This window comes from Chthoniobacter flavus Ellin428 (genome assembly GCF_000173075.1).
Taxonomy (GTDB): Bacteria; Verrucomicrobiota; Verrucomicrobiia; order Chthoniobacterales; family Chthoniobacteraceae; genus Chthoniobacter; species Chthoniobacter flavus.
Map to the genome: position 1 here is coordinate 343,061 of NZ_ABVL01000002.1, position 115,343 is coordinate 458,403.

The window sequence follows — 115,343 nt, forward strand, 5'->3', positions numbered from 1 at the left end:
GCCACCAGTACGGTAGGCCCATCGGATGCGGTGTCAAAAAGGGGCGTCGCGTTCGGTGATTTCTCTGTGGACGGCCTGCCCAGTGGCATGCCGCGTGCATCTCCTTCATGGGCGATGAATCCGTTCCGCTACTTCCAGTTGGCCGCTGTGGCCTGTGCCCTGGCGCCCGCGCTGGCTTCGGCCGTGCCGCAAACCAACATCCCAGATGCTTTGGGCGAGGTCGACAATCTCCAGGAAGCGAAACAGCTCTGGTTGGTTCAGGACGTCCAGAAGGAGACGAAACCCGAGTTCTTCACCCGATTGGAAAAGGACGCCGCGGCCGGCAACGTGAAGGCCCAAGCGACTCTCGGCCTCTGCTATTATCAGGGCTACGGCGTGAAGAAGGACCTGGCCAAGGCGGTCGAATTGTATCAGCAAGCCGCGAAAGCAGGCCACGCGGGGGCGCAAAACAATCTCGGCCTGATGTATGAATACGGCACGGGATTACCGGTGGATCACGCCAAAGCCCACGAGCTTTACGTAGCGGCGGCAAAACAAAAACTGCGCGACGCCGAGTACAATCTGGGCGTGGAATACGACCAGGGAATCAGTGTTCCGCAGAGCTGGACAGAAGCCCGGAGCTGGTATGAAAAGGCGGCGGCTCAAGGCCACACCGCCGCTCTGACCAATCTCGGCAATCTTTACCTCAACGGCCATGGCGTGCCGGTGAATCTCGAAACCGCGAAGAAGTATCTGCAAACACCCGCCGATGTCGGCAACCCCACCGCGCAGTACAACCTCGCGACGTGCTACTTCCTGCAACACAACGCCACGGAAGGCACCACCTATCTTCGCCGAGCCGCCGAGGGCGGATCTTCCAACGCCCAACTCGAATGGGGCCGCTATCTCTACAACAGCGCACCTCCCCGACGGGATGTGACGAAGGCGATCTACTGGACGCGCCTCGCCTTGCAAACGCTTACGGCGAACAATTCCAAGCTGCTCCCGAAAGCGCAGGCGCAACTGGCCTTTATGCTCATGGCACAGCACGGCGAAACCGATGCGGCCGAGGCTTTCCGCGCCGCGGTGGCATCCGCGCAAACCGGCTATCCAGACGGCGAATTCGCCCTGGGGCTTTGTTACGTGAACGGCACGGGGGTGGCCAGCGATCGCGCCGCCGGCTTCAAGTGGTTTCAAGCGGCTGCCGCGCAGAAGCAAGTGCGGGCCGCGGCGATGCTTGCCTACTTCTATGAGGATGGCGGGACGGTGCCGCGGGATTACAAGGAAGCGGTCAAATGGCTGCGCATCGCGGCCGAGGGTGGCGAACACCAGGCGCAATTCCATCTCGGCCGTTGTTACCGCGATGGCACCGGCGTGGATATCGACCAAAAGGAAGCGCTGAAGTGGTTTCGCCTCTCTGTCCAAGGGCCGAACCCCTCGGAAGATGGCAAGAAAGCCCTGGCGCAACTCAGCGGACAACTGAACCACACCGATGCCGAGGCGGCCTTCCAGAAGGGCGTGGCGCTCGGCCAGGCGGCGCGGCGCGATCATAGTTCGATGGTCGAGGCCATCCTCGCACTCACGGAAGCCTCGGATCTCGGCCATCCGCTTGCCACGACTGCTCTCGCTCGCATGTATCGCATGGGAGATGGTGTGCCGAAGGATGACGAAAAGGCCGAGGAACTGATCGCCCGCATCGCCGAAACGACCAACCCCAGCGTGCTCTGCCAGATCGGCTTCACCTATCTGCCGACAGGGAACCAGCCGCCCAATGAAAAATACGTCGACGAAGCACTCGGCTACCTAGAGCGCGCCGCACAGCACGGTTATGGCCCCGCACAGGGGCCGTTGGGCTTCTGCTACATGACGGCTTCGCCAGCGCATCAAGATTTCGTGGCCGCCTTCGTCTGGCTGTCTCTCGCCGCTTCGCAGGGCGATGAAAGTTCGCGCGCCTATCTCGAGCGTCTCCGCACCAGGCTCAGCAACGCGCAGACTGCCGAGGCCACACGCCGGTTGAGTGAGTTGCAGGCCCGCATCCCGACGCGATCACCTGGGCAGCAGCCTGCTCAATAGAATGGTTCAATTCCTAAAGCGCTTCTGCTCGCTGGAGAGCGCTGCTTCTTGTCCCAACAGTGGCTCGCGCCACCCCATTCACTTCGATTTCTTCTGCCCCGCCGCTTCGGTCTCGATTTCCAGCCGAAGTTGATGCGCCTCTTTCACCTTGGGCGCGTTGGCTCCCATGAATTGCGCCAACTGCGTCTCGGAGGTGCGCGTCAGATCAAGCGCCTCCTTGTATTTCTTCTCCACGCGCAAGGTCGCGGCGAGGTTGAGCGCGGCGAGCGCGACTTCCGGGTGCTGCGGCCCGACGATCTGCTGCAGCGAAGTGAGGATGGTGCGCTGTTCCTTCTCCGCTTCCGCAAAACGTCCTAGCGCAATGAGCGTTTTGACGAGGTTTGTGCGATTGAGCAGCACGGCCGGGTCGCGCGGCGAAAGCTTCTTGTCGAGGATGGGCTGAGCGGCCCGCAGGAGTTGCTCGGCTTCGCGATATTCGCCGATGTCGTTGAGCGTGCTGCCGAGATTGCTGCGGGCCCGCGCCGTGGTGGCGTCGTCGAGACCGAAGACCCGCTCGCGCAGGGCGAGGATTTTACGAAATTCACGCACCGCCTCGGTATTGCGCCCTTCCCGCGCGAGGGTGCTGGCGAAAAGCTCGCGGAACTCGATGACGTCCTTGTTTTCCGGCCCGAGGACCCCGCTCTCGAGATCGATGCCCTCCTGGAGCACGTTTTCCGCGCCGATGTAATCGCCTTCCACTCCCATGATGATGGCCAGATTCTTCCGGTCTTGCAGCGTGTCGGGATGGTCGAGACCGTGGGCCTTTTCATCCTCGGCCAGCAGCGCCCGAAACGCCGCTTCCGCTTCCTTGAACTTGTTTTCCTGAAAGAACTGCATCGCCTGCTGGACCTTGATGGCATGGCCATCATCCGCCTTCGCGGGCTTTTCCGCCTTCTCGGCGGCAACGACGTGTGCGGAACCAATGGTGCACACGCAACCGAAGGACAGGACGAAGAAGCGTTTTTTCCAGAAACGTAACATGGCGCCTCCCCTGTAGCGTCATCGCGCGGCGCTGGCTACTGCGGATTTGGCGGAACCGGTTGGGGGCGCCTAGTCGCGGAAAACGATGGCCCGCTGGCCGTGCAGCAGCACGCGGTCATCAAGATGCCAGCGGACGCTGCGGGCGAGGGCCAGCCGTTCGCAATCGCGGCCGAGGCGCATCAGATCCTCGGGCGTATGGAAGTGCTCCACGCGAATGACTTCCTGGTCGACGATGGGACCGGCATCGAGCTCGGAGGTAACGTAGTGGCAGGTAGCGCCGATCAATTTCACCCCGCGCTGCCAGGCCCGCTGGTAGGGATTCGCCCCCACGAAACTCGGCAGGAAGGAATGATGGATATTGAGGACTCTTCCGGAGAATTCCGCGCAGACCTCGGCGGGAAGAATCTGCATGTAACGGGCGAGGACGATGAGGTCCGGTTGCACGAAGCGAAAGATCTCGGCGATTTTGGCAAAGGCGGCCGGCTTGTCGTGCGGATCGACCGGGACGTGGCAGAACTCCAGGCCCTCGCGCTCGACCATGGGGCGGAAGTCTTCGTGATTGGAAATGACGGCGGCGATTTCGATATCGAGTTCGCCCGAGTGCCAGCGCCACAACAGGTCGGCGAGGCAGTGGCCAAATTTGCTGACCATGACGATGACCTTCCTCTTCGCCTCGGCAGTGCGAATCGTCCATTCCGCGCCGAGCTCCGTCGCCACCGGCGTGAACTCCTCCCGCAATTTGGGCAGGTCGACCTTGAGGGTGCGCGTGTCGATCTCCATGCGCGTGAAGAACCAGCCCGCCGCCGCGTCGGTATATTGGTGGACTTCGATGAGATTGCCGCCGTGTTGCGCGATGAAATTCGAGATGAGCGCGAGCAATCCCACGCGATCGGGACAGGACAGACGGAGGAGAGTGCTCATCAGGGGGAATTTCAGAGTTGGGATTTCGGATTGCGGAAGTCACTCTACTGCCAAGCTCAACGCCCCAGCGGAAGCCCAAATCCTTAATCACTCCTCTTCCAACTCCGATTTTCTTTATGGCCGTCTCCTCCACCATGCTCGAACTCGGCACCCCGGCACCGGACTTTTCCTTGCCCGATGTGGCCACTGGCCAGACCGTGCAACTCGCCGACTTCGCCGACCAAAAGGCGCTGCTCGTGATGTTCGTCTGCGCCCACTGCCCCTATGTGGTGCACGTGCAACCGGAACTAACGCGCGTCGCCCGCGACTACGCCGGCCGGAGCGTCGGCTTCGTGGCCATCACGGCCAATGACGTCGCGCAATACCCGCAGGATGCGCCCGATGCCAGCGCCGCCATGGCCCGCGCCGCCGGCTGGACCTTTCCCTTCCTCTACGACGAATCGCAAGCCGTGGCGAAAGCCTACACCGCCGCGTGCACGCCCGACTTCTTCCTCTTCGACGCCGCCCGAAAGCTCGTCTATCGCGGCCAACTCGACAGCTCCCGCCCGGGTCGCGGTCCGGATCGCCCCGGCCACGGCGTGCTCAACGGCGCCGACCTCCGCGCCGCGCTCGACGCCGTGCTCTCGGATCAACCGGTAAACCCACGGCAAATGCCGAGCATCGGCTGCAACATCAAGTGGAAGCCGGGGTAGAGGGAAGTTGAGGGTTGAGGGTTGAGAGTTGAGAGTCAACCGCCTCTCCGCCGAAGTGACCGCTCCGCGTCTATGGGTTCAAACCCATCCTGGCGAGGAGCGCCGCCAAAAAGTGGCAACGGGGCGGACTCTCAACTCTCAACTCTCAACTCTCAACTTTTCCCATTTAAGCACTGGCGCGGTCTCGAAATATATGTTCTCTTGAACACATATGTTTCAGCCAAAGACCGTCGCACCGGGCGGGCGTGGCTCGGCCACAAATCCGCACAACCGTTTCGAAAAACTCGCCATCGAGTTCGAGCCCGAAGCTCTGGTCGATGAAGACGGCGAACGCATCCTGCCGCGCACCCAATTCCTGCGCGACGATTCGCAGTCGATCATCAGTCTCAACGATTCGCCGGACATCCCCTTCACCGCCGGCGTGAATCCCTACCGCGGCTGCGAGCACGGCTGCGCTTATTGCTTCGCGCGGCCTTACCACGAGTATCTCGGGTTCTCCGCCGGACTCGATTTTGAGTCGAAGATCATCGTGAAGGAAAATGCGCCCGAACTACTGCGCGCCGAACTTTCGCGCAAGAAATGGGTGCCGCAACCCGTCACGATGAGCGCGATCAGCGATGCCTATCAGCCCGTGGAGCGCCGGTTGCAATTGACCCGCCGTTGTCTCGGTGTGCTGGCGGAGTTTCGTAATCCGGTGGGCATCATCACGAAAAATCATCTCGTCACGCGCGACATCGATTATCTCTCCGAACTCGCACGCTTTCACGCGGCCACCGTCTCGATCTCCCTGACCTCGCTCGACCCGGAACTCGCCAAGACCCTGGAGCCGCGCGCTTCCCCACCCAACCGGCGTCTCGCGGCGATCGAGGAACTCAGCGCCGCCGGCATTCCCGTGAATGTCATGACCGCCCCGATCATTCCCGGACTGAACGATCACGAATTGCCCGAACTACTCGCCTCGGCGGCCAAGGCGGGCGCCCGTTCCGCCGGCTTCACCGTGCTGCGCCTGCCCTTCGCGGTCGCACCACTCTTCGTCGAATGGCTGGAGCGCCACGCACCCGGCCATAAGGACAAGGTCTTAAGCCGCATTCGCTCCATGCGCGGCGGCAAGCTCTACGATTCAAAGTGGGGCACGCGCATGAAGGGCGAAGGCTTCTTCGCCGAGCAAATCAAAGCGCTCTTCCAGCTCGGCTATCGCAAAGCCGGCTTCCGCGGCGACACCCCGCCGTACGACGTCTCGCACTTCCGCGTGCCGTCGGATCAGCTGTCGCTGTTTGGGGAAGAAAGTTGATAGTTGAGGGTTGATAGTTGATAGTCCGCCGCGTTTCCACAAGAAAGGCCCGCTCCGCGGCGACGGTTGATTTTACCCTGACGCGGAGCGTCACATAAAAGCGGTCAAGTGGTAGTATATCAACTATCAACCCTCAACTATCAACTTTCCTCCCCAGCGCATCCAGTAATGAACAAAGCGTCGCGTGGGCCATCGGCAAATCCGACGGCGTCTCCGTCAGTTGCGCGGCGCTTTGCACGAAGCGTCCGGGTGTCAGGTCTTCCGCGGCGACGGTGGCGAGATCGGCCACGTTGACTGCGCCCATCTCGAGGTGAAATTGCAACCCGACCACGCGATCGCCCCAGACAAAAGCCTGGTGCGCGCAGCCAGTGCTATCGGCGATGAGGCGCGCATTTGGCGGCAGGCTGAAGGTGTCCCCATGCCAGTGCATCACATTCATCGTCTCGGGAAATTGCGCGAAGAGACCGGTGCGCTCGCGAAAGCTCACCGGAAACCAGCCGATCTCCTTCTCCGCGTTTTGATACACCTTGCCGCCGAGCACGTCGGCGAGTAACTGCGCCCCGAGACAAATGCCGAGGATTGGTTTCCCGGCATCGATCGCGCGCCGCAGAAATTCCTTTTCCGTCACCAGCCACGGATGGTCGCGGTGCTGATAGATATTCATTCCGCCGCCCATGATGACGAGCAGGTCGAAGGCCTCGAGCGACGGCGGCGCCTCAGCGGCGTAGAGCGCGGTGCGGTTCAAGGTGTGCCCGCGAGCGGCGGCCCAGTCGGCGATCTTCGCGGGACCTTCCTCGGGCTGATGTTCGAGCGAGTGAATGCGCATGGAAATGTGGTGTTTAAGCGCCTTTTCGGGCGCATGCAAAAAGAACCGAAGCCGAACACCGCGGTAACAATTCCATAACACCGGGCAGCGATGATTTGCGCATCGGCCGAGGCATCCCGCAGCGGCCACCCAATCCAAACCAGAAAGACCCCCATCATGAACAAATCGACTCTTCGGAAGGCATTCACCTTGATCGAGTTGCTGACCGTTATCTCCATCATCGCCATCCTGGCAGGTGTCGCCGTCCCAGCCCTGCAACACGCGGTAAAGGTCGGAAAAATGACCAGCGCGATGAACAGCGCCCGGCAGATCGGCATGTCGCTGAAAATGTATTCCGGGGACAACGACGGCAATTACCCGATCAAACAAAACAGCTACGGCGAAGACATCGTCACCTCCAACGACGCCTTCCGCAGTCTCATCCCGTCCTATCTCGACACCGAGAAGATCTTCACTGTCCCGGGTTCGAAGGCGGGTCCTTCCGCCGATGAACAGATCGACGATGCCGCACACATTTTGCAACCGGGCGAGAATCATTGGGCATTCGTCTCCGGGTTGAATTCGACGTCCAAATCGAACTGGCCGCTCATCGCGGATCACACGGATGGCTCGGGCAATTACACCACGCAGGAAGGCGCTTACGGCGGGACGTGGGGCGGCACGAACGCGGTGGTCGTCTACGCCGACATCAGCGCGCACATCCTGCCGCTCTCGGGCACCGGCAATCAACGCTACCTCCCGCGCCCGGACGACAAGACGAAGAACGCCCTCTCGGTGAACGAATACATGGGTGACAGCGTGCAACTCCTTGAACCGGCGCACTAAAAAAGCAGTGGAAGGTGAAAGTGAAAGTGAACGCCGATGTGGACCGCTTACTCACTTTCCACTTTCACCTTCCACTTTGGCCCCCATCTTCGGGCTTCGCGCGGCACCGATTCTGCGGCAAAAAGAGGCAGCCCCCCAAATGACGATTCACGAGATCAGCCCCAAGCAACTGCGCGCGCTTCTCCTGCTGCTGGTCCTCGTGCCGTTCATCCCGCTGGTCCTCATGCTGCGTTTCATGACCGATGCACTTCAGGGCGAACGCGATGCCGCCCGCGAGCGGCTTTCCAGCGACACCCAGCGCACGCTCAGCAGTGCCACGATCTCCGTCGACAGACACCTCACCACGTTTGTTGGACCGGTCTCCCCGGAGGAAATGCGCCGGCTGTGCCTCGAAGCCTTCGATCCCACCATCGATATCTCCATTTCCGATGCCGGCGGCGGCCTCGTGGCCGGACCGGCGAAACCGCCCGGCCGTCTGGTCGCGCAGAGCTCGATCAAGTATCTCGACAAGCCCTGGACGACCCGCGCCTGGCTCGTCGATGAAAGGCCGCTGCAGGAGGAAGTGCGCGATCAATTCAAAGTCTACGCGTGGACCGGCCTGATCGCCGCCGTGGCCATCTGCACCATCGCCGCCGCCGCCGGTCTCACCGTGAACCAACAACTCCGCTTGCACGAACTCAAGAACACCTCGGTCGCCACGGTCGCGCACGAATTGCGGACACCCCTCGCCACAATGCGAGTCCTCGTCGACACGCTGCGCGAGGGTCGTTATCGCAACGAGGAACAGCTCCGCGAATATCTCGACCTGCTGCATTCGGAGAATCTCCGCCTGAGCCGGTTGACCGAGCATTTCCTCACCCATTCGCGACTCGCCCGCGGGCAGTATCAGTTCACCTTCGCGCCCGTCCGTGCGGACTCGATCGCCAACCACGCACTGAATTCCTTACAGCCGAAACTCTCCGCACCCGGCTGCTCGTTCACTCTCGACGTCGAGAAATCACTACCGCCCGTCATGGCCGATCGCGACAGCCTTGTAACCGTGCTCATCAACCTCCTCGAAAATGCGCTGAAATATACCGGGGACGAAAAGCGCATCACCCTCCGCGCCCGCCGCGACGACGACACGCTCGTTTTCATCGTCGAGGACAACGGTGTCGGCCTCACCGCCACCCAGCGCAAACAGATCTTCGAGCCGTTCTATCAGGCGGATCAAAAGCTCTCACGCTCGCGCTCCGGCGTGGGACTGGGCCTAAGCATTGTGCGCGCGATCGTTAGCGCGCATCGCGGCCGCATCGAGATCGCCAGCGAACCCAATCGCGGGGCGGCGTTCTCCGTTCACATTCCCCTCGCCCAAGCCTGATGATTCACGCGGAAACCATCCTGATCATCGAAGACGACCCGGTAATGCTGCGCGGGCTCAAGGATAACTTCGAGTTCGAAGGCTACCATGTGCAGACGGCAAATGATGGCGACGCCGGGCTCAAGCTTGCCCTCGCCATCCAACCCGCACTCATCGTCCTCGATCTCATGTTACCAAAGGTGAACGGCTATGAGATCTGCCGCTTCCTGCGCGAGGAGAAGCTCGAGATGCCGATCATCATGCTCACCGCCAAGGGCCAGGAATCGGACATCGTGCTCGGCCTCAAGCTCGGCGCCGACGATTACGTCACGAAGCCTTTCAGCATCAAGGAACTCCTCGCCCGCGTGGAGGCTTTCCTCCGCCGGCAGCGGAAGCAGACCGGCACGGTCTACACCTTCGGCGATTGTCGCTTCGATACCACCGCCCGCACGCTGGTCCGTAATGGCCAGGACGTACCGCTCTCGCCCAAGGAATTCGATCTGCTCACCTTTCTCGTCACCAACGCCGGCCGCGCCCTCAGCCGCGATCGCATCATGAGCACCGTCTGGGGGTACGACTCCCGTGTCACTCCCCGTAGCATCGACCGCTTCGTCAACGCGCTCCGCAACAAGATCGAGCCCGACCCGGCGGAACCGCGCATCCTGAAAACCGTGCGCGAGTTCGGGTACAAATTCGAGCTACCGATGTAGCCGGCAAACTCACTTCACCTGCTCCAACCAGGCCAGATTGAAGACATAATAATTCCGGCTGGAGATGAGATGAATGCGACCGTCAGGCCCCTGGCAACTGGCCAGATAGCCATTGAGTTCGGCGTGAGTCGCATCGAGGGAGATCGAGCCGCCATCGGTGCTTTGCGCGGGCAACGCTTTCTCCCCGGGCGCGACAGGCGTGACCAGGCGCCGCACCGGCCACGTGGCACCGTCATCGTAGGAAAGCGCGGCCAATAAACCGTAGCCGGTTTTCATCGTCCCGTCTGGCTGCCGAAAAGCCATTCCTTTCAATTCATCCGGCTTCTTCGCACCGGTCACTTTTCCCGAGGCATCGCGATGCGCCAGGTCGTCGGTAAAGGTGCACAGCAAAAGCGGACCTTCCTTCAACCGTTTGAGCGTGAGTCGCTGCCCCGAGGTAATGCCCGGAAACTCACTCACACCATAAGTCCACGTCTTACCCCCATCGGCGGAAACACTCGTCGGCAATTTGTGATCGAACAACGCCGCGACATTCTGCCGGTCGATGCGCCCGAGCGCCCAGAGCGTGCCGTCTTTACGCTCGATTAAACCCACATGAATGCCGGCGATACACGAGCCAGTTTTGCCCGGTACATAGACGGAACGCGTAGTTTCGTCGGAAAGCTTGGTCCATGTCTGGCCGTTATCGGCACTCATCGTCACCGTTCCCGCATTGTCGAACCGGCTGTCGCAGGTCTCCAGAATGCGGCCGTCCTGCGTTTGGATATTCGCTTCGCTCGGCTGAATGTCGTCGTTGAGTGGGCGCCCGTGACTCCAGGTCTGTCCGTTGTCGGTCGAAGTGCGAACGATGGAACCCGGCATTGCCCGATTGCCATTGAAATGGAAAATCGTGCCCTGCCGATCGACGAAAAGCGCGGGCGCGTGATTGTTGGCATCGGCGCATTGGTAAAAGAGGACCGGCGGAGTAAAGGCCGATGCACCCGCCGGCAACCGCGTCGCAGCAACGGCCAATTCGTGACCGAACTCCGTGTCGCAGGTGTAATGCAAAATGAAGACGTCGCCGTTGGGGAAAACGGTGATCGCCGGGTCGTGATTATGCGTCGAAAACAGCGGACCTTCCGAACCTGGGGGGATGTTCACATAGCGAGCCGGCCCCGCGAAGAACGGCTTCGCCATATCGACCTTGTCGTTTAGCGGCGCCGGCGCCGGCGGATTCGCGGAAGGTGGAACCGGCACGGCATTCGCCGTAGGCGCCGGTGGCGCATCGGCTTGGACGACGCGAAAACCAATGATGAGATTGCGCGCCCACGGTTCCATGGAAAGACGGTTCGCCGAGCGCAGCAGGCGGGCGAGTTGCCAGTTCGCTCCGCCTCGCACGACGCGAAATTCTCCATCGACCGGTCCGACCGGATCCACCATTTGCGAAGGGTCGTAGGGCGCATACCAATCCAGGCACCATTCTTCAGCGTTGCCGTGCATGCCGTAGAGGCCCCAGGCGTTTGCCGGCCCACGGCCGACCTTCAGCGGCGCCTTTTTCATCAACTGATAGTAGGCTGGCAGCGCCGACGACGCTGGCGACGGAGGCGTCGCCGAGTTGGCCACATCGATCTTGTTCGTCGCGATGGAGTTGGCCGACGGGAAAAATTGCGCAAAGCCCTCCACCTGTCCCGCCGGCTGGTAGCCATCCGGCAATGTATCGCCGGTATTGAAAAGCGTCGTCGTCCCGGCGCGGCAGGCATACTCCCATTCCGCCTCAGTCGGCAGGCGGTATGGCTTGCCCTCTTTTTGCGAAAGCCATTGGCAAAAAGCATCGGCGTCCTCCCAGTTGACATTGACCACGGCGTCATCGTCCGCGGATTCCTTCCCGCGCGCCCGCAATTTGCGATGTTGCGGATCGAACTGCTCGTACTGCGCGTTGGTCACCTCCGTGGCTTCCATGAAAAAGGGATGGGTGATTTTCACCTGCCGGACGGGCGATTCATCCCAATCCGCTCCGGTATCCTTCTCCATGCTCCACGGACTTTTATAAGATTTCTCCCGCTCCGCCTGTCCCATCTTGAATGAACCGGCGGGAATCGGGCTCATCGTCATACCGACGGAATTCTGATAACTTCCGTTCGTGAAGGCAGTGGTCTGCGCTGCGGCGGGCAAGGTCGCGACGAGCAACAAGACGATCAAATAAGGAGGCAGCGGATTACTCATATGGCGGTCAGAAATGGCTGTTGCGCGTGATCGCGGGAAAATCATCTGTGCGGAACGGCGCGGCGGGCAGTCCGGCGCCGTTGTATAAATTGCCGGTCGGGTTATCCGCCCACGCATAGCGCACCGCGACGGGCCGCGGCACTTTGTCCGACCAGACGAGCACGGTGTCACCGTCGATCTTCGCTTCGGCCCAGACCCACTTGTGATCGTCCCCGCAGATGGCAAATCCTTCCAATTCACTCTGCGGACTATTGCGAACCAGCGGTGCGGTCTCGCCCGTCAAAGTTTTCACATTGTAGGTGGCGGGCAATGGCCGCGCGACGAGCCGTCCATCCGTGCTACGAAATCGGATGCGCCCCCGTCCCTCGTCGATCGCCATGGAATCATAGACCGGGCCGGAACAGGAGACCTCCTCGCCGTAGTGCTTCGCCGCGGCAATGAGAAAGAGCCGGTGACCGACCGTCTTCTTGTCGCGCGAATGCAAATCCCCCGCTTCGCCCACATCGATCGTTACGGCCTCGCCGGTATTCGGCAAAGCGAGAGCCAGCGATTGCGATTCGCGCAATTCCGCCCACGCGGATTCACCGGGCGATGTCACCTTCGCGTAGTTATTCGTGAGCTGGCAGAAATAGAATGGCAGGTCAGACTGCTGCCACTTTTCTCTCCAGCCTTTGATCAGCGTGGAAAAGGCGATGCGATATTCGCAGGCCCGTTTGGCGTTGCTCTCGCCCTGATACCAGAGCACACCCGCGAGCTTGTAGGGCACGAGTGGGTGGATCATCGCATTGTAGAGCGTGCCGGGCAGCGACTCGGGCAGTTGAAAGTTCATCCGCGGTGCCGAGGCTAATTGCTCAGGCGGGAGTTCGGGGAAGGCCCGCTCGACTTTGGCCAGCCACTTTCCATTGAGATCGATCGGCCCAGCCCACAGCGACGGCGCTGGAATCTCCAGCGGCGCCGCGGGCGAATAGATCCGAATGGCGAGCGTGTTGCGACCGGCACGAATCTGCTCCGGCGTCACCGCGAAATAACAGGGAAAATTGCTCCCCGGCAGCCGCGCGTAAGTCATCTCGTCGATCTTCCGGTCATTCCAGTAGACCTGCCAGTCGCCATGGAGTGGGCCGATCATGATCTTGAAACCCTGTTGCGCCACGAGCGGCGAAACATCGATGTCGCGCCGGATCCAGAATACTCCGCTGGATGGAAAACCTGGCGCCGTAACCTTGCCCGGCAAGTTCACGGACGCCCAACCGCTGGTGGAAACATTCTCACCGGCATACGAATCTGGATTGGCCCGAGGTTCATCTTCTCGCGCGTGCTGCTTGAGCCACGCTGAAAAGTCGGCGGTGAATTTCGCTCTCTCCTTCGGATACTCCTCGGCTTTCTGACGCGCCGCCGCCGCGGATACTCGGAAGGCTTCCACTTGATCGAAGGCATCCGCCGGCGTCCATGGTTCAATATAGGTCCCACCGTGCGAAGAATGGATAATGCCGACAGGGCGCTTGCGGTCCTGTTGTAGTTCCTTTCCGAAGTAGTAGCCGACCGCGGTGAACTCTCCCGATGTCTCCGGTCCGGCGACCGTCCAGTGTCCTTCGCAATCCGATGCCGGCGCCTTGGCTGCCGCCTTTTTGACCAGAAACTGGCGGAGGAATGGGTTCGCCGATCGGGCGATCTCGGCATTCGCACCGGTGGTCACTCGCAGCGGAAGTTCCATGTTCGATTGACCGGAAGCGAGCCACACCTCGCCAACCACCACGTCCTGAATTTGAATGCGGTTCTTCCCTTCGACGGCCATTTCAAAAGGTCCCGGCGCGAATTCCTTGAGATTCAGCGACACCTTCCAATGTCCCGCAGTATCGGCATCGGTTTCCGCCGTCTTCCCTTCGATCGCCACGCGAATGTGCTCGCCTGGGTCCGCCTGGCCCCACACCGGAACCGCCTCCGCCTTTTCCAGCACCATGTGATCCGAGAAGATCGAGGGCAATCGAACTTCCGCGTGCAGCACATGCGGCAAAAGCAGGAGGAAGCCCGCGAAAAGGGATGCGAGGGTGGTTGAATTCGGAGGGGAGAACGCTCTCACTTCCAATTTGCATACGCTTGGATGCTATTGCATGCAAAGAGGAATTTTAGAAAGCGTCGCTGCAGCCCGGAGGAGGGCAACGCTCCGTTCAGTTTGGGCGCTGACGGCGCCTGATCTTTACCCACATCTTGTCGGACGCATCCGTGTCGTTGTGGTGAAGAGGCAGGCTGTCCCGGAGGGACAAAGGAATTTAGCCGGGGGTAGAGCGAGCTTGCGAGCGACACCCCCGGAACACACCCCTCAGATGGATGCGCCCCGGAGGCGGCGCGGGAATCGTTCGCCAGCGGGAGATTCCTCCGCCCCTTCAGGGCGGGCCCGTGGAGGGCTGGATATCCGGTGGCTGCGCCTGTTCGCCTGAAGCTCACAGGCTTGCCACCGGCTAAATTCCGTTGTCCCTCCGGGACAGTCTGCCGCTTCGCCAACTCAACTCGATCGACGCCAACTGAGATGGGGGTAAAGATCAGGACGGCGCAGCGTCCTACACGATCCAGTTCCGCAGCGCGAAATCCCGGCCGAGCAACTGGAACTGAATCGGGGCGGATTCCGGATAGCATTCGAGTTCGATGCCGTCCTGGACTATCTTGACTTGAAAGGCCAGTGTCGCTTCGCCCGTGAGGCCAAGTTCGGCCAGGGGCACACCGATGTGAACGAAGGATTTCTTCACGCCGGCCAGCGAGATTTTCACCTGCTGCTCCGCGGGTTGATGAAACTGCACGATCAATTCCGCTGCTGCCCGCTTGCGCAGGTCTACCCGGATGAAGAACATCTTCTCGTTGTTCCCGAACTGGATGCGGCTGATCAATCGTTCGGCGCGATACATGGCCCCTTGCTCGCTGCCCGGCGTGTAACCGCCAGCGCCAAGCCAGTCGAAGAACGATTCGCCGCCATCGAGGGAAGGCGAAATGAGCCGCTCCGGCACGGTGTAAAGCGGTTCGGTGCTGCGGGTGGAAATGGGCACATCCAGGGCCGCGGGCGCTACCGCGCCGCACAGCGTGTAGACGTTGCGCAGATGCTGCCGGAAGAGCGAATCGAAGAGCGCGTCGTTTTCGGTCGAAAAATCGGGACCATACCACCAGAACCAGTCGCTCCCTTCCGCGGCATAGATCTCACGCATCGCCGTCGCATGCTGCGTGGGTGTGAGCGTGCCCGTGTTGATTTTTTCCTGCAGAAAGGTGCGCGTCCTGCCCAGTAAATTCCAGGCACGGTTCTCCTCTTCCTCGCCGATCCAGATATCGAAATTGCTTCCGATCCACGAACCGGTGTGCAGGGTCGTGAGCTGCTTTTGCGGCGGGTGATGGCGTAGGTAATCCTCGATTGTGCAGCTATGCAATCGGCCGCTGTCGCTCTCGATGCCACCATACACGGCGCGCAGAAATCCTGCGCCGCCGTCGGCAAAAGTTTCCCAGGCGTTTTCTCCGTCGAGGATGAGCGGAATCACGCCAGTTTCCTTCGGCACGAGTTCGGCGATATGGCGAAGGTGAAAGAGCAGATGCGTGGCGGCCGCCTGCGGGCTGTTCCTGGCGGCCATGAAGCCGATGAAGTCGGACAACGGCTTTTCGCGAAAGAGCGCATTCACCGACGCGCCGTCGTGAGCCACGCGCCAGCCTTGGAAAAGCTCGAGATGATCGACCGCGCGGCTCTGATAAGCCGGGTCGCGCTTCAGCGAGTTAAATAGATTCTCCTCGTCGCTGCAGAAATACTCGATCCCGCTGCGCTGCATGAGCGGGATGAGCTCCGGCGCAATCGAACCTTCGCTTGGCCACAGTCCGCGGGGTGCTTTGCCGAAGAGTCCGGCGTGTTGCTCCACCGCAAGCGTCAGTTGCGCCGCAGCGTCTTCCGGCCAACTGAAGCGCTCGGGAAATTTTCTGCCCGGCAGGCTGCGGGCCGCGAAGGAGGAGTCGTAGACCAGCGGCAGGATCGGGTGGAAAAACGGCGTGGTCGTGAGCTCCACCTGCCCGCGCTCTTCGGCCGCCCGGTATTTGCTGATCAGTGAGCCGAGAATCTCCATGTGGATATCGAGGACCCGCTGCTTTTCCTCCTCGGTGAAATTTCGGCCCTTGCGCTTCAACTCCGTGAGTTCCGGGTAAAGCCGCTCGGCGGTATAACCGCACCACGCCAGGTTGAACCACGTTTGCAGATCGAGAAATTCCTGCGTGGAGAAGTAGCGCAGACCGCGACGCACGTCGTCGCGATAGAAAGTGAGGCCGCGCTTATTGAGCAATTCCCAATACCGCGGAAAGGGTTTTACGAGATTGTCCCAATGGATTTTAAAGAAATTTTCCAGCAGGGCGAATTTCGTTTCCTCATCGAGCGCGACGGCGGGCATGCGTGACCAGTCGAGCCACAGGTCGCGGATTTTGCCTTCGTTCAATTCCTTGATCTGCAGGAGCAGGACGGGCGTGAGGTTGAAATTGGCACGGACCCGCGGGAATTCCTCGATCACCGAGATCATGTCCAGATAGCCCTTCACCGCATGCAGACGCACCCACGGCATCGTCGCCACCCGCGCCGCGGGATCGACGTAGTACGGCTGGTGCATATGCCAGAGGAAAACAACGTTGGCCATGAAGCGAAGTTGCCTTTGGCGAAAGCGAGTCGCCAGCTATTTCAAAACACTGCGCCGGCTTCGCGTGCGAAAGCCCGCAGTAGCCAGGGCGATTGCTAGTGGTGGTAGGTCGGCGGCCGCTGATCGAGGGCGCTGCCCTTCAGCCCAGGAAGCTGAACGGAAGGCGCCACCGTCCCTCCCACCCAACCAACCGGCCGCGCATTGAGCGAGCTGGTCGACATCTCGGTGGGCCGCGGGGTGGGCGTGACCGCCCCCACGCCCAAGTCGAGCGCGGTGTGCTCGGCCAACTGCATCGGCCAATCCGCTTGGGTGAGCAGATAGGGATCCGTATTCTTCGCCGCATTGTAGAGCTGGACGAAGTGCATGTTGAACTGGGAATTCGGAACCGCCAACTGCGGATATCGTTGCCGAGCCAACGCAATAGAGTCCGTGGCCGGATGGGGCGTCGCCGCCGCGCCTTCGGGAGTCGAAGGCGCGATAATCGATCCGGCCTTGTGTCCTAAATAGGCAGAAATTTTGTCACGGTTAATCACGCCAGCCACAGCCAGCCCGATCAAGATTAAGATCAAAGTCCATTTGTTCATAGCGAGGAGGAACCCGTAATTCCGTTAAACCGCAGTACCACGCACCTGTCAACAGCGGACTCGGGCACAAGTCCGCGTCTTCCCATTTCTCGATCTCTCATTAAGGTGAATCCTCTTCATGCCCGTTTTCCTGCACACCTCCGCCCTCGCCTCCATGGCGCACGAGACGGTTTTCATTCCCTGGCTCGAAAAGGCAGCCGCGCAGGCTCCCACGTCCGGGCGGGTAACGGCGATTCTCGTTCCTCACCGGGCGGATGCTTATTACCTGAAATCGCTCGCTCTGGCCCGGCGCATCGGTCTCTGGAATCTCCGTTTTCTCACGCCGAGCGATTTGCGCGATCACCTTGCGGAACATCTGCCACCGGCAGCGAAATCTCCGTTGCGCGAGCATTCGCGCCTCCTTCTGGCCACAGCTGCCGAACGATTGGCAAATTCCCTCACCACAGAATCCGCCGCCTCCGTCGCCGCGGCGCCGGATCAATTGCTCAAAGCGATCGACATGATCGGCCAGGCGGGCTGGGATTTTTCCTCCGCGGGTCCGCGCCACTTGCAACCCATCGTCGCGGAATTTCGAAGGCTGCTGGCCGCCGCTGGATTCCAAATGAGCCACGACACGGACCGCGCGACACTCGTGGCCGCGCGCCACGCCGAGCCTCTCTTTCGCGAATTATTCGTCATCGGCTTTCACGCGCTGCACTGGCCCCTCTGGCCATTGCTCGAGGCCGCCGTGCGCCTTGCGGAAACTTCCGTGGTCTGCCTCACCGAACCACGGATGGAGGCGGGCGATCTCGATGCCGCCTGGGTCGGCACATGGGAGGACACCTTCGAACCTGCGCAGCCGATTCCCGCCGACCCGCCATCGTCGCCTCTATCCGAGGCGCTGCAGTTGCCAGATTCTCCCGTCACTCGTTTTCAGCGGGAAGCCGCTCCGACAAATGAGGTGGCGTTTCTCGTGGGCCTCGACACCGCCGAACATGCGCGGGCCATCGCCACCCGTGCCTTGCAATATCTCGCGGATCGGAAATGTGACCGGCTCGGAATCCTCTTTCCCTCCGCCGGCGCGCTGTCGCGCCGGGTTGCGGCGCTGCTCGCCGAGGCTGGGGTCGCGCACGACGATGGCCTGGCTTATCAATCACCCGGCCCCCTCGAGAAGGATACTGCCTGGGAGGCGTGGCTGACTCTGCAGGAAAATCCGCGCGCACCGGTGTTGCTTCGCTACGTGCGGAGTCGTGGTGAGACGCCCCTCGCCGGCCTAAAGGCGGACGACGCTTGCTACGAATTGGAACGCGCTTTCCAGGAATTGCTCATCGATGATCTCGGGGTTCTCGCGGAATTTTTGGCCCGGCATCCGCGGGAACAATCGCGTGCCCTGGCCGCCGCGCTGCACACCCTGCCGCTACTGCCCGAGCGCGCCACACTCGGCGAGTTCATCCAGCGAACCCACGAGATCTTTGAGGCCAGTGCGTGGACCGAGCGCGCGGCCGCCTTGCAACACTTTGCCCGGGATTGGAACCAGAGCCGCGATCTCCTCATTTCGCGGCGCACCTGGCTGCGCTGGCTGCAAGAGACGCTTGTCTCCTGGCAGGCTCGCCGCGCGGAAAAGGGCAGCCATCCCTATAGCCGCGTGCACTTGCTGCCCTACGCCCAGGCCGATTCCCAGGCGTGGACGCATCTCATCGTCGCCGGACTCAACGAAGGCCAATGGCCACCCCCGTTCGACGAGGCGGGCTTTCTCGGCGAAGACGAGATCGCCGCGCTCAATCGACAGGTGCGCACGCTGAATACACGCGCCTCGGTGCAAGGCAGCCAGGGCGAAGGTCATGTGACGGTCCAGGCCGGTCGCGCCCTCTGCCTCGGCCCGGTGGAAAAGCGCACAATCGTCGAGCGGCAGTTTTTCAACACGCTGGAATCCACCACACTCGCGATCACGGCGACGATGCAACTGCACGACGAAGCCGCCCCCGAGCGCCCGCTCAATCCCAGCGAATTCTTCACGCGACTGCATTTCTGCGCGCGCGGCCGGGCGGTGTCGCAGCAAACGCTGACAAATCTGCATGGTGAGACCGTGCGCTGGCACGGCACCGCTGCTGTTTTGCTGGTTCCAATCTCGGAGCCTGCGGCGGCGCAGCAGACTCGAATCGCCTTCGATGCGCGGCGTGTCGCGAGCTATCCTTTCGGCGAATACGAGTTCGCCCTGCGCGGTGCGCCGCCGCGCCCTTTGCGTCTTGCTGCGACCAGTTGGGAGACCGCGCTGGCCGCTCCGACACAGATCTTCCTTTCCGCTGTTCTCGGCGTCAGCGCCACCAATACGGAGGAAGAGACGCCGTGGACGCTGGCGCACGGAAGTTGGGTACACCGCTGGCTCAGCGTGATCACCGGCAGTATCGCTCCGGGCACTTTTGCTCCCCTGCCCCCTCCCGCTGAATTGCAGGACCGTGTGCGCAAGGCCGCCGAATCCTTCCACGATCGGGTGGCCGCGGCGCTCACCGCCCGACGCCGGCCGATGCCCGACTGGTGGCAATCCGCCTGGCAACAAGCATGGAGCACGGCCATGCAACTGGCGGTAAATATCTCGACGGTCCAAGGCCGCACACATGCGGCGACGGAATGGAAAATCGGCGACACGGCGCTCCCCGTGGAGGACGACTCGCTCTATGTGCGCGGCCGCATCGACTTGCTGCTCAGCACCTCGGAGGCATTGCAGGATGTGTGGCTCGTCGATTACAAAACCGGCCACCGCGATCCGCTGACGGCGGACGATATCGCGAAGGGCGACGGCCTGCAGCTGGGCCTCTACGCACTCGCTTTGCGCGCCACCGGTGCGCAGGAAGTGGGCGTCAGTCTTCTGACTTCCGATATCGCGCTGGATACGCCACAGGTGCAGCTCGCCCAACTCGAGCAACTCACTGACCTCTGGCGCGGGTTGCTGCAGATGCAAAAAAGCGGCGTGTTTGGCATGCGCGGCGCGCTGCGCCGGGAGTTCGGCATCAGTCAGGATTATCCCCTGGCCACGCTGCCCGTCGATGAAACGATCCTGGCTCAGAAGTGGATGATGTCGCATCCCCATCTCGCCCCCGAGGAGGAGGAAGCGTGAACACACCGCACGATCAATCGCAGCGCGATCGGTTTATCCACGAGCTGGAGCGCAATTTTTCCGTCGTAGCCTCGGCAGGCAGTGGAAAGACCCGCGCCATCACCGATCGCATCGTGGCGCTCGCGCAACACCCACGCGCGGCCGAATGGCTGCCCTCGCTCGTCGTCGTCACCTACACGAATCGGGCGGCCGCGGAGATGCAGCAACGCGCCCGGCAGAGCATTCTGGAAGCCGGCGTAAAGCTGGAAGTCATCAACGCTTTCAACCGCGCCTTCTTCGGCACCATCCACAGCCTGTGTCTCAAGCTCCTCCGACAGCACGGCCATTACCTCGGCCTGCCGGCGCAGCTCGAGCATCTCAACGAAGATGACGACGCCGCGCTGTGGACCGAGTTTGTGCAAAGCTCCACGGCCATCGGCGCCGGGCTCGATCCGGAGCAGCGACGCGCCTTGCTGCGGCTGACGCCTGCCCGGCGGCTGCTCGATCTGGGCCGGCGTGGGCACATCACCGAAGCGGTCCCAGCGCCCGGACCGTTTCCCAAATTCGATTTCGAACCGATTTACGCCTTCGTGCCGAAAAAGGTTTCGCAAGTCACGGCCGCGCGAGTGCAGGAGGCGATGCGCCGCTGGGAAACAGCGTGGGAGGGCGATGACTTCGTCGGCGCACTGCCCGGGTGCAAATGCGCCCCGCTCAAGCCGATCTGGGAAGCGGCCATCGTCCCGATCGTGGAATGGCGACGCTGTGCTGCCCTCCACGTGGCTGCGGAGATTTCACAGGCTTATCGTGAATTTCGTCTCGGTCGCGGGGTCATGACGTTCAGTGACCAGATTGCCCTCGCCGCCGAACTGCTGCGCCACCCGGAGGCCGCCCAGCGCATTCGCGCCAAACAGTATCGCGTGATCCTCGATGAAGCGCAGGACACCGATCCCACGCAATTCGACGTGCTCCTCGAAGTTGCCCGCCCCGTGGAAGCGACCGGGCCCTGGCCGAGCGAGGAAACGCACCCTCCACTTCCGGGTCACTTCTGCATGGTCGGTGACTTCCAGCAATCGATCTACGGCGCTCGTGCCGATCTCGCGCACTATCGGCGCGTACATCAGGCTTTTTTACGCACCGGTGCGGGAGAAGAGGTCATCTTCTCCGTCACCTTCCGGTTGGATCGTGCGGGCATCGAGTTTGCCAACGCCGTTTTCCCCATTGTCCTGCACGGTCTCGAGCGACAGGTGCCGTACGTTGCGTTGTATCCGCGCCCCACTGCATTTCCGGGGCAGATCGTGCGCTTTGACCCGAAGGCCGGGCCGGAAATCATCGCCGAGCGAGCTCTCAAAAACAAAGAGTATTGGGAGGCGAACAACCTGGCCCACTGGCTGCGCGAGGTCGGGTTGGAAAAGCTGCGTGCGTCTTCGTGGCGTGAGGTTGCTCTATTGTGTCCTCGTACCCGCTGGCTGCCGCCTCTGCGCGCCGCGCTCCGATCCGTGGGTCTCAAAGCGCAGGTCCAATCCGAGCGTTCCATCAACGGCGACAGCCCGGCCTACGCCTGGTTTACCGCGCTGGCCACCGTCCTGGCCGAGCCGCGCAATGGTTTTGAAATCGTCGGTGTGCTTCGCGAGATATTCGGTCTCTCCGATCACGACCTCGCGGCGTTCTCCGAGGGATACGGCGTTCGCTTTCATCTCACCGCTCCGACTGGCCGCGGTGGACCGGTCGCGGAGAAAATCAATCTGCTCGTCGCGTTGCGCGAACAAGCCCGCTCGCTTCCGCTTTTCTCCGCCATGGAGGAAATGGTGCGCGTTACCCAACTGCGCGACCGGCTGCTGTCACTTCCGGCCGATGAATACGAGGGCCTGGGTTTCGAACTCGAGGAACTACTCACCAAAGCCGCCACGGCGGAAGCGGCCAAGGGCACGCTCGAAAACTTCGCCGCGGAATTGCAGTCCGAATTTCACGCGGCCCGCAATGTGCGCGGAGCTTTGCCCGACGCGATCCAGATCATCTCGGGACATAAGTCGAAGGGTTCCGAATGGGAAGCCGTCATCATTCCCTTTTTCGCCCGTGGCGCCAAGACGCAGAGCCCCGTCTATCCTCGTCTCTTGCGCGACCCGCGGAGCGCCGCGACGATCGCTGCCATGGAAAGCAGTGATGTCGACGGCGATCTCAAGACGGCCGTGGCTCTGCAGGAACAACAGGAATTGGAGCGCCTGCTGTATGTGGCCCTAACGCGGGCCAAGCACACGCTCGTCCTGGTGGATGATCGCGCTCTCTTTACCGGAAAGAAGGGCTTGCCGGAGCGTTCGCAGGCGAGCCGTCTGCGCTGTGGCCAGGGAGAGGAAAACGCGGCCGCCTTTGAGCGTCTGCCAACGAAGCTGAGCGCCTGCACCGAAACTGCGGAGCATCACGCGCAAAAGGCCATCGTTCGTTCGCAGGAGATGATTTTGCCACTGCCGACGCTGCCAGCCAAAGCGCTGAAGGCTTCCCGCGAGCGCGCCGCCGTTTTCCTCAAGCGCAATCCCAGCGCGCTCGCGGAAGCCGCCCTCGCGGAGGCCGATCCAGCGGCGTATGTGGCTGCGGCACGACAGGCGTCGAGTGCGCCCAATGCCGGCCAGCGCTATGGCACTTGGTGGCACAACTTCGTCGAAGTGCTCGATTGGTCGGCGCCGGTGGCGAGTTGGGACCGGACATTCGAAACGCATCTCGCTGGCTCTCCCGATCCCGACCGCTCCCATCACGACTGGGCGCTGCTCCGCACGCAATTGACGAGCGACTCCGATCTCACCCGGCTCCTTGCCGGCCCCGGCACGCTGGCCCACGCCGAAATGCCCTTCCTCTGGGCGATGAGCGAAAGGGAGTGTCTCGACGGCATCATCGACCTCGCCGTTTACGATCGACAGGCTCATCGCTGGACCATCCTCGACTGGAAGACCAATCGCGTCCCTCCGTCGCGATCTCATTACCTGCCGCAGCTTAGCGCGTATTGGAAAGCCGCTTCCGAAATGCTGCACACACCGGTCGCGGCCGGTCTTTATATTACCGCTACGGGCCAATGGCTGCCTTACGAGGAATCCGAGCTCGCCGGGGCTTGGGACGCTCTGTCCAGGAACTCCGCCGCCCTCACCGAGGCACTTGAAGACGACCGCGGCGACTGATACCGCAACGCCATCTACGGAGAGACATTGCCAAACGCCCCGTCCTCGCGTTCCATTCGCGCCATGACAGATGAAATGATCCTGGTCGTGCGCCGTGCGCTCTTCGATGAACTCGGGGCCTTCCAAGGGCTGAATTTTGAAATCGACCGTTACCTCCCGGCGTTGCTCGCCCGGGAGAACAACTTTTTCACCCCGCGCCCCCCGGCGGAGACCGATCCGTCGCTGAAGCAGATCATTCCCTACGTGCTGCTCGTCCACGAAGGCCGTGTCCTGCATTATGTCCGCGGAAAAAAAGCCGGCGAACAGCGACTCGTGGCCAAGGGCAGCATCGGCATCGGCGGTCACATGAACGACCACGACGAAGGACTCTTCGCGCTCGATCGCGCCGCTTATGATGCCGCCGTCCAGCGCGAAGTCGGCGAGGAACTGAAGCTTGGCGCCCGCTACCAGAATCGCGCCGTCGCCCTGCTCAACGACGATTCGAACGACGTCGGTCGCGTGCATCTCGGCGTGGTCCACATCTTCCAGCTCGAAACACCGGACGTGCAAAAGGGCGAGGCCATGATCACCGAACTGCAATTCCTCGACCGCGCCCAACTCGCCGCGCGGCGCGACTCCATGGAGACGTGGTCGCAGATTTGCTTCGATCACCTCGACGAACTGCTCGCCGCCGCCGCACGCTGATCCGCGTTTTCGTTCCCCTCTATGGAAATCTTCTCCCGCATCCTGCAAGGCGCTGTGCAAGCCGGCGCGTCCGATGTCCATCTCAAGGTCGAGAGCCCGGTCATCTTCCGCATTACCGGTGATCTCGTGCCGGTGGAGGCCCCACTGCCCACCGCCGAATGGTTCACCGGCGTGCTGGCGAAGATCGTTCCCGACTATCTGCGCGTGAGACTCGAGCAGGATCACGAGGTGGATTTTGCTTACAGTCTGCCGGGAGTCGGCCGCTTTCGTATCAACGTCTACCAGCAGCGCAGCGGCTACGTCATGGCGCTACGCGTGGTGAAGGCAAAGGTGCGTCTCTTCGAGGAACTGCACCTCCCGCCGGTCATTCCGAAGATCGCCGAGGCGACCCACGGCATCGTCTTGATCACCGGCGCCACCGGTTCTGGCAAGTCGACCACGCTGGCCGCGATGATCGAGCACATCAATATCACCGCGAAGAAGCACATCATCACACTCGAGGATCCGATCGAGTTCATCTTCGAGGACAAGCAGTCGGTCATCGAACAGCGCGAAGTCGGTATCGATACAGGGACCTTCACCACGGGGCTGAAAAACGTGCTCCGGCAGGATCCCGACGTCATCGTCATTGGCGAAATGCGCGACAGCTCCAGCGTGACCGCGGCGATCAGCGCGGCCAACATCGGTCACCTCGTTGTCGCCACGCTGCACACCGTGGATGCGGCGAAATCGATCCAGCGCATTCTCGAATTCTTCCCCGGTCCGGATCGGGAGCCGACCCGCCAGCAACTTGCGACCACACTTCACTCCGTGGTTTGCCAACGTCTGGTGCGGACGCCGCAGAACGTGATCGTCCCAGCGGTGGAAGTACTGCTCAACACCGCCGCCGTCGCGAAGCTCATCCACGGCGGCAACCTCGACAAGATCATCGGCGCCATCGAACTGGGCACCGGCGACGGGATGCAGACCTTCGACCAGGCGCTCTACAACATGGCCAAGGCCGGCATCATCACTCCGGATGAAGCCATGGCCAATTCGCCCACCCCCGAGGCCCTCAAGATGCGCTTCCAAGGCGTGATTCTCAGCGAGAGCCGGCGGATTCTCAGCGCCCGCGGTTAGCAGTCTCTTAAGCCACCGCCCGGTCGCTTCCGGGCATCGACTTCCAGTCCGCCGAAAAGTCCACGTCCATTCCGTGGGCACGCAACGCGGCGAGGCAGATCGCCACCGGGGCGGACTTGGAACTTGATTCAGGCAGAGATCCAAAGCAAGCGTACCAGATCCCGCTCACGCACCGAATGTGCAACGGCTCCGAGTGTGGGCTGATCCGTTCCACCACTTCCCAAGCGAGCGCAAGGTCCGAAGAATAAGCACGAAACTCCTGCACCTCTTTCAACGCCGTGTTGGCCCGCGCATCCTCGGGAATGAACAACTGGAAATAGGGATCACGCATGGCCTCGAGCGCTTCTTCGATCGACTCGAAGCGCAGGCACGCGTGTTCCTCCTCCCAGAAAACCTGGGGGGCTTCCTTGGTCAAATACTTCCCGACCAAGGCATCCAATTCCTTCAAGCTCGCTACGCGTAGCTTGACATGGGCTTCATCGTTCCTCATGGGCAGAGTTCCGTTTGGCTTTTCCATCGCTATCCTGCCCAAGTCAATTTTTCAAAAGAAAAATTTAGGTGAACGTATTTTTTCTTAGCGCCGGCTCATTCGATAGAAGAGCCAGCCGCCGAAAACGACGCACAAAATGTTAGGCACCCACACGAGCTCTGCCGGGTGCCACTGCGGTTTTTCACGTACCGTATTCGCGATGATGATGAAGAAGTAATAGACCAGCGCCACGCAAAGACTGATGAGGAAGCCGATGGAGGTTTCCTTGCGGTGCGCGGTGATGGCCAGCGGCACGCCGACGAGCGCAAAGCAAATCGCGGCGAGGGAAAACGAATAGCGTTTATTGATTTCCGTGATCGTCGCCGAGTGCTGCTCGATGCGCTCCTTTTCAGTCATGGTCGACTCCGTCTTTTCGCTCAAATGATCGAGCAGGGCGCCGGTCGTCATGCTGGGCAGACCGCCCTTATGATATTTCTTATGCAGCTCCTCGAGGGAAATAGGGAGCGTGGCTTCCCGCATCGTGATCCCCTGCTTGATCTTGAGCAGATTCTCCACGTCGTCGTCATCGCGCGCCTCGTAGGTCGCATCGTAAATGTGCAACAACAACTGCTTCTTCTCCCCATCCGTCTCGATCAAGCCGCGGCGTGCGAAGATGACCTTCAGCAGCAGATTGTCGTCGTTCGATTCGTAGACCAGCAGGTTATGAAGCTCAGGCCCGTTGCTGCTCTCGAGGTAGATCTTTTTGTTAGGAAACGAATCGATCACCAGGTCCGCGCCGAACATGGCGAGCGGGTTGGTCACGGCGACGTTATAAAGCGCTTCCTTCATCTTCCCTTGGGCGCGGGGAGCGACGTCGATATTGATCCAGAAGCAGGTCGCCACGCAAGCCGCCGCGAGCAAAAACACGGTGTAACACAGCCGCGGAATGCTGACGCCGCTGGCCCGGAAGGCCACGAGTTCATGCTCGGCGGACAGGCGGCCAAAGACCAGCAGCACCGCAGTCAGGAATGCCCACGGGATGGTGAACGACAGCGAGAACGGCAGGATATACGAAAGGAAGCTCACGACCACTTCCAACGGCGTGTCGTTCTTCACCAGCAGATCGAGCAACTGCTTGAAGATATTGCCCAGCACGAGCACCACGCTCAGCACCGATACAGCCAGCGAGAATGTAACCAGCAGTTGCCCGCCGACGTAACGATCAATTAATTTCACAGACGGCCCATTCTTTGCCGCGCTTCATTACGATAGCAAGCAGTTTGCCCCACGAACGTGGCACCCTTGCTAGGATTCAGTCCTCGCCGGGGGCCCCGGGTGTCGTGCGCTTCAGCCGGCCTCAGCGAAACCGGTTCGGAGTCAATGCCCCCGGCGGCAATCGCGCGCCCGGCCCTCGACAGATCTCGCATCAAACCAATCCCGGCACACTCGTCGCCGTGCTGCTGCCAAATTGATCCGCTTCGACGTGCATCTTCTGCAGCATCTGCACGAAGAGATTGGAGAGCGGGGTGTTCTCCTTGGCGTCATAAGCGATGTGCTGGCCGTGCTTGAACCCACCCCCAGCGAGGAGGATCGGCAGGTTGTGCCAATCGTGGCTATTGGCGTTGCCGAGGTTGCTGCCGAAAAGTACCATGGTGTTGTCCATCAGCGGAGTGCCCGCCTCGGTCTTCTGCTTCAGGGCGTTGAAGAGCTTGTTCAGCGCGCCCATCTCGGCGGTCTCGATCAATTCCAGCTGCCGGATCTTTTCCGGGTCCTGGCCGTGATGGGAAAGATTGTGGTGATCCATCGAGACACCCTCGATCGGCGGAACGTCGCCGCGCCCTTGCACAAGAATGGTGATGAGCCGGGTGCTATCCGTCTGCACGGCCAGCGGCACGAGCTCGAAGATCAATTGCATGCGGCCGATGAGGTCCGCCTCGTTCTTGATATCCTCCGGTGGCTTCGCATCCACCTTCGGCTTGGGCTTCTTCGCCCAATCCTCAGTCTTCACGAGGCGCTGCTCCATCTCACGCACCGAGGTAAAATATTCGTCCAGCTTGTCGCGGTCTGCCGCGCCGACCCGCGCGCTGAAGCGCTTCGCCTCGTCGCTCACCGCGTCCATGATGCTCTGCCCTTCCCGCAGCTTGTGCATCTGCTGCTCCACCTCCCACGCGGAGCCTTCGATGAAGAGCTTCGCGAAAATCTTCGACGGAGACGAGTCGGCCGGAATCATCACGCCGCTGCGCGTGTAGCTCTGGCTGACGCCGCTCGTGCCCATGGTCAGCGACGGAAAACGCGTCTCGACGCCGATCTTTTCCGCCACAAACTGGTCAAGCGACATCGTATTGCGGAAGCCTCCGAGCCCGGGATGCCGCGCCGAGGTCAGCCACGTCATTTCCGAGGAGTGCCCATCCGCCCCCGCCTGGTCGGGATGGCAGAGCCCGGAGAAGACCGTGAACTCGTTCCGATGCTCCTTGAGGATATCGAGGTACTGCGTGGACGCGTAATCGCGCCCCGTTTCCTTTGGGAACAGCGCCGGGCCGTAAATGCCCAGGCTGGTGCATACCGCCACCAGACGCTTCGGAATCGCCGTCTCCGTCGCCCCCGCCCGCTGCGGCCACATGGCATCGAGAAACGGCAGTGCAAGCGCCACCCCGGTCCCACGGAGAAATGCCCGGCGGGAAATCGGCGCGGCAGGAACAGAAGAGAGGATCGGTTTCATTTGTTCAGGAAAAGAGGGCTTTCGGTAATTTGATGGATCAAGGTGCGCAGACCGCCACCCTCTTTCTGGGTGTTGGCCGCGATCTCCTCGACCGTGAAGCGGTCGGCAAATCCGATGCCCGCACCGGTCGAGTAAGTAACAAGATTACCGGCGAGCGCCTCGACAATTTGGTTCGGATTTTCCAGCAGCAGTTTTTTGAAGTCCTGGATATTGGCGAAAGGACGCCCATCCGCGAGTTCGCCATCGCACTGCACGGGCAGACCCACGTGCGCATAGAGACGGGGATCCGGACTGTCTTTCAAGGTGATCAGTTGCCCCTTGTCCTGCTGACGATACTTCTCGCGAAAGCCGCCGATGACATCGAAGGACTCCAGGGCGAAGCCGGGCGGATCGATGTGGCTGTGGCAGGCGGCGCACGTTTCGGAATTGCGATGCTTGGCCAACTGCTCGCGCACGGTCGTAGCGCCACGCGTGTCCGGTTCGATCGCGCCGATCCCTGGAGGTGGTGGCGGCGGCGGATCGCCGAGCAGCTTTTTCATGACCCATGCGCCGCGGCGGACGGGTGAAGTCGTCGTCCCATTGGCCGTGACCTTCAGCACGCTGGCCTGGGTCAGCAGACCGCCGCGCACGCTATCGGGCGGCAATGTCACCTTGCGAATCTCTTCTCCCTGGACGCCCGGTATGTCGTAGTGGGCGGCGAGGCGGCTGTTGAGCATGGCAAAGTTCGACTGCACGAAATTCGTGATCGGCAGATTCTCCTTCAGGATGTCGGCGAAAAAGCTCTCCGTCTCATCGACCATGGAATGGATGAGCAACTCATCCGCCTCGGGATAAAGCCGCTTGTCCGGAGTGGTGGCGTCGATGTTGCGCAGGTCGAGCCACTGGCCGGTGAAATCGTGGACGAAAGCCTGCGAACGCGGGTCGTTGAGCAGGCGCTCGACTTGCGCGTGGATCACGGAAGGTTGCGACAGCGTGTGATTGGCCGCGTGATTCAGCAGTTCCTCATCCGGCAAGGTGCTCCACAGGAAATAAGAAAGTCGCGAAGCCAGCGCGTAATCGTCCAACTTGCCCGCGCGTTCCTCGAAGAACAGGAACTGCGGCGCGGTGAGAATCGCCCGCAAGCCCACGCGCAAGGCGGGCACAAATTTGGCGCCACCGTCGAGTTCCGCATCGGTGAGCTGCTCGAAGCGGTCGATTTCGCCCGGATCGATCGGCCGGCGGAAGGCCCGCGCGGCAAAGGTCTCCAGCGCCTTGTGCGCTTCAGCCTTCGGATCCTCCGGCGCGATTTCATAGGCCACGTTCTTATTCTTGTTCTTGTGCTCGTCGAGCTTGGTCACTGGCGTATCGCCGACAACTTTGCCCACACTGCGTGGCGGCCATTCCGGTTCCAGCGGCCCTTCCATCTCCGCCCACTGCAGGGCCAGTCCCGGGGCCTTCAGCTCCTTCGGGCCGATGTTATACACGCCCTGCCCTTTTTCATCGACGCCGGTATAGGTTGGCTCGATCCGGATGTGCTGGTTCGCCGGAAGCTGCGCGACGATCTCGATCACACGCGGCTTGTCCGCCGAGATTTCATACCAGCCGATCAATTGCTTCTCCCGGTAGTTGTCCCGGTAGACTCGCATGGCAATCGTGTGCCCCACGCTCTGGTAGCCGTAGGCGCTGATGCGAATCTTGAACAACCCCGCCGGGTGCGAGCCCGTGCCCGCGACCGTAGCCGAAGGGTAACCGCGATCGAAATAGACCACCGCATCGGGCAGTTCGAGAAAGAGCACATGGTGGCCGCTCTTTGGATCCTTGGGATTCGAAAGCGTCCCCGGCGGCGTATCCAGGTTCTTGCGCACCTCCTTGTCCTCCTTGGGATTCCAGTGGACCTCCTTCGCAGCGGGCGCCGGGCCGAGCACGATGGCGGCGTCGAGCGCCACATCGGCGGCCTCGAGATACTTTTCCATCTGCAGCATCGAGAGGCGCAGGCCATCGGCCACGGTATCGAAGCCGTGCGCCGGCGTATCCGCCGGCAAAATATCGGCCAGCGGCGTATGGATGCCCAAAAGATCCTGCACCGTGCGCTCGTATTCCACGCGGTTCAGCCGGCGCAAGACCGTGCGGCCGCGCGACGCCTCACGCGCGAAATCGAAGCCGCGCAGATCGCCCCCGAGGCTGGCGAGAAAGGCCTTCGCCTCCTCCGGCTTCGGCTGCTCCTTCTTCTTTGGCGGCATCTCGCCGCGCGTCACGCGACGGTAGACCTTGGCCCATTCGTCAAAATTACCGGGCTGATCGAGGTGCCACGCCAACGCATCGAAATTCAAGCCGCCCTTCTTGCTCTCTGCGTCATGACAATCGGCGCAGTAATTCTCGAGAAACTCACTGCGCGCGGTGGCGGCATGAACGGAGCCGGCAGCGAGCAGAAGCAGGGCAAGGAGGGAAAGGCGCTTCATTCTGGAAAGCGGTCATACTAAACGCTTTCGGCCTTGGCCTCAACCGGTCTTGTGGACCCGGTATTGGGGACCGGCTCGTTCATTTTCGTCGTCCGGTTGCCGCCAAACCAGCTCCGCCAGCCTTCCGTCAATTCCAGCAGGAGCCATTGCGCCACGGTAGCAGCAATCCGCGGGAGATCCCTCGGACTGATCGAAAAGCTCTGAAACAGAAACTGCTGCCGCGAATTGCCTCGTCCCCACACGCGGCGTTCCCGGCGTTTCCGCGCCATAGCGGCAAAGCGCGCATTGTAGAAGCGCATGAAGTGATACACCGGCGTGGAGACCGGCACCGAAAAGGGTGGCAGTGAGAGGATGCTTGCGCCGTATTTGAACGGTTGCGAGACGATGCCGAGGTAATACAGCCCCAGATCCATCCGGAAGGCCAGGTGCATGAGGTCGTATTCGCCGAGGTATTCGTACTTGTCCTTGTAGATCGCTTCGAACCAGCGCCGATAACTCTGCGTAAACCTGGCATTGTGCTGCTCGAGCAGCGGCGCCAGCGCCTCCCCTCGCTGCTGCGCGGCGATCAGTGCCGCCGTGGCGGTGGAGGTGAAGGAAATGACATCCATCCCCGGGCTGTAGAGTGGGTCGAGGAACGCCGCGGCATCGCCGACCAGCGCGAAGCCATCGCCGGCAAAAGTGCGGCTATGGTAGGCGAGATTTTTCCGCCAATGCACATCGCCCTCGATCCATTCCGCCTCGCTGAGCATCTCCCGGGCGACCGGGTGCTGCGCAAGGAATTCATGGATGCGATCGCCCAGCTTTTTGGCCTCGCTCTGGGGGAATTTCACCAGGCGCTGATCGAAAACCACGCCGACGCTCACGTCCCCGCCCTTCAGCGGAATCCACCAACTCCACCAGCCATCGCCCACGATATGATTCGTCGCCGTATTGCGCGAGCCGAGGCAACGCTGGGCCCACATGGGAAAACGCTCCGAAAGATCGCGCCCATCCCAATCCTTCACGCCCCGCCAGCGCGCCCAGGCGGCCGCGGTTGGGTGCTCGGTATTCGGCACCAGCCAGCCTTCCTGCCGGGCCAGCATGGCGGCCGCGCCGGAAGCATCCACCACCCAGCGGCAGCGGATCGTCTCGATCCCGTCGGCCGTTTTCACATCGACTTCCTGTTCGCCACCGGGCGAAAGACGCACCGCGGTCACTTGGGCCGGACGCCGCAGTTCCACCCCGCCGGCCACCGCGCGCTGCAAAAGCTCTTCATCCACCACCGAACGGTCGAGCTGCCAGGAAGGCAGGCGCACATGGTATTTCGGGCCGATCTCGCTGGAATCCTCCAGGGATTGGGTCTGCCCATTGGCAAACCAGAAGCGCATGCCCTGCTTGATGAGGTGCTCGTTGTTCAGATGGCTGGCCAAGCCCATGACCCGCCCCAGAAAGTAACCACTGATCTCGACCGTCGCCTCCCCTACCCGGCGGGTAAAATGCGCCGCCCGCTCAATGATGAGGATGCGCAGGTTCGGGGATTCGCGGCGCAAAAGGGTCGCGGTGGCGGCCCCAGAGAGCGAGCCGCCGATGATGACGACGTCATAAGACATGATGATGGGCGAATTTGCGCCGCCTGGCGTATTCCGCCAATGCAAATTATCGGGGTTCACAGAGATACGAGGGGAGTGCTCCGGCGGTGAGGTGGGCGGAGCACGGAGCCGAAGAAGCCGGCCGCGGCTGAAAATAATTATTCGATTGCACCGGCAGGGCTTCCCGTCCGAACCTCCGCGCTCCCATTTTCATGCGTTCGTTGCTCCCCTTCCTTTGCCTGTTTTGCGCCTGGCCTGCCCTGGCCGCCGAACCGCTCGATATGACCCCGGTCAAGAAGTGGCTCGCCAAGCAGGAGGACCTTCACTCCGTCCAGGCCGATTTCACCCAGACCCGCGCCCTGCGCGCCCTGCGCAGCCCCATCGCCACGCCGGGCCACATGTGGTTCGGGATGCCCGATTCCCTCCGCTGGGAGCTCGGCGAGCCCGCCAAGACCATCGTCATCCGCAAGGGCGACACCTATTACCTCATCCAACCCGCCAGGAAGAGGGCCGAGCGCTACAAAGCCGACTCCATCGCCAAAAAAGGGGGCGCGATGGGCTTCGCGATGATCAATTTCCCGATCGCCAAGGATTTCGCCGATTTCAACCGCCAATTCGAAACGCTCTCGGTGACCGTGACGGACGACCATTGCCATCTCGAGATCCTCCCGCGCGATGCCCAGGCGAAAAAAATGCTCCAGGCGATCAAGTTCGATTTCGATACCACCACCGGGCATCTCCTCTCCTTCGAGATGGCCACGCGTGACGGCTCCTCCATGCGCAGCGATTTCACCAACGTGCGCATGAACCAAAAGATCGACCGGCACGTGTTCGATTACGATTTCACGGGTTACGAGGTGGTCGATGGAAAAAACTAAGCCTCGCTGGATCGCCATCATCATCGCGCTGCTCGTCTTCACCGGCGCCGGGCTTTCGCGCATCAGTTTCAACGTCGACATCCTCAAGCTGCTGCCCACGCATCTGCCGCAGGTCAAAGGGCTCTCGCTTTTTCTCAAACATTTCTCCCAGCCAAAGGAACTGATCGTCACTGTCGAGGCGCCCACTTCGGAACTCGCCGAGTCGACGGCGGACGCGCTCGCCGACGCCTTCTCGAAACATCCCGATCTCGTCCAGCGCGCGGTCGCCCGGGCGCCTTGGGAGAAACGCCCCGCCGATCTCTCCGAACTCCTCGCCTTCCTCGTCCTCAACCAGCCGCCGGAGAAAATCCGCGCGCTGGTCAACAGCCTGTCGCCCGAACAAGCCGACGCCACGCTCAAGTCCAGCGTGGAGAAACTCGGCGAATCCATCTCCCCGCAGGAAGTGGCGCTGCTCAGTTACGATCCCTACAATGTCGCCGGCGCGCTTGGCGACCTCGGTTCCTTCGCCGGCACCGCGCAGCAATCGGAATTCTCTTCCGCTGACGGCACCTTCCGCGTGCTTTACGTCGTCTCGGCGCACAATTTCCCGAACTACAAGGCGGCCATCGCGTGGGTGAACCAGATCAAGCAAATCGCCCACGCCACGGTCACCGATTCCGCGATCCACCTCGGCTTCACTGGCGAACCCGCGTTCGTGGCCGATATCTCCGGCAGCATGGAATGGGACATGACCTCCTCCGGCTTCGTCACCCTGCTCGTCATCGCGCTCATCTTCTATCTCTGCTACCGGCGCGCGCGGCCGCTCATGGAGCTGCAGGCGATGCTCGTGCTCATCTTCACGCTCTCGCTCGCCGCCGCGGGACTCTTCCTCAGCCAGCTCACCGTCATCGGCGTGGGTTGCGCGGCGATCATGATCGGGCTGAGCGTGGACTACGGTTACTTCGTTTATCAACGCTCGCTCCATCACCGCGGCACCGTCGGCGAATTGCAGCGGCAATGCGTGCAAAACATCGCGTGGACCTCGGGCACGACCGCGGCGGTTTTCTTCGCGCTCAATTTCAGCAGCCTCCCCGGGCTGTCGCAGCTCGGCAATCTCGTGGGTATCGGTGTCGTCTTCGGCGCGATCGTCATGCTCACGATCTATGCGCGACTTACCATGCGCTTTCATCGCAGTCAGGAAGGTCGCCCGCCCTCGATCATCGAGCGTCTCTTCGTCACGCCGGGTTTTTGGCGCAAGGGCGCGATTCTCACCGCGGTGATCGTTTTCTTCCTGCTCGGCGTGCTGGCCGTGAAAGGTCTGCCGCAGCCCGATTTCTCCGCGCGCACGTTGCGCCCGCGCAAAAGCGAAGCCTATGTCGCGCTCGATCGCCTCTACGCGCGGCTCACCGACGATCGCGACATGCTCAGTCTCGTGGTCGCCGGCAAGGACGAAGCCGAAGTGCTCAAACGCCTGCGCCTGGCCGAGAACAGCCTCTCCGCCGCCGAGGCACGCGGCGAGGTGAAGAGCTTCCGCACCGCGCTCCCGCTTTGGCCAGCCGTTGGAAATCAGCGCGCCAATCTTCCGCTGCTCGCGCCGCTGGCCAAAGAAATTCCGCGCCTGCGCGAACGCGCCGTGGCGGCGGGTTTCAAGGACGAGGCGTTCGTCCTCGATGAAGCGATCTTCCAGCAATGGGCCGCGTGGGCGAATGTGCCGACGCCGCTCTGGCCGACGAATGACACCAGCCGCTGGATCTTCCGCCGTGTGGCCAGCCACGAAGGCGATCAACTGCTCGCGCTCGGCATGGTCACACCCATGCCCGGCCACGAGGACGCATTAACCGCGGCGGTACAGAGTGAGGGCACGTGGCTCGTGAGTTGGAATCAGCTCGGGCGCGAATTGCGGCACGTCATCCCGTGCGAGTTTGGACACGTGATCATGGCGCTCAGCGCGATCGTCATCTTGCTGCTCATCATCGCCTTTCGCAGCATTCGCGCGGTCGCGCTCTTTGTCCTCACCACAGCGCTCGTCCTGGCCTGCCTGGCCGGCGCGATGTCGCTCCTCGGCATGGGCTGGAATTTCTTCAACCTCGCCGCGCTGCTCCTGCTCCTCGGCACCGGCACCGATTACAGCATCCTTCTGCTCCTCGCCATGAAGCGCAACGGCGGCGACGCCCCCGCCGCACAACGCGAACTCGGCCTGGTCATTTGTCTCTGCGCCTTCTCCGCCTCCGCGGGCTTCGGCACGATCAGTTGGGCCAATCACATCGGCCTCGCCAGCCTCGGCCAGACCTGCGCGCTGGGCCTCGTGCTCGATGCGCTCATTTCGCTTTTCCTGCTGCCGCGGGTGTGGGCCTGGATTCACCCGCATGCGCGCGCGGTGGAAGAGATGCCGCGGTAGTTCCCGAAAACGCAGAGCCGATATTCGCGCTGCGCACACGGCACGATGCGCGAAGCGCCCCCAAAAAAGGCCGTCATCCTGAGCGGAGCGGGGAAGCACGGGCGGAGTCGAAGGACCTCCAATTTCTGCGGGTTTTCGAGCGGACTGCTTGCGAGATTCGGGACACCCATGCTTCGCAAATTATGGCGCGACGAGCGATGACGGGCGCGTAAATGCCCGCCAAGCCGTATGGCTCCGCACGAAAACCCTCGGAAGTCAGAGGTCCTTCGACTCCGCCCATGCTTCCCCGCTTCGCTCAGGATGACCGCTTTTTTTGGGGCGCTGCGCGCAGCCACGCCGAGCGCTCCGGGATGACATCGCGTGATTACCCCGGCGCGCGGAAGACGAAGAAATGGCTATTAAATGGCGTGCGGCCCCAGAGCGGATAGGTCTCGCAGGTAAACCCGCGTTCCCGGAATGGCGCGGCGATCTCCTCACCTGTCGCGTAATGCCGCACGCTCGATTTCATCCACGAACTCGCGCGCAGCAAAAACTCCTGCACCTGCGTAACGCGAAACCGCCAATTCGTATCCCGTGGCGTGGCGCGGATGAGGCAGAGCGCACCCGGCGCGACGTGGCCGATCAGACGCTTCAGCAACTCCGTCTGCCGTTCGGCCGGCAGATAATGCAGCACATCGAAAAGCACGACGTGCCCGCGAAAATCTCCGGTCGAAAGCACGTCGCCTACTTTGAATTGAATATCCGCATACGCCCGCCCAGCGATGTGCTGCGCCTTGGCGATTTTCCCCGCATCGAAATCGACACCCAAGAGCGGCGGCCGAAAGCCACGCTCGCGCGCGTAGAATTCAAACAACCCAATCCCGCAACCGACATCCAACACCGGCAGCGGCGAATCCTTCAGCAGATCAAACGCCGCCGCGAAGACCGGATCGCGGCGCAACTTGCCCCGCGCGTAGCCTTGCAGCCACCGCCCTTCGAAGTGTTCGGCGATGCGTTCGGCGATCACACCTCAACGAATGGCCAATTCCACCGGATTCGATTTCCGGATGCCGTGGCGCGCCATGAATTTGATGAAGCCACGCGAAAAAACCGACGTGGTCGTCGCCCCCGCGGCCATGGAAGCGATGAGGCGGTTGACGTGATACTTGATCGTGTCGCTTATTTTGCCCGGATACGTCCGTTCGAAATACGCGCCGGTGTGATACATCGCGAACATCCGCCCGTCGTAGAAGTATTGGACGAGATCCATCCACGCCTTGATGAGCTTGCGCATCTCGCGCGTGTAAGCAGGCAGATTGTCGAGATTCTCGGTGAGCACTTCGGCGGAACGCAGCGCCAGCCACATTCCCGGCGAAAGCATCGGGTCGACGAAGCCAAACGCGTCTCCCGTCATCACCCAACCGGGCCCATGGCCGCGCTCGGAGACAAGCTGGTAGTTCGTATAAACGGCCACTTCGCTGATGCGCCGGCGATTTTTGCCCGCGTCGGAAAGCTGCGAATCGCGATCGATCGCCGCCTCGAGCCGTTCCTCCGGCGTGGCGCCAAGTTGCGCGGCGTCATCCTTGTTCAGGACGATGCCCACCGACATGCAATCGCGCAGCGGAATGCGCCAGCTCCAGCCCGCGTGATCCATGCGGCCGATGACCACCTGCCCCTCGATAGGGTGCGCGGCGACACCCTCGTAGTGCGCAAAATAAGCAACGTCCCTGCGCGGGCCGACCTCGGCGGGAATCTCCAGCGTGCGCGCGAAGAGCCGCGCGCGCCCCGTGGAATCGACGAGCAGATCGGGCTGCCGGCCATTCAGCCACGGCGCCGCTGCGAGCGTTTCGTCGGCGAGCTTGAGGCCATCCTGGCCCACACGCTCGACCTTGGCGCGCACCCTGGCGCGCTTCGCGCCGAGCTCATCCGCGCGCTCGTCGAAAAGCCGGTCGAGCGCGGGCCGCGGTGAATTGTAGGAATACGTCGGGAGAACGCCCTCCACGGAATCGAAACAAAAATCGATCGCCTGGTCGCGGCCGAAGGTAAAGGTGACGCCGGGCTTGTGCTGGCAGATCGCCGCCACGCGTTCCTCCAAGCCCAACTTGCGCATCACCGGAATGATGGAAGGGATGAGCGATTCGCCGACGATGAGATCGGGCCGGCGGCCGTCGTCGAAAATGGTCACGTCCACGCCCTTCAGCGCAAGGAGCGACGCGAGGGTCGCACCCGAGGGGCCACTGCCGACGATACCGACGGTTTTGATTTGCTGCTTCATCTTTGGATTTTGCCGCTGGGCGTGAGCGGCACGCTCTCGACCAGCTTGAATTCGACGGGCACTTTATACCGCGCCAGGGCACCCCGGCAATAGGACGCCAGGGCGGAAATCTTCGGCGGATTCGCCGGGTCGCGCGGGACGATTTCCGCCACCGGCACGGCGCCGAAACGTGGGTTCGGTTTGCCGGTGACGCGGGCGCGTTTCACTTCGGGGACTTCGCACAAGATCGCCTCGATTTCCTCGGGAAAACATTTTAGTCCCGCGACATTGATCACCGAATGGCTGCGTCCGAGGAGATGGATGTCGCCGTCTTCATCGATGCGCGCGAGATCACCGGTGCGGAACCAGCCCTGTTCGAGCACCTCCACGCGTGGACGCCACGGATGCAGATAGGCGTCGAACATGCCCGGACCGCGCAGAAAAAGTTCCCCCTCCCCGCGCACTTCCGCGCGATAGTCGGGCAACGGGCAACCGACCGAAGTCGGCTTTTCGCGCGGGCGCTGGAGATTCAACAGAGGCAGACCAACCTCGATGATCCCCAGTCCCTGGCAGAGCGGCAGCCCGAAGCGCTGGGCAAACACTTCCGCAGTGCCCGGGGGCAGCGCCGCGGCGGTAGAGACGGCGAGGCGCAGCGTCGGCCACGCGCGACCGGAGCCTTCCGAGGCGAGCAGCGCGTGATGAAACGGCGCGCCGTAAAGCACCGTGCCGCCATGCCGCGTAGCCGCGGTCAGCACGTCCTCCGCGAGGTGCGAATTTTCGATGATCGTCGTCGCGCCGTGCAGCAGATAAAGCATGATCGACACGGCAAAGTGATGGGCCATCGGCAGAATCCACACGATGCGATCCGCCGGGCCGATCCCCAGTCCGCGGTTCGCCGCCGTCACCCGCGCGAGGAGGCTTTCGTGCGAGAGCACCACGCCTTTGCTCGTGCCCGTAGTGCCGGAACTGAAGCGAATGAAAGCGGGATTCAGCGCCGCAAGCGCTGCTTGATCGAAGCCGAGATCCGGCGCGACCGGCACCTCGCGAATCTCTCCATTCCCATCGACAATCGCCCCGACACCGGTCTCACGAACCACCCGCTCACGCTCCCGGGCCGACAGCTCGCCAGCAATCGGCACCAGGCATTTCCCTGTGCGGACGATCGCGAGGGCGAGCACCACGTGAGCGATGCCATTCGGGCAATCGAGCCCCACGCGCATGGCACGCGAGGTGGCGATGCGTTGCGCCGCGGCATCGGTCATTTCGATGAGGCGGCCGTAGGTCACTTCCTGCCCTTCGCCGATCAGCGCGATGGCCTTTCGATCGGCGTCCCGAAAAATCCGTTCAACTATGTTCATGAGCAATCTTCTCGCGGGCTGCGTTCACCGCCGCCGCGTCACATGCACCGTGGAGAACTTTCAACGCAGCGGCAAGTCCCGCAGCTTCGCCCGTGGCCAGACACGTGCCGATGACCCGCACGGAAGCCTGCGCTTCGTGGCTGCAGGAAATGCAACGGCCCGCCATGAGGAGCGCATCGTCATCGCGCGCTTGCAGCGCCCGCAATGGAATGCCGCACGGTTCTTCGCCGGTCGGAAAGCGCAGGCGCGGGCCGGTCGCGGTCTCGCGCAATTCCATCGGCCAGGCGGCGAAAGCCACGGCGTCCTCGAATTGCGCACCGGTCTCGATGTCCACCGCTTCGAGCCGGTAACGTCCGACAATACGCCGGCTTTCCCGCACTCCGGGCGCGAGCGGGCCAGGTCGCGATGTAGCTTTTCTCCAATCCATCGACCGCCTTTAGAAATGCCGCCAATTGCCGGGCCACCGCGCGACCTTCGCTTTCCAGGCGCGAGAGACAGCCCGCTTCCAGCGGATTGAAATCCGGCCCACCTTCGAGATCGATCGTCACGAATACTTCTCCCACCTGTGGACTCTCGCGCAAATGCGCGCCCAGCGCGGCATTCGGAAGCGCCCCCGCCTTCACGGCTTGGGAAATCTGCCGCGCGATCCGCAACCGCGCATCGTCGCCGAGCTGGCCAGCTTCAACTCCACCGAGCGCGAAAATATAGGCGGGCCGTTGCAATCGCGCGGTCTCCATCTCGCACGGCGCACCGCGCAAAGCCGCGAGCACGGCATCGCCCGTGGCATCGACAAAAAGCTTCGCCCCGATCCTTTCCGCACAACCGCGCCAGGCCAGCGTGATCGAATCTCCATCCGCCGCCACGATCTCCGATTGCAGACGCACTTCCAAATTCGGCGTCTCGCGCGCAATGGCATCGCACAGGGCGGCAAACACCACTGGTCGCTGCAGCAGCACCTCTACGCGCCCCATGCGCACCGGATCACTGGCGCCGCCCTCCGCTACCAAACGCCGCGCAAATTCCGCGGCAAAGCCGGCATTCGCCAGCACCGGTGCGCTGTCACCTTTCGGCAATCGGTAAAGCCCGCAAATCGAGTGCACTAGTGCCGCCGATGCCATCCCCCCCAACAGCCCATTCCGCTCCACGAGCAAGGTCTTCACGCCCAACCGCGCCGCTGCCACCGCGGCTGCCAGTCCCGCACTTCCACCGCCGGCCACGACGACGTCGAAGTTCATGGGATGAGGTCCGGTCGCGGTTCGCCGAAGAGATCCTCCATCGTCTGCTCCAGCATCAACCGGCGTTCTTCATCCGACAAACAGCCTTCGCGCCACGTCAGTGTGATATTCACCTGTCCTTCTCGCTCGCAGAAAAACAGCCCTGTGCCGGGCGGCGTCGCCAGGCACGGCAGGTGATAGGCATTGGTGATCTTCGCCCCCGCGAACTCGATCATCTCCGGCGCAAACGCGCCGGTGTGAGAATGGAAAAACGAGCACATCTCGCCCTTAAACTGCCACCGGACGACCTTCATGAACATCCAGGAAGGCAGCCGCATCATCATTTCCAGCACCACAAGAAACGACTCGTCCAACCGGCCACGGGTCATCTCGGCGAATTGCTGCTTCATCGCCGCGGTCGCCGCCTCGATCGTCCCCAGCGCCTCGCGCACCGCGCTGAAAAAGAAGATCGAGACCTGATTGTGAAACAGCGGCCCGCGCGCCCCGCGCTTCCGTGTCTGCACCGGCACGCTGACCACATAGCCCTTGTGCTGCTTCCCGCGATGCTGGAACACGCGATCGTGCGCCCGCGCGGCGCAGGCGACGTAAAAAGTCATGGGAAACAGTGCCCCGGCCATCCCTTCGACGCGCGCATTCAGCTTCGCCGAATCCTCTGCGCTGAGGGTGATCACCTGGTAGTGTCCCCGCCCCCGGCGCGGTCGCGGTCCCGCCAGCGAAGGCGCGCCGATCTTGGCCAAATCTTCCAGCCGATAGACCGCTGCCTTGGTCTTCTTGATCTTCTCCTGGAAGGTCATCTCCGGCCTCACCGGCTCCTTCACATCACACGGTTCGTCCACACCGTCGCAAAGCCGGCCGATTTCCGCGAGGAGCAACTCCGCGCCCTTGCCATCGATGAGCAAATGCGACCACGACAGCGCCGCACAACAACCCCCATCCCGGCCTTCCACGATGTCGAGCCGGGCCTTGAAGTGAATCCCCTCCACCTCCAGCGGTTGGGTCATGATGTCCTGCAGCAGTTCCATCGTCTTCGCCACTTCCGTAGCCTCGGTCAGAACGCCCGCCGAACCACGTTCGCGCCAAAGCCCGAGTGGCAGGCCACGATCCGGAGCCGTGGGCACTTCCCAATACGGCAGCCACGTCTTCCAATCGCGCCGCAGCCGCCCGACAAGTAGCGGGTGCTTCTTCACTAGCCGAGCCAGAGCCGGGCGCAACCGCGCCACATCGGGCAAGCGGTCGAGCTCAATGATCGACTGGGTGATGTGCCGTCCCTGACGGGTCCGGCGCATAAAATCGTCGTGCGCGAGAAGAAAGCAATCCGCCACGCGGACGGGCACCCGCGTCACGCCACTGTCGGCGGTAGCCATTCGCCCTAGGCTGAGGGCGATATCCGGGCCCGGACGAGACCGGCCACGCTCCGCACAGTGCTGAAATTCTGCCGGGTCAATTCGCCTTCGGGCAACGCCACCCCGTATTCTTCCTCGATCAGGATGAGAAATTGCATGATGGCCATGGAATCCAGCCCCGAGTCGTAGAGATTGCTGTCCGCATTGAAGCCCGGTTGGGTCTCAAGGAGGCGTTCGCTGACGAGTTGGACGAGTTGTTGTTCCAGGGTTCCCTGTTGTGGAATGGGTTGCGTGGCCATCAGTTGCGCGCGGTGCTTAATGGATGACTCCGGGGCCGTCAAGACGCCAGTTGACTTAAGGCCGCCCGATTTTGTTCCACAGTGGCCGCACCCACCTCTACGCAACCGGCCCCAACCTTGGCCGGGTTCCACAAGGTTGGGCGTGGGGAAAATGTACGTAATATCACTATCTTTTTCCCAGCACGACGCGCCAGATCGCTTTTCAGGCGAAAAAGTTCATCACAAATGATCTGGTGCGACAGATTGACGGCGTGGGACATGCGCCGGGGCCGGCCGCCCTGACGTACCGCGAGTTCCTCCGGATTGGCCACGATGTGCACGAGAATGGTGTCGATTTCCGGATCGTCGACCCAGTGGTCGAACGGCAGGGCATTGGCCACCCCGCCGTCCCAGAACCAGTGATCCTCCACCGGACGGGTGGCGAAGACCCCGGGAAAGGCGCCGCTGGCGAGGATGAGTTCGGCCAGGGGGCCGGAGGTCACGGCCTCGCTGCGACCGGCGGAGAGATTGGTGACCGAGAGGGCCAGCTTGGGCGCCTGGCACTCCTCGATGCGCCGGGTGCCCAACTTCTCACGCAACAGGGCAGCGGCCCGTTCGCCGCGCAGGGCGCCGGTGTGACCGGGCAGATTCAAGATGGTGGCAAAGCCGCGCAAAGGCGCGCCAGGTTCGCGGAAGACCTTGCGTAGTTCCGGCGAGGCGAAGATCTGGAGCATCTCGTCGGGAGAAATGCCCGCGGCGAACAGTCCAGCGACAAGCGCCCCAGCTGAAGCCCCGCTCACCGCCACCGGGCGGACTCCCAAATTCAGCAACGCCCGCAAAAATCCCGCATGGGCAAAGTAACCCAGAAAGGAGGAATTCAGGCACAACGCCACGCGGTGCCCGCCGATCGATTTCGCTTCCCCGCTCATCGCGCCGCCCCCTCCCCGATGTCATCCTGAGCGGAGTGCCCCGGCGGCAAGGTGGCGGGGCACGCAGTCGAAGGACCCGGCCGCTTTACTGGCGAGCAGCGCCGGGTATTTCTTCGCTTTGTCGGTGACGATCGCAGGCCACTCCACCCCATTTCCAGCGCGAATCGCTGGTAAAGCGGCCGGATCCTTCGACTACGCGCTCCCTCCGCTGGCCCACGAGCGCTTCGCTCAGGATGACAGCCGTTTGTATGTTTCATCTGTGCCCTATGCATATCCTATCACCTCCAAGCGCAATGCCCGCAACGCCTGCGTAATCTCCTCGGCCATTGCCACCCGCGCGGCGGCGCGATCTGGGTCCATGCGCGGCGGAATTAGCTCTCCAAAGGCGACCGTCCAGGGTGTGTGCGCGCCAGGCAGCCAATTCGTCCATCGCCGGAATTGCTCCCCGCCCAGCACCACACACGGCAACACCGCCACCCCGGCCAATTGCGCCAGCTTACATACTCCGGAATCGATCCCGCCCGATGCGAGCACCGAGTCTTCATCGAAGCGCATGCCCCCTTCGGGAAAAATGCCCACGACCTCTCCGGCTTTGAGCAGCCGCGCCAGCTTGCGCACCGTCGTCGTGTCGACCTTGCTGCGATCCAGTGGCAGCGCGCCAAATGCGGTCAGAAACCAGCGCGCCAGCGGGTGGCGGAATATTTCCACGATGCTCAGCCAATGAATCATGCGAGGGGTCGCCGCGATGAGCAGCGGTGCATCGTAAGCGCAGGTGTGATTCGCCGCCAGCAGGCAAGCCCCGGTCGCCGGCACGCGCTCCGCGTGCAAAATGCGCGGCGTCGAAGCCAGGCGAAAGATGGCGGTCCCGAAGGCGCGCACCGCGCGGTAAAAAAGCTCACTACTCATTATGGCAGAATCGAGTCCTCGAGTCCGTAATCGCGCCGCAGGCGCGCGTAAAGCTCCACCATCGCTTTCTCGATGCGAGCCGCCATTTCCGCCCGGGCGGCGTGTTTGTCCGGGCCTTGCACCGGTTCGATGAAATCGCCGCACGCCAGCCACAGCCGCCCGCGCTTCGCCGGCAGCCAGGGGCCGACCGCGTTCAGCTTGTCGGTCCCGAGGATCACGCACGGCAGCACCGGACAATTCGCCCGCGTCGAGAGGAGGCAAACGCCGCGTTTGATCTTCGCGCCGCGCAACACCGATTCCTCGCCTGCCTTGATTTCCCCCTCGGGGAAGACGCCCACAACTTCTCCCTGCTTCAATCGCTCCAGCGCGGTTTTGATCGCCTTTACCGGCACGCCCTGCCGATTCACCGGAAAAGCGTGCATCACGTCGAGCAGGGCACGCGTCCAGCCACGCCGATAGAATTCGATCCGCGCCATCCAGCTCACCCGGCGGGGCAATTGCGAACCGACGCAGAACGGATCCAGGTGGCTCACATGACTGCAGGCCAGCAGCCAGCCACCGGGGCGTCGCGCCGCTTCGAGCCCGAAGGCCCGAATACGCATGGTGCAGAAAGCAATGCAGCGCAGTTTGAACCGCGCGATCCAATAGAACACGGCTTCAGACCAGTTGCTCGTCCGCGGGAATCACGAACGAATATCCCCGCTCCCGCAATTCATCGATCACCCGGAGAATGGCTTCATTACTGCGTTCGCGGCCCTCGTGCAGGAGCACGATCGCCCCGGGCGACACATTCGAGCGCACACGGCGGGCGACATCATCGGGATTGCAGGTCACCCCATCCTTCCCACGCACGCTCCAGCCCACGTAACGCATGCCGCGCCGCAACAGGGTCGGTTCAAGGAAGATATTCTTCAGCCCCACCGGCGAGCGGAACCAGCGGATGACCGATACGCCCGCGCTGCGGAGCGCTTCGTTGCAGGCGTCGATCTCATGGCGCAGCGGCCCCGGGCGTAACCACCAAAACAGATGCGCCGGGTGCGTCTGGGTGTGATTGGCCAGCGAATGCCCGGCCGCTACCAGCGCAGCGCCCACTTCCGGCTGCCGTTGCAGATTCCGGCCCTTCACGAAAAACGTCGCCTGCACTCCGCGGCGCGACATCTCCTCGCTCAGTCGCAGGCTGGCCTCGCCGTCGGGCCCGTCATCGATCGTCAACCACACCTCGCTGCCCTTGGGCCGGAAGCGCGTGGCCACCGCTACGAGCCATCCGCACGAGGGCGCGACGATCGCGTAGAAAAAGCAGGCATGCACGATCACGGCCGTCGCGACCAGCCACGGATACCGAAAGTGCGTGCCGAAGAGCACCAACGGCGCGGCAAAATTCGCTGTAAGCAGACACGGGCGAATCCAGGATGTGGGTGTGACAGGGGCGGGCACGGAGCGCGGAGCATAGACAACGTTTGAGCAACGCGAAAACTCTTAATCGTAATCTTACTCTTAATCTTAATCCCTCCGCGGACTTCGGAATCAGATTAAGATTACGATTAAGAGTAAGATTAAGAACAGAAGTAACGACTTCCGCCACCGCACGTTCCCATTGAGCAATGTCGCTCACCGTGTACTCTGCATCTCTCTCATGAACGAAATCTACGATGTCGCGATCATCGGTGGCGGCCCAGCGGGCAGCACAGCCGCCTGCCTGCTCGCCAGGGCCGGACGCCGCGTCGTGGTGCTCGAGCGCGAGAAATTCCCCCGCTTTCACATCGGCGAATCCCTTCTCCCCTACAGCATGCCGGTCTTCGATCGCCTCGGCATCCGCGAAGAGCTTGATCGCACCGCCCAGCCCAAGCACGGTGCCGAGCTCATCACCGCCTGCGGCACAAGCCACGTCATCTTCCACTTTCGCGACGGTTTCCGCCTCGCGCACCACCGCTCCTATCAGGTCGAGCGCGCTGGGTTTGACAAGCTGCTCCTCGACAATGCCGCGAAAAGCGGCGCCGAAATCCGCGAGGAAGTCGCCGTGCAGGGAGTCGATTTCGACGATGACGGCGCGACCGTCCGCCTCGCCGGGCCGGACGCCCCCACCCTGCGCACCCGTTATGTCATCGATGCCAGCGGCCGGCACACCGTCATCGGTGCGCAACAGGGGCTCAAGAAGAGCTACGCCCATCTCAATAAATTCGCCGTCTTCGCCCATTACGAAAACGTCCGCCGCCCACCCGGCGAGGATGGCTGCACATTGACGCGCATGGTCCGCGCCCGGGACCGGTGGTTCTGGGTCATCCCGCTCAGCGATACAAAGACCAGCATCGGAATGGTCACCGACACCACGAATTTCAAGCAGTGGAAGATGTCACCCGAGGACGCGCTGGAACTCGGCTTCCGCGAGCAACCGCATTTCACCGATATCCTCGCCTCTGCGAAGCGTGTGACCCCGGTCTATACCACCGGCGACTACAGCTACCGCAGCACGCGCCTCGTCGGCCCGCGCTGGATGCTGGCCGGCGATGCCGCCGGCTTCATCGATCCTGTCTTCAGCACCGGCGTCTTCCTGGCCATCGCCTCGGGTGAACAGGCGGCGGATGCCATCCACATTTCGCTCGATCGTCCGGGAAAAAGGGCGGGCCTTTTCGCGGTCTACGAGAAGCGCTTGAACCGCGTGATGGATCTCTATCTACGGTTCGTGAATTCCTGGTATCAGCACGAGTTCATCGAAGTCATCAGCTCGCCGACCCGGCACTTTCAGCTTCCAGAAGCCGTCAACGCCGTGCTCGCCGGCAATATCAATGGCGGCTTCGCCGTATGGTGGCGCATGCAGCTTTTCTATCTCGTCGTTTTCCTGCAGCGTTTCGCCACGCTCGTGCCCCGCCTCAGCCTCATTCCCACACCCACGACTTCGACCTCCACCGCCCCAACCGCCTCGACATGCGTTCCCTGATTTTCACCGGCCTCCTTGCGCTGGCTGTGCTGCTCACCGGCTGCCAGACGCCGCATTCCTTTTCGAAGCCCGATGCCTCGTGGAAGGCGCATATCGGCCAGTTGAAATTCTCCAATCGCAAGCGCACGCTCATCGGCGACGTGGTGGTGCAACAACGCGGCAAGGATGAGTTCCAGCTCGATTTTATCAAGGGCGGCGGGCTGCCGCTGATGTCCGTGCGCCAGGATGCCGCGACTTCGCGCGCCGAGGGCATCCTCGTCCACGGCTCCTGGCAGGGCGCGCCCGGCTCGGCTCCACTCCCCCTGCGCCCGTGGCTCAAACTGCGCGATTCCTTCGCCCAGCCGAATGCGCCGCACACCCAGGCGAAATACAGCGGCGGCCAGCTCGGCATGTTGTTCGTGGATTTTCCGAACGACAATCAGCGCTTCGTCTTTCAGTTCAGCCGCTAGGGCGCACTCGGTTTGCGCATGAGTTTGGATCGCACGTTCGCCCGCATCGTCACGCACCATCGCCTCGCCCTCGGCCTTGCCGTGGTCGCGATGCTCATTGCCGCGCTGCTCACCATTCGTTTCCGCGTCCATTTCGCCTCGGACGTGCTCGATCTGCTGCCGCAGCAATTCGAGGCGGTGAAAGCGTTCAAAGTCTTTGACCGCGAATTCAGCCAGGCGCGTGAGCTCACCATCGGCCTGCTCGACGAGACCGGCCAGGTGGATCTCGACGCGTTCTCCGAGCATTTTTCCGAGAAGCTTCGTGAGGAACCATGGATCGCCCGCGTGATGGATCGCTCGCCGCTGGAATCGCCCGGCGGACTCGAAGCCGCGCGTGCGCTCGCCCTGCCGCTGCTGCTCAATCTCGACACGCCGGATTTCGACCAGGCTCTGCACGCCGTGGCCCCGGACGAAATCGCCGCGCGCTTGAAAAAGTTGCACGGGGAATTGGAGGCCGGCTCGCCCAAGGCGGAGTTTCAGTTGGATTTCGATCCGCTCGGTCTCGTCGCCCCTGCGCTCAAGCCGCTCGGCAGTTCCTTTTCCATCGAGCAAACGCGCCCGCTCGCCTCGCCCGATGGCACGCTGCGCATCGTGCTCGCGAAAACGAAGCAGACCGATCTCGGCGCGAAGACCTGCCAGGAGATCATGGACAAGGTCGAGGATTTCAAAAAGCGCGTGCTGGCCGATTGGAGCGGGCCCGCGCCGAAGATTCTCGTCACCGGCCGCACACCTTACGTCGGTGAACTCTCCCGCACCATGGGCAGTGATGTCATCTCGACGGTGGTTGGTTCCGTGGTGCTGGTCACCGCGGTGTTCCTCCTCGGTTTTCGCCGCATTCGCCCGCTCTTTTCCATCATGGTTGTGCTCGCGCTTTGCTGCGTCATCGCCGTGGCACTCGGCGCGCTCGTCTTCCGCGAGCTGAACATGATCACCATCGGCCTATGCTCGATCCTCATCGGTCTCGGGGTCGACTTCGGCATGATGCTCTACGCCGTCTACGAGCGCGAACGCGAGACCGGTGGGGACCATGAGGCAGCCATCGCCGCCGCCATTCGCAGCCAGGGCAAGGGCGTCTTCTTCGGTTCGCTCACCACTGCGGCCGCCTTCCTCTGCTTCCTGCGCAGCCAGTCCACCGGCTTCGAGCAACTCGGCGTCCTCATCGCTTTTGGCATCCTCTGCGCCGGGCTTTTCATGGCCACGGTTTTCTTCGGCTTCATCGGCGGGAAATTTCGCGTAAAAGGGGCTGACTGGCTCTGGACCGGTGGCGCCCATTTCGTCCGCTTCGTGCATCGTTCGCCGCGGGCCTTTTTCCTCTGCTTCGCCGCGCTGCTCTGCGGGTGCGCGGTCTTCGCCTTCCTGCCGATCGGCCGGGTGCAATTCGATGCGAATCCCAGGTCGCTGGAGCCGAAGGACAGCCGCGCGGGCATCGCCTTGCGAACGATTCAATCGAAGATGCCCATCGCCGCCGAACCCGTCATCGTCCTGCTCCGCAGCGCCAATGCGGAGCAGTTCCATGACGGCTGGGCAAAACTGCAGGCCTCGTGGACGAATCTGGTCGCGGAGAAAAAGATCCGCTCGGCCGCCTCGCCCGCCGCGCTCGCCATCTCCCCGGCGCGTCTGTCGGCAAATGCCGCGCGGCTTCAGTCGATCGACTTTGCCGCCTCGCGCACGGCCCTGACCAACACCATCACCGCCGAGGGACTGAGCGCCGATGCCTTCAAGCCGGCCTTCGCCACGCTCGACTCCCTCAAGGCCATCGCCCACGGTGACCGGCAGCGCGCTCGATTGGGCGCCAGGCGCTGCCCGAGGGATTCCACCTGGTGGTTTCGTGCTCGATCGCTTCTTTTCGCGCGATCCAAATCTCGGCGCCCGCTTACATCACACCAAATCACACGCTCTCCTCCTTCGCGGAAAAGGAGCAGCTTCGGAAAGAGATCGAGTCCGCGCCAGGTGCCGGTGCTGATTTCCGGGCTGGAGCTACACCCTGCAGGACCTCGTGCCGTTGTTCGAAGGGCAAGCTCACCGAGCTCTCCATCATCATGGTGGTCTTCAATGTCCTTCTCCTGCTTTTCCTTTATCGTCGCGCTTTCCCGCTTTTCATTCTCATGCTTAGCCTCGCGCTTTCCATCGCTGCGCTCGTGACGACGCTTGAAGCTTTTTGCCATCCCTCTCAATATGTTCAATGTTCTCGCCTTCCCCCTCGTGCTCGGCGTGGGCGTGGACTACGGCATCTACATCGTCATCGCCATGCGGCAGGAGGGGCAGCAGGAGAGCAATCTCGCCACCGTGGTGAAGCCCGTGCTGCTCAGCGGACTCTGCACCACTTGCGGTTTCGGTTCCCTCGCCTTCGCCGCCAATCCCGCCCTGCGCAGCCTCGGCTCCGTGTGTGCCATCGGCGTCGCGTGGTGTCTCTTTGCAACGCTGTGCTTCGTCCTGCCGGCCTATGCCTGGCGGGGGGCCAAATAGCCCGGCATGCGCGACTCGCTTTACACCATCGGCGGTTTCAAGCTGGCCTTCATCCTGGCGCGCCTGCTTCCGCGCTCGGTCAACCGGCGCCTCGCCGGGCGCATCGGCCTCGCGGCTTACGCGCGGAGCCCGGAGGCCCAATCGGCGCTGCATTCCAATCTTCATCTCGTCACCGGTCAGAATGGCGAAACGCTCGACGCGCTCTGCGCAAAGAACGTCGTCAACTTCAGCCGCATGCTCGCGGATTACTTCATCTGCGCCGGCTCGGATGCCGCGAAGGAAGCGGCCGCGCTGTTGCGTCACGATAACGGTGAGCAACATCTCACCGCGGCGCGCGCCCCGGGCAAAGGCGTGATCGTGGTCACCGGTCATCTCGGCCATTGGGAGCTCGGCGGACTCATGCTGGCGCTGCTCGGCTTACCGCTGACCGTCGTCACGCTCGAGGAGCCGAGCTCCGAACTGACCCGCTGGCGCGAAGCCTGCCGCCGCCAACTCGGCATCAAGACCATCACCGTCGGTCCCACCTATCCCTTCGCCTTCGTGGAAATGATGCAGACCCTGCGGCGCAATGAGCTCATCGCCATGCTGGTCGACCGTCCGTACGAAGGCAGCGGCGCCTGCGTGGAACTCTTTGGCCACAAGACGGAATTCTCCACCGCCCCCGCCCTGCTCGCCCACCACACCGGCGCCAGCATCCTTCCCGCCTTTGTCGTCCTCGATGAAGACGGCGGCTACAGCACCATGGCCGAGCCGCCGATCCCGATGGAGACCGAGGGCGATCCGCACCAGACGCTCCTCAGCAACACCCAACGCATTGCGACTGTCTTCGAAGGCATCATCCGCCGCTACCCGGACCAGTGGTTTAACTATGTCCCGATCTGGAAGGGACAACAAGCTTCCGAAACCACACCGGCCGTGCCAGATGAGTCGCGCATAGCACCCTCGCCTCCTTAACGCCGCGTAGAATTTTTGGCCCGCGAATCACGCAAATAACACGAATGAGGGCAGATCATTCGCGTCATTCGGGTGATTCGCGGGTCACTTTCCCTTCCCTGTCTTTTCGCATGTTCGTGGCTCCCCTTTTGGTGGCGGCTCCGCCGCGCTGGGCCCTCGGTGTTTAAATGAGCCCTGATCCCGGATTTCGGCCTCGTCCATACAAACGTCAATCAGGCCGCACACGAATCTTCGGCACTGATTTTCACCTTTTCCACCTTGCTCTCGCGCGTTCTCTCCCGCCCAATGCACGCTCTTCCGCCTCCGCCCACCTTCATGCGCACCGCCCTCGCCCTTTGTTTTCTGCTGCTCACGCTTTCCCTCCGGGCCGCTGACCTCACCGCTCCCGAAACGCAGGCGTTGCTGAAAAATCTGCAGGAGCATCGCGCCAAATACCCATCGCTCTCCGCGGATTTCGTCGAGGAACGCACCTCCCATCTGCTCAACAAGCCGATCAGCAGCGAGGGTAACATCGCCTTCCAGGTTCCGAATAAATTCCGCCGCGAAGTGATCGGCAAAAGCCCGAGCATCACGGTGAGCAACGGCCAGAAACTCTGGATCTATTATCCGAATTTCAAGGAAGCCGAGCTCTACACTCTCGGGCAGAAGGCCTTCTTCGACGATTCCATCGCCGCCCTTACCGCCGGTCTCAATTTCCAGCGTGTGGATCAATACTACAGCGTGAAAGCCGCGCACGAAGACCACGGTTACCGTCTTTTCCTCACCCCGCGTGGAAGTGGTCTGCGGCGCATGGTCAAGGAACTCACCGTCTGGGTCGACGATGAATACAAGATCGATCGCAGTGAGACCATTCTCCCGAAGGGCGACCGCATCGTAACGATCTACAAAAACCAGCGTCCGACCCCGCTCTCCCCAGGCACCTTCGATTTTACCCCTCCTGCTGACGCGCACATCTCGCAGCCGCTCGGAAAGTAAGCGGAGGCTCGGAGGCGATATTCGGAGGGAGGCGCTCCTGCGCGATCCCACTCTGTCTTCCACCTCTGGACCACGAAAATGGGGACGCGCAGGAGCGCATCCCTCCGACGATTTCGCCCTCCTGCTTCGTCCTCACCGATTTGCGCCGTAGGCATCGCGCAAGACCTGCATCGTGTGCCGGATGCGGATCGGAGAACCCAGCTTCGCGAGATGCACCCGCAGTTGGGTGAGACAACCGATGTTGCCCGAGACGACGACATCGGCGCGGGTCGCGATCACAGCTTGGGCTTTCTTCTTACCGAGCGAAGCCGCGATCTCTGGTTGGTCGATATTGTAGGTACCCGCGCTGCCGCAGCAGATCTGCGCATCGTGCAATTCGCAAAGCTCCACGCCGGGGATGGCGCGCAACAACTGGCGCGGCTCGCGGCGGACGCCTTGGGCATTGGCGAGATGACAGGCGTCGTGATAGGCGATCTTCAAAGAGTCAGCATGGTTCGCGGGAAATTCGCGTAATCCCAAGCGCTGCAGAAACACGCTCACATCGAGCACGCGTTTACGGAACTCCTCAGCCCGCGCTTCCTCCGGGGTGCCGCGCAGGATGAGATGATATTCGTGCATCGCTGAACCACACCCGGCCGCGTTGGTCAGGATCGCATCCACATTGGATGGAAACGCCGCCAGATTGCGCCGCGCAAAAGCCTGCGCCGAACGCAGATCGCCCGTGTGCCACGCCAGCCCACCGCAGCATCCCTGCCCCGCGGGCACGACGACTTCCACTCCATTGCGCGCCAGCACTTCGATCGTCGCGGTGTTGATATCGGGCTCGAGCACCTGCTGCGCGCAACCGGCCAGCAACGCCACCCGCGCCCGCCGTTCGCCCTGCGCCGGCGTGACCACCGGCCAATGCTGCGCCGGCGGCAGTTCCTCTGGAACCAAATCCAGCATTGATCGGAACGGCGCGGGCAGCACTCCGACTATTCCTCCCATCTTTCCTATCCTTCCCATCCACGCCGCGAAACGGAACCGCTCCGGAAACGGAATCGTCTGACCGACGATAAATCGCCGCAGCTTTTCGCCCCACGAGCGCCGCATTCCTGCCTGCATCTGCGCGCGAAACGGCGAGATGAGATCGCGGTAGGGCACGCCACTCGGGCAAGCGGGTTCGCAAGCGAGGCATCCCAGGCAGCGATCCACATGCGGCTGCGCGGCTTCGAGCGGCAGCGTGCCTTCGAGCACTTCCTTCATCAGCACGATACGCCCTCGCGGCGTGTCCATTTCCTGTCCCAGTTCGCGATAGGTCGGGCACGCGGCGAGGCAGAAGCCGCAATGCACGCACGTCTCCACCGCGTGGGTCATCGGGGCGCCGAGCGGGCCGAGCTTTTCGGTTGGAATCTGGTGCAGCATCAGTCGTCGAGGGGGGGAAAACGATTCACGGGATCGAGCGCTTGCTTGACCGCTTGCGCGATAGCTGGCCGCGAACGCACACCGAGCCAGAGGGGCGCCTCGCCGCGGAGCGTGACCCCGGAGAGACCGGCCTTGCACAATCGTTCGTCCAACTCGCCGGCCTCCCCCGAAACGAAGGCGAAATTTCCGCCGGCGCTCAGATGACAACGCAGGCCCTCCAGTGTCGCGATCTTTGCCGGTGACACAGCGACTTTAATCAGCGATGCACCGGGATTCACCCAACGAAATTCACGCAGCGCCGTCCACGGATCCTCCGACACGATCTCGCCTGGCCAGCGGGCGAAGATTTCCCGGCTGAGCGTTTTCAACGCTGCCTCGGGGCCACACAAACGCGCCAACATGTCCGTTTCTCCCGGAGCAATGTCGAGCGCATCGAATTCGAAACGTGAATTCGCCGTCTCGCTCAGGATCTGTGAACCGCCGCGCAGTCTGAGCGTGAGCGCGGTTGGCGGACGCGGAAACACCTTGAACGTCATTTCTGCGAGCACGCCAAAACGCCCCAGGCTGCCGACGAAGAATTTCGGCAAATCGAATCCGGCGGCATTTTTCACCACCTTTCCACCCATGCGCAGGAGACGTCCGGTACCATCGACAAAGCGGACACCCAAAACGAAATCGCGCAGGCCGCCGTAGCGAAAGCGTCCCGGTCCGCTCACCCCGGCAGCCACCGTCCCGCCCAGAGTCGCGCCAGCATCGACCAGCATCGGATCGAAGGGCAAATATTGCCCACGCTCGGCCAATGCGTCCGCGATTTCTCCAAGCGGAGTGCCCGCCGCCGCGGTGAAGGTGAATTCGCTCGGATCGTATTCCTTGATTCCTCGCAAACCCGCCATGGAGATTCGCACCGCCTCCACCTGCGATAGCCGGGGCTTCGTGCCCGCGCCGACGGCAATCACGCGCGGGGTGGATCGAACAGCTTCAACGAGTTCCTCAGCGGAAGTGGGCGTGAGGACCGTATTCATTCGCGCGAAATGACGCCGGCCTTTTCCAGCGGATGCAGTCCGTGATGTTGCAACGACGGCGCTTCGGCGCTGGGAAACATCTTGCCCGGATTGGCGATGCCGAGTGGATCGAAGGCGGCTCGCAGCCGGCGCATGCAGTCGATCTCGTCCGGGGAAAACATCGCCGGCAGATAGTCGCGTTTTTCCATGCCCACACCGTGCTCGCCAGTAATCGAGCCGCCCATCTCCACACACATCTTCAGGATTTCGCCCGCCAACGCTTCGGCCTGTTGTAACTCGCCGGGCACGCGCCCGTTGAAAAGAATCAGCGGATGCAGATTGCCGTCGCCCGCGTGAAAAACATTCGCCACGCGCAATCCCGACTTGCGGGCCAGATCGCCAATGCGCCGCAAAGCTTCTCCCAAGCGGCGTCGCGGGACGACCCCATCCTGCACGATGAAATCCGGTGACAAGCGCCCCACCGCGCTGAAGGCGCTCTTGCGTCCCTTCCAAATCGCCATGCGCTCCTCCGCGTCACGCGCCGGCCGCGCCTCCACTGGTTGGCTGGCGGCGATGATTTGGTCGAGCCGCTCACGATCGGCCGCGACTACCTCGCGCGGACCTTCGAGTTCCACAATGAGCACCGCCTCGCATCCCGGCGGATACTCCGCGTGCACGGCGGCCACCGCCGCTTCCAGCGCGAGCGCGTCCATGATTTCAATCGCGCCCGGCAACAACCCGCTGGCGATCACCGCTGACACTGCATCGCCCGCCTGCTCCAGGGTGCGATATCCCGCGAGCACCGTGTGATAGCATTCCGCACGCGGTAGCAATTGCAGCGTGATCTCCAGCGCGATACCGAAGAGCCCTTCGTTGCCGGTGAAAAGTCCGCACCAATCCGGCCCCACCGTTTCGCGGCTCGGCCCACCCCACTCCACGACTTCGCCCGTAGCCAGTACTGCCTTGATGCCCAGCACATGATTGGCCGTCATTCCGTACTTCAGGCAATGCGCGCCGCCGGAGTTGAACGCCACATTACCTCCGACGGTGCAGATCGACTGGCTGGACGGATCAGGCGCGTAATGCAATCCGTGGACCATCGCCGTGGCGGTGACATCCAGGTTCACCACCCCGGGTTCCACCACCGCGAGGCGCTGCGCGGGATCGAGCCTCAAAATGCGATTCAGCCGATTCAGCGCGACCACGATCCCACCCTCCACCGGCAGCGAACCACCCGACAGACTCGTCCCGCTGCCTCGCGCGACGAACGGCAACTTTTCGGCATGGCAAAAGCGCACGAGCGCGATCACTTCCTCCGCCGTCTCGGGAATGACGACGGCGGAAGGACGAACGCGAAAAGCGGTGAGCCCATCGCTCTCATAGGCGGCAAGCTGCTCCGGCCGCTCGAGGAATCGCCCCGGCGGCATCATCGCCGCAAGGCGCTGAAGCACGGCCGCAGTCATGCAGCAAAGCTAGCGCAGGATTTCTTTCAACGCAGCCAGCAAGAGATCCACGTTGCGCAGCGTGGCGCCGTGGCCCATCAGGCCGATGCGCCAGGCCTTGCCGGCCATGACGCCCAAGCCCGAGCCGATCTCAATACCATACTCCTCGAGCAACCGTTTGCGCGCCGCCGCGTCGTCCTTACCGTCGGGAATGTAGACGCAATTCAACGTGTGCAGCGAACGCTTCGGCACGTAGGAAATGCCCATCGCCTCGAGTCCGGCCCGCAGCCGTTTATGCATCTGCTCATGCCGGGCAATGCGGTTCTCCAGGCCTTCCTCCAGCACGATCCCCAGCGCTTCGTGCAGCGCGTAGGTCATATTCACCGGCGCGGTGTGATGATACACGCGACCACCACCACCACCGCCGCCGCCCAGATAGTATTTCCGCAGCATCGAGACATCGAGATACCAGGATTGCACCTTCGTCTTGCGCGCATCCATGCGCGCCAGCGCGCGTTCGCCGAAGCTCACCGGCGCCAGGCCCGGCGGGCAACTCAGGCACTTTTGCGTGCCGCTGAAAATCGCATCGATCCCCCAGTCATCCACGCGCACATCGTGTCCGCCGAGGCTCGTCACCGCATCGACCACGAGCAGCGCGCCCTGCGCATGCACCGCATCGGCAAAACCCTCCAGCGACTGATGCACACCGGTGCTCGTCTCCGCATGCACGATGGTTACGACCTTCGCCTTCGGGTGCTCGGCCAGCGCCGCCTTCACCTGCTCGAGCGAGATCACTTCGCCCCACGGCGCCTCCACCACATGCACCGTCGCACCGCAGCGCTCGATCACATCCTTCATGCGCGCGCCGAAGACGCCGTTGATGCAGACGATCGCTTCATCTCCCGGCTCGATGAGATTCGTCGCGATGCACTCCATGCCCGCCATCCCCGTCCCGCTCACCGGAAAGGTCAGCGCATTCTTCGTCCGAAAGACCTCGCGCAACCGCGCGCAAGTCTCATCCATGATCGCGAGATATTGCGGATCGAGATGCCCGAGCGTCGGCGCCCCGAGCGCCCGCAATACGCGTTGCGGCACCGGACTGGGGCCAGGCCCGAGGAGAAGACGTTCAGCAGGAAAAGCAGTGGAGGGAGAGGAAGTCATAGAGGGAATCGCCCCGGCGTTTCGCGAGGCGAACCAATCCAATGCCGGAACTTCCCAGCGCAAACAAGCCCGGGATGAAGAACCTTGGCGTGAACGACCTCCTCCGCCCTCGCCTAGGCGATGCGCGAGGTCAGGCCGCCGTCGATCGTGATGGTGTCGCCGGTGATGTAGTCGTTCTTCACCAGCATCAGGATCGCGTCGCCCACTTGCTCGGAAGTGCCTTCGCGATGCAGCGGGATCCGATGTTCGAGGTTCAGCTTCTTCTGCTCGGCACTCATGTGTTCGTGGAATTTCGTGCGGATGACACCGGGAGCGATGCAGTTTACGCGGATGTTGTCATTCGCCAGTTCGCGGGCCAGCGCACGCGTCATCTGCGGCAGCGCGCCCTTCACTGTCTGGTAGGCGAGGCTGCCCATCACGCCGAGTTTCCCGGCGGTGGAAGAGATGAGAATGATCGCACCTTCCCTGCCCTTGCGCATGTGGGGCACGGCGACGCGAGACAGATGATAGACGGCGTGCACGTGCACGTCGAAGGCGGCATTCCAGGCTTCCGGCGTCACTTCCGACAGGCCGCCCGGCACCGCTCCACCAGCGGCGTGGACGAGCACGTCCAGTCCACCCAGCGCGTTGGCCGCCTGGGTGACCATGCGTTCGCAATCCGCAGCCTGGCCGCAATCTCCCACGATCACTTCGCAACGCACGCCGAGCTTTTCGATCTCGCGCTTGGTGCACTCGGCATCTTCATCGGCATGACGTGAAGAGATGGCGACGTTCGCCCCTTCACGGGCGAGAGCAATGGCCGTGGCGGCGCCGATGCCGCGACTACCGCCAGTGACGAGAGCTGTTTTGTTTTTAAGTTGCATGGGGATGAATGGGGTAAGAAACGGCCGCAGCGGATCTCACTCCGCGCGCCAGTCGTCGAAACAACCCGGAAGCAGGAATCCTGACAAGCGGAATACCGCCGCGTGCCCGGCACTCACCCTCCAACTCACGAACGAAGCGCTTGGGCAGCCTCCGCGACCCGCAGTAGCTCCGCTTGCAGACGTGGAAGAACGTCGAGCGCCTCCGGAACACGATTCTCTTGCGCCAGCTTTTCCACCTGCACGCAGAACTCGATCAACCGGTGCGCACCGAAATTACCGGCTGCCCCACGCAGCCGATGCGCGCTCTGCAAAAGCTGGCTCGCGCTCTTTTCGCTCGCCGCGGTCTTCAGTTCATTCTCCGCTCGCTCCAGGTCCTCATGGAAATACTCGACGTATTGCGGGAAGAAATCCTTTCCACCGTGTCGCGCTTCGACCCGAAGCCGGGCCACGACATCGCCATCGATCGGCTCCGGTTCTGTCGATTTGTTGGGAGAAGCATCCATGGAAATGTCACGACGCGCCCACGCGCTCGGCGATCTCTCGAATGCTCCGGGTCACCGGCACGCGCTGGCCATTCGATAACACAGCGCAATCGCCGCCACCCGGCGATGTTTCGAGCGCTTTGATGCGAGTCAGATTGACGATTGCCGACCGACTCATGCGCATGAATCGCTCCGGCGGAAGCTGGGCTTCGAGCGCGCTCATGGTTTCGCGAATCATGTGATTCTTCCCGCCAACGTGAAAGATCGCGTAGTTGCCCGCCGCCTCCACCCAGTCAATTTGCCCGGCATCGACGAAGGCCACCCGGCCGCCGCTGCGCACGACGAAACGCGGGCTTTCCGACAGCGCGGCGCTCTCCGTTGCCCGATGCGGCGATTCCGACTCCAGTTCGCGAGCGTTCATTCGTTCGCGCACGCGCAGGAGCGCTTTCGCCAGTCGTTCAGGCGAGAACGGCTTCAGCAAATAATCGAGCGCGCAGGCCTCGAAGGCCCGCACGGCATGGTCATCGTAAGCCGTCACGAAAACGACCAGCGGTTCGGGTTTCTGCTCGAGGCGATCCAGTAACTCAAACCCATCCATCCCCGGCATATTGATATCAAGAAAAAGGACATCCGCCGGCTGGGCCTGCAAAAATGCCAGAGCCTCGAGTCCGTCGGCACATTCGCCGATGACTTTCATATCCGGCTCTCGTTCCAATAGCTGCCGAAGACGATGACGACCGATGCGTTCATCGTCGACGAGGAGGACACGGATTTGTTTCATTCGCAGGAAAGCTTCGCATTACCTCCAGACGAAAGGCGAGTAGGTGCGAAGTAAATTGCTAAGAATTTCATGTCTGCACGATAAAAGTGAAGAGGCGCAGAGAAAATTAGTATCACTCTCGGTGTTTTTCCCCAAGTTTTTGCAGCGAAAATCGCCAGTGATCTGTCGCGAAATTATCCAGAGATTCGGGACGAATCCACTCATTTCCGGGACGAGGTAAAGGTCGATAAAAACTCGTCCCAAATTGGCGGTAACTCGTCCCAATTCGGATGCGTGAAACTGAGTGCATGGCGTTACTCCCATGACCCTCATTCTGGTTTTTCACGATGCCGCGCACAGCACTCCCTCCCAAACTTTCGTCCCGCACCACCAAAGCCAAAAAATTGTGCTCTCGATTGCCCCTCTACGGTTGCGTGGTGGCGGGAATTTTGGCCGCTGGTAATTGGGCGGCGCACGCTGCCGTGACCCTCGTCTGGGACGCATCGACCTCCAATCCCACTGATGGTCCGCAGGACGGCAACGGCACTTGGGACAGCACCACCGCGAATTGGTGGAATAGCGCCATCCCTGGCGATCAGGCCTGGACGGATTCCACCATCGCTAATCCGGTCTTCGCCCAATTCGGCGCGGGAACGGCGGCCGCGACTCGCCAGGTCACGGTCTCCGGCACGTTCCACGTCGCAGGGCTGAATTTCGCCGCTATCCCGGGGACGATCAGCACTTCGAACGCAGCCTACAATCTCGTGGGCACCGGGACCATCGATCTCGGCGCCAACGGGACGATCAACATCGCGGACGGCACCTCTTCGTCCTCATCTCTCCTTACCATCGGCACCACGCTGACCGGGTCGGATGTGACTATTCAAAAGAGCGGCGGGACCGCGGAGCAGTTCCTTTCCCTCACCGGAACTAACCAGTGGACTGGAACCCTGACGATCGCCAACAACGGCCACGGCTCGCTTTTCGTCCGCTCGACGGGAACGGGAGACCTGAACACTCTGGATACTGTCGTCGTGCAGTCGGGCGACACATTGAACCTGCAGGTGCAGGGCGCCAACACCACCTATACCTCCAACTATGTGGTCGCCGGCCCGGGCAGTCCGACCACCAATTCGCGCGGCGCGATTCGGTTTGAATCGAACATGACGCTCTCCGGCAACGTGACCCTGGCCGGCAACACCGTGCTGAATTTCCAAAGCGCCACGCCCACTGCGGCGAATGTCACGTTCCAGAAAGGCATTGGCGAACAGGGCGGCTCGTGGTCCTTCACCAAGACGGGCTTGGGCCAGCTTATCCTGCAGGGCGCCAGCACTTATTCCGGCTCGACGATCATCGCCCCGGCCGGCAGCGGTATCGACCCCGGCAGCATCCTGCTCGATTTCCTGAACGTCAAGGACTCCACTACCGACAACCTACTCTACAACGGCGTCACGCCCGGCGCTTTGGTTCTGACCGGCAATCCTACGCGCGCCAACACTTCGTCCACGGCGACGCTCGCGATCCAGGGCTCGACGGATTTCGACAACTCGCAAAGCTTCAGCAGCCTCACGGTCAGCGGTCCGACCGCCCTGACTTTCACCTCCAGTGGCAATGCGATTAATGTTTCCCTCGGAAGCATCACCCGCACCGGCGTGGGGACGACGCTCGCCATCACGGCCGCTTCTTCAGGCGCTGTTACCACCACCACCAATGTCGGCACCCTGCTCGGCACCTGGGCCACCTACACCGATCCCACGAATCAGATGGCCTGGGCGGGCAGCGACGATACTGGGACGCTCACCTTTTTCGGCGGCGATCTGTTGTACACCACCGGCACCAATATCGGCGCTCTGCCCGGTTACAGCGCAAACTCCAATCTCGCGATCACCAACCTCTCCAGCGGCCCAGTGACCCCAAGGCTCGGGTACGACCACGCTCAACACGATCACCATGGAAGCCGTCAATAACGACCGCGTGGTCACCGTCGGCGCCGGCAATACGCTCGCGCTCGGTCAGACAGGCGGCATCCAGCTCATCACCGGCTCTCGCAGCCTGACCATCGGCGCGCCGGGAAATGCCGGCACGCTCACCGCGGGTACCGCGGCAAATGCCGAGCTGTTTCTGTCGAATTTCGATTCGCTGAACACCATCACCATCAACTCGGTCATCGCCAACAATTCCGTCGGCGCGGTGAACGTCGTGGTAAACGGCCTTGGCACCACCATTCTCACTGTCGCCAATACCTATACCGGCACCACCACCATTTCCTCCGGCTTGCTCGAGATCGAAAACGCCTCGGGACTGGGGACCGGCAGCACTGCGATCAGCGTCGGCCCTGGGGGGGCGCTTGCCTTGGGCAACGGCATCACCCTCTCGAGAAACATCTCCCTTACGGGTACCGGCGTGGGCAACTTGGGCGCTTTGCGCAGCATGAGCGGCGACAATACTTACAATGGCGTCATCACGGTCACCGGAGCAACCAGCATCACTGCCGACGCCGGGAGCACACTCACCCTCTTCCACACCTCCCCGACGACCAGCGTCATTTCCGAAAACCTGACTCCGGCCCAAAATGTCACCTTCGGCGGCGCGGGCACCATTTTCGTCAACAGCCAGATCGGGATCTCAGGTGCCGGGATCGTGAAAACGGATAGTGGCACCCTCGTTCTCTCCGTCTCCAATCCGTATACTGGCAGCACGACAATCACTGGCGGCATTCTCCGCATCACCAATGCGGGCGCCTTGGGCGGCACGGGGTCGGGCACGACGGTCAACTCCGGCGGCACGCTCGAGCTCACCAATAACCTTATTGTCGGCGCGGAGGCACTCGGCCTCAATGGAACGGGAGCCAATAACATCGGCGCCTTACACAGCGTAGGAAACAATAGCTACGCCGGCAAAATTACCTTGGGAAGTGCCGCGCGGATCAATTCCGACTCCGGCACCCTCACCTTGAACAGCACGACGGGAATCTCCGGTGCTTTCGGACTCACCTTCGGCGGCACAGGCGATATCGTGGTCACGCAGCCGATCGCCACAGGCACCGGCTCCCTGACCAAAGACGACACGGGCACGCTCACCCTCGCGACCGGCAACACTTACACGGGAGGCACGACCATGTCCGGCGGCACCATCGCCATGACCGGCAGCGATACCTTTGCCGACTCCGGCGCTCTCACGCTCGATGGCGGCGTGCTCGCCATGGGTGCGTTCAACGACACCGTCGGCGCCGTCACCTTGCGCAGCGGGGCGATTACCGGCACCGGCACGCTCACCAGTTCGAGCACCTCCACCTCGGCTTTCTCCGTGCAGGATGGCAGCATCAGCGTAAATCTCACAGATGCGACGGCTACCGCCGGCCTGGTCAAGTCGAGCAGCAATACCGTGGTCCTGAGCGGAACCAATACCTATACCGGCACGACTACGATCAACTCGGGACGCCTCGTGCTCGACTACAGTGGAGGCGCGACGGTCCTGCCCACGACCGACGCAGTCAACCTCAGCGGCGGCGGCCTCGAAGTACTCGGCGGCAGCAGCCCCAAGGCAATCACCTTGGGAGTATTGCAAACCACGGCTAACTCGGGTCTGGACACGCTCACCGTCGATGCCAATACCGCACTGACCATGGCCTCGTTCACTCGTGGATCCGGCACGGCCTTGCTCATCGACCTGTCCGCGCCGGGCAGCTCGCTGGCCTTCACCACCGCCGCGGGTGGCGTCAATGGTGTGATCACCGGCGCCGCCGGCGGTGGCAACGCCGCGGTGACCGTAAAAGACAGCAGCGGGCGCTATGACTTCGCCGCACCGGGAGCGGGTAATACGATAACGAGCCTGAAGGCAACCACCTCTCTCCCTGCTTCGGGCTCCAGTAGTGCGGCCAACTACATTCTGCCAGCCAACGGCAATACGCTTGCGTTGAGCGCAAGCGAAACGGTCGGTACATTGCGCATCGATACCACCGCAGCCGGCGGCACACTGGACCTGAACGGCAAGACGCTCTCCTTCAATCTGCTCGGCTTCCTGATGGATGGCAGCAATGACTTCACCATCACCAATACCGGCACGGGTGGCGGCTTAACCGGACTCAACGGGGTTTTCATCTATCAATACGGCACCGGCAAGCTGACGCTCAATGCGCCGGTGACCGGTCCGCAAACCTTCTTCATGGGAACCGGCCTGATCGATTGGACCGGGGCAGCGGGCAATGCCGGCGCCAATTGGCTCCTGGGTCTCACCCTGCGCCTGGATGGGACCGGCATGACTTCGAACAATAGCGTGCCGAATGGCAACGGCACCGGCGTTTTAAACCTCGGAAACAACGGTATCCTCGAGTTGACCTCCAGCGATTTCACCCGCGCCGTTGGCTCTGGAAACAACTTGGTCACTTTCCTCGCAGGCGGAGGTGGCTTCAGCGCCTTCGGCGCGGATCGCGCGGTCAATCTCGGCGGGGCCGGCGCCGCTCTCACTTGGGGCAGCGGCGGCTTTCTCGCCTCGGGCAACAAACTCATCCTCGGTTCGCCCTATGCGAATGCGACGGTCGATTTCCAGAACCCGCTCAATCTCAATGGCGGCAATCAAACCGTGGAGGTGCAAAGCCCGAACATCACCGGCGTCGGTGGCAAGATCAGCGGCGCCATCACCGGCACCGGCGGCAGCCTGAGCAAGACCGGCCAGGGCATTCTCAACCTCTCCGGCGCCAATACCTACACCGGGCAGACTTTTGTCAAGGCCGGCACTTTATTGGTTAGCGGTTCCATCAGTGGCAGCAGCGCGGTGAATGTCAGTTCCGGAGCGGAACTCAAGTTGACCGGCGCGGGCACCGTGACAGCGGGCACGCTCGGCTTGTCGGATTCCTCGAAGCTGAGCCTCGAAGTCGGCTCGCTCACCGCGACGACGATCTCCTTGACCGGCAACGCCAGCCTCTCGGGCACCATCACCCTGGCGCTCACCCTTACGAACGATCCCGTGGATGGCACGCTCTTCACGCTCATCGATGGCGCCAGTCCGCTCACCGGCTATGATTCCGGCGGACGTTTTGCCGCCAATGGCACGCCACTCAACGACGGTGCGACGTTCAACGTGACCTCCGGCGCCTTCAGCCAGAACTTCATTATCAGCTACGATGGCGGCGCAGATGGCAATGACGTGACGATTCTTGCCGTACCGGAACCCAGTTCCTTGCTTACCTTGACGGCAGCGCTCGGCTTTACCCTGGGCCTCACTCGCCTCCGCCGGCGCAGCCGTCCCCACCTTACCGCTGTCGCATGAAACAGCTTTGCTCACCGCATCGCCGCGGCTTCGCCGCCGGCTTTTCGTTGGTCGAGTTGCTCGTTGTCATCATGATCATTGGCATTCTCCTCGGCCTCGTCGTCCCCGCGGTCAATGGCATCGGGCGCTCTTCGGGGCTCACTACCGGCGGCAACACCGTCGTCGACCTGGTCAATTATGCCCGTGAGGAAGCGATGACCAAAAACACCATGACCGCCCTGGTGGTTCTGGGACAGCAGCCCACCCAAACCGTCCAGGACGTCGACAACAGTTATCGGGCGCTGACCGTCCTGGAGTTCGATCCGGTGACCGGCTGGAGTCAGATCCGGGAGTGGGAAATCCTGCCGACCGGAATCGTGATCGACTGCAACGACCCGGTAAACTGCAGCTTTCTCACCCATTCACCGCAGCCCTTCCCCTTCCTCTCCCGCATTTCGGGAACGGTCAATCCACCGGTGAAATATCGGGGTCAGCAAGTGCTCGATGGCGCCGGTTACGCCGCCCGCATTTTCCTGTCCAATGGCTCGCTGCAAAATCCCGAGCAACCCGCGCAGTTGCGATTGGTCGAGGGCTTCTTCCAGGGAAACCGGGTCGTCTACACCAATCACCACAGCGGCGGCATCGCGGCCAACTTTTATGATATCGCGATCCTGGGGATGACTGGCACCACGAAAATCAACCGGCCATGAAATCGCTCCGCTCTTCCCTCACCCGTGGTTTCACCCTGGTCGAAGTCGTGCTCGCTCTCGGTATCGCCACCATCGGACTCGTTTCCATCCTCGGTCTGCTGAATGCCGCCACGGATGCGGATGGCGACGCCGGACGTGACACCACGGTCGTCGCCATGTCCGACTACGTCCTGAACGAATTGCACACCGTGCCCTTCGACGCGCTTTGGTTTCGAGATCCCACCCAGAATTGGAGCGCCGCGCCGTCGATGACCACCCAGATTGACGATACCCTCTACTATTTCACCAATGAAGGTTCGCCCATCCCCGCGAGCAGCGTCGCGAGCAATCCGGATTTTGTCTACAAATGCGTGGTCCGGAAGATACCCGATTCCACCTCCCAAAATCTGCTTACGGGCTATTACAACCTGATGAAGGTGCAGCTCGACTTTTACTGGCCGGCAACCGTCGGCGATGAGGCACTCAATAATAACCCCGTCGGGAACAAGCAATCCAGTAAGATAGCCAAAAAGACACTGCATGTTACCATTGCCCGCCACTAGCTCGCGGTTACGTGCCTTCACTCTCGTCGAGTTGATGGTCGCCGCCTCGGTGCTATCCATCCTTGTCTTGATGTTCAGCAGCATTTTCAGCTCCGCGAGCCGGGCCTGGATCGTGGGTAGCGGCAACGTTGAGCGACGCCGCAATGTTCGCGCGCTCACCGATTTTATCGGCAACGAACTCAAGGCGGCGATGTTACCCGTGCAGACGGTCAGCGGTTCCACGACTGGCAATTTGCAATTCCTTGTCGACCCTTCGAATACTCAGGTACCAGCGGCCTACCAGAATTCCGATTGCGTCTTCTGGCAGGCTCCACTGGCCACGGAATCAACCTATGGGGACATTGCTGAAATCGGCTATTTCGTGAAGTGGCAGGATGATGGCAAAGGAAATTCGGTTCCCACCCTTTGCCGTTTTTTCGTCAACCCTTCGGTCAGGGCCTCGGATGGCTCCCTGGGAGTCAATCCGGACTATCTGATCTTTGATCCGGATAAGAACCGCTGGCTCAGTCCTCCGGTCATCGATGACGTGGCTCCGGCCACAGCAGCGACCGGATACCGGGGAGTCTTCGGAGAAAATGTGGTGGGCCTTTGGATCCGCTGTTACGGACTCGACGGCACGGAGTTGCCGCGGAGTTTCGATTCACGCGTCGGCTACAGCTGCAAAATGCAGCAACCCGACGCCAACGGCAACCCCCAGACGTGGCAGGAGACGCGTTATCTCCCCGCCAAAATCGAAGTCTCGATCGTCCAGGTGGATTCACATTACGCCCCTCGTCTGGCCGCGGCAGGTCCGGCCATTCGCACGCTGACCAGTACCAACTCGATCCGCGACGCCGAACAATTCCTCGAAGCTTACCGCACACAGGCCCTCGGAAGCACACCCCTCAAAGCGTTGCTGCCGGGGCTGCGGATTTATTCCACCGAAGTCCTGCTGACCAACGCCCAATGAAGTCTCATCTCTCCCCTTCTCCGCGGGCGCGCGACACGGGCGTCGCCCTCATCATCACCCTCTTTTTCCTCGTCCTGGTTTCGGTCGTCGTCGTCGGCTTTCTCAGCACGGTGCGCGTGGACCGCGTCGCTGCCGGGAGCCATTTTGAGCGCATGCGCGCGCAAACTCTGGCCGGCGAAGGGATCGAAAGGGTGAAGTCGGTCTTGCAGCAGAATATCTGCGACCCACCGGTCGATCCGAGCGTCTCCACTTCCATTCCCCGCAACTGGGTCAGCAGCCCCGGCATGCTCGTGGTACCCACCACCAAGCTGATTGGCGCAACCAATCGCACACGTCTGACTACAAACATCCCCCTCTCCTCCGGAGCGGCGGTCGACTCCGCTGGGAACCCACTCTACTCCACCAACGATCTGGTCTTCCGTGCGCCGGACTTGAATACGGAATTGCTCGTCGACCAAAGTCCGCCGACGCACTTGCTCAACGACCAAATCGATCCCAAGACCAATGCGGCAGTGAAAATGCAGGTCGCCTGGATCTATGTCCGCAAAGATGGAACTTACGATACGGACACCGGCAGTTTGAATACCACAAACACCACGAACCCGATTGTCGGCCGCTTTGCCTATTGGGCCGATGATGAGAGTTCGAAGGTCAACTACAACCTCGCCTGGATGCGGGATCCCGCCGTGAACGCCAACCCACCGGGCGATCCTACCAAGATAGACTTGCCGGCACTGCCGCAATTCACCCCCGCCATCGCCAATGCCGTGCACGGGTTCATCACCACGAATAACTATACCACGATCAACCGCTTCTTTAACAGCCCCTTCGATGCGCGGCTGCAAGCCGACCCCACCACTCGACAGGTGCTCGATCTCAATAAATTCACCCTAACTCATTACAATAGCGATCCGGATACCACTTACTACGGCCAACCGCGCATGATGCTCACCACGCAGTTGAGCAACGCCGTCGTGCGGGACGCCGCCGGGAGCGTCATCATGGTTGGCGGCAAACCCTTGACTCGGCCGTTTCTTGATATCCTCAAGAATCCGAGCAATAGCATGGCTTACATCGACCCGGGCATTACCGGCGTTGTCAGCGCTTCTGCACCGGGGGGATCCAATGGCAACGTCGATGCCACCAAGCTGAATACCGTGGTCAACACCTTGATCACAAATTACCTCGAACGCACGGACTGGCCCATGGTGGACGGCGCCCATTCCATCCAGGAGAAATACTACGCCCTTTATCCCACGGCTCAGCGTAATCAGCGACTGGCCCAACTCGCGCTCAATATCATCGATTACGTCCGCTCCGCGGAAAGCAAGCTGATGGTTGCACAGCCGATCCGGGCTAAATGGATCGGGAATGTCTTCACACCCGACTTCGTCAACCAGAGCATTCAAGGCACGGATGACACGTTCAAGGGCCTGACCCGGCAGCTTCACATTACCGAGATGAGCATGTGGGTTTCGCCCACTCCTGAGACCTCCGGAAGCAATGTGGGTAGATATCGGAGTGTTGCGCTGGTGGAAGTATATCTTCCTCCCAATTACGGTCTCAATAGCCTCGATTTGTCCAATACCGATGGCTCAAACGTAGGATGGCGGTTGTATTTCGACGAAATGAACAAGAAAGATCCGACCGATCCTGCAGGCAAAGCCCCCCTCTATTATAGGGCAGACGGCAAAACCGCCGCCTTGAATGAAGCGAAAATCGTCATCCCGAAAAACCCGGCCAGTTCCCAAGCTTTTCTCTGGGAAGCACAAACGACAGCAACGAAAAATAATGGCGTGATGGGGCCAGGCCAATACCGCATCTTCGCCATGGAAGTCTGGCGCACCCAGCCTCGCGACAAGTATCCGAATGTCACCTTGCGCGCGGCCATTACAGTTGATCGCGCAGACGGTCCTCGTATTGACGTCGCTCCGCTCGCCACGCCATTGAATTTTACGCTGGATCCAGGCGCGGGCGCGGAGATGGATGTCACTTCTTTCGAAACCGTGGACCCGCGAGTCAATGGAGTAACGAAGGATTGGATTAAAGATACGAAAAACTCCTTCGAGGCTCCAGACCAAGCCATGCTCAGTTCGCTGGGTGCCTCTCCCCTTACTGCAATCAACGGCAAAGCCATCACCGTTTCCCAGGACGTCGATACGAATGGAAAAGTCACCTCGGCGAGCATGCGCATGCCTCCTCCCTATTCTACGAGCAATCCGGCCACTGGACGAGTTCGTTCCGCCGGAGAACTCGGCTTAATCCATGCGGGCATCGAAGGCAGCAATAGTGCCCCTACGCCGGGCATCCCGTTTCGCTCCCTGCACCTCCAACCGAGCAAGCAGAACACCTCTACCGTTCCAGACTGGGCATTCATGGATCTTTTCACCGTTCCCGCCCCTGTCCCCATCCTCGCCTCGGGAATCTTCACTCCCCATAGCAATTCCGCGGGCGGCCGCGTCAACGTCAACGCCAAACCGGACCCCTTCGACATCCAGCGCACCGATCCTCTGACCGCCGTCATTTCCGGCGCGCTGAGCACCACGACCGCGACTACCCCGATCTCCCTGGCCACTGCCCAACAGATTGCGAAAAACATCTACAACCACAACCTGGCCGGCCCCCAAGCCGCGCCACCGGAATCCTCCTCCCTTCCCCCCGGCAAGCTTTATCCCCTCCCACCCCCACTCGTTCCCCCAAGCACTACTCCTCTGAACGTTTACGAGTCTCCCGGCGAAATCTGTGAAATCGCAGGTGTCGCGGACGGCGGCGAGGAAAGCGAAGAACTCATCCGGGAAATCGGCAACCTCATCACCGCCCGTGGCAATGTCTTCTCCATCTACACCGTCGGCCAGGCCCTCAAGCAAACGCCCGCCGGCAAATTGGTCGTCACCGCCGAGCAACGCCAGCAAGCCATGATCGAGCGCTATCAAATCAATAAAGGCACGGCGACCTTGAGTGACGACAGCATCGGCCTGCGGACGCTCTACTTCCGCGATCTGACGCCGTAAGCGGAAGTCACTTTCCGGACGAGATCTTTCACCAAGGCACGCCCGGGGCTACCGTCGCGACATAGGGGCGAGACTTCGATCTCCCAGTCCTGGGAGCTCATTTTGTCCGGTTTTGTCCGGTTGCCACTTTGCGACCCTTCCCACACTGGCTGCCTCACTAGGATTCGAACCTAGACAAAGTGATTCAGAGTCACTTGTGCTACCATTACACTATGAGGCAATGTGCGCGTGGGGACGGGGAAGGTATGTAACCACGCCGCGTTGTAAATCACTTTTTGCGAGAATACGCATTCTCCAACGTGTCGCCGGCCCACGCCGCGCAGAATAGCGCCTTCAATCTGGCGGATTCGGTGGTTATTCTTCATGCCAACTCGCAATTATCCCCTCTCCCACGATGAAACTACCGAGCCGTCTCCTCCTGACTCTTTCTCTCACGATCGCCTGTTCCCTCAGCTTGGGCCGCATGGACCTGCGAGCGGCGGATGACAAGGCCGACCCGGGACCGACACCGACTCCCGAGGAGACCAAGGCGATCGACGAACTGGCCAAGCATGGCGCCCGCGCGGACCAGATCGCCAACGGCGTCAACTGGCGCTACGTCAATTTCCGCGGTGTGGACAAGCCGGACTCCGCTCTGTACGGGCAGCTCAAGTCCATCCCGAGCATCGTGGAGCTGAATCTCGCCGGTAAACAATTCACGGCCGCCGATCTCGCCAACATCGAAAGTCTCAAGAACCTGACGACGTTGAGCCTCGCGCAGAGCAATGTGACCGACGACGGCCTGGCGGCAGTGGAGAAACTGGACAAGCTCAATTCGCTCAACCTCTTCTCGACTGGGATCACCGATGCCGGCCTGACGCACCTGGCTCATCTCAAGAATCTTCATCGGCTGTACCTCGCCGAGACGAAAGTAACCGACGCCGGCGTGGAAACGCTCAAGAAGGCGTTGCCCGAGGTGAAGGTCAATCGCGGTGCGGAACTGCCGCCGCCCCCACCGGCCGCCACTCCAGCGCCGAAGCCTGCAGCCGAGAAGCCCGCGGCAACTGCCCCGAAACCTGCACCGGAAAAGCCCGCCGCGCCGGCTCCCAAGCCGGAGGAAAAGAAACCAGACGCCACAACTCCTCCCAAAACTCCGGAGGCAAAGCCTTCTTCTGCGACGCCATCGACTCCCGCAACGCCGAAGCCGGACGCCGCCCCCAAACCGGACGAGAAGAAACCCGACGCAGCGAAGTAGAACAGAGTGGAAGCGGCTCCTGCCGTTTGGCGAACATGGATCAGCGGCAGGATGCCGCTTCCACTCTATGTTCACACCGATTCCCCTTGGCTGCCCAGTCGCGCCAGCACTTCTCTCAGCGCTTCCGCGGAGACGGGTTTGACGAGGTGTTCGTTAAACCCGGCCGCCTGCGTGCGAGCGAGATCGCTCTCCATTCCATAGCCGCTCATCGCCACGGCTGGAATGGTCGAGATCTTGCGCAGTTTGGCGACGACGTCGAAACCGGAACCGTCGGGCAAGCCGATATCACTCAGCACAAGATCGAATTTCTCCGCGTCCAGAGCCTGGCACGCTTCGGCCACGCTGATGGCGACGGTGAGAGTGTGGCCCCAGAACGAAATCAGGCGTGTCAGGATGCGACGCGTATCTTCGTGATCCTCGACGAGTAGGACATGCAGCGTTCGCACCATCGCCGCAGGATTGCTCGTGGAAGGCGTCGCCTCGGCATGCACCGCATCCGGTGACAGCACGGGCAACTCGACCGTGAAGACCGCGCCCTGACCGGGCCCATCGCTGTACGCCCGGATCGTCCCGCCATGCGCTTCGACCAATCCCTTGGCGATGCTCAAGCCGAGACCGAGTCCGCCAAAGCGCCGCGCTTTGGCCGCCTCTCCTTGCCGGAAGGGTTCGAAAATGTGCGGCAGCACCTCTCCAGAAATGCCGATGCCCGTGTCCTTCACCATCACGCGCACCATCGATCCGACGACCTCACTGCGAAGGGTCACCTGGCCGCTCTCCGGCGTGAATTTGGCCGCGTTGGTCAGGAGATTGGAAAAGACCTGGGCGAGGCGCGCTGCATCGCCGTGAATGGCCGGACCTTCGGCCATTAAATCGGCCACCGTGGCGATTTCCTTTTCGCGCAGGACCGGCGCGGCCATGCTCAATGCATCGCGCAGGATCGAATGAAGGTCCACCGTCGTTGGTTGGATGCGCAGCTTGTCACGGTTGATGCGGGTCACGTCGAGCAGGTCGTCGACGAGGCGGGCCTCGAGTTCGATGTTCCGACGAATGACCGCCAGGAATTCCCGCAGCACCTCCGGATCGCTCGGCGGCGCGCTGATCAGAGCGGAAGTGGCCGCCAACGCCGGCGTGAGCGGTGTCCGCAATTCGTGGCTCAGGACGGCGAGGAAGCTGTCCTTGGCCGAGTTTGCCGATTCCGCGACGGACCGCGCCCGGGCCAGTTCGCTCACCATCGCCGCGAGATCCTGCGACCGCGTATCGAGGGTGCGCTGCAAGACATCGCGCGCCCGCTTGGTCTGCAGTTGATTGCGCACTCGCGCCCGCAACTCAGCGACCGAAAAAGGCTTCATCACATAATCCTGCGCTCCATCCTGGAGGAGGTTGAACTTGAGATCGTCATCGGCCTTGGCAGTGAGCATGACCACCGGCACATCGCGCAACCGTTCACTGCTGCGCAACTCGGTCAGCAATTCATCCCCCGTCATTTCGGGCATCATCATGTCGGTGAGCACCAGGTCGGGTATTCGTTCGGTCATTGCTTCGAGCGCGACGCGACCATTTTCCACCGCGCGCGTTTCCGCATCGGGTTCCAGGACCCGGCAGATGAAATCGCGCATGTCCCGGTTATCCTCCACCACCAGAATGTCCGCACGCAGACCATCCTGAATTCCAGCGGACCTGGGCGTTTCCGCGGTTCTCTCGACGACCGGTGTATGCGCCAGCCGCTGAATGACAGTATCCGCTTCCGACCACGGCGAACTACCGACCTCAGTCCCACTCGGCGCATGACGCGGCAATTGCACGCGAAAGAGCGCACCACCCAGCGAACTCTCTCCGGCCACGATCGAGCCCCTGTGCATCTCCACGAATTCCTTCACAATCGAAAGCCCCAGACCGGTCCCGCCGTAGCGCCGCTGCGTCTCGCGATCGCCCTGCTGGAAACGCTCGAAAATTTCCTTCCGCAAATCCACCGGCACACCCGGGCCCGCATCCTCGACGGTCAGCGTGAGATGATCGTCGTCCCCGGTGAGGGTCAGCCGCACCGTGCTGCCATCCGGCGCATATTTGAAGGCGTTGGAAAGCAGGTTCATGAACACGCGCTGCAACTTGTCGCCATCCACTTCCGCCATGGCTTCGCCCGTCGCCTTCACGGCCACGGCGATTCCCCGCTCGCTCACCATCGATTCAAACATCCCGGCGACGGTGCGCGCCATCGTGGCCACGTCCAGCCGCGAATAGTGCAGCTCCATCTTGCCGACCTCGAGTTTGGAGACATCGAGCAGGTCGTTCACATATTTGTGCAGCAACAACGCGTTGCGCCGCACTACGGCCAGCTCCCGCCTGGCGCCTTCGTCGCGGATTTCGGCGAGCAGTCGTTCGATCGGGCCGAAGATCAAGGCCAGCGGGGTGCGCAGCTCATGGCTGACATTGGCGAAGAAGTTCGTCTTGAGTTGATCGAGTTGCTTGACGCGTGCATGGGCGAAGTTGAGCTCGGCGTAAGCGCGCTGCAGTTTGTCGCCGTGCTCCGCCGACCGGCGCGCGGCGGTGAGCATCTCCAGCACCCGCGGAATGAGCGGCGGCAGCACCACGGCCGTGGTCACCGACGCGACAGCCGTGATCAACTTCACCCACCCCGCCAGCCAATACATCGGGTGCGGCGCGGTCAGCGTCCAGAGCTCCATGAAATGCGTCGCCCCGCAAGCCACGATGAAGATCGCGAAGGCGATCATGATCCAGTGAAACGGCAATTCCTTGCGCGCCCGGACGACCAGCCAGATCAACCCCGCCGAGATGGCCACATAGGAAAGGCCGATCGCCAAATCCGAACCGCCATGCAGCAGCATGAGATGGTGATTGAAGAGATAACAATGCGCGTGCGGCATGAAGAACTCGCCCCCGGTGGGATTCCACGAGAGGTAGAGGCCGGCGGACAGAAAGATGGCCAGCATCGCAGCCAGGACAAAGCGATTTGCAGAACGGTTCATGGTCGAAATCAAAAGGGGGGAAAACGAGCGAACGGCGGCGGAAGAGCGGCGCCGAAAATAGAGCTGAAATCAGGCCGTTACTCTATAAATCCGCGGCTTTTGCCCGCACATTTACGCACCGCTACGTGTTGTTACGTCCATTCCCGGACGCGGGTCGAATTGCTCGCCGCGAGTTTCACGACAGGCCAAAAATGGAGAATCGGCGAAACAGCCGAAATGATTTTGCCTAACCATCGCGAACATCCGTGAATTGAATCGACGTGAAAGTCCCCCTCCTCGTCTCCCTCCTCTTCCTGTTGCCACTGGTCAACTTGCCCGCGGCCGATTCCCCTAGCCCTGCGGAGAATGCACTCCCCAAGACGCTGATGACGATTCGCGGGAAACCATTGGCTACGGAAGACTTCGACAAGCCACTCGCGCCGCTGACCGGCAAGCCCATCGGCTTTGCCAGCGGCTTCGGCGGCTGGCGCTACAATCCCGGCCCGACCACCGGCAAGGGCGGGATGTGGCAAGTGGCCGATGGCCTCTTCACCGGCATTGAAAGTCCCGACGCGCATCATCCGGCGACGGCTTCGTTTGGCATTCAGTTCAAGGACGCGATCATCCAGTGCGAATTCCGGCTGAACGACGCTCCCGCGAATGGCCGCCTCTACCGCTCCATCTTCGTGAAAGCGACGGACGCGAAGGACTACGTCTGCGCGCTCTTCGTCGGTCCAGGCGGGCTCAATGCGCTGGCCTATGACGATACGCGCATCGACCCAAAGACGAAGCAGCGCGATAAATTCCCGGCGGTGCACGCGAATGCGCCGGTCAAGCTCGGCGAGTGGCACACGGCGGTCCTCGAAATCAAAGGCGAGGAACTGGTCGCCACGATGGATGGGAAAAGCCTCACGCTCAGCAGTCCACTGGTCGGCGTGGATAAACACAGCGTCATGCTGGGCGTCGGTACCGAGGCGAGCTTCCGCCATTTCCGCATGTGGGAAGCACTCCCGAATCCCGATTGGCCGAAAAACAAGGAGGCGCTCACCAGCAATCCGCCGCCGAAATAGCCGACGCCGGGCCAGCCTGCGCCCGCTCGCTTACCCGATGATCCTGCGCTAGGTTCCTTGAGAATCGCATGTCCAAGCCCACCCGCATCCGTTGCCCGATCTGCCAGAGAGAAAACGACTTCTTCGCGGAGCCGGTGGGTCCCTTCTGCTCGAATCGTTGCAAGATGGTCGATCTCGGCAAATGGCTCGGCGAGGAATACCGGGTGAGCGAACCCTTGCGACCGGATCATTTCGCCGGCTACGAGGACATGCCGGACGCCGATCTCGACCGCCCCGAATGATAGCAGTGCGCGTCGCCGCGTCCCGCTACCTCGGTGATTGCATTTCCTCTCTTCCCCACGCCACCATCCTTCCACCATGTCCACCCCCGACGCATCACTCCCGCGCCGCCGCTTTCTGCAAACTCTCGCCGCCGCCAGCGCGGTGAATCTGCTTCCCCATCCCATGCCTGCCGCTGACTCCGCTTCCTCCCCTGCCCCGCGCAAACTCAAGCTCGGCTTCGACAACTTCTCCATCCGCGGCTTCCGCTGGAAGGCGCCGCGCCAGATCGATTACGCCGCCACGCTGAAGATCGACGTGCTCTTCATTTCCGACCTCGATTCTTACGAGACCCTCGAGGACGGCTACCTGCGCGACCAGGCAAAAAGGGCGCACGACCAGGGTCTCGAAATTTACGCCGGCGGCTGGAGCATTTGCCCTACTTCGAAAAACTTTCGCAACAAATGGGGTACGGCCGAAGAACATCTCGCCACCGGCATTCGCGTGGCCAAGGCAGTCGGCTCGCCGGTTTTCCGCTGCATTCTCGGCAAGGCTGACGATCGCAAAACCGAAGGCGGCATCGACGCGCGCATCGAGGACACCGTGAAGGTGCTCAAGTCGCAACGCAGCCGCGCCATGGATGCCGGGGTGAAGATCGCCATCGAGAATCACGCGGGCGATATGCAGGCGTGGGAACTCGTCCGGCTCATCGAGGAAGCCGGCCCCGAGTATGTCGGCGCCACGATGGATTCCGGCAATTCGACCTGGACGGTGGAAGACCCGCGCCAGGCGCTCGAACTCCTCGGCCCGCACGCGCTGGTCTGCGGCCTGCGCGATTCGATGATCTGGGAAAACGGCGACGGCGCGGTCGTCCAATGGACCGCTCCCGGAGACGGCCTCATCGACTGGCAGGAATACGCGAAACGCTTCAGCGAACTGTGCCCGAATACGCCGTTCACCGTGGAGATCATCTCGGGCTTCGCACGGCCTTTTCCCTATCTGCATCACGATTTCTGGGACGTGTATCCGAAGGCCCGTGCCTCGGATTTTGCGGCCTTCCTCGCCCTCGCCAAGCGCGGTCATCCCATCGAACCCTTCAAGGCTCCGCCCGGGGACGACTCCATCATCGCCGAGCAGCAATATCAAAAGGCGCAACTCGAACGCGCGATCACCTATCTACGCGAGAAAATCGGCCTCGGCCTGAAAGCGTGAGCATCGACTGGCCGGCGCTGTGGAAAAGAGCTACTGAATGCTCCGCGCACAGCGGAAGCCAAGATCGCACGACGCATAACCCGGCGGCACCTTCCGCCGCGCGCTCGGACGGTAGCCCGCCCCGTTGTTCTCGCTGCTGAGATAGGAACCACCGCGCGCCACGCGTTTCGGCACGGAAGGCTCGTCCGGATCATCGCTTTTTTCCGGACCGGGCGGATTGGCGTGCGGGCTCCGGTTGTAATACGTCGCATCGTACCAATCGGCGCACCATTCCCACGCGTTGCCCGCCATGTCCGCGAGACCGTAATCATTCGTGCGGAATGTGCCCACCGGCGCCAGACCCGCGAAGCCGTCTTCCGCCTTGTCCTCCACCGGAAAGCGTCCCTGCCAGATATTGGCATCCCAACGTCCACCCGGTTTCATTTCTTTCCCCCAGACGTAGGGATTGTGCATCGCACCGCCACGCGCGGCGTATTCCCATTCGGCCTCGGTCGGCAGACGCTTCCCTGCCCAACTCGCGAACGCGATCGCGTCGTCCCAGCAGACCTGCACCACGGGATATTTCTCGCGTCCATCGATATTCGATTGTGGACCTTCCGGATGCCGCCAATTCGCCCCGGGCACATAGCGCCAGATGTCACCCGCCGCGTCCGGCGTCTTCGGCGGCGTGAAGACCCAGCCGCCTGGCTCGCGTTGTTCCGCGCGCACGGTCCGTCCGTCGGGAATCACCGGCTTGCGCTCCGCCTGGGTGATGTAACCCGTCTCCTTCACGAACCGCGCGAACTGCTCGTTGGTCACTTCGGTCTTGTCCATCCAGAAGCCACGGACTTTCACATCGTGCATCTTCAACTCATCCGGCGCCCCATCCACCGCTCCCATCGTCATCTTGCCTTCCGGAAGCCACACCATCTCCCCACCGGAGGTCCGGCTGTTGACCGCTTTCGTCTGATCGCGTTCGCGCCGGATCCGCTGCGCTTCGTGCAAGACGCCAAACACCGCGAGCAAAATGAAGGTGAAAAACAAACCGCCGATGATGAAGGCCGAACGGGCCGCAGGCGAAATGGGCAAGGCCGAATGGATTTTGAGATTCAGACACGGAGGCGAACGGTGCGCGTGCTCGCCGAAGGATGCAAGCATCGCCTGTGAAAGCATAAATCCGCTCTCAGACAGGGCCACGGATTTCACGGATGACACGGATTCCAGAAGAAACGGCGGCCCGTATTCTTCCATCCGTGAACCGAGCGGAGCGAGATAGCCGACCGAAGGTCGCCCGAAGGGCCGAGGCGGCGGAGGGGAATAGCGGAGGGTGGGTAACGGGCGAGCAGCGCCGGAGGGCGCTGGCAAATCCGCGCAATCCATGGTCAAAAATTCCGGCCCAATCCGCAGGCAACACCGCTCGTCATTTCGAAAACGCCGGCGAGTTCTCGTTGCCCCCGCTTTGCAGGTAAGCGATGAGGTCGAGGATCTCGGTTTCGTTGAGCGTGGCGAGCATGCCGGGCGGCATGAGCGAGACCGGCGATTTCTCACGGCTCACGACGTTGCCTTTTGGAATGTTCTCCTTCGTGCCGTTGAAGGGATCGATGACCAGCGTGATGAGGTAGTGATTTTCGTCCGCCACCTGGCCGCTATGGATGCTGCCATCCTTCATCGTGAAGATGAAACTCGCGTACTGGTCGCTGATGCTCTTCGAGGGATCGAGAATCTTGTTCACGATATCGCGCGCGGAATAACGGCTGCCGACCGCGGTCAGATCCGGACCCACCGCGCCGCCCTTGGCGAGGCCACCACCTCCGGCGAAGAGATGGCACTGCGCGCAGAGCATCTCGTTGAAGACCTTTTTACCATGGGCGAAATCACGCCCCTTGTTCACCTTGCCGAGCAGCGGTTCGAGATCGGCAAACGTCCAGTTTTTCACGAACGGACGCGCGGGCATGACAAACGCCGGCTTCGGTTTATCCGACGGCTTCTCCGCCAGCGCGAGGAGCGCGGGGCGTTCGGCCTCCGGCACTTTTTCCAATGCCAGGTCGCGGATACGCAGGAGAAACTTTTTGGCGGAATTACCGCCGGGATAGTCCTGCATCTTGGAATACCACGCGAAGTAATGTTCACGCTGGGCGGGCGTCCAGTTGGTCGCCTCACGCAGGCAGAGCGCATACCAGATCTGCTCCGCCGGCTCCTTCGTCTTATCCATCAGGGCAAGTGACTTCCCCACGACATCCGGCGCACCGAGATAGACGAGCAGTTCGCACAGTTCGTGATTCTCCGCGAAACTCGGCGCGGGATATTGCTTGTCAAATTCGGCGACCTCCGCCTGCACGAGATCGGAGTTCGGACGCCCCTGGCGGGCCAGCGCGACTTCGACCACGCGCAACTTCTGGAGCTTCAAGTCATCGCTTAGCGAATCGAGTGGCATTTTGGCCAAGGCCTTGAGCACCGCTTCCTGGTCATCCTTGTTGCCCACTCGCGCGAGGGCGAGCAGTGCGGTGAGCGAAATCTGCGGATCCTTCTGCTCGAGCGCCTGCCGGCGCCATTGGTCCACCGGTTGATTTTCCACCGCGACCCGCGCGGCGGTGCGCACCGCCACACTGCGTTTGTCCATGCAGTTCCAGATGCTCTGTCCATCGAACTCCTTCGGATTCCAAATCGCCGGATCCACTTTCGTCTGGAAGGCTTCGATTTTGCGGCGAACGGCATTCGCCTCGCGAACGATACTCGGCATGGAAGCATGATCTCCCTCGCGGGAGCCGACGTAACTCACGCGATAGAGTCCCGCCTGCGTGTTGCGTCCGCCCGTGGTGAAATACATCGCGCCATCCTTGCCAAACTCCAGTGCAGTCACCGGCATGGCTTTCCCTTTCAGGAATTCTTCCACGTCCTCGCTCCTGGCCGGCCCGGTGAGATGATAGGGCGACGGCAGCGTGTTGGTCGCGCCGTACTCCCAGTCCTTGCTGAAGTGCACCGCGAGGATGCGCCCGAAAGTCCAGTCGAGCACGAAGAACGCGTTCTGATACTTCAGCGGGAAATTCGACTGCGTGCCGAACATGACACCCGTCGGACATCCCAGTCCGATATTGACCGCCGCCGGCATCGAATCCGGATAGTATTCCGGCCACTTGGCGCTGCCTTCGCGGAAGCCATATTCCCCACCGGGGATGATGTGCAGGATCCGCGTGGGCCGATACCACGGCAGACCCACGTCCCACTCCATGTCCGCGTCGTAGGTGAAGAGTTCGCCATCGGCATTGAAGGCGATGCAGTAAGGATTGCGCAAGCCGCCGGCGATGAGGTGCCACTTCGTGCCATTCTCGTCCGTCTTGAGGATGTAGCCGTAAGGGCTGTGGACCTTGTCGAAGAAGGTCGCCACCGGGTCTTTCACCTTCGGCAGCAAATCGTCTTCCGCGTAGTGCTTGAATGGCGAATCAGGCGCGGTGCCTTCGATGAGCGGCGTCGCGTTGCCGTGGACGATGTAAATCGATTTGCCATCCGGCCCGAGCACCAGGGCGTGCGCGCCGTGCTCGCCGGCGCCGCCGGGCACCTTCTTGAAAAGCGTCCACGAATCGAGCGTATCCGCGCCCTTGGAATCCTTGAGCCGATAGATGCCGCGCCCCTCGGGGCCGTCCCCGCTGACATACAGCGAATCAAACGCCCAAAGCATGCCCATGCCATCGCCCACCGGCACCGGCACCTTGTCCCATTGCGCGATGTGGCCTTGGGCATCGAGCGTCGCCCGCCAGAGACCGCCCCACGTGTCTTCCTTCTTCAGGCCCGCGCCGGGCGGCTTGCCCTGCGGCGAAATGTAGAGACGGCCCTTGCTGTCGATCGCCATGCAAATCCACGAACCCTCGTCCTTGCTCGCGGACTTCAGCAGTTCCGCCTTGAAGCCGGGCGGGACGGTCAACTCTTCACCCGGAGTGGAGGCGGGCGGCGTTTCCGCGAGAGCGAGAATCGGACACAGCAGAAGTGCGGAGAGAATTGGGAGGCGCATGGGAGAAAAAAGGGAGGGCGCATATGCAAGCCCTGTTGCGCGCCAACATCAAGCGCTACGTCGCGCACGAATCGCCACCGGAATCAGATCGGGTGCGAATTGCCGCGGCAGCTTTTTGGTGCGCCGGTGCTCGCTAAGCATTACCCACATCTTCGGCAGTAACGACAAAGCCGTGGCGGTGAAGCGGTAGGCTATCCCGAAGGGATAAAGGATCTTAGCCGGGGGGTAAGCGAGCTTGGCGAGCGACACCCCCGGATATCCACCCCACGGGTCCCACCCCGGCAGGGGTGGAGGAATCGCCAGTCAGCGAGAAAATCCGGCACCACCTCCGGGATGCATCCCTTTGGGGACGGTTTCCGCGGGCAAAGTTCGCAGACTCGCTCCCCCCCGGCTAAGATCCTTTATCCCTTCGGGATAGGGGCATCGCACGTCAAAAGATGTGGGTAATGCTCAGAGTCCTCTGCCGCTTTGGGAATCGAGGCTAATGGTCTGATGGGCGAGCAGGCTAGATTCCATGGTCCCTCCGGGACCTCCTCCCGCTTCGCCGCAACGATTTCGTCCGCGCAGCTTACTTCGGCTGCACCCCCGGTGCCGGCTCCATCTTCTCGTCGCGCTGCACGTACTCCTTCAACACGTCATCCAACAAGGACCGCATCTTCGGAATCGACGACACGTCGTTCACCGTCTGGATGGTCAGGACATGCTCCTTCAGCGTCACGAAATGCTCGTGCATCGTGGTCTTTTGGCCCTCGATGAGGACGACATTCAAGCCACGACTGAGCCGCCCTCGGCTTTGCTCATCGCGCGTCACGTCGTGGATCGCCTCGGTGACCACTTTGCACACCGCCGGCACAATCGGAGATCCCTCCATCTCTGGCGTGACGTGAATGCTCACCGAATTGCCGAGAATCTTGCTGAGTTCCGCAGCCGTCGCCGTGAGCGTCGGACCGCGACCAGGAAAACCAAAGGCAGGAGTGAAATCCGCGGTCGCACAGAGCATCGCGCCGGCGAGGGTTGCCACAACCGTAAAACGACGGAGAGAGGTGGTCGGAGGCATGCAAGCTATTCGACCCACGGATGGGTTCTGGTCGCATTTATCGAGGAGGCGCAAAGGCAATCCACCATTGCATCGCCATCCGAATTCCTTTCGAAAAGCCAGTTCTATGGAGGCCCAAGCTACCACTCCCTTCGACCAGCGATGGATCGAAACCCACGTGCCCGCGCGGCTGGACCGACTGCCCTTCAGCCGATGGCACTGGCTGGTCGTCATCGCCCTCGGCGTCACCTGGATTCTCGACGGCCTGGAAGTGACGCTGGCCGGCGCCCTCGCGGCGACCTTGAAGAACCCCGTGGCGCTGGGCCTCACCGATACCGAAGTAGGCGCGACCGCCACCGCCTACCTCACGGGCGCAGTGATCGGCGCGCTCTTCTTCGGCTATCTCACCGATCGCCTCGGGCGGAAGCGTCTGTTCTTCATCACCCTCGGCGTCTATCTCACCGCCACGGCCCTCTCCGGCGTCGCCTGGAATTTTTGGAGCTTCGCCCTCTTCCGGGCAATCACCGGCGCGGGCATCGGGGGCGAGTATGCGGCGATCAATTCCGCGATCGATGAACTGATCCCCGCGCGATTGCGCGGCCAGGTGGATCTCGCGATCAACGCCACCTACTGGATCGGCGCCGCGCTCGGATCGGTGCTGACGATTTACTTTCTCGATCCGCACTTTTTTCCGGCATGGCTGGGCTGGCGGCTGGTCTTCGGGGTCGGCGCGGCGCTGGGACTGGTCATTCTCATTTTCCGCTATTGGGTGCCGGAGAGTCCGCGCTGGCTCATGGTCCACGGGCATCCGGAGGACGCAGAGAAAATCGTCGGCGAGATCGAGAAGACCGTCGCCGCGCACGCTGGCCCGCTGCCCAAGCCGGAAGGCGACGTCACGCGCCTTCGCGTGCGGCATCACACCCCATGGCACGAGATCTGGCACACCGTGGTGCACGCACATCGCCGGCGATCGATTCTCGGATTCGTGCTCATGGCCTCGCAGGCGTTTTTCTACAACGCCATCCTCTTCAGCTATGCGCTCGTCCTCACCAAATTTTACGACGCGCCACCGGAAGGCGTGGGTTCCTATCTCTTGCCGATCGCCTTGGGAAATGCCGTCGGGCCGATTCTCATCGGGCGGCTCTTCGATATCGTCGGTCGCAAGCCGATGATCGTGGCGACCTATGCGTTGAGCGGCGCTTTGCTGGTCGTCTGCGGCTGGTGTTTTCAGGCAGGGCTGCTGACCCTGCACGGGCAGGTGGTCTTTTGGAGCGTCATCTTTTTCATCGCCTCCGCGGCGGCAAGTTCCGCCTATCTCACGGTGAGCGAAATCTTCCCCCTGGAAATCCGCGGCATGGCGATCTCGATCTTCTATTCCGTCGGCACCCTGGTCGGCGGCGTGGCTGCGCCGACTCTTTTCGGCCACCTCATCGGCACCGGCTCACGCACCGCGCTGTTCGCCGGATACGCGGCCGGGGGCATTCTCATGATCCTCGGCGCCGTGGCGGAAGCGTGGCTCGGGGTGAAGGCGGAACGCCAATCGCTGGAAAACATCGCACGTCCCCTTTCGGCCGGGTAGGCTGAATCGACATTCAGCAAAGGTATACGACAGGTCTTTTCAATCGCGGAGCGATATTTGCCTGTAGCCGTGGACTTCAGTCCACGGAAACCTTTTCCCGGCGGCCTCCTTTTGCTGTTCCGTCGTTGCCGAAAACGTCGCTCCGCGACGGGCCACTATGAACTCCTTTCCGTGGACTGAAAGTCCACGGCTACAGGCAAGGATCGCTCCGCGATGAGAAGAATCGTCAACGCAACGCTTCCGGTGAATGTCGATTCCGCCTGGAGCTTGGACTCAATGGAATAAAAGGGGCAGCGGCATCCTCTGCTCGATGCCCACCGGATTCAGTGAATCCAGCCACCGCGCTATTCCCCCAACGTCCGCAGAAGATTGACCGCCTCCTGGTAGCTCGGCTCGATCTTCAAGGCCCGACGCGCGGCGTCCGCTGCTTCGTGCGCGCGCTGGAGCCGAAGGAGAATCGTCGCCGCCGCGTAAGGCGCCTGTGGGTTTTGCGGATCGAGCGCCTCGGCGCGGGCGAGCGCTTCCAGCGCCTGATCCGGCTGCCCGGCGGCATTGCGCGCCAGGCCGAGATTGTACCACGCGCGGCCAAATTGCGGATCGAGCTGCACGGCCTGCTCCAATTGCGTCCGCGCCTCGGCCGCTCGATTCACTTCATTGAGCGCCAGCGCGTAGGTGTAGCGGAGCTGGGCTTCGCGCGGCGCCAGTCGCACCGCTTCGGCGAGTTGCTTCACCGCTTCCTCCGATTGCCCAGAGAGGCTCAAGGCGATGGCGTAATTACTCCGCAGCGGCGCCGAGCCATGATCCCAATCCACCGCCAGCTTGAATTCATCCAGCGCGCCCTTTTCATCGCCGCGATCCTCCAGATACGTCGCCCATTGCGTGAGCCCGGTGGGTTGATCACGATTGAAATTCAGCGAATACAGCAGCTCGCTGCCCGCGCGCGAATTCGGATCGACCGTCCGTCGCAAGCCCCACGCCGCATCGATCCGCACCGAGCGCGAAGGATCGTCGAGCAAAGCGGTCAGTGCGCCCGTCTCCGCCTCGCTGCCCGCCTGTAGATTCGCCCCCAGCGACCGCGCTGCCATGCTGCGCACGAGTTCGCTCGGATCCTTGGCCGCGGCTTGCAATGCCTCGACCACGCCCGCTTCGTGCACTGAAATGCGCAGGAGATTCGCCGCCACCGCACGCCAGAAAGGATCCTTCTCCTCGCGCAACATCTTCAGCAGATTCTTGTGCGCGCCCGGCGCGAAAGTCCGCGCCTGCGCAATCCATTCCGCGCGCGTGCGCGTCGGGCGGTTCATCTTCTCGCCATACCATTTGTTGCAGTTATCGATGGCCCACTCGACCGGCTTGTCCGCATGACAGCGCCCACAAGCGTTCGGAATGTTGTGCTCCTTCGTCAGCACCGGATCGGGAATGGTGAACCCGTGATCGCGCCGCGCGTGGCGCTGCATGTAAGTCGTCTCCGGCATGTGACAATCCACACACCGGCTGCCCGCCGTGCCCGCCTTGTGAAAGCTGTGATCGGGATCGACGATCTGCGGCGCCACCGCCACGCCCTGGATGACCGGCGCCGGCGAACCGTGACAGCGCATGCACAGCGCATTTCCCTCTACCGGGTTCTTGCTCGTGTGCGGATCGTGGCAATCCATGCAGCGCACGCCCGCCGCGTGCATCTTGCTGCCGAGGAAAGAGGTGAACTCGTAGTCTTCGTCGTGCACCTGGCCATCCGGATAAAACAGCTCGCTGTCATCCGGAATGCTCAGCGCGAAGTGATCGAAGAACTTGTCGCCGGGCACGAAGTCGCCCGTCAGTTCCACGCGACGCGCGTGGCACATGCCACACGTGTCGAGCATCTGGTCGCGCGAAAGTTTCGCCAGGTTCGGATCACCCTTCTGCTTCGGATACGCCTTCTGCCAATCCGCGTGCGCCTTCATCGGCCCATGACACGCCTCACAGCCGACCGTCATCTCCGCCATCGCCGTATGATAGCTATCGTCCTTCGGCTCGTAATTTTTCCGCACGCGCGTGTTGTGGCACGAGGCGCACATCTGATTCCACGTCATCCCCCGCCCCGTCCAGTGGCCCCACTCGCCCGGCTGGCGATCTTCGTTGCCGTAAACGTCGAACCACTCCTGCTTGTGCGGATCCCAGGCGAGTTCCATCGTCTGAAAGCGTCCGCCCGGCGCCGCCACGAGGAATTGCCGCAACGGATCGACGCCAATCACCCGCTCCGGCATGAACGTCTCGTGCGGCGACTTCAGCCCCGCCGTAGTCAGCGCAAACTTGCCATCGACCACATGCGCTTCCGAGATCTGCGTTCCCGCCTTGATCTCCTTCGGCGGCTCAAACGCCACCGCATCGAGCTTCGCCTCCACCTTGCGCTCGGCCAACCCATGATGCGATCCCTGCCACTTCTCAAACTCCGCCGCATGGCATTCGCGGCACGACTCCGATCCCGCGTAATGCGGCATCACCTTCGCCTCCGGCTCGATGGAAAATTTTCCCGCCGGCGCGGTCGCCACCTTCGTCCCCAGCGCGGACGGATGCGAATTCCGGCTCAAAAACCATCCGCCCAATCCCACCGCACCCAGGCAACACACCGCCAGCCAGATCCCGAGCGCACGCTCCCAAAAAGTCATCGTGTTCTCCTTGGGGCTGCTACTGGAGGGCGGGGAATTCTTCTTCTTGCGACGGCTCATGTGCGCGCAGTGTGCCAGAGCACGCAAGCCCCGTCACCGACGGAACGCTTTCCGTGATTGATAACGACGCTCCTTCGGTTCATTGCCACTCGCGCGAGACCCGTTGCCCTCGTGCGAGACCATAACGCTATAGCCCGGGTTCATTGCCCCCGTGCTCACCGAACCTGGCTACCGCCGCGCGCCTCAGCGCGTTGTAGCCGCCCCGTTCCGCCCGGGGCGCCGGAAGACGCACCCGCTGAACAGCAGTCATACCTCGGATCAACCCTGCCCTAAAAAGGAAAGGGAAACCCACGGATTACGGATTGCACGGATGAGACGAGCCGACGCGGATTTCTGTAATCCGTGCAATCCGCGCAATCCGTGGTCAAAACGCCTTTGGAAAACCACCAGGAACTGCCTCAACGCGTGATGATCAAATGATACGTCACCGCACCGGGATTGCCCTGATTCTCGCTGTTCTTGTTGATCCTCAGCACCAGATCGTCCCGATCCTCCGGCACCGTGAACTTGAACGGTGTGCGCGCCGTCAGCGGCGGCACCAGGGCGATCACCGAACTGGCGTGTCCGCTGGTCGAGCGCCGGGCAATCACCAGCCGGCTTTCATTTTGATGTCCGCGCTCTTCCTGGACGACGTCGGGATTATCGCTCGCCACGTGACCATGCGCCTTCCAAAGCCCGGAGACGTACTGCAGCGAAATCACATCCCCGCGCCGCAAAGCGCCCAGCGGATAACCATCCGGCGTATTGGCCGGCACCTTCACCTCCGAATCCGTCACCGCCTTTCGCTGATCGCCGGAAGCAGTTGGGTTCTGGGCAAAGGCCGGGAAAGCCAGGGCCAGCAGCGCACCAGTGAGAAGCAATTTTTTCATCGGGGGGGAAAACGTCCTTTCTCGGTTCTCGAGAACGCGCCGCCACCGTCGCCGGAACCGGCCGCTCGAATCGCCGGGATGCTGTCGCAGGCGATTCGGAGAGTCCAGCCTGCGTTTCTATTGAAAAGCTGCTTGCCGTCGGGCGATTTTTCGGTAGTTTCCGCGTCCTCCTTTCAAGCCAGTGTAGCTCAGTGGTAGAGCAGCTGTTTCGTAAACAGCAGGTCGCGGGTTCGATCCCCGCCACTGGCTCCATCTGAATTCCTCATATTCAGTGGTTTGGCCACCTTAGCGGGACGAAGCTCGCTTGAGAATTTGGCTCACGTTTGCCGCGCTGCGCATGCCCAGACGTTCGGCGATCCAACCCATTCGCACCGTCGTCTCCATCCGAATCCTCCGGGCGATCCGCACCTTGCGCACGTCGTTGCCGGGCAGTGCCGCCAATTCTTTTTCCGGCAAGCCTTCCGCACTCAGGCCGGTCCGAAGGATCTCCTCGGCCCTCTTCTCATCATGCGCCCGCTGCGCCGCCGCGCCACGATACGAACGCCCCTTGGGTTTCGCCACGTCCATCTTCGAGATCATTTGCAGCAATTTTTCCCCAAAGACCTGGCTGCCCCAATACCAACCCCGACGCAGGTGACTCATCCGCCGGTCTCCATCCACCGGCGGTTCCGCCACCCCGCACCTGGCCTTCGCCTCTTCCGCGGCTCGCCGATCCAGCCGCGCGACAAATCGCCGCCGCCCGCTGGTATCATCGCGCAACCCGAAGGCCTCCAGTCCCATGACACATTCCAGCCAGGGCGCACGGCGGCCGGCCGGCAGCGCATAGCCGCTCGCCACACTGCTCCAGGGATAATCCTGTACGCTCTGCCCTCGACCAGGGACGATCAGCCCCGCCCGCACCGGATTGAGGTGCAGATAATCGAGCATTGCACAGTAATACTCCCCCGCCCTCCCCTCGGTCACGATGGCCTTGTAGCGATCTCCAAAGACCCGCCCCCAGAGCCGATGCCGGGTATTGAAGCGCCGCGTGTAAGTATTTTGCAGCCACTGCATTCCGGCCACCAGATTCGCCTCCGGTGTTTCCAGGAAGAAATGGTAATGATTGCTCATCAGCACCCAGGCATGCACCCGCCAACCCGTCATCTGGCAGGCTTCACTCAAGGCCTGAAGAAAAAACCGCCGGTCCGTCTCGTCGCGATAAATGCGCTCCCGCCGATTCCCCCGGGCCATCACATGATAAAACGCGCCGGGATATTCGAGTCGAATGCTGCGGGCCATAGTCTCTCCATCTCAGTTCACACCCGCTCTCCTGTCAAGATTTGTTGACTGACCCCTTCCTTCCCGAAAACCAAACAGCCTAAATCGCTCTTATCTTAGTGCCATTCTCGCCTGACCCCTATTCCCTATTTTCCTTCTCCTAGCAACTCCCCCAATGACTTCGCCGCTTTTACAATAGCCTCACTCCTATAGTCGAAAAACTTTACCCCTTCCACAGTATTCATCTCGTTTAAAACAGAAGCTGGAACTATTTCTCCATATTGCGACAATTCAGTCCTAATTTCTGAAAACAAAGCCACTAAAGCCTCGATTTCGGAGGTTGAATGCATCAATTTGTCCAATTCAAGATCGATCGCTCCAGGAGCATATTCTGAAAGAGTTCTCTTCCACTGTTCAGCTAAATGCGCCAAAAGATTACCCTCTGGCATTTTGGGGACAAGTCGTAGAGCAAAGGCCATTACCGCAATAATATCCAAGTCGTTTACTATCAGGCTTTTACCATTATACACTTGTATTGAATTCGCCATATCAGTGAAGATAAATAATCGTCTTTGAGCTTCTCCCCACATTTGCCTCAACCGCGGACTTCAACGCCGAAATCTGAGCTTCGGATAATCCCTTGGTATCGATAATGAGCGTCCGCGTCGCGGTATTAAAATTTGCATCTTTTATCGCGGCATTGGCAAGTCCATCGACACTGCCCTTCGCAGGAATTGGGCCCTTTAAACTGATATTGCCCAGCTGACTGTCTACAAAATCAATAGCTTCATCAGGGCCACGTGAAATGGTACGACCCAACGCCTGCTCAATCCGTACACCAGCGATGCCCTCCGCCTCAATATAACCCCGGGCAGGATCGGTACCCAGCTCCAACTGCCTCGCACGAAGATTTAGTGTGTCCAATAACTGACTCTGACCGCTCGTCTCGGCGACTGGAAGCTCGATCTGTTGAGCCGTTTTAGCGGCAGTCATTTCTGCCGTTAAAGTCGGCAATACTGCCTTTTCTGTTGTCACGGCACCCAAAACCGCCCCCTCTGGAATAGGGACTCCATCCACCATCAAGAGCGAAGCGTTTTGGGTTAAAAAATCTCCCGCCTTCTTCAATGCTGGATGACTATCAAAAAATTGATCAGTCGCTTGAATAAGGCGCGCATTTGCCTGCATCAAGCTATCCCATCTGGCTTGAGATTCTGCGCGTCTGTGGTCTGCAAAGGCTTGGGAAGCATCACCAAATTCAGCCAAATTTAGCCCACGGTCCATATAATTCGCGACTGTGTCCATCGCGCTCTTGGCGAGATCGCCAACCATATTCGCCATCGCGGTATAGTCATAACCGCCAGATTCGTCATCGTCATCTTCATCAAGCCCTTGTGGATCGAAATGAGTCCAAGGGTTTTGCCGAACATAAGCATACAGATTCGGCCCATCCACAAAGCCTGCCGGGTCACGTGTAATAAACGTTCCGGTTTCCAAATCCCGGTAGCGCATGCCTTCGTTGAGAAGGCCATCGGGATCTTCCTCTTTAGTGTTGGCTTTCTGCCGATCCTGAGTGGTCCCGTACTCCACTGGATGGGTTCCAAACGCCTCGTAACTGGTTTCCCAAGTCACCAAGCCGCCTAAATTGGTGCGCGCGGTCACATCTCCCCGCTGATCGTAGTGAGCGAAACTGGCCGTCCCACTACGGACGCTATAAAGGATGCCCCCCACACCACCGCCCCAATCGCTCCCGCGCACGAATTCGGCGCTCAGCGTCCCAGTCGAAGTATATTCCTGCACGCTGGTGCTGCCGCTGAAGACGATCTTGGCAATGTTGCTTCCCTCTCTGCGGGAGACTCTTCGCGTGCGGTAGTCGTAATCGTATCCATAGGTGCCACCGCCGCCCGGCGTATTTTTCACCAAACCGACAAGCCGATTTTCCGAATCGTAACTATATGTGTCCGTAGCGCCCCCCACACTGCGTGTGAGCCGATTCCCGTTGAAATCATAGGAATAGGAAGCTCCATTTCCGGAAGTATCACTCCAACTGGAGAGCTGATTGAGATTGTTGTAGCTATAAGTGGCAACGTTGCCGTTGAGTGTTTTGTGAGCACGATTGTTGGCCGCGTCGTAGTCATAAACGGTATTGCTGACGACGCTTCCATTGAGATCTGTCACGACTTCGCTGGTTAAACGATTGTCGGAATCATAGCCCATCGTCACGTTTCGCGGTGCAACTCCAGCCGTATATTCCTTAAGGCTCCGCACATTGCCCCCGGCATCGCTCAACGAGAGCGAGTGGTAAACGACCCCGCGGTTTGAAATCGTCTCCTTTTCGTACATTCGATTGACACCGTCATATCGCTGGGTCACGGCGTCTCCATTTGGCAAGGCCTGGTTAACGTCATTGCCGTTCAAATCATAGGAGTAAGCAGTCACCAACCCGCCATCGCTCATGGTGCTCAGCCGATTCAGCGAATCGTAGGTTGAGACGATGGAGCGCGCATTGCCGCCCTCCGCTAGCCCATATTGCACACCCAACCGGTTGCCGGCCAGGTCATAGTGATAGGTGTGCGTCGCGCCATTGCTCGTCTCGGTCAATACCCGGTGTAGGGCATCGTAAGTGTAGCCGACGTCGGCGACGCCGTTCTTCCCAGGCTCGGTCACAGAAAGCAAATCGCCCGCTGCGCCGTAACCATAAGTGCGATTTTCCACGGGATGAGCTGGATAGGTGGCCGTCAGCAGCCGGTTTCGCAGATCGTAGCCGTAGTTCGTCACCTGGCTGAGCGCATCAGTGCGCTTGACCACGTTCACTCCGTCATATTCCAGTCTCGTCGTATACCCCGCAGCATCGGTGGTCGCTGTGTTGCGATTCAACCCATCGTAACCGAATTTCGTCTCCTGCAAGAGCCCATCTTTGACCGAGATTCGGTTGCCTACTTCATCGTAGCCATATCTGACAGTTATCTGCTCCTGATCCGTCGTCGTCTCAAGCCGGTTGAGCCAGTCGTAGGTGTTCGTGGTGACGTGCTGGTTCGCATCGGTCACCGTCACCACATTGCCCGCGAGATCGTAACTCGTTCTCTTCTCTGGGCGAACTGCTTGTTGCCCACCCGCCAACAGCACCGGAGGCGCCGTCACCTTCACCGGACGGTTCGCCTCATCGTATTCCGTTTCCGTCGTGAACCCACACGCATTCTGCACCCAAATGACATTACCCACGTAGTCGTAGCCAGTGTAGATGACCGGGAGACCGGGCTGGCCAGTTGTCCCATCGAGAACCTCCGGTTGGTGCTCCTCGATCTTGCGATTGCGCACGTCGTAGATGTAATCCCGCTCCTGCAGGAGCGGATTGATCGCCCGGATGACACTACCCACTTTATTATAGAAAGTCTGCGTCCCCGGGCATTTGATGTGGGTAGTACGGTCCAACTGTTCGGGGTTCAAGCCGTCGTCTACCGGCGGCTCAAGCGTCAAAACCGGCCTTCCGGCACTGTCATATTGGGTCTCCGTTTTGTTACCCAACTCATCCTGGACCTTCCACTTGAGGCCCGTAGGTGTGTAAAACGTTCTGGCGTCGTGGGTATCGGCATAGACGGTGCGAACGGGCCGGTTGACTGCGTCGTATTCGGTGGTCGTAGTATGCTGAAGAGAGTCGCTGACCGTCGTGGCGTTGCCGACGTTGTCATAACCTATGGTGGTATCGGAGGTAAGCGGAGGATCCAGTTGGTACTGCACGCTCTTGCCCACAGCACGATATAGATTGTCGTAGGTATTCGTCGTCGTGTATCCCCGGGGATCTTTGATCGTCGTCGGCTTGAACCCCGAACTGTTGAAGACGTGGGCTCCCGCGTTGGGCCCCGTGTATTCGAAACAGGTAACATGGTTCAGGGCGTCCGTTTTCTTCTTTAATCGCTGAATCGTATCGTACTCAAAGAGGGTGACGTGATTTCGCGCATCCGTGACCGTGGAGACCGGATCGATGGCATTATCGTAAGCGTAAGTTATGTTGATGTCGCCGCTCGCCACAGTGCGCTTTTGCGATATGAGCCGGTTCAGGGCGTCGTAGGTATAGGTGGTAACGTGACCGTTTTCATCCTGCTCACTTGTCTTGTTCCCACGATTGTCGTAGCCAACCGACTTCGCCGACCCGTCTGGGTAAATCACTCGCTTCAATCGATTCCGCAGATCGTATTCAAAATTCGTCGTGCGAGTCAAAGCATCCGTCACCGAGATCCTATTGCCGTTTCGGTCATAGGTGTAGGATGCGGACAATGCTAGGCCATCCGGATCCACAATTTCGCTCTGGACCCGCCCATTTTCGTCCAGGACATATTTCGTCACCAGATCAACTGACCAATCCGGCCCATTGAGCTTTTTGACCGTCTTTTTAGTGATGGCTCCCTTGAATGTATCGCTGTAGCCGAAATCCGTCTCCTGCAAGACAGGCGAATTGGCATCTGTCGTGTAAATAATCTCGTTGGAGCGGCGACCCAAATCATCCACGGTATAAGTCCTCAGCCGCCCGTCTTCGTCGACCACGCTATCCATGATACGAAATTTGCTCTCGTCGGCGTAGTGGAAGGTTTTGACGTGCCCCAGCGCATCCGTTTGACTGGTAGGATCCGAGTAATAGAGGGCGAAGTCAGGAGATCCAAATAACCCCGCATAGACATTTATAGAATTCGGCGGGATGTAAACATCCGTATAAGCGTAACTTGTCACATTACCACTGAAATCGGTCACCGAGCTCAGCGCCATACCGGCAGTCGGATCGAAGTAGAATGTCTCCGATCCGATGCCGTAATCGATCTTCATCTGCGTGAAAAAAACGACGTTCGGATCCCGCGGCGTGCCCGATGGAAAGGTAATATTGGCGGTCGTATCCTGCCCCAAGCTGGCAGCCAGGCTGCCCGACCAAGTATAAACGATGACGTTGGCATTGGCATCTGTCACCTGGACGACCTTATTGGTTCCTGCGGCCAGGGTCACGTGACCCGCTTCCGGATCGAAGGCTACACCGATCTGAGACGCGCCGAAGGAAAAGGTGACCGGCTGTCCTAGATTATCCGGCAAAGTGACGGATGTGACGTAAGACGGAAGCCCGGTCTGCGGATAAGGCGTGTCGCCCCTATGGAACAATTTTGTATGATCGAAATCGTAGGTAAAGGAGTAGGTCTTTTGATTGCTATCCGTAATGCTCGTGAGATCGAGGTGAAGCTTGGGAATCGGCGCACCATTGGTCAGCGCGGCCGGCGTCAGATCCTGCTCCGTGCTCAAGAAATAGTCATAAGCAATAGTAGTCGTGTCGGGACCGGTGACAGTCGTAAGGACAGTTTCGGTGAACTGAGTAGTCCCAGAGGAATAACCCTTGGTAGCGTAGCCAAACGAATACTGGTTTCCATTCGGATCCCAGATTCGCGTCACGTGGCCGGCATTATCCTGCTCAACGGAAATCGTCTGATTTACGCCCCCCGAATAGGTAATCGTCGCGGGAATGAGCGAAGCATCGGGATAGCTGAAGACCAATGTATTTCCAAATCGATCGGCGACCGTGGCCGCCGGGTAAAAGGTGTGCATCTCCCTACTGGATTTGCCATAGGTAACTGAGGTCAGATCCTTGGCTACCGGTCGGGTGTAGTCGAAGGTAATCGTGGTACCATAACGATCTGTAAAGACCTGCCCATCTGACGAAAGGGAGCACAGAAAATCCCCATTTTCCCGGCTATCCGACGGAAACGGCGCATAGCCATCCTCCGTGGTTTCACCGGTTGTTTGATGATAATGAATAAACCGGTGTTGTGCGCCGTTTTGGTCCGTGATCACGACGTAACCCTCGGTATCCGTCCCCACGAATTCCTCGTCCACGCATAAAGTGGAGACCCAGCCGGCTCCAAACGGACGGTCGGGGCGCTCATGGGGTCGAAGACCATTTGAATTGTTCCATGTCTCCGAAATCGCATTCCGACGGACTGACAAAACCAAATCGCTCCCCGCAATCGGCACGAAGATATCGGTGCTCTGGTGGCGAAGCCCCAAGGTGAGAGCATCGATGTAGGTCTCCTCTCTCTCCTGATCGGATTCCGCGGTTCGCTGTGGCTTGCTATCAGGAAGGGGACGGCCATTCAAACTGATCTTGCGATAGCGGGTGCCAGAAACCTCACCAGCCGGGGGACTCAAAGGCGGAGACAGGTTCGTGGTAAAGACAACGGTATCCTGCCCCAATGAAACATCATCCCCAATCACCATTCCAAATGTGATGCTTACCTGCTCGCCATTTTTGGCCGTGTTGAGGGCATAAACGGTGAAGTGCCCGGACAATGTGGACGCAGCCACGACATCCCCGTCATGCACCACTTTTCCTCGGTCGTCGACGACCAGAAAATCACTGTCATTGGTAATGTGAATCACGTAACTGGAATCCCCCATCCCCCCCGTGAGCTGAAACGTGCCGGTGGTACCCTGGCCTATGATTCCCGCACCGGTTGTCCGTTCATTCAGGTCGAGATCGGCCGTTATTTTGCCCGTCAAGGTAGAGCTGTCCTCAATCGTGCCATTTGCGATCATTTCGAGCCCCTGGATCACCAGGTAACTCCCATTGAGATGCCCTCCCATAAAATCTCCCGGCCCATCGACTGGATTTATTTCAAATGGTCCACACACCCCGCCACCGCTCCCTACGGACGCCGGGTGGGGGCTACCGACGAGTTGTGCCTTGGAAAGTCCGCCTGTGGTTGGAACGAAAACTACGTAAGCGGTATGAACCGTAGGGGCCGACGGATAATAGGTTATCTGATACTGCTGCTTGGTAAGACTTATCGAGCTATTATCGCTCGCCACGGAACGCATCGCGGGGGGGGCAATCTGCGCATCTTCCCAGCCCCCGTAGCCGGGCATCAATTCAACAGTATCACCCAAAAAGTCTTCCGGTGTATAAGGCTCCGAAAGCTCGTTTGAGCCGCCTCCCTTGTCGTTTGTCCATGATTGGGTGGTCGCCGTTACCGTAACCGGACCGCCACCCCCTGTGAATGGAGGTTCGTTAACGCCCGAATATGAAGTAGTCTGATCAAGCGTAACATGCCCATCGAGGTCCGTATTGTGGAGGTAGACACTTCCACTCCAAAGGTAATTGGGAGGAACGATATGGCCCGTGGTGTCGCTTGTATCGATGCCGGTGCGGTCATCGGTAACCGTAGCGATCGTTTCTGCACTTCCTCCAGTGTAATTACGGACACCCAAACCATCGTTTCCCAAAGGATCGATAATCATCGTCACGTTTGTCAACGTGCTAGTTATTACCTGGGTAACATGGTTATCATCCGACATCTCCGTATCACCGTAGGTGCCGTTGGTCGACTCCTCGCGATAATAGGCGGGGACGGCAGCAGAGGTAAACTGCTTGATGCACGGATTTCTTCTTGTTATAGTGCTGTTACTTGCCTGTTGAGAAGCGATGATCGGGACGGGCGGAGCTTCAGCCACGTTGGAGTAAAGCACTACCCCGTTTGCGTAAGTAACCCGAAGGCGGTAAACCGACGTCACATTGGCCAGCAGCGAAACTGAATCGGTGAACTGACCGGAATCCCCAGTTTGGCCCGTCGGTACCAGCGTGCTCCATTCGCCGCTTCCATTTTTTCGCTGGTATTCGACGGTTTGCGCCGAAGCTTGATTGGCCCACCAATTCAGAATAGCCGTTCCCAGATTCGGATAATCCGTTTCGACTGTAAGGGACGGAGGAAATACGCCATTCGCACCTGGATCGTGATCTGGATCGACTGACAAGTCCTCGCCTCCTCCGCCAGGCGAAGCGTTCCCGTAAATGGGATCGGACGGACTATTTCCGCCATTTCCCAGCCGGCCGGGATGCCCGTTCGGGTTCGACATTCCAGTTTCGGTCGACCGCACCAGACTCACCGGTAGAAAACTGCCATCAGAATCCGCCGCCACATCGAAGCTGAAGGCCATTTTCAACTGGCCGATATTGGCCATGACGTAATTCGGCGTCTTGTCCCCCGCTCCGGCCTGGTTCCATGGATCGTTCGGATTCCAAGGAAAGCCGGACGTCCAAGTCTGCGGATAGCCGTGCAGGATCAGATTGAAACGCGTATCGTAACCCACCGCCAGCAGCCGCCGGTAAAACGGAGCGACCACCGCTTTGAGTTGACCCAGATTGATCGGCGCGTAGTTGGCCGCCCGAAACGCGGCGATTTGCTCCGGGGTGTAGTTCTGCCCCGCCCGCGGCTCAAAGCCGGCCACCAAGGCATTGATTTCATCGCCTGCTCCGCCGACCGCCGCCAGCTTCTGGTCAAGGTGCTTCTTCGCCTGGCTGGCGACATACTTTAGCTGGCCGAGATTCGCCGGCGCAAAATTACTCGGCGCCGCCCCCGCGCCAATGATGCGTGTCTGGGCGCTATCATCCACCCACCAACCCGGGATCGTCGCCGCGTATTGCGGCACGATCAGTTGCGCCATGACCAGGCAAATGACAAAAAACCGAAGAATCCGTACGAGCACCATATGCCAAGCTGGTTTTTTCGACCTTAATTGCCGAAGTCGCCCATGAGGATGTCCCCTTGGGCCTGGGTCATTTTCACCGCACCATCGAAACGCACATCACCATTGACATGCAGCTTGGCCTGAGGCGCGGCGATTCCGATACCGATGTTACCGGAGCTGATGTTGGTCTGTTGTCCATCCACGCCCGTTCCGTAAATAAGGTTGCCGATATTCAAACAATTGGAGGCCGTTGGGTCGGGCAGCTCCGCATAGTAACCAATGACGATGTTTTGCGTTCCAGTGGTGTTGTTGAGCGCAGCCAATGTTCCAAGGAACGTGTTGTAACTCCCTGTGGTAGTGCTGAATCCCGCTCCAGCACCGATCGCCGTCGTCGAGCCATCCCAAGCATTGATAAAGTTCGCATTGAACAATGCATGGTGCCCGACGGCGGTATTTGAGCCGCCCGTAACCAGACTAAACAGCGTACTGTCGCCTACAGCAGTATTCTGACTGGTGTGGTTCGCTCGCATCAGCGCCGCGTGGCCGATTGCTACTTCATATAGATTGTCCGTCGCGCTCGACAGGGCCTGTTCTCCGATGGCGGTGTTGAATTCCCCGGTCGTGAATTCTTGGCCAGCGTGCCCCCCCACAGCAGTATTGTAGAAGCCGGTCGTCAACGATTTCAAGGTCGCAGTTCCAACGCCAACGTTGTCGCACGCATTCTGGTCCAGGGTAGTGTTCCCCGAATTGCGACCGACAAAGATGTTGTACAGATCATAATTGAGGCCGTTCCCCCAGCTATAGGTATTCAGGATCGGCGCCACGTTACCATTGACATCGTACTGGTAAATAACACCACCAGTGGAGGAGCTGGCGGACAGCAGCATGTTGCCGGTGATCGTCAGTTGCTGGGCCGGTGTCGCCGTTCCGATGCCTACATTGCCATTACCGCCAACAACGATGCCGCCGTTGCCAACCAAGCCAAATCCCAAGCTCCCGTTGGCCGCGGTGGCCACAGGCTGGCCGTTGATCAAGATCTGCGCGCTGCTACCATTCGGATTGATGACGATGGGAAAAGTAGGACTTCCGGAAGTGGAACTCGGATCGACCAACGACAAAATGTTGTTCGTATCCAACTTCATCTGCAGCCTCCCCACCGAGGTTGAATCCAGAGCCTGCCACTGCCATTCCGCTGTCGCCTTGCCGATGCTTTGAACGAACACGCCCGTAGTCCCGTTTTCGGTGTAACCCAGCGAAACATACGGCGCACCGCTGCTATCTTTTTCCAAAGTCAGCGTCGGCCATTGAAATACATTTGCTGAATCGGTGTAACCCTGAATCGTCAGGGTTCCCTGCACCGGTGTATCGGCCTTGGCTAATTGGACCAACGCCGCAGCTACCACGGCCAGGAAGACGGAATTCTTGTTCATAGTTCGGTTGAATGGAACGGCGATTCGCGAAACAGTTTTCTGACCTGTTGTTATCTAACTCCAATCAGGCCCTCGGAGGTGATCCCCGGGGCGCATTCAATCAATGCGATGAACCAGACTTAGCAGTCTTTGCCCCGAATTGGCGCGCATAGGACGGGAAATTGCGTAGCCTGTCAACGCGGATTCGGTGAAACCCCGCTAGTTTTCCGCGGGGTTGTAGACCAAAGCAGACATGCAATATCAGTTTACGTTATTATCCGTAAGGGAAACCCCGCTGATTGCCTGAAAAAGCGACGTGAATGGCGTCGCTGCTGTCGCTCGAAACCGGAATCGTGCGAACCAATTGGATTTGCCATCCCAAAAAAATGGGGACCCGCGGAGGCCGCAGGGACGCAGAGCAGCAACCAAAGAGAACCGCGAATGGGATTGCGGCGCACAAGTAATTTGGTCCTTTCGCGTTTATTAGCGCCCATTTGCCGTCAAAGAATCTGCGCAAGCCGCGTACGCATTTCGGGTTAGAACTCCGATGAACATTTTTGCTCCCCCACCCGTCTATCTATTTGTGGCGGCAGCAGTGCGAACCTGCTGAAACCTGGTAATAAGCCGGGAGAAGTTCGAATCTTCAACCGCCACCAGATTTTGGGCGCCGATGCCTTGGGGGGCGCAGCGGAGGGAAAAATGGCAGATGGCAGACCGCAAATGGCAGGATGGGCGCCAATGGCGCGGCGTCCCTACCTGGACGTGGTTATTTCGGGAGACGCTGGCGGCACCAATCGTTTTCCAGTAAAGCCGCGCAACCGGCGAGCAAGGCGTCTTCGGCGCTAGGTTCGGGCGGGGGCTGTCTGAAACCCACGAAGCTGGAGCCATGGTGCGTCCAGTGCACTTCGTAAGCGGTCGCTCCACCGGAACCGGCCTTGACGATTTCAGACTCGAAGCCGCTCTCCCTGGCCTGCGTCAGGAAACGTTGCGCGATCTCTTCGTGGCGATGTTCCAGATCCGTCTGGCCGGCCAGGAATGCGGGGTCACGGGGCGGAGCCCGCAGCCATTCCAAGATGAGGTTGCGAGCTCGATCGAGACGACGTGGCATAGCGCTTTCCATTACCGGGAGGCGCCGTCCTCTTCAAGGAACAAGCGACACCGCGCCTGTGGCCACGCGAGATCATCGGCGCAACCTCGTTCGCGGACCGGCGGACGGGATCGAAGTCTGTGGACCACGATCCCGCCCAACGCCTCACGGCGCGTGAAAAATCAGGCCGCCGCGTGTGTCTTTACTTCGTGCCGCAGGCAGTGCACATAGTCGCGCAATTGCCGGCGCAGCGCGGCGAAGCCGTCGCGGATGGCCACATAGACGTCCTTGTGCGGTGCCTCGATGTTCTGCGCCTTGTGCGCACGCCCATCCGTGTCTGCTCGAGGATGGCTCGCACCGTGGGTTTCTGGGTCACGACGAGTTCCTTGCCGGGCACGCCGAGTTCGATGCGCACATGGAAAGGTTCGCCATGATGATGATGCTTCTGCGGCGCTTCAATTACCACCGAACAACTCGTAATCCGGTCGAAATACTTGCCGAGCTTTTCCGTTTCTTTTTGAACGCGCTCGGTGACGGCTTCCGACGGGGCCATATTACGGAATGTAGTTTGAGCTGTGGTGGTCATGGTTTGGTTTTTCATTGGTTTCAAGAAATCGAGAGAACCCGCTCGCCACCGTCAGGGCCGGAGCGCTGTCCTTGGGACGATGATCGTCGCCCGTTGTTTCCCGCCATTGGTCGAACCGTCTGCCGACACTTCCTCCAAGAATTCGACCGAATCGGGCGTAACTCTTCGTTCACGGGAATATTATCGTCGCAGACCCCGTTCCTTGTCGCCAAAATTTTACAATAATTTTCTTGGTGAATAGCAAGTCATTCGCCGCCATTTTGCGACCGCCTTTTCGCGTCCGCAGCACGACACAAAGGCCGACCTTGCGGTGAACATTCCGCCCTACTGATCCTAGCCGCCGAGATCAGGATTATCCACGCCGAGCGCGTCGGCCAGGTCGGTGAGGTGCTCCTGCTCCTGGGCGATGATCTTGCGCAGCACTTCGCTCAGCGCGTATTCACCGAGGGCTTCGGCCTGCCGGATACGCTGGCGGTAGTGGATGATCGTCTGCTTCTCGTTCTCCAGGTCGAAGCGCAACATGTCTTCCGCTTTGTCGGACATCTTGACCTCTTTCGGCACGACCACGGGTGAGCCGTTGAGATAGTCGATCTGTTTGGCGATGAGCAGCGCGTGACTGAGTTCTTCCGCGGCGTGAAGGGCGAGTTCGCCGGCGATGTCGGTGTAGGCCGCGCCTTTCATCGTCTGGCTATAGACGGTGTAGGCGATGATCGCCTGATATTCGCGCGCCAGGTCTTCGTTGAGTAGCTGGATCAACTGTTCACGGGTGATTTTAACGGAGTCGCTCATACTGACACTTCGCGTCCCCCGCCCCGCGTGGCTGTTTGTGGGTGGCTGGTGAAATTCACGACTCCCACGTTTCTGTCGTCCCTGGCGGGACTGGCTGCTTTTGGGGACGCACCTCCCAGCACTGGCGTGCTGGGCTATTTTCTTTCGCCCTGCGGGCTGGGGAATCTCGGCAGTCTTGGGCCTGATTTTATGCGTATCTTTTCCCGGAGGGGCGATGAGTCACGAGAGCGCTGGGAGGGGCGACTTCCTAGAAAAAACCCTGCACCGCGGAGCGGTATCCTTCAGGTAGGGCGCTTCGCGCCGAAGTCTTTCGGTCGGCGACTGGGAAGTCGCCGCTCCCAGCGCATTTCGTAGCGGCATCTCTCTATTGCGGAGACTGTGTATCAAGATCTGGTCCTGGGCCGCCGCTGCAGCGACGAGCGGTCGCCTGACGACTTCGGATGTCGATTCGGCCTACCCTAAGGCGGACTGCCAGCGCGCCAATTGCGCGGCGACGTTCTGCGGGCTGGGTGCGCCGATGGCCTTGCGAGCTTCCATCGACTTTTGCACGTGGAGCATCTCGAAGACATCGGCCTGGAACACCGGGGAGAGCGATTGGTAATCGGCCAGCGTGAGTTGCGTGAGTTCGCACTTCTTTTCCCCGCAGAGCGCCACGGCGCGGCCGATGACTTCGTGCGCTTTGCGGAAGGGGATGCCGCGATTGACGAGGTAATCGGCGAGGTCGGTGGCGAGGAGCATGGGGTCGGCCACGGCGGCAGCGCAGGCCACGGGATTGGCGTGCGCCTCGCGCAGCATCGCGGCGAAGACGGCCAGCGCAGTGCGGATGGTGTCGATGCTATCGAAGACCGGTTCCTTGTCCTCCTGCATGTCGCGATTGTAGGTCATCGGCAGGCCCTTCAGCGTGGTCAGGAGCGAGACGAGATTACCGATCACGCGCCCCGACTTGCCGCGGGTGAGCTCGGCCACATCGGGGTTCTTCTTCTGCGGCATGAGCGAGCTGCCGGTGGTGAAGGCGTCGCTCAGCTTGAGGTATTGGAATTCGCTCGAGGCCCAGAGGATGACGTCTTCGCTGAGTCGCGAGAGATGGACGGCGACGAGCGCCAACGCCGCGAGCAATTCGACGGCGAAATCACGATCGCTGACCGCATCCATGCTGTTTTGCGTCACGGCGGGGAAATTCAATTCACGCGCCACGAGTTCGCGGTCGAGCACGATGGTCGAACCCGCGATGGCCCCTGAGCCGAGCGGCAGCACGTTGATGCGCTTGCGCGCGTCCTGCACGCGATCGCGATCGCGCTGGAACATCTCCACATAGGCGAGCAAATGGTGCGCGAAGTAGACCGGCTGCGCGCGCTGCAGGTGCGTGTAGCCGGGAATGATCACCTCGCGATACCGCGCGCCGAGATCGACCAGCGAGCGCTGCATTTCCGTGAGGAGCGCGTCCAGCTCATCGCAGGTGTCGCGCAGGAAAAGCCGGATATCGAGCGCCACCTGGTCGTTGCGGCTGCGTGCGGTGTGCAGCTTGGCGCCCGCGTCGCCGATCCGCTTCGTGAGCTCGGCCTCGATGTTCATGTGCACGTCCTCGAGCTCGGTCTTCCATTGGAATGTACCGGCCTCGATTTCCGCGCCGATGGCGCTCAAGCCGTCAACGATCTTTGCGCGCTCCTCGGCGGTGATCAGTCCCGCCTTCTGCAGCGCAGCCGAGTGGGCGATGGAACCCGCAATGTCATGGCGCCACAGGCGCCAATCAAAGCTGATCGATTCGCTGTATTGCTGCAGCAACGCAGAGGTTTCTTGCTGAAAACGGCCTTTCCACATGGGACGGGTGAGTTGGTAGGAGTGAGATTGAAATTGAAAAACGCAAAGACGCAGAGGCGCGGAGGAAGACAATCGGACAGGGGGACAATCAGACAATCAGAAAAACACGGCGACGCCCATTCCCCCTTTCCCCCTTTCCTCACGCCCATTCCCCCTTCCCTAATCCCGGGAAGGCTTGCGGTTCTTGCAAACGCCGCGCTTGCGCAGTTCATCGCAGTTTGCCTCGATCCGCAGGCTCTTCGACGCGGGCGAAAAGCCCAGCCGCTTGCTGATGCACTCCTCGAGCAATTCGATGTGCTGGTCCTCGAATTCGACGATGCGGTTGCAATCGACGCAGATGAGGTGGTTGTGGTGCGGATGCTCGAGGTAATTCGGGTCGTAGAATTTGTAGTCCTTGCCGAAGTCCATTTCCTTCAGGACCCCGCATTCCACGAGCAGCGGCAGGGTGCGATAGACCGTGGCCCGTGATACCGAGTGGTCGATCTTCCGCGACATGCGCAGTAGCTCTTCCGCGGTATAGTGCTCGGTGGTGCTGAAAGCGGCCTCGATAATGGCTTCGCGCTGCATGGTCTTGCGGAGACCACGATCGGCCAGAAAGTTATGAATGCGTTCGCGAATACCAGGTCGCATACCGTGACTATGCGGGCGACGCGGGGCAGCGTCAAACCTCGGCGCTCCGTCGGGGCTGGAAGTCTGGTCCACGCCGGAGAACGAAGCGAAGACCCACCTAAATTCGGTTACTCCTCGGGTTCAAACCCGCAGTGGTCTGTGAAATGACGTACCAAGTCGATAAAATGAGGCGGCATTTGCTTTGATTCAGCCCAAGAAGCAATCATCGCGGTGTCTCTTTTCAGCTCGGCAAGGTCGTTGTTTCCCAGACGCAGAAGGTAGTGCGCCACATGCTCCAACGCCTCAACGGCCCAGTCAGGATCCACCGTGTTGTCTCCCGACAACTCAAGAAACGAAACGCAATGCAGCACTGCAAGCGTTCGAGGATCGATCCCCAATTTCTCCGGAATAACGGGCATCACAAACTTGTCCGTCTCTACCCACTCTATTGGACCCTCAGATGAATCGCTCATAGTGATTAGGTTTCCATTCAAACTTGGCCGGGCAACAGAGTCAGCGGCGCCCCACCCGTCAATCTCAAACGCGAGAGTCGTCAAAATCAAAAATGTCATTTTTGACAACTTTCCACAAATATTTGCCGCTATCGGCGCTTGTGTAAAACGAAACAACGAGTTCTTTCTTTCCCGCTGCCACCCTATGAAAAGCGCCCTCGTTTCGATCGCCCTCGCGTTGCTGGCTCCCAGCCTCTTCGCCGTGGAGCCGCTGCAAGAGAAGGTCGACATCCTGAACCTCATGAAATCGGGAGCCGTCCAATATTACACCAATCCGAAGTCCGACATGCACGATGACCCGAAGGACGTGTGGGTGCTGCAGCCGGACGGCACGCTCCATATCAGCGGACGCGCCTACGGTTACGTGGCGACGAAGGATGCGTATCGCGATTACCACCTCGTCTTCGAATACAAGTGGGGCGAGAAGACTTGGGGACGGCGGGAAAATGCAGCGCGGGACAACGGCCTTCTCATCCACGCCCGCGGTCCCGACGGTTCCTACGGCGGGACCTACATTCCGAGCGTGGAAGCCCAGGTCATCGAAGGCGGGACCGGCGACATCCTTGTGCTCTCCGCCAGGCTCGCCGATGGCACGGAACTCACCACCCGCGTGAGCAGCGAGGTCACGCTCGATGCCAACAAACAGCGCATCTGGACCAAGGGCACGCCTCGCCAGGTCGTCACCAAGGGGCGGATCAATTGGGCGAAGCGCGACGTCGCCTGGGTCGACAAAAAGGGCTTCCGCGGCCGGGACGACGTGGAGAAACCCGTGGGCGAATGGAACCGTTACGAGGTCATCGCCCAAGGCGACACGCTCCGCTACATCCTCAATGGCGTGCTGGTCAACGAAGCCTTTGCCGTGAGTCCCAGCGAAGGGCGCGTGCTCGTGCAATCGGAAGGCGCGGAAATCTTCGTCCGCCGTTGCGAATTGTGGCCTCTCGGCCAGCTCGAACACGAAGGACCATCCACCGCATCCACCTCCCCCAACCCGACAGCCCACTAGAACGCATCACGTTACCTTCACCCTATGTTCCCCTCCTCTCTCCGTCGCCCGCTGACGGTCCTCTCCACTCTTGCTTTCACCTTCACTCTCACTTCCCTCAGTTTCGCCGCGGTCGAGCTGAAGCAGGAAGCCGAGCAGGTGCGCGTCGAGATCGATGGCCATCTCTTCACCGAGTATCATTTCGCCGGCGCGCGCCGGCCCTATCTTTATCCCATCATCGGCCCCACCGGCGGCACCATGACGCGCCATTGGCCGTTGGAAGACGATCTACCGAACGAGGCCCACGATCACCCGCATCACAAGGGCCTGTGGTACGGCCATCGCAATGTCAATGGAGTCGAATTCTGGGGTGACGTCCTGCAGCCGAACGAGACCGGTGGACAAATGATCCACGACGGTTTCCTCGAGATCCAGGGCGGCGAGCAGCAAGGCTCGCTGCGGGCGAAGAACAAATGGGTAGTGGACAACACCGGCGAAGTGATCTGCACGGACGAACGCACCCTGCGTTTCACCAAGGATCCCGGCGGCCCGATGATCGACTTCGAAATTACCATCAAGGCCGGTCCCAAGGACGTGGTCTTCGAGGACGACAAAGACGGGTGCATGTCGATCCGCGTGCCGGAAACGATGCGGGTGGAGTTGCCCCGGCCAAAGGGCGCGAAGGTCACCCCGCACGGCGAAGGCCACATCGTGACCAGCGAAGGCAAACAGGATCTGGCCGCGTGGGGCACCCGGGCCAATTGGTGCGACTACTACGGCCCCGTCGACGGCCAGACCGCGGGCGTCGCCATGTTCGATCATCCGGGTAATCCGCGGCACCCCACGTGGTGGCACGTGCGCACCTACGGTTTGTTTTCGGCCAACCCCTTCGGCCAGTCCATGTTTGAAAAGCTGCCGGACAAGCATGCCGGTGACTTCACCATCCCGGCGGGCCAGAGCAGCACGTTCCGCTACCGCTTTTACTTTCATCCCGGAGACACCGAGAAAGCCAAGGTGGCGGAGCATTACGCGGCTTACGTTTCTTCGGTGAAATAGCGTGAGCTCGGTCGGGAGGGCGGTCAGGCAAAGGTCTGTTTCTTAATCGTAATCATAATCGCAATCTTACTCTCTGACCGGGGATTAAGATTACGATTACGATTAAGATTAAGAGCCCCTTCCCTGGGTCCCGACCCACCGCGCTTACGCAATCACGTGAAGGCCTAATGCTTGCGCGTTTCGGACACTCATACTCATTGTGAGTATTCACCGCCCAGATATGACCCGCCAGCCCCTGTTCGTCTCTTTTGCCAGTGTCGGATGCTCTTTGATCGCGCTAGCCACTGTCGCCTCCGCCGCGGAAAGCACGCCGGACAACAAGGTCCACTTCAACCGCGACATCCGGCCGATCTTTTCGGACACCTGTTTTCACTGCCACGGCTTCGATCCGAAAGGGCGCAAGGCGGGGCTCCGGCTCGATATTCGCGAGGACGCGCTGAAGAAGACCGACAACGATGTTTACCCGATCGTCCCCGGTAAACCGGACGAAAGCGAAATCATCGAGCGTCTCTTCAGCACCGATCCGGACGACATCATGCCGCCGCCCAAGGCGCACAAGGAAATCCCGCTTGCCCAGCGGGAGCTGATCAAGCGTTGGGTCGCGGAAGGCGCGCAGTATGAGCCGCCGTGGGCCTACGCTCCGCTGAACAAGCCGGCGGTGCCAGTGATCAGTAATCAGTATTCAGTAAAAAGTGGGTCACCGATCGTTAACCCGATCGACAACTTCATCCGCGAAAAGCTGGCCGAGAAGAAGATCGAGCCTTCGCCCGAAGCGCCGAAGGCGAAGCTGTTGCGCCGGCTTTCGCTCGACCTCATCGGCCTTCCACCCACGCCGGAAGAAGTGGCTGCCTTTCTCGCGGACGACTCGCCGGACGCCTACGAAAAGCAGGTGGATCGTCTGCTCGCTTCCCCGCGCTACGGCGAGCGCATGGCCGTGTGGTGGTTGGACGTCGCGCGCTTCACCGACACGGTCGGTTTCCACGGCGACCAGAACCAGCGGATCTTTCCGTATCGCGACTACGTCATCAACGCGTTCAACTCGGACAAGCCTTTCGATCAATTCACCATCGAGCAACTCGCCGGCGACCTGCTGCCGCACCCCACCACCGAGCAACTCGTCGCCACCGGCTACAACCGCCTGAACATGATGACGCGCGAAGGCGGCGCGCAGCCCAATGAGTATCTCGCCAAATACGGCGCCGAGCGGGTGCGTTCGGTAGCGGCGGCGTGGTTCGGCAGCACCTTCGGTTGCTCCGAGTGCCACGATCACAAGTTCGACCCAATCAAGACGCGCGACTTCTACGAGCTGAAGTCCTTCTTCGCCGATGTGAAGCAGTGGGGCGTTTATTCCGACTATGGCTACACGAAGAATGCGGAGCTAGCCGGCTTCAACAACGACTATCCTTTCCCGCCGGAAATCCAGGTCGACAGCCCATACCGGCAGGCCGAGAAAAAGCAGGCCGAAGCGGAAATCGACGCTCATCTCAAAACCACTCGCGAAGACCTCGCCAAAAATCCCCGGTTGCACGGACAGTTCGAGCAATGGATCACGGATTCCCGCGCTTTCCTCGAGAAGGACAACAGCGGCTGGACGAGCCCGGCCCTGAGCGCGGTCATCCTCGGCAAGGGTGATAAACTCGAGATCGACCGCGACGTGCTCATCGATGCCGGCCTCGCCGTGCAGCTCGAGAAGCCGCTCACCAAGGACGAAAGCCTGCGCATCGCCACCCGCACCGGCGGCGTGCACATCGCTTCTGTGCGCATCGAGCTGGCTCAGAATTTGGCCGACGAGAAGGAGATCGAAGCCTCCCTCAGCAAGAGCGTGAAAGTCACCGCCAGTGTGAAAGCGGCCAATGGCAAGATGCGCCGGCTGGGCGTCTATTACGCGGACGCCACGGACAAGTTCCCGCGTTTCACGAATGGCAAGGAGACCTTGGGCGTGGTCACCGAATGGAAGCTGCCCCACAGCAAGCCGGCCAAATCGCCGAGCGCCGTGTGGTTGCTCGATCCGCCAGTGACGCTCGCTGCCGATGAAAAGCTGGTGCTGACCATTTCCGGCGATAGTCCCCTGCCCCTGCGCATTTCCACTTCACCCTTCGCCGGCCGCACCCCGCTCGGCCTCGATGTCGCGGCCTTGCGTTCCGCGCTCAATACGAATCCGGCGGCGCTCAGCGAATCGCAAACGGCTCTGCTCGCCGACACCTGGCTCTTCAGCACCGCGGCCGATCGTGCGGATTTCGACCGCTACAAGGAACTCGCCTCCGACCTGCGCGAGAGCCGCAACGGCAAAGCCTGGACGATGGTTACGCAAGCCGTCGAACCACTCCTCACCCGTGTGTTGCCGCGCGGCAATTGGCAGTCTGAGGACGGGCCGGTCGTATTGCCCTCGACGCCGTCCTTCCTGCCCGGTCGCGAGGAGAGCACGCCCGAGCACCGGCTCACCCGGCTCGATCTCGCGAAATACATCGTCTCGAAGAAGAACCCGATCACCGCGCGGGCGGTCATGAACCGGCTGTGGCAGCAATTCTTCGGCACCGGGATCAGCTCGACCGTCGACGATCTCGGCTCGCAGGGCGACCCGCCGTCGCATCCCGAATTGCTCGACTGGATCGCCAGCGAGTTCCGCGACAACGGCTGGGACTTCAAGCACATGATCAAGCTCTTCGTCATGAGCGCGACGTACCGCCAAAGCAGCGCGTTGCGTCCGGAACTGCACGAGATCGACCCGGCGAATCGCCTGCTCGCTTCGCAGAATCCGCGGCGCCTCGAAGCCGAGTTCGTGCGCGACAATGCGCTCTTCATCGCGGGCATCCTCAATACCAGCCAGATCGGCGGACCGAGCTTCTATCCCTATCAACCGCCGGGCTATTACGACGCCCTGCAATTTCCCAATCGCGAATATGTCGCCAGCACCGGCCCGGAACAATGGCGGCGCGGCGTGTATATCCACTGGCAGCGCACGTTCCTGCATCCGATGCTCGCCAATTTCGACGCCCCGGCGCGCGACGAATGCGCCGCCTTGCGCGTGGTCAGCAACACCCCGCAACAGGCGCTCACCCTGCTCAATGATCCGACCTTTGTCGAAGCCGCGCGGCTCCTGGCCGGCCGTTTGTTGAAGGACGCCAATGCCCCCACCGACGACGCCCGGATCGATCGTGCCTTCCAGATTACCGTGGCGCGTGCGCCCAAGGAGAAGGAAAGGGCCTCGCTGGAAAAATTCCTCGCCACCCAGCGCGACTATTATCGCGAGCACGTCGACGACGCCGGAAAACTGCTCAAGATCGGCTACGCGCCGCCCACCCAGGGCGACCCCGCCGAAGCCGCCGCGTGGACCACCGTCTGCCGCGTCATTCTCAATTCGCAGGAAGTCATCACCCGCTACTGATATGAAGTCTTTCGATCCCATCGAGCACGCGCTGAGCGTCAACCGCCGCACCTTCCTCTCGCAGAGCGCCTACGGTCTCGGCGGTCTCGCGCTCGCCATGTTGCAAAACAAGGTCTTCGGCGTGCCGACCACTTCGCATCGGCCCGACGGCTGGCATGGCGCGCTGCAGGAAGCGAATTTTCCGATCAAGGCCAAGCGGGTGATCTTCCTCTGCATGGCCGGCGGGCCGTCGCAGTTCGAAACGTTCGACTGGAAGCCCGAGCTCAAGAAGCTCGACGGGCAGCCGTTCCCCGAGTCGTTCACCAAGGGTCAGCAGCTCGCGCAGTTGCAGAACGCGGTGCTGAAAGCACGCGGCTCGATCACCAACTTCCAGCGGCACGGCAAGGCCGGCATCGAGATCAGCGATCTCTTCCCGAATATCGCCGCCGTCGCCGATGAACTGTGCGTGGTCCGCTCGATGCAAACCGAGCAGATCAACCACGACACCGCCCACGCCTTCATGAACACCGGCTCGATCATCAAGGGCCGGCCGAGTATGGGTTCGTGGCTGCTCTATGGTCTCGGCGCGGAAACGCAGGAGCTGCCGGGCTTCATCGTCCTCATGTCCCAAGGCCGCACCGGCCTGCAACCGGTGTCCGCGCGACAATGGTCGAGCGGCGTGCTGCCCAGCCGCTTCCAGGGCATTCAATTCCAGACCAAGGGCGACGCGGTGCATTACATCGGCAATCCCGATGGCGTCTGCCAGAGCACGCAGCGGCAGGTCATCGAGGAAATCGAACGCATGAACGGCTTGCTCGACGACGAGCAGCACGACCCGGAAATCGCCACCCGCATTGCGCAGTACGAACTCGCGTTCAAGATGCAGACCAGCGTGCCGGAGCTCACGGATTTCAAGAACGAGCCGAAGGAAATGCTCGATCTCTACGGCGTGAAGAAGCCGGGCGATGGCAGCTTCGCTTCGAACTGTTTGCTTGCCCGCCGGCTCGCCGAGCGCGGAGTGCGCATGATCCAGCTTTACCATCGCGCGTGGGATCACCACGGCAACCTCGAGAACGGGATGAAATGGGGCGCGGAAGACGTCGATCAGGCCACCGCCGCGCTCATCAAGGACCTCAAGCAACGCGGCATGCTCGACGACACGCTCATCCTCTGGGGCGGCGAATTTGGCCGTACCCCGATGGGCCAGGGCAGCGGTCGCGATCACCATATCCTCGGCTTCAGCGTCTTCATGGCCGGCGGCGGCGTGAAGGCCGGCACCACCTACGGTGCCACCGACGAGCTCGGCTATCGCGCCGTGGAGAACCCGGTCAGCGTCCACGACCTCCATGCCACGATGCTCGCCCTCATGGGTATCGACCACAAACGCCTCTCCACGAAATTCCAGGGCCTCGACGTTCGCCTCACCGGCATCGCCGGAGATATCGTCAAGCCGCTGATGGCGTAGGGCGAGAACGAGCCGCAGGCTGGAGGGCGCTGCTCCGCTCTAAGCATTATCCACAACTCAATCCGAGTGCGACTCCCTCCTCGCGGTCATTCTGAGCGGAGTGCCCGAGGGCGAAGGCGGCGGGCACGCAGTCGAAGAACCCGGCCGAACAACCAGCGAGACGCCCATGAGAACTGTGGAATAAACCCGCCGAGCAACCAGCGAGCATCGCTAGTAAAGCGGCCGGGTTCTTCGACTGCGCGCTCCCCACTGGCCCTCGAGCGCTCCGCTCAGAATGACATCGAGAAGAGGGCGCTTCCGTTTGCAGGCTAGCTCATCGCACCCGCCACCGCCGCTGCAGCGAGATCCCGCGGGTGAGGCTGCACCGCCTTCGCCGGCAGCGAGGTCAACACCACGCAAATCGTCTTCGTCGCCGGGTCGGCCCACGCGATCGTGCCTGTGGAGCCGGTGTGGCCGAAGGTCTGTTCGGAACAACCTTTGCTGCCGGCCCAGGAACCGACGGCGAAACCCAGGCCACGCGAAGTAAATCCTGGGGGATTGTGATTCGTCACCATGAGCCGGGCCGTCTCCGGTTTCACCGCGGCGCCCGTCGGCTCCATGAATTCCGCCATGAACTTCGCCAGATCTGGCGCGGACACTTCCGCTCCGCCCCAAGGCGCTCCGAGCTTGCGCCAATACGGGCTGTTCCAATCCCATTCTTTCGCAGTCGGATCACCGCCACCGGATTCCGGCGCGGCACGGTCGGTCTGCATCGGCACCATGTCTTCGAGTTTGAACCGGCCCAGTCCTTGGGCCGCGTACTCCATCTTGAGCGGTTGAAAAACCGTGCGATCGACCAACTGGTGGATGTCCGTCCCGCTGAGCTTTTCCGCGATCTGCGAGGCGAGGAGAATGCCCATGCTCGAGTAGGAGTATTTCGAGCCGGGAGCAAAGAGCAGCGGTGTGCGCATCACCTCTTCCGCAAACTGGGCGAGTGAGGCGTGGCTCTTCCGGAGTGCGTTATTGTTCGGCAACTGGTCCGGCAATCCGGATGTGTGAGTCAGCAGATGTTGCATCGTCACCTCGCCGCGATGATCGCCATCGAACGGCGGGAGAAATTTCTTCACCGGATCGTCGAGCTGGAAGAGACCGCGATCGTAAAGCGTCATCAATGCCGTCACCGCAATCGGCTTGGAGATCGATCCGAGAAGAAACATCGCATGCTCGGAGCTGGCATGACCGAACGTGCGCGTGAACGAGGCTTGTCCCTGACGGACGTGTAGCACCGCAGCGGCCACTTCTCCGTCAGCGGTGGACTTCGAAAGAATAGTGGCCGCTTCATCCAACTTTTCCTGTCGCCAAGCGCCGATCACTGAACCGCCGAGCGAAACCGCAAGACCGCCTTGAATGAAAGTGCGTCGAGTCATGCATCGCAGCGTAAGGGGACCAGCTTCCGTCCCCAAGCTCCAAACGCGGTACAACCGTGATTACGGACTAACTCGCAGCGTCCAAAAGCGCGCGCAATTCACCACAAAATTCACCAGCAAACTCACCCTCTATCCAAATCTCCCCTTCCATCGCTGTCTTTGCCGGGGCTCTCGGGCCCGTAATCCGATAGCTCACGGCAACCCAGCCGCGGTGATCTCGATCCAAACGGAGCCATCCGCCTGCAGCCAAAGGCAATTCGAAAGCGGCTTTTTTCAGATCTTGAAACTCCCCGAAGTTCTGACGCTTTCCAGAATCCCAACTTCCGCAAGTCCACGCGGTTGCCGCGAATTGCTGATCATTATGAAAGACGCCAGCCTCCAATTTCAGGAACGCGATGCCCTCTTTCGAAGGGCATTAGATCAAAAGAAAATTCTCCGTGTCTCCGATACGCATCGGTAGTTCACGAGACACTATAATCCCGTGGGCTTCTCGCTTAATTCAGATGTCTTTACTTCTGCTCCTCGCGATACGGCTTCTTCTGCTTGTAGAGCTCGATGCGCGATTTGATGTCCGCCTGCACTTCCGGCGTTTCCTGGCTGGAGGCTTTCACCGCTTCCTCCTGCCATTTGATCGCGGCGTCGAATTCACCCTTCTCCGCAAAGGCCGCGGCGAGCGTATCGAGGTAGCCACCGTTTTGGTAGCTGGTCATCTCACAGGCCTGGCTGGCGAGTTCCACCGCGCGCTTGCCGTCGCGCACGCCGTCCTTCGTGCCGGTGGCCAGCAGCCACGCGCAATCATTAAAGGGCTGCGCCTCGCTCGGATACTTCTGCATGATCTCCGAGTAGGTCCCCAAGGCCTTGTCCAGGTCGCCCGAGCCATACTGCGCGGAAGCCGTCCCGAGCAACGCGCGGAAATCGCCCGGCGCCGTCGCGAGAATCCCTTGGTAATCCTTCAGCGCGTCGGCCCATTCCTTCTTGCTGCGATGAATCTCCGCGCGGCCGAGCAGGGCCGGCATATCCTTCGGGTTCAGCGCCAGGGCCGCATTGAAATCCGACATCGCCTTGTCCACCTCATTCATGCCGGCGTAGGCATAGCCACGCTGGGCCAGCGGCTGCGGATCCTTCGGCAGCAGTTCCACGGCTTGCGTGTAATCCTCCACCGCTTCCTTGAAGTCGCCCTTGAGATAATTCACCCCGCCGCGACCGGTGTGGCCGGCCGGATCCTTCGGGTCGAGCTGGATGCAGCGCTCGAAGTCGGCCTGCGCGTCGTCCAGTTCCTTTCGCAGCACGTGCACCTGGCCGCGCGCCTGCAGCACTTCTTTGCTATCGGGCTGAATGGCCAGCGCCGCGTCGAGATCATCCAGCGCCGCCTTGGTATCGCCCGTGTCGCCGAGCACCAAGCCGCGCAGGAAGAGCGCGAGATAATGCTGCGGCTCGAGCCGCAGCGCTTGGTTGAAGTCGGCCAGGGCGTCATCGAGCTTGTGCTGCTTCTGGTAGATGTACCCGCGATGCGCGTAGGCTTCGGCGCTGGGCTTCAGGCGGATGGCGGCGTTCAAGTCAGGCAGCGCCTTGTCGTATTCGCCCCGGCCCGCCCGAAGGCGTCCACGCCAGAAATGGGCGGCGGCATTGTCCGGATCGTCAGCCAGGGCGGCATCGAGCGCCGTCAGGGCATCGTCGATCCGATTATCCTTCAGGGCCTGTTCGGCGTCTTCGAGATGATTCGACTGAACGGACTTGATGGCGGCCGGGCTGAGCACCGGCAGCAGCAGAAAAATAGCGAGGGGGAGAACGCGGCGGAGTTTGGCGATGGATAGCACGGGGCGAACGGTCACGCGGACTGGGCTTAAGGTCAAGTCCGACGCTACAAGGGGAAAGGATGAAGGCGGAAGGATGAAGGATGAAGAAAAGTGCCCGGTGCGGTCTTTGGTCTACAGAGACAAACTGCCGCGTGGCGAATGTCTTACCCTAAAAACTGCGGAGCGCAAGTCCACTTCATCCTTCATCCTTCCGCCTTCATCCTTTTTCCACCTCTTCTCTTCCTCTCCAGTTTGTCTTTAAAAAATGCTCCACCTCTGCCCGAATCCGGCTACATTCCGCGCCCCTGCCATGTATCGCACCCATTCCTGTCATCAACTTCGCCCCGCCGACATCGGCCAATCCGTCACGCTCGCTGGCTGGGTGAATACCAACCGCGACCAGGGCGGTGTCATTTTCGTCGATCTCCGTGACCGCGAAGGAGTTACGCAGATCGTGTTCCGCTCGGAAGAGAACGCCGACGCCACCGTCCACGCGCACAAATTGCGCAGCGAAGACGTCATCCAGATCACCGGCAAAGTAGCCGCCCGCTTGCCCGGCACAGAAAACGCCAAGCTGGCTACCGGCGCCATCGAAATCATTGCGACCGACCTGAAGGTCCTCAACAAGGCCGACGTGCCGCCCTTCCCGCTCGATGACCCGAAGGTCAACGAAGACCTGCGCCTCGAATACCGCTATCTCGACCTGCGCACCGACCACATGCAGCGCAACCTCAAGCTGCGCCATCGCATCGTGAAAGCCACGCGCGATTACCTCGACGACGCCGGATTCCTCGAAATCGAGACGCCCGTGCTTTCGAACCCCACGCCCGAGGGCGCGCGCGACTTCCTCGTGCCGTCGCGCCTCAACCCCGGCACCTTCTACGCCCTCCCGCAGGCCCCGCAGCAGTACAAGCAACTCCTGCAGGTCGCCGGCCTGGAGAAGTATTTTCAGATCGCCCGCTGCTTCCGCGATGAAGACTTGCGCGCCGATCGCCAGCCGGAATTCACGCAGATCGACGTGGAAGCCTCTTTCATCACCGACGTTGAGATCCAGACGCTCATCGAAGGCATGCTGAAGCGCATCTTCAAGGAAGCCCGCGGGGTCGATATCCCTACGCCCTTCCCGCGCATGACCTATGCCGACGCCATGAATCGCTTCGGCTCCGACAAGCCCGACCTGCGCTTCGGCCTCGAACTCGTCGATCTCGCCGACATCTTCAAGGAATCCGGCTTCAAAGTCTTCCGCTCCGTGGCCGATAGCGGCGGCGTCATCAAGGCGCTCAACGCCAAGGGCGCAGCCGCACTGCTCAGCAAGGAGCAGCTCAAGAAGTGGGAAGAATGGGTCAAGACCGAGTTCGGCGCCAAGGGCCTTGCTTACATCAAGTGGAGCGAAGGTGGCGAATGGGAATCGCCCATCGTGAAATTCTTCAGCGACGCCGAGAAAAAGGCGCTCGCCGAGCGCATGGGCTTCGCCGCCGGCGACGTCCTGTTCTTCGGCGCCGACATGAAGCTCGAAGCCGTGGCCGAAGTACTCGGCCGCGTGCGCCTGCGTTGCGCCGATATCCTCGGCCTGCTCGCCGCGAAGAAGGATGAGCTCAACTTCCTTTGGGTCGTCGACTTCCCGCTGCTCGCCTTCTCGCCGGAGGACAACCACTGGGTCGCCGTGCACCATCCTTTCACCCGCCCGAAGGCCGAGGACATGCCCGCCCTCGAAGCCGGGGAATACGCCAAGGTCCGCGCGGTCGCCTACGACGTTGTGCTCAACGGCGTCGAGCTCGGCGGCGGTTCCATCCGTATCCACGAGAAGGATTTGCAGACGAAAATGTTCGAAGTGCTCGGCGTCGGCCCCGAGGAGCAGCAGCTCAAGTTTGCCCACCTCCTGCGGGCGTTCAGCTTTGGCGCCCCGCCCCACGGCGGCATCGCCCTCGGTCTCGATCGCCTGGTCATGCTCGCCGTCGGCGCGGAGTCCATTCGCGAGGTCATCGCCTTCCCGAAGAACAATCGCGGCTGCGATCTCATGACCCATTCGCCCGTCGAAGTCGACTTCAAGCAACTGCGCGAAGTCTACATCTCGAGCACGGCGAAAAAGAATTGAACCGACTGGCGCTCCACGCGCTCTAAGCGATCCGTTCGCGGGCCTGCCTGGTGACGAAAATGTCACTCGCTCGTCCGCGATCCCACGTTATCTTCGCCGCGCCAAATGTTGAAACCTCTCGTCCGCCTTTTCGCCATGCTCCTGTTCTTGGGAGCCGGTGTCTTGCGCGCCGAGGAAATCAACCCACCCTTTGGCCTGCGTTGGGGCGAGACTTCCCAACGGCTCGAGAAGCTGCTCATCGGCGCGAAAGCCACCATCGTTGATAAGCATTTCGTCGATGGCAAAGAGGCGTGGGACGTCGAAGGCCTGCTCCAGACCGGCCTGAAACGCACCGTCTTCTACTTCCATCGGGGCGAACTGGTGGAAGTCGAGCTGCAGTATCAGCAAGATGGCTGGGACGACACCCGCTACACCGGCTTGATGAAACGACGTGCGCAAGCGCCTC

General features: G+C 61.0%; 83 protein-coding genes, 2 tRNA genes and 1 pseudogene (1 of these 86 cut by a window edge). 36 read left to right on the forward strand and 50 right to left on the reverse strand.

Features of this window, described 5'->3' with window-relative positions; translation table 11 throughout:
- Nucleotides 1–114 precede the first annotated feature (114 nt).
- Nucleotides 115–2,052 carry a tetratricopeptide repeat protein gene (locus CFE428DRAFT_RS32940; RefSeq protein ID WP_006978233.1) on the forward strand — a complete coding sequence of 646 codons (1,938 nt, stop codon included), beginning with the start codon at nucleotides 115–117 and terminating at the stop codon, nucleotides 2,050–2,052.
- Nucleotides 2,053–2,130: 78 nt separating this feature from the next.
- On the opposite strand, the gene CFE428DRAFT_RS04360 is transcribed toward CFE428DRAFT_RS32940, so the two are convergent.
- A complete protein-coding gene (locus tag CFE428DRAFT_RS04360) occupies nucleotides 2,131–3,072 on the reverse strand; it encodes a tetratricopeptide repeat protein (protein WP_006978234.1) in 942 nt (313 codons plus the stop codon).
- A 69-nt stretch (nucleotides 3,073–3,141) separates the two neighbouring features.
- On the reverse strand, nucleotides 3,142–3,996 hold the full coding sequence (gene purU, locus CFE428DRAFT_RS04365; protein ID WP_042724370.1) for a formyltetrahydrofolate deformylase: 855 nt from the start codon (nucleotides 3,994–3,996) through the stop codon (nucleotides 3,142–3,144).
- Nucleotides 3,997–4,109: 113 nt separating this feature from the next.
- Here purU and CFE428DRAFT_RS04370 point away from each other — a divergent pair, with 113 nt between their 5' ends.
- The gene (locus tag CFE428DRAFT_RS04370) at nucleotides 4,110–4,685 is read left to right on the forward strand and encodes a thioredoxin family protein (RefSeq protein WP_006978236.1); all 576 of its coding nucleotides are present in this window, start codon (nucleotides 4,110–4,112) and stop codon (nucleotides 4,683–4,685) included.
- A gap of 211 nt (nucleotides 4,686–4,896) precedes the next feature.
- Nucleotides 4,897–5,976, forward strand: coding sequence for a PA0069 family radical SAM protein (locus tag CFE428DRAFT_RS04375; protein ID WP_006978237.1), 1,080 nt, complete (start codon nucleotides 4,897–4,899; stop codon nucleotides 5,974–5,976).
- 133 nt (nucleotides 5,977–6,109) lie between these two features.
- Here CFE428DRAFT_RS04375 and CFE428DRAFT_RS04380 read toward each other — a convergent pair whose 3' ends face one another.
- Nucleotides 6,110–6,802 (reverse strand): type 1 glutamine amidotransferase, encoded by a 693-nt coding sequence (locus CFE428DRAFT_RS04380; protein WP_006978238.1) that lies wholly within the window; start codon nucleotides 6,800–6,802, stop codon nucleotides 6,110–6,112.
- A 156-nt stretch (nucleotides 6,803–6,958) separates the two neighbouring features.
- Between CFE428DRAFT_RS04380 and CFE428DRAFT_RS40275 the strand changes: the two genes are divergently transcribed.
- The 3 genes from CFE428DRAFT_RS40275 (at nucleotide 6,959) to CFE428DRAFT_RS04395 (ending at nucleotide 9,676) form a co-directional block, all read left to right on the forward strand.
- On the forward strand, nucleotides 6,959–7,627 hold the full coding sequence (locus CFE428DRAFT_RS40275) for a type II secretion system protein (protein ID WP_006978239.1): 669 nt from the start codon (nucleotides 6,959–6,961) through the stop codon (nucleotides 7,625–7,627).
- Between the two features lie 139 nt (nucleotides 7,628–7,766).
- The gene (locus CFE428DRAFT_RS32950; protein ID WP_006978240.1) at nucleotides 7,767–8,987 is read left to right on the forward strand and encodes a sensor histidine kinase; all 1,221 of its coding nucleotides are present in this window, start codon (nucleotides 7,767–7,769) and stop codon (nucleotides 8,985–8,987) included.
- Nucleotides 8,987–9,676, forward strand: a complete 690-nt coding sequence (locus CFE428DRAFT_RS04395; protein WP_006978241.1) for a response regulator transcription factor — start codon at nucleotides 8,987–8,989, stop codon at nucleotides 9,674–9,676. The genes CFE428DRAFT_RS32950 and CFE428DRAFT_RS04395 overlap by 1 nt, the downstream gene beginning before the upstream one ends.
- A 9-nt stretch (nucleotides 9,677–9,685) precedes the next feature.
- Here CFE428DRAFT_RS04395 and CFE428DRAFT_RS04400 read toward each other — a convergent pair whose 3' ends face one another.
- The 4 genes from CFE428DRAFT_RS04400 to CFE428DRAFT_RS36945 form a co-directional block, all read right to left on the reverse strand.
- On the reverse strand, nucleotides 9,686–11,878 hold the full coding sequence (locus CFE428DRAFT_RS04400; RefSeq protein WP_006978242.1) for an SUMF1/EgtB/PvdO family nonheme iron enzyme: 2,193 nt from the start codon (nucleotides 11,876–11,878) through the stop codon (nucleotides 9,686–9,688).
- A 7-nt stretch (nucleotides 11,879–11,885) separates the two neighbouring features.
- Nucleotides 11,886–13,955: a sialate O-acetylesterase gene (locus CFE428DRAFT_RS04405; protein ID WP_049975550.1), complete on the reverse strand. Its 2,070-nt coding sequence runs from the start codon at nucleotides 13,953–13,955 to the stop codon at nucleotides 11,886–11,888.
- A gap of 478 nt (nucleotides 13,956–14,433) precedes the next feature.
- Nucleotides 14,434–16,521: a glycoside hydrolase family 57 protein gene (locus tag CFE428DRAFT_RS04410; protein WP_006978244.1), complete on the reverse strand. Its 2,088-nt coding sequence runs from the start codon at nucleotides 16,519–16,521 to the stop codon at nucleotides 14,434–14,436.
- Between the two features lie 95 nt (nucleotides 16,522–16,616).
- A complete protein-coding gene (locus CFE428DRAFT_RS36945) occupies nucleotides 16,617–16,886 on the reverse strand; it encodes a hypothetical protein (protein ID WP_131989092.1) in 270 nt (89 codons plus the stop codon).
- A 337-nt stretch (nucleotides 16,887–17,223) separates the two neighbouring features.
- On the opposite strand from CFE428DRAFT_RS36945, the gene CFE428DRAFT_RS04420 reads away from it, so the two are divergent.
- The 4 genes from CFE428DRAFT_RS04420 to CFE428DRAFT_RS04435 all read left to right on the forward strand — a co-directional run bounded on the left by CFE428DRAFT_RS04420 (nucleotide 17,224) and on the right by CFE428DRAFT_RS04435 (nucleotide 25,145).
- On the forward strand, nucleotides 17,224–20,199 hold the full coding sequence (locus CFE428DRAFT_RS04420; protein ID WP_006978246.1) for a PD-(D/E)XK nuclease family protein: 2,976 nt from the start codon (nucleotides 17,224–17,226) through the stop codon (nucleotides 20,197–20,199).
- On the forward strand, nucleotides 20,196–23,342 hold the full coding sequence (locus CFE428DRAFT_RS36950) for a UvrD-helicase domain-containing protein (RefSeq protein ID WP_006978247.1): 3,147 nt from the start codon (nucleotides 20,196–20,198) through the stop codon (nucleotides 23,340–23,342). Before CFE428DRAFT_RS04420 ends, CFE428DRAFT_RS36950 begins: the two co-directional genes overlap by 4 nt.
- A 63-nt stretch (nucleotides 23,343–23,405) precedes the next feature.
- Entirely contained in the window at nucleotides 23,406–24,026 is a 621-nt protein-coding gene (locus CFE428DRAFT_RS04430) for a hypothetical protein (protein WP_006978248.1), read from the forward strand.
- A gap of 21 nt (nucleotides 24,027–24,047) precedes the next feature.
- The gene (locus CFE428DRAFT_RS04435; protein WP_006978249.1) at nucleotides 24,048–25,145 is read left to right on the forward strand and encodes a type IV pilus twitching motility protein PilT; all 1,098 of its coding nucleotides are present in this window, start codon (nucleotides 24,048–24,050) and stop codon (nucleotides 25,143–25,145) included.
- 7 nt (nucleotides 25,146–25,152) lie between these two features.
- Here the strand turns inward: CFE428DRAFT_RS04435 and CFE428DRAFT_RS04440 are convergent, their stop codons facing one another.
- The 5 genes from CFE428DRAFT_RS04440 to CFE428DRAFT_RS04460 form a co-directional block, all read right to left on the reverse strand.
- Nucleotides 25,153–25,635, reverse strand: coding sequence for a BC1872 family protein (locus CFE428DRAFT_RS04440; protein ID WP_131989094.1), 483 nt, complete (start codon nucleotides 25,633–25,635; stop codon nucleotides 25,153–25,155).
- 84 nt (nucleotides 25,636–25,719) lie between these two features.
- Nucleotides 25,720–26,850, reverse strand: a complete 1,131-nt coding sequence (locus tag CFE428DRAFT_RS04445) for an LptF/LptG family permease (protein WP_006978251.1) — start codon at nucleotides 26,848–26,850, stop codon at nucleotides 25,720–25,722.
- A gap of 190 nt (nucleotides 26,851–27,040) precedes the next feature.
- Nucleotides 27,041–28,333: a DUF1552 domain-containing protein gene (locus CFE428DRAFT_RS04450; protein ID WP_006978252.1), complete on the reverse strand. Its 1,293-nt coding sequence runs from the start codon at nucleotides 28,331–28,333 to the stop codon at nucleotides 27,041–27,043.
- Nucleotides 28,330–30,771, reverse strand: coding sequence for a DUF1592 domain-containing protein (locus tag CFE428DRAFT_RS04455; protein ID WP_006978253.1), 2,442 nt, complete (start codon nucleotides 30,769–30,771; stop codon nucleotides 28,330–28,332). The genes CFE428DRAFT_RS04450 and CFE428DRAFT_RS04455 overlap by 4 nt, the downstream gene beginning before the upstream one ends.
- Before the next feature lie 17 nt (nucleotides 30,772–30,788).
- The gene (locus tag CFE428DRAFT_RS04460) at nucleotides 30,789–32,360 is read right to left on the reverse strand and encodes an NAD(P)/FAD-dependent oxidoreductase (protein WP_006978254.1); all 1,572 of its coding nucleotides are present in this window, start codon (nucleotides 32,358–32,360) and stop codon (nucleotides 30,789–30,791) included.
- A 191-nt stretch (nucleotides 32,361–32,551) separates the two neighbouring features.
- Between CFE428DRAFT_RS04460 and CFE428DRAFT_RS04465 the strand changes: the two genes are divergently transcribed.
- Together CFE428DRAFT_RS04465 and CFE428DRAFT_RS04470 are read left to right on the forward strand one after the other, a co-directional pair.
- Nucleotides 32,552–33,217 carry a LolA family protein gene (locus tag CFE428DRAFT_RS04465; protein ID WP_006978255.1) on the forward strand — a complete coding sequence of 222 codons (666 nt, stop codon included), beginning with the start codon at nucleotides 32,552–32,554 and terminating at the stop codon, nucleotides 33,215–33,217.
- On the forward strand, nucleotides 33,204–35,594 hold the full coding sequence (locus CFE428DRAFT_RS04470; RefSeq protein WP_006978256.1) for an MMPL family transporter: 2,391 nt from the start codon (nucleotides 33,204–33,206) through the stop codon (nucleotides 35,592–35,594). The genes CFE428DRAFT_RS04465 and CFE428DRAFT_RS04470 overlap by 14 nt, the downstream gene beginning before the upstream one ends.
- A 364-nt stretch (nucleotides 35,595–35,958) precedes the next feature.
- Here CFE428DRAFT_RS04470 and CFE428DRAFT_RS04475 read toward each other — a convergent pair whose 3' ends face one another.
- From CFE428DRAFT_RS04475 to CFE428DRAFT_RS04525, 11 genes and pseudogenes are all read right to left on the reverse strand, one after another.
- Nucleotides 35,959–36,600, reverse strand: a complete 642-nt coding sequence (locus CFE428DRAFT_RS04475) for a class I SAM-dependent methyltransferase (RefSeq protein WP_006978258.1) — start codon at nucleotides 36,598–36,600, stop codon at nucleotides 35,959–35,961.
- Nucleotides 36,601–36,603: 3 nt separating this feature from the next.
- Nucleotides 36,604–37,848 (reverse strand): NAD(P)/FAD-dependent oxidoreductase, encoded by a 1,245-nt coding sequence (locus CFE428DRAFT_RS04480; protein ID WP_006978259.1) that lies wholly within the window; start codon nucleotides 37,846–37,848, stop codon nucleotides 36,604–36,606.
- Nucleotides 37,845–39,185, reverse strand: a complete 1,341-nt coding sequence (locus tag CFE428DRAFT_RS04485; RefSeq protein WP_006978260.1) for a class I adenylate-forming enzyme family protein — start codon at nucleotides 39,183–39,185, stop codon at nucleotides 37,845–37,847. The genes CFE428DRAFT_RS04480 and CFE428DRAFT_RS04485 overlap by 4 nt, the downstream gene beginning before the upstream one ends.
- Complete coding sequence (locus CFE428DRAFT_RS04490; RefSeq protein WP_006978261.1) at nucleotides 39,172–39,612, reverse strand: FAD-dependent oxidoreductase; 441 nt, start codon at nucleotides 39,610–39,612, stop codon at nucleotides 39,172–39,174. The genes CFE428DRAFT_RS04485 and CFE428DRAFT_RS04490 overlap by 14 nt, the downstream gene beginning before the upstream one ends.
- 22 nt (nucleotides 39,613–39,634) lie before the next feature.
- A pseudogene (locus tag CFE428DRAFT_RS40910) lies at nucleotides 39,635–40,420 on the reverse strand (FAD-dependent oxidoreductase); the annotation flags it as partial.
- Entirely contained in the window at nucleotides 40,417–41,784 is a 1,368-nt protein-coding gene (locus CFE428DRAFT_RS04500; RefSeq protein ID WP_006978263.1) for a hypothetical protein, read from the reverse strand. The pseudogene CFE428DRAFT_RS40910 and the gene CFE428DRAFT_RS04500, both read right to left, overlap by 4 nt.
- Nucleotides 41,785–41,789: 5 nt before the next feature.
- On the reverse strand, nucleotides 41,790–42,062 hold the full coding sequence (locus tag CFE428DRAFT_RS04505) for an acyl carrier protein (RefSeq protein ID WP_006978264.1): 273 nt from the start codon (nucleotides 42,060–42,062) through the stop codon (nucleotides 41,790–41,792).
- Nucleotides 42,063–42,100: 38 nt separating this feature from the next.
- On the reverse strand, nucleotides 42,101–42,970 hold the full coding sequence (locus CFE428DRAFT_RS04510) for a patatin-like phospholipase family protein (protein WP_006978265.1): 870 nt from the start codon (nucleotides 42,968–42,970) through the stop codon (nucleotides 42,101–42,103).
- A gap of 264 nt (nucleotides 42,971–43,234) precedes the next feature.
- On the reverse strand, nucleotides 43,235–43,876 hold the full coding sequence (locus CFE428DRAFT_RS04515; protein WP_006978266.1) for a lysophospholipid acyltransferase family protein: 642 nt from the start codon (nucleotides 43,874–43,876) through the stop codon (nucleotides 43,235–43,237).
- Nucleotides 43,876–44,529, reverse strand: coding sequence for a lysophospholipid acyltransferase family protein (locus tag CFE428DRAFT_RS32955; RefSeq protein ID WP_006978267.1), 654 nt, complete (start codon nucleotides 44,527–44,529; stop codon nucleotides 43,876–43,878). Before CFE428DRAFT_RS32955 ends, CFE428DRAFT_RS04515 begins: the two co-directional genes overlap by 1 nt.
- Nucleotides 44,530–44,533: 4 nt before the next feature.
- Nucleotides 44,534–45,310, reverse strand: a complete 777-nt coding sequence (locus tag CFE428DRAFT_RS04525; protein WP_042724372.1) for a polysaccharide deacetylase family protein — start codon at nucleotides 45,308–45,310, stop codon at nucleotides 44,534–44,536.
- 199 nt (nucleotides 45,311–45,509) lie between these two features.
- Between CFE428DRAFT_RS04525 and CFE428DRAFT_RS04530 the strand changes: the two genes are divergently transcribed.
- The 6 genes from CFE428DRAFT_RS04530 to CFE428DRAFT_RS04555 all read left to right on the forward strand — a co-directional run bounded on the left by CFE428DRAFT_RS04530 (nucleotide 45,510) and on the right by CFE428DRAFT_RS04555 (nucleotide 51,694).
- Complete coding sequence (locus tag CFE428DRAFT_RS04530; protein ID WP_006978269.1) at nucleotides 45,510–46,811, forward strand: NAD(P)/FAD-dependent oxidoreductase; 1,302 nt, start codon at nucleotides 45,510–45,512, stop codon at nucleotides 46,809–46,811.
- On the forward strand, nucleotides 46,799–47,260 hold the full coding sequence (locus tag CFE428DRAFT_RS04535) for a hypothetical protein (RefSeq protein ID WP_006978270.1): 462 nt from the start codon (nucleotides 46,799–46,801) through the stop codon (nucleotides 47,258–47,260). Before CFE428DRAFT_RS04530 ends, CFE428DRAFT_RS04535 begins: the two co-directional genes overlap by 13 nt.
- Before the next feature lie 18 nt (nucleotides 47,261–47,278).
- Complete coding sequence (locus CFE428DRAFT_RS04540; RefSeq protein ID WP_006978271.1) at nucleotides 47,279–49,441, forward strand: MMPL family transporter; 2,163 nt, start codon at nucleotides 47,279–47,281, stop codon at nucleotides 49,439–49,441.
- Between the two features lie 33 nt (nucleotides 49,442–49,474).
- A complete protein-coding gene (locus CFE428DRAFT_RS04545; RefSeq protein ID WP_006978272.1) occupies nucleotides 49,475–49,765 on the forward strand; it encodes an MMPL family transporter in 291 nt (96 codons plus the stop codon).
- Nucleotides 49,766–49,771: 6 nt separating this feature from the next.
- Entirely contained in the window at nucleotides 49,772–50,719 is a 948-nt protein-coding gene (locus CFE428DRAFT_RS04550) for a lysophospholipid acyltransferase family protein (protein WP_006978273.1), read from the forward strand.
- A 315-nt stretch (nucleotides 50,720–51,034) separates the two neighbouring features.
- Nucleotides 51,035–51,694, forward strand: coding sequence for a LolA family protein (locus CFE428DRAFT_RS04555; protein WP_006978274.1), 660 nt, complete (start codon nucleotides 51,035–51,037; stop codon nucleotides 51,692–51,694).
- A gap of 132 nt (nucleotides 51,695–51,826) precedes the next feature.
- On the opposite strand, the gene CFE428DRAFT_RS04560 is transcribed toward CFE428DRAFT_RS04555, so the two are convergent.
- The 7 genes from CFE428DRAFT_RS04560 to CFE428DRAFT_RS04590 form a co-directional block, all read right to left on the reverse strand.
- Nucleotides 51,827–53,098 carry a (Fe-S)-binding protein gene (locus CFE428DRAFT_RS04560; RefSeq protein ID WP_006978275.1) on the reverse strand — a complete coding sequence of 424 codons (1,272 nt, stop codon included), beginning with the start codon at nucleotides 53,096–53,098 and terminating at the stop codon, nucleotides 51,827–51,829.
- On the reverse strand, nucleotides 53,098–54,120 hold the full coding sequence (locus CFE428DRAFT_RS04565; protein ID WP_006978276.1) for an FAD-binding protein: 1,023 nt from the start codon (nucleotides 54,118–54,120) through the stop codon (nucleotides 53,098–53,100). Before CFE428DRAFT_RS04565 ends, CFE428DRAFT_RS04560 begins: the two co-directional genes overlap by 1 nt.
- Nucleotides 54,117–55,562 carry an FAD-linked oxidase C-terminal domain-containing protein gene (locus CFE428DRAFT_RS04570; protein ID WP_006978277.1) on the reverse strand — a complete coding sequence of 482 codons (1,446 nt, stop codon included), beginning with the start codon at nucleotides 55,560–55,562 and terminating at the stop codon, nucleotides 54,117–54,119. The genes CFE428DRAFT_RS04565 and CFE428DRAFT_RS04570 overlap by 4 nt, the downstream gene beginning before the upstream one ends.
- Nucleotides 55,563–55,571: 9 nt before the next feature.
- Nucleotides 55,572–56,702 carry a pyridoxal-phosphate-dependent aminotransferase family protein gene (locus CFE428DRAFT_RS04575; protein WP_006978278.1) on the reverse strand — a complete coding sequence of 377 codons (1,131 nt, stop codon included), beginning with the start codon at nucleotides 56,700–56,702 and terminating at the stop codon, nucleotides 55,572–55,574.
- A gap of 113 nt (nucleotides 56,703–56,815) precedes the next feature.
- On the reverse strand, nucleotides 56,816–57,565 hold the full coding sequence (locus CFE428DRAFT_RS04580; RefSeq protein WP_006978279.1) for an SDR family NAD(P)-dependent oxidoreductase: 750 nt from the start codon (nucleotides 57,563–57,565) through the stop codon (nucleotides 56,816–56,818).
- Between the two features lie 125 nt (nucleotides 57,566–57,690).
- A complete protein-coding gene (locus tag CFE428DRAFT_RS04585) occupies nucleotides 57,691–58,068 on the reverse strand; it encodes an Hpt domain-containing protein (RefSeq protein ID WP_006978280.1) in 378 nt (125 codons plus the stop codon).
- 7 nt (nucleotides 58,069–58,075) lie between these two features.
- Nucleotides 58,076–58,828 (reverse strand): LytR/AlgR family response regulator transcription factor, encoded by a 753-nt coding sequence (locus CFE428DRAFT_RS04590; RefSeq protein ID WP_006978281.1) that lies wholly within the window; start codon nucleotides 58,826–58,828, stop codon nucleotides 58,076–58,078.
- A gap of 395 nt (nucleotides 58,829–59,223) precedes the next feature.
- Here CFE428DRAFT_RS04590 and CFE428DRAFT_RS04595 point away from each other — a divergent pair, with 395 nt between their 5' ends.
- Genes CFE428DRAFT_RS04595 through CFE428DRAFT_RS04620 form a run of 6 tightly spaced genes read left to right on the forward strand, consistent with a single transcriptional unit; the run spans nucleotide 59,224 to nucleotide 69,266 of the window.
- Nucleotides 59,224–60,774 (forward strand): autotransporter-associated beta strand repeat-containing protein, encoded by a 1,551-nt coding sequence (locus tag CFE428DRAFT_RS04595; RefSeq protein ID WP_157447417.1) that lies wholly within the window; start codon nucleotides 59,224–59,226, stop codon nucleotides 60,772–60,774.
- Nucleotides 60,758–64,075, forward strand: a complete 3,318-nt coding sequence (locus CFE428DRAFT_RS04600) for a beta strand repeat-containing protein (RefSeq protein WP_006978283.1) — start codon at nucleotides 60,758–60,760, stop codon at nucleotides 64,073–64,075. The genes CFE428DRAFT_RS04595 and CFE428DRAFT_RS04600 overlap by 17 nt, the downstream gene beginning before the upstream one ends.
- Complete coding sequence (locus CFE428DRAFT_RS32960; RefSeq protein WP_006978284.1) at nucleotides 64,072–64,764, forward strand: prepilin-type N-terminal cleavage/methylation domain-containing protein; 693 nt, start codon at nucleotides 64,072–64,074, stop codon at nucleotides 64,762–64,764. The genes CFE428DRAFT_RS04600 and CFE428DRAFT_RS32960 overlap by 4 nt, the downstream gene beginning before the upstream one ends.
- Nucleotides 64,761–65,306, forward strand: a complete 546-nt coding sequence (locus tag CFE428DRAFT_RS04610; protein WP_006978285.1) for a type IV pilus modification PilV family protein — start codon at nucleotides 64,761–64,763, stop codon at nucleotides 65,304–65,306. The genes CFE428DRAFT_RS32960 and CFE428DRAFT_RS04610 overlap by 4 nt, the downstream gene beginning before the upstream one ends.
- Complete coding sequence (locus CFE428DRAFT_RS04615) at nucleotides 65,284–66,255, forward strand: PulJ/GspJ family protein (protein WP_083804974.1); 972 nt, start codon at nucleotides 65,284–65,286, stop codon at nucleotides 66,253–66,255. Before CFE428DRAFT_RS04610 ends, CFE428DRAFT_RS04615 begins: the two co-directional genes overlap by 23 nt.
- The gene (locus CFE428DRAFT_RS04620; protein WP_006978287.1) at nucleotides 66,252–69,266 is read left to right on the forward strand and encodes a hypothetical protein; all 3,015 of its coding nucleotides are present in this window, start codon (nucleotides 66,252–66,254) and stop codon (nucleotides 69,264–69,266) included. Before CFE428DRAFT_RS04615 ends, CFE428DRAFT_RS04620 begins: the two co-directional genes overlap by 4 nt.
- 146 nt (nucleotides 69,267–69,412) lie before the next feature.
- Here the strand turns inward: CFE428DRAFT_RS04620 and CFE428DRAFT_RS04625 are convergent.
- Nucleotides 69,413–69,486, reverse strand: a tRNA-Gln gene (locus tag CFE428DRAFT_RS04625).
- A 174-nt stretch (nucleotides 69,487–69,660) separates the two neighbouring features.
- Here CFE428DRAFT_RS04625 and CFE428DRAFT_RS38395 point away from each other — a divergent pair.
- On the forward strand, nucleotides 69,661–70,500 hold the full coding sequence (locus tag CFE428DRAFT_RS38395; protein WP_006978288.1) for a leucine-rich repeat domain-containing protein: 840 nt from the start codon (nucleotides 69,661–69,663) through the stop codon (nucleotides 70,498–70,500).
- Nucleotides 70,501–70,571: 71 nt separating this feature from the next.
- On the opposite strand, the gene CFE428DRAFT_RS04635 is transcribed toward CFE428DRAFT_RS38395, so the two are convergent.
- Entirely contained in the window at nucleotides 70,572–73,484 is a 2,913-nt protein-coding gene (locus CFE428DRAFT_RS04635) for an ATP-binding protein (protein ID WP_049975538.1), read from the reverse strand.
- Between the two features lie 260 nt (nucleotides 73,485–73,744).
- On the opposite strand from CFE428DRAFT_RS04635, the gene CFE428DRAFT_RS04640 reads away from it, so the two are divergent.
- The 3 genes from CFE428DRAFT_RS04640 (at nucleotide 73,745) to CFE428DRAFT_RS04650 (ending at nucleotide 76,003) form a co-directional block, all read left to right on the forward strand.
- Complete coding sequence (locus CFE428DRAFT_RS04640; protein WP_006978290.1) at nucleotides 73,745–74,533, forward strand: LamG domain-containing protein; 789 nt, start codon at nucleotides 73,745–73,747, stop codon at nucleotides 74,531–74,533.
- A gap of 68 nt (nucleotides 74,534–74,601) precedes the next feature.
- On the forward strand, nucleotides 74,602–74,814 hold the full coding sequence (locus CFE428DRAFT_RS04645) for a DNA gyrase inhibitor YacG (RefSeq protein WP_006978291.1): 213 nt from the start codon (nucleotides 74,602–74,604) through the stop codon (nucleotides 74,812–74,814).
- Nucleotides 74,815–74,890: 76 nt separating this feature from the next.
- Nucleotides 74,891–76,003 (forward strand): sugar phosphate isomerase/epimerase family protein, encoded by a 1,113-nt coding sequence (locus CFE428DRAFT_RS04650; RefSeq protein ID WP_006978292.1) that lies wholly within the window; start codon nucleotides 74,891–74,893, stop codon nucleotides 76,001–76,003.
- A 30-nt stretch (nucleotides 76,004–76,033) separates the two neighbouring features.
- On the opposite strand, the gene CFE428DRAFT_RS04655 is transcribed toward CFE428DRAFT_RS04650, so the two are convergent.
- The 3 genes from CFE428DRAFT_RS04655 to CFE428DRAFT_RS04665 all read right to left on the reverse strand — a co-directional run bounded on the left by CFE428DRAFT_RS04655 (nucleotide 76,034) and on the right by CFE428DRAFT_RS04665 (nucleotide 81,045).
- Nucleotides 76,034–77,071, reverse strand: coding sequence for a formylglycine-generating enzyme family protein (locus CFE428DRAFT_RS04655; protein ID WP_131989099.1), 1,038 nt, complete (start codon nucleotides 77,069–77,071; stop codon nucleotides 76,034–76,036).
- 331 nt (nucleotides 77,072–77,402) lie between these two features.
- On the reverse strand, nucleotides 77,403–79,988 hold the full coding sequence (locus tag CFE428DRAFT_RS04660; RefSeq protein WP_006978294.1) for a c-type cytochrome: 2,586 nt from the start codon (nucleotides 79,986–79,988) through the stop codon (nucleotides 77,403–77,405).
- Between the two features lie 568 nt (nucleotides 79,989–80,556).
- Nucleotides 80,557–81,045, reverse strand: a complete 489-nt coding sequence (locus CFE428DRAFT_RS04665) for a hypothetical protein (RefSeq protein ID WP_006978295.1) — start codon at nucleotides 81,043–81,045, stop codon at nucleotides 80,557–80,559.
- 106 nt (nucleotides 81,046–81,151) lie between these two features.
- On the opposite strand from CFE428DRAFT_RS04665, the gene CFE428DRAFT_RS04670 reads away from it, so the two are divergent.
- Complete coding sequence (locus tag CFE428DRAFT_RS04670) at nucleotides 81,152–82,603, forward strand: MFS transporter (protein ID WP_006978296.1); 1,452 nt, start codon at nucleotides 81,152–81,154, stop codon at nucleotides 82,601–82,603.
- A gap of 344 nt (nucleotides 82,604–82,947) precedes the next feature.
- Here CFE428DRAFT_RS04670 and CFE428DRAFT_RS04675 read toward each other — a convergent pair whose 3' ends face one another.
- Nucleotides 82,948–85,305, reverse strand: a complete 2,358-nt coding sequence (locus CFE428DRAFT_RS04675) for a tetratricopeptide repeat protein (RefSeq protein WP_006978297.1) — start codon at nucleotides 85,303–85,305, stop codon at nucleotides 82,948–82,950.
- A 398-nt stretch (nucleotides 85,306–85,703) separates the two neighbouring features.
- Entirely contained in the window at nucleotides 85,704–86,174 is a 471-nt protein-coding gene (locus tag CFE428DRAFT_RS04680; RefSeq protein WP_006978298.1) for a hypothetical protein, read from the reverse strand.
- A 177-nt stretch (nucleotides 86,175–86,351) separates the two neighbouring features.
- On the opposite strand from CFE428DRAFT_RS04680, the gene CFE428DRAFT_RS04685 reads away from it, so the two are divergent.
- Nucleotides 86,352–86,426: transfer RNA gene (locus tag CFE428DRAFT_RS04685), tRNA-Thr, on the forward strand.
- A 33-nt stretch (nucleotides 86,427–86,459) separates the two neighbouring features.
- On the opposite strand, the gene CFE428DRAFT_RS32965 is transcribed toward CFE428DRAFT_RS04685, so the two are convergent.
- From CFE428DRAFT_RS32965 to CFE428DRAFT_RS04735, 10 genes are all read right to left on the reverse strand, one after another.
- Nucleotides 86,460–87,452, reverse strand: coding sequence for a transposase (locus CFE428DRAFT_RS32965; RefSeq protein WP_006978299.1), 993 nt, complete (start codon nucleotides 87,450–87,452; stop codon nucleotides 86,460–86,462).
- A 125-nt stretch (nucleotides 87,453–87,577) separates the two neighbouring features.
- The gene (locus CFE428DRAFT_RS04695) at nucleotides 87,578–87,979 is read right to left on the reverse strand and encodes a hypothetical protein (RefSeq protein WP_042724376.1); all 402 of its coding nucleotides are present in this window, start codon (nucleotides 87,977–87,979) and stop codon (nucleotides 87,578–87,580) included.
- 1 nt (nucleotide 87,980) lies between these two features.
- The gene (locus CFE428DRAFT_RS04700) at nucleotides 87,981–95,900 is read right to left on the reverse strand and encodes an RHS repeat-associated core domain-containing protein (RefSeq protein WP_162145231.1); all 7,920 of its coding nucleotides are present in this window, start codon (nucleotides 95,898–95,900) and stop codon (nucleotides 87,981–87,983) included.
- A 68-nt stretch (nucleotides 95,901–95,968) separates the two neighbouring features.
- Complete coding sequence (locus tag CFE428DRAFT_RS04705) at nucleotides 95,969–97,354, reverse strand: hypothetical protein (protein WP_006978301.1); 1,386 nt, start codon at nucleotides 97,352–97,354, stop codon at nucleotides 95,969–95,971.
- Between the two features lie 745 nt (nucleotides 97,355–98,099).
- Entirely contained in the window at nucleotides 98,100–98,441 is a 342-nt protein-coding gene (locus CFE428DRAFT_RS04710; protein ID WP_131989101.1) for a hypothetical protein, read from the reverse strand.
- A gap of 181 nt (nucleotides 98,442–98,622) precedes the next feature.
- Nucleotides 98,623–99,021 carry an HPF/RaiA family ribosome-associated protein gene (locus CFE428DRAFT_RS04715; protein ID WP_202797351.1) on the reverse strand — a complete coding sequence of 133 codons (399 nt, stop codon included), beginning with the start codon at nucleotides 99,019–99,021 and terminating at the stop codon, nucleotides 98,623–98,625.
- 318 nt (nucleotides 99,022–99,339) lie between these two features.
- Nucleotides 99,340–99,795: a ferritin-like domain-containing protein gene (locus CFE428DRAFT_RS04720; protein WP_006978304.1), complete on the reverse strand. Its 456-nt coding sequence runs from the start codon at nucleotides 99,793–99,795 to the stop codon at nucleotides 99,340–99,342.
- 453 nt (nucleotides 99,796–100,248) lie between these two features.
- Complete coding sequence (argH, locus tag CFE428DRAFT_RS04725; RefSeq protein ID WP_006978305.1) at nucleotides 100,249–101,613, reverse strand: argininosuccinate lyase; 1,365 nt, start codon at nucleotides 101,611–101,613, stop codon at nucleotides 100,249–100,251.
- Nucleotides 101,614–101,772: 159 nt separating this feature from the next.
- On the reverse strand, nucleotides 101,773–102,243 hold the full coding sequence (locus tag CFE428DRAFT_RS04730) for a Fur family transcriptional regulator (RefSeq protein WP_006978306.1): 471 nt from the start codon (nucleotides 102,241–102,243) through the stop codon (nucleotides 101,773–101,775).
- Nucleotides 102,244–102,350: 107 nt separating this feature from the next.
- A complete protein-coding gene (locus tag CFE428DRAFT_RS04735; RefSeq protein ID WP_131989103.1) occupies nucleotides 102,351–102,695 on the reverse strand; it encodes a leucine-rich repeat domain-containing protein in 345 nt (114 codons plus the stop codon).
- A gap of 184 nt (nucleotides 102,696–102,879) precedes the next feature.
- On the opposite strand from CFE428DRAFT_RS04735, the gene CFE428DRAFT_RS04740 reads away from it, so the two are divergent.
- The 4 genes from CFE428DRAFT_RS04740 (at nucleotide 102,880) to CFE428DRAFT_RS04755 (ending at nucleotide 109,601) form a co-directional block, all read left to right on the forward strand.
- Nucleotides 102,880–103,737: a 3-keto-disaccharide hydrolase gene (locus CFE428DRAFT_RS04740; RefSeq protein WP_006978307.1), complete on the forward strand. Its 858-nt coding sequence runs from the start codon at nucleotides 102,880–102,882 to the stop codon at nucleotides 103,735–103,737.
- Nucleotides 103,738–103,761: 24 nt separating this feature from the next.
- Nucleotides 103,762–104,772, forward strand: a complete 1,011-nt coding sequence (locus CFE428DRAFT_RS04745; RefSeq protein ID WP_006978308.1) for a DUF6807 domain-containing protein — start codon at nucleotides 103,762–103,764, stop codon at nucleotides 104,770–104,772.
- A 220-nt stretch (nucleotides 104,773–104,992) separates the two neighbouring features.
- Nucleotides 104,993–108,157, forward strand: a complete 3,165-nt coding sequence (locus CFE428DRAFT_RS04750) for a PSD1 and planctomycete cytochrome C domain-containing protein (RefSeq protein ID WP_006978309.1) — start codon at nucleotides 104,993–104,995, stop codon at nucleotides 108,155–108,157.
- Between the two features lies 1 nt (nucleotide 108,158).
- Nucleotides 108,159–109,601, forward strand: a complete 1,443-nt coding sequence (locus tag CFE428DRAFT_RS04755; RefSeq protein ID WP_006978310.1) for a DUF1501 domain-containing protein — start codon at nucleotides 108,159–108,161, stop codon at nucleotides 109,599–109,601.
- A 308-nt stretch (nucleotides 109,602–109,909) separates the two neighbouring features.
- Here CFE428DRAFT_RS04755 and CFE428DRAFT_RS04760 read toward each other — a convergent pair whose 3' ends face one another.
- Nucleotides 109,910–111,007 (reverse strand): serine hydrolase domain-containing protein, encoded by a 1,098-nt coding sequence (locus tag CFE428DRAFT_RS04760; protein WP_006978311.1) that lies wholly within the window; start codon nucleotides 111,005–111,007, stop codon nucleotides 109,910–109,912.
- A gap of 509 nt (nucleotides 111,008–111,516) precedes the next feature.
- Complete coding sequence (locus CFE428DRAFT_RS32970; RefSeq protein WP_006978312.1) at nucleotides 111,517–112,839, reverse strand: tetratricopeptide repeat protein; 1,323 nt, start codon at nucleotides 112,837–112,839, stop codon at nucleotides 111,517–111,519.
- Between the two features lie 274 nt (nucleotides 112,840–113,113).
- Between CFE428DRAFT_RS32970 and aspS the strand changes: the two genes are divergently transcribed.
- On the forward strand, nucleotides 113,114–114,898 hold the full coding sequence (gene aspS, locus CFE428DRAFT_RS04775; RefSeq protein ID WP_042724379.1) for an aspartate--tRNA ligase: 1,785 nt from the start codon (nucleotides 113,114–113,116) through the stop codon (nucleotides 114,896–114,898).
- A gap of 87 nt (nucleotides 114,899–114,985) precedes the next feature.
- On the opposite strand, the gene CFE428DRAFT_RS04780 is transcribed toward aspS, so the two are convergent.
- On the reverse strand, nucleotides 114,986–115,336 hold the full coding sequence (locus CFE428DRAFT_RS04780; protein ID WP_162145232.1) for a hypothetical protein: 351 nt from the start codon (nucleotides 115,334–115,336) through the stop codon (nucleotides 114,986–114,988).
- Here CFE428DRAFT_RS04780 and CFE428DRAFT_RS04785 point away from each other — a divergent pair.
- A protein-coding gene (locus CFE428DRAFT_RS04785) for a hypothetical protein (protein WP_006978315.1) crosses the window boundary here: on the forward strand, nucleotides 115,329–115,343 show its 5' portion. Its footprint extends 189 nt past the window's final position; only the first 15 of its 204 coding nucleotides appear in the window; it begins with the start codon at nucleotides 115,329–115,331; its stop codon lies beyond the right edge, outside the window. The two genes, CFE428DRAFT_RS04780 and CFE428DRAFT_RS04785, sit on opposite strands and share 8 nt — an antisense overlap.

What these genes read in the sequence shown, in the direction of transcription:
- CFE428DRAFT_RS04420 (WP_006978246.1), top strand. Translation starts at nt 17,224, where the DNA reads ATGCCCGTTTTCCTGCACACCTCCGCCCTCGCCTCCATGGCGCACGAG.
- CFE428DRAFT_RS36945 (WP_131989092.1), bottom strand. Translation starts at nt 16,886, where the DNA reads ATGCACTTCGTCCAGCTCTACAATGCGGCGAAGAATACGGATCCCTAT.
- CFE428DRAFT_RS04465 (WP_006978255.1), top strand. Translation starts at nt 32,552, where the DNA reads ATGCGTTCGTTGCTCCCCTTCCTTTGCCTGTTTTGCGCCTGGCCTGCC.
- argH (WP_006978305.1), bottom strand. Translation starts at nt 101,613, where the DNA reads ATGTGGAAAGGCCGTTTTCAGCAAGAAACCTCTGCGTTGCTGCAGCAA.
- CFE428DRAFT_RS04450 (WP_006978252.1), bottom strand. Translation starts at nt 28,333, where the DNA reads ATGAAACCGATCCTCTCTTCTGTTCCTGCCGCGCCGATTTCCCGCCGG.
- CFE428DRAFT_RS04670 (WP_006978296.1), top strand. Translation starts at nt 81,152, where the DNA reads ATGGAGGCCCAAGCTACCACTCCCTTCGACCAGCGATGGATCGAAACC.
- CFE428DRAFT_RS04675 (WP_006978297.1), bottom strand. Translation starts at nt 85,305, where the DNA reads ATGAGCCGTCGCAAGAAGAAGAATTCCCCGCCCTCCAGTAGCAGCCCC.
- CFE428DRAFT_RS04715 (WP_202797351.1), bottom strand. Translation starts at nt 99,021, where the DNA reads ATGAAAAACCAAACCATGACCACCACAGCTCAAACTACATTCCGTAAT.
- CFE428DRAFT_RS32950 (WP_006978240.1), top strand. Translation starts at nt 7,767, where the DNA reads ATGACGATTCACGAGATCAGCCCCAAGCAACTGCGCGCGCTTCTCCTG.
- CFE428DRAFT_RS04660 (WP_006978294.1), bottom strand. Translation starts at nt 79,988, where the DNA reads ATGCGCCTCCCAATTCTCTCCGCACTTCTGCTGTGTCCGATTCTCGCT.
- CFE428DRAFT_RS04370 (WP_006978236.1), top strand. Translation starts at nt 4,110, where the DNA reads ATGGCCGTCTCCTCCACCATGCTCGAACTCGGCACCCCGGCACCGGAC.
- CFE428DRAFT_RS04620 (WP_006978287.1), top strand. Translation starts at nt 66,252, where the DNA reads ATGAAGTCTCATCTCTCCCCTTCTCCGCGGGCGCGCGACACGGGCGTC.
- CFE428DRAFT_RS04550 (WP_006978273.1), top strand. Translation starts at nt 49,772, where the DNA reads ATGCGCGACTCGCTTTACACCATCGGCGGTTTCAAGCTGGCCTTCATC.
- CFE428DRAFT_RS04490 (WP_006978261.1), bottom strand. Translation starts at nt 39,612, where the DNA reads ATGGATTGGAGAAAAGCTACATCGCGACCTGGCCCGCTCGCGCCCGGA.
- CFE428DRAFT_RS04645 (WP_006978291.1), top strand. Translation starts at nt 74,602, where the DNA reads ATGTCCAAGCCCACCCGCATCCGTTGCCCGATCTGCCAGAGAGAAAAC.
- CFE428DRAFT_RS04585 (WP_006978280.1), bottom strand. Translation starts at nt 58,068, where the DNA reads ATGGATGCTTCTCCCAACAAATCGACAGAACCGGAGCCGATCGATGGC.
- CFE428DRAFT_RS04410 (WP_006978244.1), bottom strand. Translation starts at nt 16,521, where the DNA reads ATGGCCAACGTTGTTTTCCTCTGGCATATGCACCAGCCGTACTACGTC.
- CFE428DRAFT_RS04745 (WP_006978308.1), top strand. Translation starts at nt 103,762, where the DNA reads ATGTTCCCCTCCTCTCTCCGTCGCCCGCTGACGGTCCTCTCCACTCTT.
- CFE428DRAFT_RS04650 (WP_006978292.1), top strand. Translation starts at nt 74,891, where the DNA reads ATGTCCACCCCCGACGCATCACTCCCGCGCCGCCGCTTTCTGCAAACT.
- CFE428DRAFT_RS04470 (WP_006978256.1), top strand. Translation starts at nt 33,204, where the DNA reads ATGGAAAAAACTAAGCCTCGCTGGATCGCCATCATCATCGCGCTGCTC.
- CFE428DRAFT_RS04555 (WP_006978274.1), top strand. Translation starts at nt 51,035, where the DNA reads ATGCGCACCGCCCTCGCCCTTTGTTTTCTGCTGCTCACGCTTTCCCTC.
- CFE428DRAFT_RS04755 (WP_006978310.1), top strand. Translation starts at nt 108,159, where the DNA reads ATGAAGTCTTTCGATCCCATCGAGCACGCGCTGAGCGTCAACCGCCGC.
- CFE428DRAFT_RS04565 (WP_006978276.1), bottom strand. Translation starts at nt 54,120, where the DNA reads ATGAATACGGTCCTCACGCCCACTTCCGCTGAGGAACTCGTTGAAGCT.
- CFE428DRAFT_RS04750 (WP_006978309.1), top strand. Translation starts at nt 104,993, where the DNA reads ATGACCCGCCAGCCCCTGTTCGTCTCTTTTGCCAGTGTCGGATGCTCT.
- CFE428DRAFT_RS04635 (WP_049975538.1), bottom strand. Translation starts at nt 73,484, where the DNA reads ATGAACCGTTCTGCAAATCGCTTTGTCCTGGCTGCGATGCTGGCCATC.
- CFE428DRAFT_RS04695 (WP_042724376.1), bottom strand. Translation starts at nt 87,979, where the DNA reads ATGGCGAATTCAATACAAGTGTATAATGGTAAAAGCCTGATAGTAAAC.
- CFE428DRAFT_RS04515 (WP_006978266.1), bottom strand. Translation starts at nt 43,876, where the DNA reads ATGAGTAGTGAGCTTTTTTACCGCGCGGTGCGCGCCTTCGGGACCGCC.
- CFE428DRAFT_RS04435 (WP_006978249.1), top strand. Translation starts at nt 24,048, where the DNA reads ATGGAAATCTTCTCCCGCATCCTGCAAGGCGCTGTGCAAGCCGGCGCG.
- CFE428DRAFT_RS04705 (WP_006978301.1), bottom strand. Translation starts at nt 97,354, where the DNA reads ATGAACAAGAATTCCGTCTTCCTGGCCGTGGTAGCTGCGGCGTTGGTC.
- CFE428DRAFT_RS04375 (WP_006978237.1), top strand. Translation starts at nt 4,897, where the DNA reads ATGTTTCAGCCAAAGACCGTCGCACCGGGCGGGCGTGGCTCGGCCACA.
- CFE428DRAFT_RS04430 (WP_006978248.1), top strand. Translation starts at nt 23,406, where the DNA reads ATGACAGATGAAATGATCCTGGTCGTGCGCCGTGCGCTCTTCGATGAA.
- CFE428DRAFT_RS04455 (WP_006978253.1), bottom strand. Translation starts at nt 30,771, where the DNA reads ATGAAGCGCCTTTCCCTCCTTGCCCTGCTTCTGCTCGCTGCCGGCTCC.
- CFE428DRAFT_RS04740 (WP_006978307.1), top strand. Translation starts at nt 102,880, where the DNA reads ATGAAAAGCGCCCTCGTTTCGATCGCCCTCGCGTTGCTGGCTCCCAGC.
- CFE428DRAFT_RS04665 (WP_006978295.1), bottom strand. Translation starts at nt 81,045, where the DNA reads ATGCCTCCGACCACCTCTCTCCGTCGTTTTACGGTTGTGGCAACCCTC.
- CFE428DRAFT_RS04710 (WP_131989101.1), bottom strand. Translation starts at nt 98,441, where the DNA reads ATGCCACGTCGTCTCGATCGAGCTCGCAACCTCATCTTGGAATGGCTG.
- CFE428DRAFT_RS04535 (WP_006978270.1), top strand. Translation starts at nt 46,799, where the DNA reads ATGCGTTCCCTGATTTTCACCGGCCTCCTTGCGCTGGCTGTGCTGCTC.
- CFE428DRAFT_RS04485 (WP_006978260.1), bottom strand. Translation starts at nt 39,185, where the DNA reads ATGAACATAGTTGAACGGATTTTTCGGGACGCCGATCGAAAGGCCATC.
- CFE428DRAFT_RS40275 (WP_006978239.1), top strand. Translation starts at nt 6,959, where the DNA reads ATGAACAAATCGACTCTTCGGAAGGCATTCACCTTGATCGAGTTGCTG.
- CFE428DRAFT_RS04590 (WP_006978281.1), bottom strand. Translation starts at nt 58,828, where the DNA reads ATGAAACAAATCCGTGTCCTCCTCGTCGACGATGAACGCATCGGTCGT.
- CFE428DRAFT_RS32940 (WP_006978233.1), top strand. Translation starts at nt 115, where the DNA reads ATGAATCCGTTCCGCTACTTCCAGTTGGCCGCTGTGGCCTGTGCCCTG.
- CFE428DRAFT_RS04400 (WP_006978242.1), bottom strand. Translation starts at nt 11,878, where the DNA reads ATGAGTAATCCGCTGCCTCCTTATTTGATCGTCTTGTTGCTCGTCGCG.
- CFE428DRAFT_RS38395 (WP_006978288.1), top strand. Translation starts at nt 69,661, where the DNA reads ATGAAACTACCGAGCCGTCTCCTCCTGACTCTTTCTCTCACGATCGCC.
- CFE428DRAFT_RS04360 (WP_006978234.1), bottom strand. Translation starts at nt 3,072, where the DNA reads ATGTTACGTTTCTGGAAAAAACGCTTCTTCGTCCTGTCCTTCGGTTGC.
- CFE428DRAFT_RS04720 (WP_006978304.1), bottom strand. Translation starts at nt 99,795, where the DNA reads ATGAGCGACTCCGTTAAAATCACCCGTGAACAGTTGATCCAGCTACTC.
- CFE428DRAFT_RS04505 (WP_006978264.1), bottom strand. Translation starts at nt 42,062, where the DNA reads ATGGCCACGCAACCCATTCCACAACAGGGAACCCTGGAACAACAACTC.
- CFE428DRAFT_RS04730 (WP_006978306.1), bottom strand. Translation starts at nt 102,243, where the DNA reads ATGCGACCTGGTATTCGCGAACGCATTCATAACTTTCTGGCCGATCGT.
- CFE428DRAFT_RS04680 (WP_006978298.1), bottom strand. Translation starts at nt 86,174, where the DNA reads ATGAAAAAATTGCTTCTCACTGGTGCGCTGCTGGCCCTGGCTTTCCCG.
- CFE428DRAFT_RS32960 (WP_006978284.1), top strand. Translation starts at nt 64,072, where the DNA reads ATGAAACAGCTTTGCTCACCGCATCGCCGCGGCTTCGCCGCCGGCTTT.
- CFE428DRAFT_RS04735 (WP_131989103.1), bottom strand. Translation starts at nt 102,695, where the DNA reads ATGAGCGATTCATCTGAGGGTCCAATAGAGTGGGTAGAGACGGACAAG.
- CFE428DRAFT_RS04395 (WP_006978241.1), top strand. Translation starts at nt 8,987, where the DNA reads ATGATTCACGCGGAAACCATCCTGATCATCGAAGACGACCCGGTAATG.
- CFE428DRAFT_RS04615 (WP_083804974.1), top strand. Translation starts at nt 65,284, where the DNA reads ATGTTACCATTGCCCGCCACTAGCTCGCGGTTACGTGCCTTCACTCTC.
- CFE428DRAFT_RS04700 (WP_162145231.1), bottom strand. Translation starts at nt 95,900, where the DNA reads ATGGCGCAACTGATCGTGCCGCAATACGCGGCGACGATCCCGGGTTGG.
- CFE428DRAFT_RS32965 (WP_006978299.1), bottom strand. Translation starts at nt 87,452, where the DNA reads ATGGCCCGCAGCATTCGACTCGAATATCCCGGCGCGTTTTATCATGTG.
- aspS (WP_042724379.1), top strand. Translation starts at nt 113,114, where the DNA reads ATGTATCGCACCCATTCCTGTCATCAACTTCGCCCCGCCGACATCGGC.
- CFE428DRAFT_RS04380 (WP_006978238.1), bottom strand. Translation starts at nt 6,802, where the DNA reads ATGCGCATTCACTCGCTCGAACATCAGCCCGAGGAAGGTCCCGCGAAG.
- CFE428DRAFT_RS04610 (WP_006978285.1), top strand. Translation starts at nt 64,761, where the DNA reads ATGAAATCGCTCCGCTCTTCCCTCACCCGTGGTTTCACCCTGGTCGAA.
- CFE428DRAFT_RS04530 (WP_006978269.1), top strand. Translation starts at nt 45,510, where the DNA reads ATGAACGAAATCTACGATGTCGCGATCATCGGTGGCGGCCCAGCGGGC.
- CFE428DRAFT_RS04570 (WP_006978277.1), bottom strand. Translation starts at nt 55,562, where the DNA reads ATGACTGCGGCCGTGCTTCAGCGCCTTGCGGCGATGATGCCGCCGGGG.
- CFE428DRAFT_RS04480 (WP_006978259.1), bottom strand. Translation starts at nt 37,848, where the DNA reads ATGAAGCAGCAAATCAAAACCGTCGGTATCGTCGGCAGTGGCCCCTCG.
- CFE428DRAFT_RS04600 (WP_006978283.1), top strand. Translation starts at nt 60,758, where the DNA reads ATGGAAGCCGTCAATAACGACCGCGTGGTCACCGTCGGCGCCGGCAAT.
- CFE428DRAFT_RS04460 (WP_006978254.1), bottom strand. Translation starts at nt 32,360, where the DNA reads ATGTCTTATGACGTCGTCATCATCGGCGGCTCGCTCTCTGGGGCCGCC.
- CFE428DRAFT_RS04580 (WP_006978279.1), bottom strand. Translation starts at nt 57,565, where the DNA reads ATGCAACTTAAAAACAAAACAGCTCTCGTCACTGGCGGTAGTCGCGGC.
- CFE428DRAFT_RS04560 (WP_006978275.1), bottom strand. Translation starts at nt 53,098, where the DNA reads ATGCTGCACCAGATTCCAACCGAAAAGCTCGGCCCGCTCGGCGCCCCG.
- CFE428DRAFT_RS04545 (WP_006978272.1), top strand. Translation starts at nt 49,475, where the DNA reads ATGTTCAATGTTCTCGCCTTCCCCCTCGTGCTCGGCGTGGGCGTGGAC.
- CFE428DRAFT_RS04575 (WP_006978278.1), bottom strand. Translation starts at nt 56,702, where the DNA reads ATGACTTCCTCTCCCTCCACTGCTTTTCCTGCTGAACGTCTTCTCCTC.
- CFE428DRAFT_RS04540 (WP_006978271.1), top strand. Translation starts at nt 47,279, where the DNA reads ATGAGTTTGGATCGCACGTTCGCCCGCATCGTCACGCACCATCGCCTC.
- CFE428DRAFT_RS04500 (WP_006978263.1), bottom strand. Translation starts at nt 41,784, where the DNA reads ATGGCTACCGCCGACAGTGGCGTGACGCGGGTGCCCGTCCGCGTGGCG.
- CFE428DRAFT_RS04760 (WP_006978311.1), bottom strand. Translation starts at nt 111,007, where the DNA reads ATGACTCGACGCACTTTCATTCAAGGCGGTCTTGCGGTTTCGCTCGGC.
- CFE428DRAFT_RS04440 (WP_131989094.1), bottom strand. Translation starts at nt 25,635, where the DNA reads ATGAGGAACGATGAAGCCCATGTCAAGCTACGCGTAGCGAGCTTGAAG.
- CFE428DRAFT_RS04510 (WP_006978265.1), bottom strand. Translation starts at nt 42,970, where the DNA reads ATGAGCGGGGAAGCGAAATCGATCGGCGGGCACCGCGTGGCGTTGTGC.